The organism is Sphingomonas sp. PP-CE-3G-477 (assembly GCF_003050745.1).
Taxonomy (GTDB): Bacteria; Pseudomonadota; Alphaproteobacteria; order Sphingomonadales; family Sphingomonadaceae; genus Sphingomonas.
In genome coordinates this window covers 1-115343 of sequence record NZ_QAOF01000007.1, presented here as the reverse complement: position 1 = coordinate 115343, position 115343 = coordinate 1, and the positions used below count along the sequence as shown (strand labels likewise).

The following is a 115343-nucleotide window of genomic DNA, read 5'->3' as shown; positions in this document are numbered from 1 at the left end:
CGCGGTGCGGCCGTCGCGGTACGCGATCGGCCACATGTCCCACAGGTCGTGACCGGGTACGATCGCCACGATGTCGGCAGCCGTTATGACCGGCAGCGCGGCGTTCGACTGCGCAGCAATGCGGTCCAGCATGTCGACGGACCAGGGGGTGATGGTAGTGGCGGGCATGGGAATCCTGGAGTCGATGAGGAGAGATCGTGCGGCGATTTCGGGCGCTTCGGCGGGTAGCGGGTCGGGCTGTCGTTGAGCGTGCGTCAAAAGCGCGTCGAGCCGACCGGCAGGCCTTCGCCATTACGCTCGCGGACCGTCCAGACGGCGATTGCGGCGCAGAGCATCAGGATGCCGCACAGCGTCAGCACGTTGCGCGGATCGCCGTTCAGCAGCGGCCCGTAGCAAAACGGCATGGTTGCCGCGAAGACCAGCATCGGGATGACGATCATCATGTTGAAGATCCCCATATAGACGCCGGTCCGCTCGGCCGGGATCGCGCCTGCGAGGATTACGTAGGGATTGCCCATGATGCTCGCCCAGCCGATGCCGATGCCGATCGCGGGCACGAACAGCAGCGCCTTGTCGGTGATATGCGGCAGCCACATCATGCCGATCCCGGCGAGCACGAGACACAGCGCGTGCAGGCTCGCCGCGCCCAGTCTCTTCGCCAGCGGGACCATCGCGAATGCCGCGACGAACGCGACGCCGTTGTAGAACGCCGCCATTACGCCGTTGGTCAGCACCGCCGAATGGAATCCGGACGACGTCGCGACCTCGGTGCCATACACCGATCGGCCGATCGAATAGATCACATAGGCCCAGTAGGCGGCCATCGCATACCATTGGAACAGGCTCATCACCGCCAGCCTGCGCATCGCCGGCGGCATGTCGCGGATCGCGGACCCGATTTCTTTCAAGGTCGCGGCCAGCCCCTTCGGCTTGGCCGCGATCCGTGTGCGTTCGGCGAGCGACAGCGGCAGTTCGGGTACGCGCCGGATCGACCAGAGGATCGTCGAGAACGAAAGCACCGCACCGATCATGAACGCGATGCGCGCGGTGTACGGAATGTTGTGCGCATCGACCCAATCCTGGTTCATGCCTGCCCAGACGAGCAGCGACGGCGTCAGGAATGCCAGCATCTGCGCAAGGCCGGTGAAAGCGCTCTGCGTCAGGAAGCCGATCTCGTGCTGGTCCTCGTTCAACCGGTCCGAGACATAGGCGCGGTACGGCTCCATGGTGATGTTGTTGCCGGCATCGAGGATCCACAGCATCGATACCGCCATCAGGATCGAATGGCTGAGCGGCATGAAGAACAATCCGAAGGCGCACAGCACCGCGCCGAACAGGAAGTAGGGCGTCCGCCGGCCCCAGCGCGAATCCGTTCGGTCGCTGAGTGCGCCGATCAGCGGCTGGATCAGGAGGCCGGTCATCGGGCCCGCCAATTGAAGCAACGGCAGCGAAGCCTCGGACGCGCCGAGATAGCTGTAGATCGGCGCCATGTTGCCCTGTTGCAGTCCGAAGCTGAACTGCAACCCGAGGAACCCCAGGTTCATCTCGAGGATACGGGCCAGCGAAAGATGCGGCTTGGATTCGGGGGAACGCATGACGGCCATCCTCATTGGCGGAAACGCCCGTCTGCGCGGGGTATGTCTGAACTTACCTACACGGCGGTGGAATGCAACAATCGATTGCAAAGTGTGTCGGATTGGCAGGCGGCACTAGAACGATCGATGTGATCCGAACCCGGTCTGACCGAGCGGGGTAGGCTAGGCGGCGTCGATGGGGCATGGCGTCCCCGTCTAACGAGGTGAGCTAGCAGATGGACGACCGAGCGACGATGCCGCGGATTGCGGGACCCGAGGATCATGTCGTGGTCGTCGGAGGCGGGTTCTCCGGCGCGTTGTTCGCGGTCAATCTGATGCGGCATGAGGGGCCGCGCGTGACCTTGATCGAGAGGCGAGACCGGCAGCTTGCGCGCGGTGTCGCGTATAGCGCGGCGCATCCCGATCACCTGCTCAACGTCCGTGCGGGGAACATGAGCGCGCTGCCCGACGATCCCGACCACTTCGTCCGCTGGCTGGAGGCGCATGGCAAGGGTGACCGCAAGACCTTCGTCCCGCGCACCACCTATGGCGCGTATCTTCGCGAACTGCTCGATGCGGCGATCACGGAGTCCGACGGCCGGCTGGTTCATGTCGAGGGCGAGGTCTGCGCGATCGATCCGGCCGAAGGCGACGGCGTGACGCTGACGATGGCGGACGGGCGCAAGATCGCCGCCGACACCGCGGTGCTCGCGCTCGGTAACCTGCCACCACACACGCCGCCGGGGTTGAAGCCGGACGCGCTGCCGCCCGGTGTCTATTACGCGGACCCCTGGGCCGCCAACCTTGCCGAGGGGTTGGGCGCGGACGATACCGTCGTGCTGGTCGGAACCGGGCTGACCGCAATCGACGCGGCGTTGCTGCTCGATGCGCAGGGGTTCGCCGGAAATATCCTGGCGATGTCGCGACGCGGGTTGTCGCCGCGACGGCATGTCGATGGCGCGCCGGCGCACCGCGGTGTTTCGGACAAGCCCCAGGGTGGGCTGACCAATCTCGTCCGCCATGTCCGCGCTCGTGCCGCCGAAGAGGGCTGGCGCTGCGCCGTCGACGAGCTTCGTCCGGTCACGCAGATGCTGTGGGCGGCGGCGTCGCAAGAGGTGCGCGGGCGCTTCCTTCGCCATCTACGCCCGTATTGGGACGTGCACCGCCACCGGCTCGCACCGGCGGTTGCGGACCGGGTCGAGGCGCTCGTCGCGACCGGGCGGCTGACCTTCGCGGCGGGCAAGATCGTGTCCGCCGACGCCGACGGGACGCAGGCAAAGCTGACGTGGCGGCCACGCGGCGAGACCGACCCGGTCGTCACGCGTTCGGCGCGGATCGTCAATTGCACCGGGCCGCAGGGTGATTTGCTCCGCTCGGAGGAACCGCTCGTGAAGCATTTGCTCGCGGCGGGTGCGATCCGGCCCGATCCGTTGCGGCTCGGCGTCGATGTCGATGCCCAGTCGCGCGCGATCTGTGCCGATGGGACTCCCGACGACCGGATCCACTGCATCGGGCCGATGACCCGCGGCGGGCTGTGGGAGGTCGTCGCGGTGCCCGATATCCGCGTCCAGAGCTGGGACCTCGCGCGCCGCCTGTCGAACGCGCAATGGGTGGGCGGCGAAGGTCTTTGATTGCGATCCGGCGGTTTCTCGCGGGCGATGCGGCGGGGGCCATCGTGCTGCTCGCGGCGGCGATAGCGGCACTGATCGTCGCAAACTCACCGCTCGCGCCAACCTACTTCGCGACACTGCACCACGCAGTCGGCGGGATGAGCGTCCACCACTGGATCGACGACGGCGCGATGGCGCTGTTCTTCCTGCTGATCGGGCTGGAGGTGAAGAGCGAGTTCGTCTCGGGACATCTCTCGACCTGGGGCGAGCGCATCATGCCCGGTGCGGCGGCGATCGCGGGCATGGCGGTGCCGGCGGGCCTCTATGTGCTCGTCAACATGGGTACGCCCGCCAATCTGCGCGGCTGGGCGATCCCGGCGGCGACCGACATAGCGTTCGCACTCGGCATCCTCGCGCTGCTCGGCTCGCGTGTGCCGACCTCGCTGAAGGTTCTGCTGACGGCGATCGCGGTGATCGACGATCTGCTCGCGATCCTCGTCATCGCGCTGTTCTACACGGGTCATATAGCGCTGCTGCCGTTGCTTGCGGCGGGCTTAGGGCTCGGCGTACTCGTCATCCTGAACCTTTCGGGCGTGCGGTCGCTGGTGCCGTATCTGCTGATCGGCGTTGGCATCTGGTACGGTGTTCTGCTGTCGGGTGTGCATGCGACGCTCGCCGGTGTGGCGGTCGCGTTGACGATCCCGCTGCGGACGGGAGACGGCCAGCCGCCGCTGAAACGTCTCGAACACGCGCTCCAACCCTGGTCGAGTTTCCTGATCGTGCCGGCGTTCGGGTTCGCCAATGCGGGCATCGCGTTCGGCGGAATGGTGGCGGCGGACGTCGTGTCGCCGCTGCCGATCGGGATCATGCTGGGACTGTTCCTCGGCAAGCAGATCGGCATCTTCGCGACGATCCGTGGACTCGTGACGTTCCGGCTGGCCGAGGCGCCCAGGAACGCGAGCTGGGCACAGGTGTACGGCATGGCGGTGTTGTGCGGGATCGGCTTCACGATGAGCCTGTTCATCGGCGGGCTTGCCTTCGCCGGCGCGCCGCACGCGATGGACGCGGTGAAGGTTGGCGTGTTCGCGGGCTCGATCCTGTCGGGCGTCGCCGGCTGGCTGATCCTTCGCCGCACCGCATAGTAAGTCGGTAATGCTGACCGGCACTGGGTAGGCACCACCCCGGCGGAGGCCGGGGCCCAGTTAGGCAACGATGCTATGTGCGGGTGCGCTTTGTTACAGCGACCTTTCCACCTGGGCCCCGGCCTCCGCCGGGGTGGTGCAGCTGTGCCAGTACGGTAGCCGTCGATAATTCCGACAATACTACGCGAAACATATGCTTCGGCCCGGCAATCGATCTCGAATTGCTACGTCGCCGGAGCCTAATTGCCAGTCCTCGCGAACCGCCATCCTTCCGGCGGGACGCGCATGGGGACCGCAATGCATATTCTTCGTTTCGCCGCCGCCACCGGACTTCTCGCCGGTATCGCCACGCCCGCGTTGGCACAGGATACCGCGCCGCCATCACCGGTAACCGTCTCCGGTTCGGTGACGCTCGCGACCGACTATCGCCTGCGCGGCGTGTCGCAGTCGGACAAGGACGGCGCGATCCAGGGCGGGCTGACGATCGCGCACGACAGCGGGTTCTACGTCGGCGCATGGGGCTCGAACCTGTCGGGCTGGGGCACGTTCGGCGGCTCGAACATGGAGCTCGACCTGATCGGCGGCTACAAGCACAAGCTTGCGGACAACGCGACGATCGATGTCGGCCTGACCTGGTACATGTATCCGGGCGGCGCCTCGAAGACCGACTATGCCGAGCCCTATGTGAAGCTCAGCGGTACGACTGGTCCGGCGACGTTGACCGCGAGCGCGTTCTATGCGCCGAAGCAGCAGGCACTCGGCAAATGGTATCGCACCGGCGCCGACGCGGCGGCGGGCGTCTATACCAATCCCGGCGCCAAAACCGACAACCTCTACCTCACCGGCGACGGTGCGTTCGCGCTTCCCGGCACGCCGATCACCGCCAAGGCGCATATCGGCCATAGCTGGGGCAATGACGGCCTCGGCCCCAACGCGACCAGCGCGGCGCCGACCGGCGACTATTGGGATTGGTCGCTGGGCGCGGACACTACGTATAAAAACCTGACGCTGAACGTGAGCTATGTCGACACCGACATCACGCGTCGCAGTGCAGCGTATCTCCAGCCCAGCTTCTCCCGCGGCCAGGACGGCACCGGATCGATCGCCGACGGCACGATCGTCGCCTCGCTCACCGCCGCCTTCTGAAGGATCCACCAATGCAGGACCTTCTCTGGATAGCCATCATGATCGGACTGGTGGCGGCGACGCTCGCCTATGTCCGCCTGTGCGACAACGCCTGAGCCCATGAGGACACCATCATGACCCTCGACCTCTGGCTCGCCGCGATCGTCGCGCTCGGGCTGCTGTTTTACCTCGTGGCGGTGCTCATCCGCCCCGAACGCTTTTAGGAGCGCGTCCTCATGACATTCGAAGGATGGATCCTCATCCTGGGCTTCGTCGGCATCCTGCTGGCGTTGACCAAACCCGTCGGAATGTGGCTTTTCGCCTTATACGAAGGCCGTCGCACGCCGATCCATGCGATCCTCGGCCCCGTCGAGACCGGCTTCTACAAGCTCAGCGGCATCGATCCGAAGGCGGAGCAGGGCTGGCGCCGTTACGCGCTGCACATGATCATGTTCAACGCGATGCTGATGGCGCTGACCTACGCGGTGTTGCGTCTGCAAGGCGTGCTCCCCGGCAATCCGCAGGGCTTGGCGGGGCTCAGCCCCCATCTCGCATTCAACACCGCGATCAGCTTCACGACGAACACCAACTGGCAGAGCTATGGTGGCGAATCCACCGTGTCGAACTTCAGCCAGATGTTCGGCCTGACGATCCACAACTTCCTGTCGGCGGCGACCGGCATCGCGCTGGCATTCGCGCTATTCCGCGGGTTCGCGCGGCGCTCCAGCGCAACGATCGGTAATTTCTGGGCCGATATGACGCGCGTCACGCTCTACGTGCTGCTGCCGATCTGCGTCGTCGTGACGCTCTTCTACATCGCCAGCGGCGTGCCGCAGACGATGGCCGGCACGGTCGACATCACCACGCTCGAAGGGCTCAAGCAGACGCTGGTGCTGGGTCCGGTGGCGAGCCAGGAAGCTATCAAGATGCTCGGCACCAATGGTGGCGGCTTCTTCAACGCGAACTCGGCGCATCCGTTCGAAAACCCGACCGCGCTCGTCAACCTCGTGCAGATGCTGTCAATCTTCCTGATGGGTTTCGGTCTCACCTGGACCTTCGGCAAGGCCGTCGGCAACACCAGGCAGGGCTGGGCGATCCTCTCGGCCATGCTCGTGCTGTTCCTCGCCGGCGTCACCGTCACCTATTGGCAGGAAGCCGCGGGCAACCCGATCCTCCACAATATCGGCGTCGCGGGCGGCAACATGGAAGGCAAGGAGGTCCGCTTCGGGATCGCCGCGTCGGCCCTGTTCTCGGTCGTCACCACCGCCGCATCGTGCGGCGCGGTCAACAGCATGCACGACAGCTTCACCGCGCTCGGCGGCATGATCCCGCTGCTCAACATTCAGCTCGGCGAAGTCGTCATCGGCGGCGTTGGTGCAGGCATCTACGGCTTTCTGCTGTTCGCCATCCTCGCCGTGTTCGTCGCAGGCCTGATGGTCGGCCGCACGCCCGAATATGTCGGCAAGAAGATCGAATCGCGCGAAGTGAAACTGGCGGTGTTGGCGATCGCCATCCTGCCGCTCGTCATCCTCGGCTTCACCGCGCTCAGCGCCGTGCTGCCGGACGGGCTGGCGGGGCCGCTTAACAAGGGGCCGCACGGGTTCAGCGAGATTCTCTACGCGTTCACCAGCGCGGTCGGTAACAACGGGTCGGCGTTCGCCGGGCTCACTGCCAACACGCCCTATTACAACGGCTTGCTGGGCGTCGCGATGTGGTTCGGGCGCTTCTTCATCATCGTGCCGATGCTCGCCATCGCCGGTGGTCTCGCCGCCAAGAAATACACGCCGGAGAGTTCAGGCTCGTTCCCGACGACGGGTGCGCTGTGGGTCGGCCTGCTGGTCGGGATCATCCTGATCGTCGGCGGCCTGACCTTCCTGCCGAGCCTCGCGCTCGGTCCCATCGCCGATCATCTCGCGATGATCAGCGGCAAAACCTTCTGACGGGACAAGCCAAAATGGCACGCACCCCTACCAAGTCGCTGTTCACAGCCGACTTGATCGTTCCCGCGATCGGCGACGCTTTCCGCAAGCTCGATCCGCGGCAGTTGATCCGCAACCCGGTGATGTTCGTCACCGCCGTCGTCGCCACGCTGTTGACGATCCTCGTCAACGTCGGCGGCGACGGGCTGTCGGTCGGCTTCAAGATCCAGCTGGTGATCTGGCTGTGGCTGACGGTGTTGTTCGGCACCTTCGCCGAAGCGCTCGCCGAAGGCCGCGGCAAGGCGCAGGCCGCGTCTCTCCGCGCGACCAAGGCCGAGCTGACCGCCCGCCGCATGAAGGGCGACCAGGTCGAGTCCGTCCCCGCCAGCATGCTGCGCGCGGGCGACATCGTCCTCGTCACGATGGGCGACCTGATCCCCGCCGACGGCGAAGTCGTCTGGGGCGTCGCCTCGGTCAACGAAGCCGCGATCACCGGCGAAAGCGCGCCGGTGATCCGCGAGGCGGGCGGCGATCGCTCGGCGGTGACCGCGGGCACGCGCGTCATCTCCGACGAGATCCGGGTGAAGGTCACGGCCAATCCCGGCGAAGGCTTTCTCGACCGCATGATCGCGCTCGTCGAGGGCGCCGAGCGGCAGAAGACGCCGAACGAGATCGCGCTGACGTTGCTGCTCGTCGGCCTGACGATCATCTTCCTGATCGCGGTCGGCACGATCCCCGGTTTCGCAAGCTATGCGGGCGGCCGTGTGCCGGTCGCGATCCTCGCGGCGCTGCTGATCACGCTGATCCCGACGACGATCGCGGCGCTGTTGTCCGCGATCGGTATTGCCGGCATGGACCGACTGGTGCGCTTCAATGTGCTGGCGAAGTCCGGACGTGCGGTCGAGGCGGCGGGCGATATCGACGTGCTGTTGCTCGACAAGACGGGTACGATCACGATCGGCGATCGTCAGGCGAGCGAGTTCCGGAGTGTCGGTGGTACGCGTGACGAGGACCTTGCCGAGGCGGCGTTGCTTGCCAGCCTCGCCGACGAAACACCCGAGGGCCGCTCGATCGTCGTCCTCGCGCGCGAAAAGTTCGGCGTGACGACCAGCGAACTGCCGGGCGATGCGGAGGTCATTCCGTTCACCGCGCAGACCCGGATTTCGGGTGTGATCGTCGGTGGCTCGCTGATCCAGAAGGGTGCGGTGGACTCGATTCTGAAGGCCAATCCGGGGGCAGGGGCAACCGCCGCCGCGACCGAACTGCGCCGGATCACCGACGAGATCGCCCGTGCAGGCGGTACGCCGCTGGCAGTCGCCCGCGACGGTAGGTTGCTCGGCGCGATCTTCCTCAAGGACGTCGTGAAGGCCGGCATCCGCGAGCGGTTTGGCGAACTGCGCGCGATGGGCATCCGCACGGTGATGATCACCGGCGACAACCCGCTCACCGCCGCCGCGATCGCTGCCGAGGCGGGCGTCGACGACTTCCTCGCGCAGGCGACGCCGGAGGACAAGCTCGACCTGATCCGCAAGGAACAGCAGGGCGGGCGACTGGTCGCGATGTGCGGCGACGGCACCAACGACGCACCGGCTTTGGCGCAGGCCGACGTCGGCGTGGCGATGAACACCGGCACGCAGGCCGCGCGCGAGGCTGGCAACATGGTCGACCTCGACAGCGATCCGACCAAGCTGATCGAGATCGTTGGCCTTGGGAAGCAACTCCTGATGACCCGCGGTGCGCTGACGACCTTCTCGGTGGCGAACGACGTGGCGAAGTATTTCGCGATCATCCCGGCGATGTTCGTCGCGCTCTATCCGGGGCTCGGCGTGCTCAACGTGATGCGGCTCGGCTCGCCCGAAAGCGCGATCCTGTCCGCGATCATCTTCAACGCGATCATCATCCCGATGCTGGTGCCGCTCGCGCTGAAGGGCGTTGCGTACAAGCCGATGGCCGCGGGGCCGCTGCTCGCGCGCAACCTGGCGGTGTATGGTCTGGGGGGGCTGGTCGCGCCGTTCGTGGGGATCAAGCTGATCGACCTTCTGGTCGGCGCGCTGGGGCTGGCGTAATGATCGAGCGTGCAACTTTACAACAAGAGCTGGCACCACCCCGGCGGAGGCCGGGGCCCAGGTGGAAAGGTCGCGGTAACGAAGCGCACCCGCCGTTAGCGACGTTCCCCAACTGGACCCCGGCCTCCGCCGGGGAGGTGCTTGGCGGGCGCGGCCGAGATGCGACGTGTGACCTCACCCCCAAGAATTGTTCACCCGCGAAGGCGGGTGCCCAGACTGGGTTCCCGCCTTCGCGGGGACACATGGAGACGACAGAATGACCTCCGATTTCACCTCCGCCCTCCGCCCCGCGTTTGTCATGACGATCCTGTTCGCGCTGCTGCTCGGGATCGTCTATCCCCTCGCGATGACCGGGATCGGACAAGCCATCTTCCCCGCCCAAGCAAACGGCAGCCTCGTCATGGCCAACGGCAAAACGATCGGCTCGACCGTAGTCGGCCAGGCCTTCACCACCGATCGCTATTTCCAGACGCGCCCCTCGGCCGCCGGCAAAGGCTATGATGGCCAGGTCTCGTCCGGCTCGAACTACGGCCCGACCAGCCAAGCACTCGTCGATCGCACCAAGGCGGACGTCGCCAAGCGCCGCGCAGAAGGCGTGACCGGGCCACTCCCCGCCGATCTTGCCACCGCCTCGGGTTCGGGTCTCGACCCCGATCTGTCGCCAGCCTCGGCCTATGCCCAGGTCGCCCGCGTCGCCCGTACCCGCGGCCTTCCTGCCGACAAGGTCCGCGCGCTGGTAACCGCCAACGTCGACGGTCCACTGCTCGGCATCCTCGGCGAGCCACGCATCAACGTCTTCGCCCTCAACCGCGCCCTCGACGCAACGCGTTGAACGACGACGGACGACCATCACCCGAGGCCCTTCTGCGACAGGCGTCGCAGGAGGGTCGCGGCCGTCTGAAGATCTTCCTCGGCGCCGCCCCCGGCGTCGGCAAGACGTACGAGATGCTCTCCGAAGGCGCGGAACGTCGCCGCGCGGGCGTCGACGTCGTCATCGGCGTGGTCGAGACGCACGGCCGCGTCGAAACCGAAGCGCTCACCAGGGGCCACGAGATCGTCGCGCGCAAGGCGATCCCCTATGAAGGCCGCACGCTCGACGAGATGGATCTCGACGCCATCCTCGAACGCGCGCCCACGCTCGTCCTCGTCGACGAACTCGCCCACACCAACGCCCCCGGCAGCCGCCACCCCAAACGCTATCAGGATGTCGAGGAACTGCTCGCCGCGGGCATCGACGTCTATTCGACGATCAACATCCAGCACATCGAGAGCCTCAACGACGTCGTCGCCTCGTTCACGCGCGTCCGGGTCCGCGAGACCGTCCCCGACAGCATCGTCGAGGCGGCCGAGATCGAAGTCGTCGACATCCCGCCCGACGAACTGATCGAGCGGCTGAAGGCGGGCAAGGTCTATCTCCCCCACGAAGCTACGCGCGCGCTCGCGCACTTCTTCTCCAAGTCGAACCTGTCGGCCTTACGCGAGCTCGCGCTCCGCCGCGCCGCGCAGGCCGTCGATGCGCAGATGCTCGAACACGTCCGCGCATTGGGCGTCGGCGGCACCTGGGCAGGCGGCGAACGGATCGTCGTCGCGATCAGCGAACTGCCCGGCGCAATGGGCCTCGTCCGCGCCACCAAGCGGATCGCCGACGCGATGCACGCGCCCTGGACCGCGGTGTATATCGAGACGCCCCGCGCGCAGACCTTCGGCGAGGCCGAGCACCGTCAGCTCGCCGCGGTCTTCAACCTCGCGACCCAGCTTGGCGGCGACGTCGCGACCGTCCCCGCGACATCGGTGGTCGACGGCCTCAAGACCTTCACCACCGAGGCGCGTGCGACGCAGCTGGTGGTCGGCAAGTCGACCCGCTCGCGCTGGTTCGAACTCCGTCACGGCTCGGTCGTCGACCAGATGGTCCGCGAGTCACCGGGGATCGCCGTCCACGTCCTGCCGATGGACCCAGCCACCGCGCCCCACGGCACGCGCGCGCGGACCGGCGGATGGGGCAGCAAGGCGGGGTACGCCTGGACGACGGCGATGGTCGCAGCCGTTACTGGCGTGGCGAGCGCGCTGTTCCACATCCTCAACCTCGGCAACGTCGCGCTGCTGTACCTGCTGCCGGTGATGGCCGCGGCGAGCCTGTTCGGCCTGCGCACCGGCCTGTTCGCCGGGATCGCCTCGTCCATCGCGTACAACTTCTTCTTCCTGCCGCCGACCGGCACGCTGACGATCAACAATCCCGAAAACGTGATCTCGATCCTCGTCCTGCTCGGCATCGCGTTCGTGACGAGCCAGCTCACCTCGCGGGTCCGCGCGCAGGCCGATATCGCTGCCGCCAGCGCGCGCACCAACGCCGCGCTTGCCGGGTTCCTGCGCCAACTGACCTCGCTCAACGAGCCGGTCGCGCTCGCACGCGCGATCTGCGAGGAAATCGGACGGCTGTTCGGCGTGCGCGCGGTCATCCTTGTCGCGGAGGACCCTGGCCTTGCGGTTCAGGCGGCGAACGGCGCGGATTATCGGCTGGAAACTATGGAGATGGCAGCCGCGCAATGGGCGTATGATACGGGCGCGCCGGCGGGGCGTGGGTCGAGCACGCTGGCAGCGTCGGAGTGGTTCTTCCAGCCGTTGCGCTCGGGCGAGCGGACGCTGGCGGTGCTCGGCCTCGCGCGTGAGGCGGGTGGCGATCCGGTGCGATCGGACCAACTGCCATTGCTGATGAGCCTGGTCGATCAGGCATCGCTGGTGCTCGAACGCGCGCGGCTCGAGGTCGATATGCGCGATGTCGATGCGGTGCGCGAGCGTGATCGGTTGAGGCAGGCGTTGCTGTCGTCGGTAAGCCATGACCTGCGCACGCCACTCACCTCGGTGATGGCAGCGGCAGCGGAATTGCACCGCGGCGTCACGCCGGAGCTGATCGCCACGATCGAGAGTGAGGCGGCGCGGCTCAACCGGTTCGTCGGCAATCTGCTCGATATGGCGCGCGTCGAGGCGGGGGCGCTCCGGTTGCGGCTGGAGCCGACCGACCTTACCGACGCGGTGGCGGGCGCGGTGCACGACACCAAGCGCGTGCTCGAGGGCCATGCAATCGAACTCGACGTCGCGCCGAACCTGCCTCTGGTCCGCGTCGATCCGCAATTGCTCCACCATTGCCTGCTCAACCTGCTCGACAACGCCGGGCGCTATGCAGACCCCGGCACGCCGATCGTCGTCCGTGCGGAGCACCGCTTCGGGATGCTCCGCCTGTCGGTAATCGATCAGGGACCCGGTTTGCCACCCGGCCGCGAGAAGGAGGTATTCGAGACGTTCCGTCGCCTCGAGGGCTCCGACCGCGCGATCGGCGGGACTGGGCTCGGGCTTGCGATCGTCAAGGCGTTCGCCGAAGCGATGGGCATGACCGTCGAAGCCAGCAACCGCGAAGACCTGACGGGCGCACGGTTCAGCCTGTGCTTTCCCGTGGCCCTGCTCGTCCGCGACACCGATGGAGCGAATCTATGAGCGCGCAGACGGTCCTGATCGTCGACGACGAACTGCACATCCGGCGGTTGTTGAAGAATACGCTGGAACGCGCGGGATACGGCGTGAAGGAAGCGGTCGATGCGCGTGAGGCGCTGCGGATTGCGGGAAGCCGGCCGTTGACTGCGGTGCTGCTGGACCTGGGGTTGCCCGATCGGGATGGGCTTGAACTGGTGCCGCTGCTGAAGAAGCTTGGCGATCCGATCATCCTCGTCGTCTCCGCGCGCGAGGCGACCGACCAGAAGGTCGCTGCGCTGGATCTCGGGGCGGAGGACTATGTGACGAAGCCGTTCGATACCGAGGAACTGCTCGCACGGTTGCGGGTGGCGTTGCGGGGGCGCGGCGAGGCGACATCGCGGCCGACGGTCTTGCACGCGCATGGGGTGGAGATCGATTTCGAGCACCGGCTCGTCCGCCGCGGGAACGAGGAAGCGCATCTGACGCGGAAGGAGTTCGACGTGCTCTCGGCGTTGGCGGCGCATCCGGGGCGGGTGGTAACGCATCAGCGGATATTGGAGGCAGCGTGGCCGACCGATCATGACCGCCGGATCGAATATCTCCGCATCGTCGTGCGTAACTTGCGGCAGAAGCTGGAGGGGACGGGGGGCGTCGGCACGGTCATCGCGAACGAACTCGGGATCGGGTACCGGCTGTTGGTCGACGCCTGAGCTGGAAGAGCTTGTTTCCCCGCGAAGGCGGGGACCCAGACTGGGCTCCCGCCTTCGCGGGAGAACAAGGACCCGGGCGGTTCGCTGGTAAATGCGCGCAGCAAACCCTCACCCTAGCGAAAGCTAAAGTTCCCAGCCACGCGTCGCCCCTGCCGCGCGAGTTCCCGGCTTTCGCCGGGATGACGGGGTCGCGCACTACGCGAACACTATGGCTCCCCCTCAAAACCAATCTCGAACGCTTATGTGGTCGGCGATAGCTGAAGTGTCGCATGACCGACGCCCACCGCCTCCGCACCGATCTCAGCCTTCGCGCGAGCGGTGTCCTGTCACTCACCACCGCCGTCATCGCGATTCACACGCTCGCCCGTCTCCACCCGCAAACCGGCCCGCTTGCGTTCCTGCTCGCCGCGATCGACTTCCTATGCGCCAGCGCCGGAACGATGCTGGTGGTCGTCGGCGGCCATATTCACGACCCGGTCAGCATCAGCGCCCGCTGGCAACGCGCCGCGCGATAGGCCGCGCCCGCCGCGGGACCTGTCGACGCGCGCGCGCGACGTTACTATGCTACCGCACTGCAGCATGATGACGAGGGAAGCGCTCTGCATGATCGGTCGACGTGAAGTAGTGACCGCGCTGGGTCTGTTGGGTGTCCTCCCACAGGCCGCCGCCGCGATGCGTGCAGCGCCCGGCAAGGCCGAGCCGTTCTCTTGGGACGTGCTTCAGCAGCGCGCCGCGATGCTCGCCACCAAGCCATATGCCGCCCCGGCCAAGGCCGCCGCCGCCGCCGCGATCGATTACGACAAGGTCGGCAGCATCCGCTTCCGCGCGGACAAGACGCTGGCGGGCGGTATCCGCCTGTTCCCGCTCGGTCGCTATGCGCCGATGCCGGTCGCGATCAACGTCGTCGACAACGGGCAGGCGCGCCGCATCGAGTTCTCGCGCGATCTGTTCGAGGCCGAAGAGGGTCACGCCGCCGCGCTCGGTATCGCCGGGTTCCGCGCGATGGCGCCGGGCGGGACCAGCGACTGGATGGCGTTCCAGGGCGCCTCCTATTTCCGGACCGCCGGCGCGCAGGACCAGTACGGCTTGTCCGCGCGCGGGCTCGCGATCAACACCGGGCTGCCGGGCCGCGAGGAATTTCCCGACTTCACCGAATTCTGGATCGAGCGGACCGGCGCGGACGCGTACACGATCTACGCGCTGATGGACGGCGCCAGCGTGACCGGCGCGTACCGTATCCAGTCGCGCCACGTCGCCGGCGCAGGCGTCGAGCAGCAGGTCTCGTTCGTGCTCAACGTCCGCCGCGACATCGAACGGCTCGGCATCGCGCCGGCGACCAGCATGTTCTGGTACGGCGAAGGCAACCGCGCCGCCGCGGTCGACTGGCGTCCCGAAATCCACGATTCGGACGGTCTTGCGCTGCTCACCGGTGCCGGCGAACGCATCTGGCGCCCGCTCAACAACCCGCCGCACGATACGCTCGACAGTTTCGCGGACCAGGCGCCGAAGGGTTTCGGTCTGATCCAACGCGACCGTAATTTCGATCACTACCAGGACGACGGCGCGTTCTACGATCGTCGCCCGAACCTGTGGATTCAGCCGCAGGGTGACTGGGGCAAGGGCGCAGTGATGCTCTATGCCTTCCCGACCAACAGCGAGACGGTCGACAATGTCGTCTCGTTCTGGACTCCGGCAACGCCAGCGAAGGCGGGGCAGCGGTTGCAGTTTGACTATAACCTGTCGTGGAAATCGACCGATCCGACCGCCGTCGCCGCGACAGCGCATGTCGTCGATTGCTGGCAGGGTGTCGCCGGTCGGCCGGGCGCCGAGCCGGTGAAGGGCGCGCGGAAGCTCGTGGTCGATTTCATCGGTGAGGGCCTTGCCGGGCTCGACCGGCAAAGCGGCGTGACTGCCAAGATCGACGTCGTCCGTGGTAAGGTCCTCGCCAACGCGGCCTATCCGGTAGTCGGTCAGAAGAACCGCTGGCGCGTCACCGTGGATGTGGCCCCCGATGCGCAGGGCCCCGCCGACGTCAGGCTGTTCCTCACGCGCGGCGGTCGCGCGCTTAGCGAAACCGTCCTGACCCCGATATTCTGATGCCCGCGCTTCCCGCAATGATGCCGGGCGAAACGCCGATCGCGATGCCCCCGCAGCGTTTCGACGGCCCGCCCCCGCCCTGGTCCGCACCCGAGCCCGGTCCGGGCATGGTCGTGTCCTCCGACGACATGCTCGCGCGTCGCATCCTCCTCGTGCTGATGACCGGGTTGCTGGCCACCGCGGCGTCGTCGGCCGTGCAGGAATCACTGCTCGCCGACGGACTGAGTTTCTGGGACGCGGCGCTGCTCGCGTTGTTCTTCCCGCTGTTCGCGTGGATCGCGTTCGGCTTCATGAACGCCGCGATCGGCTTCGTGCTGTTGATGACCGGCGGGCATCCAGGGTTCGTCCCGACGCCGCGCCAGTCCGAGCCGCTCGAGGGCCGCACGGCGATCCTGATGCCGGTCCACAACGAGGACATCGATGCGGTGTTCGAGCGAATCGCGTGGATGGCGCGCGCGATCGCCGCGGGCGGTGTCGCCGACCGGTTCGACATCTTCATCCTGAGCGATTCCGGCGAAGCGGCGGAAGTGGGCGAGGTCGCGGCGTGGCAGCGCCTCGCGCCGACGCTCGACTGCGCGCTTTATTACCGTCGCCGGACCGTGAACGTGGGGCGAAAACCCGGCAACGTCGCGGAGTGGATCCGGCGGTTCGGCGGCGGCTATCGCTACATGCTGATGCTCGACGCGGACAGTTTGATGGGCGGCAACACGATCATCGGCATGGCGCAGGTGCTTGAACGCCGGCCTGCGGTGGCGCTGCTCCAGACCGTGCCTGCGGTGATCAACGGCGTGACGTTCTTCCAGCGCTGGATGCAGTTCGCGAGCCGGTTGTACGGGCCGATCGCCACCGCTGGCCTCGTCTGGTGGTCGGGTTCGGAAGCGACCTTCTGGGGTCACAACGCGTTGATCCGGATCGAGGCGTTCGCGAGCAGTTGCGGCTTGCCCGACCTGCCCGGCCGCGCGCCGTTCGGCGGCGTCATCATGAGCCATGACATGGTCGAGGCGGCGCTGTTGCGGCGGCGCGGCTGGCGCGTGCACATGCTGATGACCGAGGAGACGTTCGAGGAATATCCGCCGACGCTGATCGATGCGGCGGTGCGCGATCGGCGCTGGGCGCAGGGCAATATCCAGCATCTGAGCCTGCTGACCTCGTCGGGGTTCCACTGGGTCAGCCGGCTGCAATTGCTGATGGGCGCATCGGCGTTCATCACCTCGCCGGTGTGGTTGCTGATGATCGCGACGAGCGTGGTGCAGGCGCTGCTCGGCGAGCGCAATATCGTCGAGGCACAGACCTCGTTGCAGGTGCTGTTCGTCACGCTGCTGTTGCTGTTCGGGCCCAAGCTGTTGAGCGTGATCTGGGCGTTCTCGAATGCGGAGCGTCGCGAGGGGTTCGGCGGGCGGCGGGGGATCGTGCGGTCGGTGTTGATCGACGTGCCGTTCTCGATGCTGTCCGCGCCGGTGATCGCGCTGACCCAGACGATGGACCTTGCGGGAATCCTGATGGGGCGGAAGTCGGGTTGGGCGCCGCAGAACCGTGACGCGCACGAACTCTCGCTGGCGGACGTGATGCCGCGCTATCGTTGGCATGTCGGGGTGGGGGTGGCGTTGCTACTGGTCACGCCGTTCGCGCCGATTACCGCGGCTTGGCTCGCGCCGGTGACGCTGGGGCTGCTGCTCAGTCCGTTCCTGACGATGCTGACGGCGAGCGAGAAGGCGGGGCGGTGGGCGCTGTCGCACGGGATGTTCGTCGAGCCCGGCGAGCATGTGTCGGTGCTCTCGCGGCCCTCGCTGCCGGCAACTCAAGTCTGACGCCGGCTGCTCCCCCCTCCCTTCCAGGGAGGGGGAATGTTGCGTCCGGCTACGCGCGATGTCCGCTCAACTCCGCCCCCGCATCCACCGCGAACCGGCGGTTCCAGATCGTCGCCGAGGCGGATACCGCAGTTACCACGAGGAACGCCAGCGTGAAGTCCGCCAGCGCCGGCCGCGTCGCGCCCGTTCCGAGCATCCCGACGTGCAGCGAGGCCGCACCGACGCAGATGCCGAGCGACAGCATCAGTTGCTGGAACGTGGCGTAGAAGCTGGTTGCGCTGCTCATCCGCGACGATGGAATCTCGTCATACGCGATCGTGTTGTACGCCGAGAATTGGAAGGACATGATGAAGCCTGACACCAACAATACCGCAAAGATCGCGGGGATCGGCCAGTCGGGGCGGAAGAGGCCGGCGACCGCATAGCCCGCGCTCGCGCAGAGCCCGCCGACGACCAGGCTGTTGCGGAATCCGAAACGGCGCAGGATGCGCGGGGCGAGCCCCTTCATGCCCAGCGAGCCGATCGCGCCGGCAATCGTGATCGCGCCGCTCGCCGCCGCGGTCATCCCGAACCCAAGCTGGAGCATCATCGGCAGCAGGAACGGCTGCGCGCCCTGCGTGATGCGCGTTAGCGATCCGCCGATCACCGACAGGCGGAAGGTGGGGATCCGCATCAGCGACAGATCGAGGATCGGGTCGCTGCGGTGTTTCGCGTGGCGGATATACGCCACGCCCGCGACCAGCCCGACCGCGATCAGCACGACGGCGCGCGAGAGTTCGCCGGTGCGGCTGGTCATCTCGAACCCGAACAACAGACAGCCGAGCGACACGCCCGACAGGATGAAGCCGGGCACGTCGAAGCGCGCGGGTTTGTCCTCGCGCACCTCGCCGATGAAGCGCGTGACCAGCACCACGCCGAGCAGGCCGATCGGCACGTTGAGGTAGAAGATCCAGCGCCAGTCGAGATACGTCACGATCGCGCCGCCGACCGGGGGACCCAGGATCGGACCGATCAGCGCGGGCATGATCAGCCACGACATCGCCTGGACCATATGCTCCTTGGCGACGCTGCGGAGCAGGACGAGGCGGCCGATCGGGATCATCATCGCGCCGCCGAGCCCTTGCAGGAAGCGCGCGAACATCATGAACGGCAGGCTGGTCGCCTGGCCGCACAGCATCGATCCGCCGACGAAGATGAGGATCGCCGCGCGGAAGATCGTCCGCGAGCCGAACCGGTCCGCGAGGCGCCCGCTCGCGGGAATGAAGATCGCGAGTGCCAGCAGATACGACGTCAGCGCCGAACTCATGCTGGTCGCGGGCACGCCGAAATCGCGCGCCATCGTCGGCAGCGCGGTCGCGAGCACGGTCGAGTCCATCTGCTCCATGAACAGCGCGCAGGCGATGATCAGCGCGGTGACGCGGTAGTTGCTCGGCGTGTGCGGCAACGCGTCGGGGTCCTTGGCGACGCGCGCGATGGTGTCGGCGGCGGGCATGATGCCGTCGCGGATCTCGCTGTTGATCGAGGCGAGCCCGCGCCGTCGGAGCCTCATGCCTGCCACCCCCCGCCGAGCGCCTTGAAGACGTCGACCTGGCGATCGACCAACAGCGCGTCGGACGTGGCGAGGTTGGCCTGCGCGGTGGTCAGCGCGGCCTGCGCGGTCAGCAGCGAGAGGAAGTCGGTGCGGCCGAAGCGGTAGAGCGTGCCGGCTTGGTCCGCGGCGCGTGCGGCGCTGGACTGCGCGCGGCGGAGGGCTGCGTTGCGTTCGCCTTCGCGCGCATAGGCGGAGAGTGCGGTCTCGGTCTGGCGGAGCGCTTCGAGCGTGGTCGAATCGAACTGCGCGAGCGCCTGGTCCGCGGTGGCGCCGGCCTGGGCGATCTGCGCGCGGATGACCGGGCGGTTGGGGAAGCTCCAGCTGATCAGCGGCCCGAGCCCGAGATGGAAAGCGTTGGTCGAGCCGAGCGACGACACCGGACCGGTAAAGCCGGCCGAGCCGCCGAGGCTGACCTGCGGATAGAGGTTGGCGGTGGCGACGCCGATCCGCGCGGTCGCGGCGGCAAGCGTGCGTTCGGCCTGGCGGATATCGGGGCGACGCAGGATCAACGCGGTTCCGTCGCCGATCGGCAGCGGGCGGGCGAGCGCGGGTGGCTTCGCACAGGTCGCGACGTCCTTGGGATAGTCGGCGGGTGTGCGGCCCATCAGTGTGGCGAGACGGTACAAGGCGGCGGTGCGCGTCGCGACCTGCGACGGGATCAGCGCTTCGCTCTGGTCGACCGCGGTCCTCGCGCGCGTCACGTCGAACGCAGTGCCGCGGCCGCCGCGTTGCAGGCGCTGCGTGACGTTCAGCGTCTGGCGTTGCAGTGCGAGGATGCGGTTGTTCGCGGCGAGCACCGAGTTCGCGGTGCAGGCGGTGGCGTAGCTGCGCGCGGTCTCCGCGGCGACGGTCACGCGGACGTTGTCGCGCGCGGCGGCGATGGCCTTGGCATCGCCTTGGGCAGCCTCGATCGCGCGGCGGATGCGGCCCGACAGGTCGAGCGGATAGGCTAGCGTGATGCCGAGGTTGTAGTCGAGCGTGCCGGGTAGGTTGCCGCCGGTCGTGTAGGGGCGGTCGAGCGAGGTGCCGCCGCCGACCACAGTCGACAGCGTTCGGCCCGCGGCGACTTCGGCAACGACCGCGTCGGCCCGGCGCAGGTTCGCATCGGCGGCGCGAAGATCGGTGTTGGCGGCGAGCGCTTCGGTGACGAACGCGTCGAGGCGGGGATCACCGTAGAGTCGCCACCAATGGTCGGGGAGGGGGGTGTCGGCGAACGCCTTCTCGTGGCCGCTGTCGAATGCGCCCTGGGCGGAGGGGCGGTTGACGACGGCGGACTCGGGGAGCGCGTAGTTCGGGCCGGCGGTGGTGCAGGCGGCGAGGGCGAGGGCGAGTACGGCCGTCAGTATCCCGGGCATCTTTGATGATGTGCCGCACGCAATCCCGGCATATCTGCAGGCGCTGTCGACTACATCCCCACGTCCTCCTCCCCGGCGAAGGCCGGGGTCCAGTTGGGCATCGTTGCCAACAAACAGCTGCGCTTCGTCACGACGGCCTTGCCACCTGGGCCCCGGCCTCCGCCGGGGTGGTGCATTGGTCTGGGGGAGGCGCGTGACAAACCTGTTGGGGGTCAGGGCGCAATCGCGCATGCCAGGTTCGCGCATCACGACGTCGTCCCCGGTGCAACGCGGGGCTGGACCGTCACGGTCGCCGTGCGGCCCACGATCAACTGCGTTCCCTTCGGCACGCTGGTCAGCTTCACCCGCACCGGGATACGCTGCGCCAGCCGCACCCAGTTGAAGGTCGGATTCACGTTCGGCAGCAGGTTCGTCGTGTTGGTCCGCTCGCTGTCGTTGATCCCCGCCGCGATGCTGTCGACGCGGCCGTGCAGCGCTTGTGGCTCGCCCATCAGGTGGACGATCACCGGGTCGCCGAGATGAATGCTGCCGAGCTTGGTTTCCTCGAAATAGCCCTCGACGCGCAGCGAATCGGTGTCGACCAGCGCCATCGCCTGCGTTCCGGTCGCGATATAGTCGCCGGGGTGGAGATCGAGGTTGGTGACGATCCCGTGCACCGTCGCGCGCACCGTCGTCCGCGCGAGGTTGAGTGCCGCGGTGGAGCGTGCGCTCTGCGCTTGCGCGAGTGCGGCCGAGGCGGTGGCGACGCGCGCGACGTTCTGCTCGTGCGTTTCCTTCGCGACCAGATCGCCTAGCGCCAGATCGCGCTGCGCTTCGCGCCGTGCCTGGAGCAGCGTCGCACGGGCGCTCGCGATCGATGCATCGGACTGCGCGAGCGTCAGCTGGAAGCGCGGGCGATCGACCACGAAGAGCACGTCGCCGGGCTTTACCGCCTGGTTGTCGTGCACCGCGACCTGCGTGACGAGGCCGGCGACGTCGGGTGTCACGCGGACGATGTCGGCGCGGATATGCCCGTCACGCGTCCACGGATCGGTCTCGTACCGTTTCCACAACCACAGCGCGACCAGCACCGCGAGCGCGACGATGACGATCGTGACGGCGGAGCGGCCAAGCGGGGCGAGCAGCGACTTGAGGCGGGGGTTCATGCGGAAGGTCCGGTGAGCAGGGCGAGCAGCCCGAGGATGAGGAAGAACAGTGCGAGGTCGACGAGCGGCCGATACGTCACCAGGCGGTAGGCACCGGCGAACGCGAGCAGCCGCGTGGCGATGCCGGTGAGGAGCACGGCGGCGACCGCGAGCAGCAGGATGCTCGGCAGGTATACGCCGCCGATCGAGATTTCGCCGGTCATGCCGCCACTCCGGACACGTACCCATAGGCTGGCGCTTGCGGGAACAGGTTGCGGCGCAGCGAGGTCAGCGCGAGCACGCCGGTGCGGTGCCTATCGGGCGTGCTCGTGGCGAACCCGGTCATCGCCGCATCGATACCGGCAAGCAGGTCGGGTTCGGGCGGTGCAGGCTGATTGGGACGCAGCGCGCGGTAATGCGCGCCGATGCCGCGCAGCACGGGCGTGATCATCATCGCCTCGTCGGCCGTGCCGTCCAGTCGCATCTGTCGCAGTTCGCCGACCGAGACGCCGACGCGCAGATCGGTCAACGCGTCGAGCAGCGGCTTGCCCGGATCTTCGCCTTGCGCTGCGAGTCTGGGGGCGAGCAGGCCGATCCGGTCGAGCATCCGCGCGATCCAGCCCGCCGCGTCGGGTCGACCGGGCGAATCGCTGCGGTTTGCCAGCTCGCGCCAGCCCGCGCGGATCAGCCGCCGCGCGCTGGTGTCCGCGCCGATCGTCTGGAACAGGCCGACGGTGACGACCGCGAACAACGTGCCGACCAGCTGCGAGATGCCGCCGTTGAGGAACGTGTCGAACCCGCCGCCATAGCGGTCGTTGAGCCCGACCGTGTTGAGCCCGCCGAGCAGTGCGCCGAGCGTCACCAGCAAGGTCGATGGGCGCGCGAGGAACACGCCTCCGATCAGCATCGGCGGCGCGAGTACCGCGGCCAACGTCACGAAATCGGTCACGCGCGGCAGGATCGTGAAGGCGTACACGGCGGAGATGACGAGGCCGATGATCGTGCCATAGAAGAACGCCATGATCGCCGGCGCGGGATCGTCGCTGTTGCCGAACAGCGCGCAGCACACGCCCGCGATCAGCACCGCGCCCGCGCCGTCGCTCCAGCCGGTGCCGATCCAGAATGCGCACCCGAGCAGGATCGTCGTGACGGTACCCGCCGCCGCCCGCAGCGCGATGCCGCGATCGCGGTGGAGCGGTCGGCGTGCCGTCCGGGCCAGCAGCCGGGCGACCGCCGGGGTGATCGCGGTTCGCGACGGCGAGCGCATCTGATCGCGCAGGTCGCGCGTGTTGCGGTGGGCGTCGACCAGTTCGCCGAGGCGTGCGAGCAGGCTCAGGCGCAGCGCGTCGCGCCAGATGAGCGTGGTGCCGACCGGCGGCTCGAGTGCCTTTGCGCGGGCGATCAGCGCATCGGCGGTCGCGCCCCGTCGCTCGACTGCGGGCGGATCGCGGAGCCATTCGCGCACGTCCTCGATCAGCGCGAGCGCCTCGGGGCGGGGGGCATCGGCGCCGCGGGTCAGCTCGACGATCCGGTCGTCGACCGCGCTCGCCAGCGGCAACAGCATCGACAGTTCCGCCTGGAGCGCGCGCAGCGTCCGTACGCGGGGGAGAAGCCGCGCGGTGTCGAACGGCAGGTGGATGGAAAGCTGATGCAGCTCATTGATGTCGAGCGCGAGACGCCGCCGGTCACGATCGAGCTTGGCATCGGAGGCGCCGGCGAGCGAATCGCGCGACCAGCGTTCGGCGTCCGCGAGGATGGCGTCGATCCGCCCGAGCAACGCCGCGGTCACCGTCTGCGGGAAGACGAAGCCGTGGATCAGGCTGCCGCAGAGGATCCCGATCGTGATCTCCTGCACGCGCAACGCCGCAGTCGTGAAGATCGCGCCCGGTGCCGCCACCGACGGGAAGCCGATGATGCTCGCGGTATAGCCGGCCAGCAGGAACACGTACGCGCGGGGCGTCCTGTCCAGCAGCGAGATGTACAGGCACACGCCGAGCCAGAGCGCGAGACCCAGCGACAGCAGTTCGGGCGCGTTGACGAGGTTCGGCACCAGCACGACCGCAGCGATCGCGCCCAGCACCGTGCCCGCGACCCGGAAAACCGCTTTCGACAGCACCGCGCCGGCCAACGGTTGCGCGACGATGTACGACGTCGTCACCGCCCAATAGGGGCGCGTCAGACCGATCCGCAGCGCGATATAATATGCGAGCAATGCCGCGATCAGGCATTTGACCGAGAAGAGCGCTTCCTTCGCGCCGAATTTCGCGAGGATCATCGTGCGTGATCCGCCGCGAACCGCGCGCCGAGCCGTTCGGCGACGCGCAGCGCGGTGGCGAGGTCCTCGTCGGACACGTCGTCGAGCATCGCCGCGCGCAGGCTCGCGAACTTCGCCTCGATCGTCGTGACGAGCGCGCGACCGTGTTCGGTCAGGCGGATGCGGCTGACGCGCGCGTCCTGCGGATCGCGCTGGCGCTCGACGAGCCCGGCGGCGGTCATCTGGTCGATCGAGCGGACCAGCGACGCTTGCGTGACATCGAGCTCGCTGGCGAGATCGGTCTGGCGGACGTCGTCGCCAAGCCGCCCGACCTGCACCAATGCCCACCCGATCGACGCGGACACGTTCATGTCGCTGAGCGCGCGATCCGCCGCCCGCCGCCACATCCTGGCGAGCGGCAGGAGGGTGCGGGCGTAGGAGGACTCAAGGGCACGGCGAGGGGAAGTCATTAGCGTGCTAAGTAATGACGTTTACTTATGCTGCAATGCGGAATCGGTTTGTGACGGAAATGTTAGGATTGGTCCCAAACTGATAGGCGCCACCCCGGCGAAGGCCGGGGCCCAGTTGGAAAGGTCGCGGTAACGGAAGACAGCGCTCGGTTAGCAACGTCCCCCAACTGGACCCCGGCCTCCGCCGGGGTGGTGCCGCTCAACGGAAAGGTCTTACTCCACCGCCAGGATCACATGGCTGGCCTTGATCAACGCCAACGCCCGCGTACCGATCTGCAGGTCGAGCGCCTCCGCACTCTCCCTGGTCAACGTCGCGGTCAGCGTCTTGCCGAGCGTCAGTTCCAGCGTCACTTCGCTCGAAATCGCGCCGTCCTCGCGCGCGATCACCGTCCCCGCCAGCGTGTTGCGCGCCGACGTCCGCAAGGTCTCGTCACCGCGTGCGAGGATCACGAAGCTCGACTTGATCAGCGCGAGCGCGGTCGCGCCCGGCACCAGTCCCAGATCCTCCGCGCTCTCCCGCGTGATCGTCGCGACGATCTCCACGCCGTCCGCCACTGCCAGCGTCACCTCGGCATCGATGGTCCCCGGCGTCACCCGCGACACGGTGCCGCGCAGCACGTTGCGTGCGCTCGTCTTCATTCCGATTCCCCACAGCAACGGCTTCAACGACAGCCGGTTCGACACGCTCGCCTCGATCCGCGCCATCGCGCTGGCCAGTTCGGCCTCCGCGACCGCATAGCCGTCGAGCACCGCGACGCCCGCCTCGGTGATCGGGCTCGCACCGCCGTCCTTGCCGCCGGCGGCGGGGAGCACGAGCGGGCGGTCGAACAGATTGTTCATCACCTGCACCGCGTCCCACGCCGCCTTGTAGCTCAGCCCGACGACCTTCGCCGCGCTGGTGATCGAGCCGCCGTCGCGGATCGCGCGGAGCAACGCGATCCGGTCGGCACCGACGCGGCCGGTCTGGTCCTTGGCGAGCAGGATCGTGGCGTGGAGGGTGGGGTCGGTCATCCCCGCTTCATAGCTACTGCTTGATGCGGAAGGTAAGCCCGATCGTGCGCGGGTCGCTCGGCGTCGCGAGGATCAGGCCGGAATTGCCCGCCTGGATCGTCACGTTCTGGATATAGTCCTTGTTCAGCAGGTTGCGCGAGAACACGGCGAGTTCCCAGCCATCCTTCGAGCGGAAGCCGATGCTGCCGTTGACGATCGTGTAGCCTTCGATCACCGTGAACGCCGAACCCGAGGGATCGCCGAACTGCCGCGTGCGGGTGTTCGAATCGACATGGACGAAGCCGCTGCCGATGTCGGCGATCGGCTGGTTGTAGTCCGCGCCGAGCGTGTACGACCACCGCGGGAGGCTCGACAGGCGCTGCCCGCTGAGATCGCAGAACGCGGCCGTATTGAAGATCCGCTCGATCGGGCAGGGCGCTGCCGGGTAGGAATTGAACTTGCCGTCGGCGTAGGCGACGCTGCCGCGCAGCGACAGGTTGTGGGTGACGAGCGCGGTCGCGTCCGCCTCGAACCCGCGGACGGTGACCTTCGGGATGTTGGCGAGGTAGGTACGCAACGCCGCGGCGGCGCGCGTGTCGGTGACGTTCGCCTGGAAATCGGTGACGCGCGTGTAATAGCCGTCGACGTTGAAGATCAGGCGGTTGTCGAACAGCTGCGTCTTCAGGCCGATCTCGTAGGCAGTGTTCTTCTCGGGGCGGACGACGGCGGTGCCGATCGCGGGCTGGTTCTGGTCGTTGAGCGGCAGGCCGGACATGTTGATCCCGCCCGACTTCTCGCCGCGCGCGTAGCTGGCATAAGCGAGGATGCCGTCAGTCGCCTGGTAGGCGATGTTGGCGCGCCCGGTTAGCGCGCCGTCCTTGTCGCTGGCGGCGTAGTTCTGGCCGCGCAGGATCGACAGCTTGGCCGTGTTCAGCGCGGCGTTGGTGGTCTGCAAGCCGCCGAAGGTGAAGGTGTCGTACGTCCCCTCCTTCTCCTCATAGGTATACCGAAGTCCGCCGGTCAGGGTGAGGCGATCGACCGGCTTCCAGTTCACTTCGCCGAACGCGGCATAGCTGTCCGAGCGGAAGTCGGTGCGGCCGTCGGTGCCGTAGCCGTCGAGCAGATTGCTCGGGACGGCGGTTGCGGCGGCGCCGGTGCCCGTCGATGTGCCGATCAGGTAGCGTGCGGCGGCGGGGCCGTAGATCGAGATCGGGCGGCCGATCACGCGCTGGCGGAAGAAATACAGTCCGCCGACATAGCTCACTTTATGGTCGCCGTTCGAGGCTAGGCGGAGTTCCTGGCTGTACTGGTCCTGGCGCGAGGGGATGTGCTGTTCGGTCTGGATCGGGATGCCGGTATAGTCGCGATCGTTGTCGGCGTCCCAGTTCCAGAAGCGCCATGCGCTGACCGAGGTAAGCGTCGCACCGCCCAGGTTCCAGTCGGCGATGACGCCGACGCCGCCCTCGTTGGTATCGACGCCGAGCGCCGCGTCGATGTCGGTCTTGCGGTCGTACGGATTGGTGCTGGGCGGCGCGTAGTTGAACTGCGCTGCCAGGCCGGTAGGGCCGCCGAACTGGCGCGTGGCGGTGCGGAACAGGCGGCCGTCGGTACCACTGCCGGGGCGGGTGGCGACGTTGTAATAGACCTGCGTGCAGCAATTGCTCTGGAAGTTGGTGAAGTCGGCGCTGACCTTGACCTGGAACACCTCCGAGGGGCGGAAGAGCAACTGCCCGCGGATCGCCTGGTTGCCGATGGTATTCTGGTCGCGGGCGGTGACGACGTTGTCGATCACGCCGTCGCGGCGCGTGCTGACCACCGAGACGCGGCCGGCGAGCGTATCGCCGATGATCGGGCCGGAGACGGCGCCCTTCACCTGGAGGAAGTTGTAGCTTGCATAACTGATCTCGGCCTCGCCCTGCGTCGTGAAGGTCGGGGCGCGGGTCGTGATGTTGATCGCGCCGGCGGTCGAGTTTTTGCCGAACAGCGTGCCCTGCGGCCCGCGCAAGACTTCGACCTGCTCGATGTCGCTGAAGTCGAACGCGGCGGTGGCGGGGCGCGCGTGATAGACCTGGTCGACATAATAGCCGACGCCGGGTTCGAGCCCGTCATTGGCCTGGCTGACCGCGACGACGCTGCTGCCGAGCCCGCGGATCGTGAACGCGGTGTTGCGGGGATTGGCCGAGCTGTAGTTGAGCGCGGGGACGAGCTGCGACAGTTGCTGCGTGTTCACGGTGTACGACCGGTCGAGCAGCGCGCCACCCACGACGGACAACGACCCGGGGATCTTCTGCGCGTTTTCGGCACGACGACGGGCGGTGACGATCACTTCCATCGAGGTGTCGGGGTCGGCGCTCGGTTGGGCCGTGGTGCCCTCAGTGCGTGTCTGTTCCGGATTGGCGGCGCTGGTCTGCGCGTCTGCCATCATCGGCAGGCACGTCGTCGCCAGCAGCACGGCAGTCAGCCGCGCGAAATCATGTCCCCGCATTGTCGTCACCCCTTCGTTATATAGTCGAGCTACATAACGAGAAGTTTCGAAACAGATAGAGGGATTTGCGGACGCGCGCGCGTGCAAACGCAACCGCATACCACCCCGGCGAAGGCCGGGGCCCAATTGGGGGACGACGCTTGGCGGGCGTCGGATGCCGTTACTGTGACCTTTCCAATTGGGCCCCGGCCTTCGCCGGGGTGGAGGGCAGCGGCGTCAGGAAAGGAGGGCGACGATCTCCGCCGCGATCTCGGCGGGCAAGCGCGACGCGCCGTCAGTTACCGTCGACACCGTGGCCCAGCGGCCCAGCAACCCGGCCTCGGCCATCGCTGTGTAATTCGTCCGCACCCGATCCTGCAGTCCGGTATCCGCCTCGTACGCATCGAACGCGTCGTCGGTGTAGGAGCGCTTGCGCTTCTTCATGATCAGCCCGCGCGCGATGTCGGCGGGGGTGTCGAGATACACCGACAGGTCTGGCTTCGGCAGCGCGAACGAACCTGTCTCCAAATCCGCGATCCACGCCATCATCGCGTCCGCTTCGTCCGCGTGCACCTGCGCCGCCTGATACGCCATGTTCGAGGCGATATAGCGGTCGAACACCACCACATCGTTCGCCGCCATCGTCGCCAGCAGATGCTCCCGCGACTCCATCCGGTCGAGCGCATACAGCACCGCCGCCGCCCTGGGCGACGTGCCGCGCGGCAGTGTCCCCGCCAGCATCGCGCCCAGCGCCCAGCCGCCGACCGTCTCGGTATAGCGCGGGAACGACACCACGTCCGCGGTGCGGCCCGCGGCGCGCAACTGCTCGACCACCAGTGCCGAGGCGGTGGCTTTGCCCGCGCCGTCGGCGCCTTCGATTGCCAGGAGAAAACTCATCTCGTCTGCCCTAGCAAGGCGGGGGGCCCTAGCAAGCCTTACCGACTCACCAAAGCCTGCAAATCGATCAGCCCGCGCAACAGCGACGTCCCGCCCGGTGAGGCGATATAGCGCGGCGTCCAGTTCGGGCGGAACTTCTCCTTGTACGCACGCAGGCCGGCGAACCCGTAGAACCGCTCGCCGTGGCGGAACAGGAAGGCGGCCACCTTCGACCAGGTCGGGGACAGCCGCCGCGCCTCGATCCCCGACAGCGGCGCCATCCCCAGCGAGAAATGCCGATAGCCATGCTCGTGACCCCACAGCATCAGCCGCGTGAAGAGGAAATCCATTCCGCCCTGCGGCATGTCCTCGGCGTGGCGCATGAGGTCGATCGACAGTTCCTGCTTGTTCCGCGTCGCCCAAATATTGGCGAAGGCAACAATGCGCCCCTCGATCCGCACCACCGCGCAGTCGAACTTGGCCAGATATTCGGGCTCGAACTTGCCGACGCTGAAGCTCTTTTCGGCATGATCCTTGTCGGCCAGCCACCAGTCGGAGATCGCCTGCAATTCGGGGATGATCACCGGCATCTCGGCGGCCGGGACGACGGCGAACTGCGCCCCCGCACGTTCGGCGACGCGGCTGGCCTTCCGGACGCTGCGCATCTCGGGCGTCTCCAGCGTGAAGACGTCGAGCTCGACCGTCGCCTCTTCGCCGTATTTGACGAGCTTCAGCCCCATCTCGATCGCGATCGGCACGATCCGAAGGCCGATCTGGTACAGCAGCAACCGCCCCTGTGCGGCGTCGGCGCGGGCGCGGATCGCCCATAACAGTTCGGACCATGCCTCGCTCGGCCCGACCGGGTCGCCGATCACGATCCAGCTCGCACCCTTGACCTGGTACATCAGGAACGCGTCGCCGCTGTCCGAGACGAGGAAGCGCTTGTCGCCGGTGAAGCCGAGCATCGCGTCGGTGCGGTCGGCATGCGCGAGCGCGGCGGTCGCGACGTCGTCAGGGAGCATGTCGTGGACCATCGGCATCGGCGCGGCGGCGAACAGTCGCCAGATCGCCGCGCCGATCAGCAGCAGCCCGACCGCGAGGCTGGTGCGCAGGAAGCGCGAGGCGTTGGCGTCGGTTTCGAACCGCCACCACAGGTCGCTCGAATAGCCGACATGGCGGTACGCGAAGAACCCGATCAGCACCGACAGGCCGATCGCCGCGCCGACCCCGACAAGCCACTCCGGTGACAATGGTTCCGCGGTCAGCCGCGTCCGCCGGTAGAACGCCGCGCGCGTCCATTGCAGCGCGGCGGCGGTCAGCAGGAGGATCGTCGCCTCCTCGTAATCGAGGCCCTTGGCGATCGACAGCAGCGCACCCGCGACGAGCAGGGTCCGCGCCGCCCAGAACGCGCCGTCGAGCCGCCGGTACAGTCCGAGCGCGACCAGCAGCAGCATGACGCCGACGAGGCTTGCCGCGACGTGCGCCATCTCGCTGAACGGGAGGGGGAGGATCGTCGCCAACGTGTCCATGCGGCCCGGCGCGGCGGGCAGGGCACCCGAGACGAGCAGCATCGCACCGCTCATGAACACCAGTACGCCGAGCAGAAGCGGTGCGAGCGGCAGCGCGATCGCCAGCGGATCGGTCCCGCGACCGCGCCACTGCTTGCCCTCGTGGAACGCCATCAGCACCGCGGCCAGGATCAGCGGCGCGACGTAGTAGATGATGCGATAGGCGAGGAGCGCGGCGAGGATCGTCGCATTGTCCTGCGGCATCGTCGCGATGATCACCGCCTCGAACACGCCGAGCCCGCCCGGCACATGGCTGATCAACGCGACGACGATCGCGACCGCATAGCCGAGGAACAGCACCGGATAGAGCTCGGGCGAGGCGTTCGGCAGCAGCACGAACAGCGCCGCGCTCGCCGCCGCGAGGTCGACCGTCGAGACCAGCACGAGCGCCAGCGCCTGTCGCCAGTTGGGCAGCGGCAGGCGCCAGCCGAGCAGCCCGATCGATCCGCCGTGGCGATGGCGCAGCACGATGCCCAGCATGACGAGCGGAATGACGATGCCGATGCCACGCTCCAGTAGCGGCGGCATCGTCCACTTCACAATCGGCAGCATCCCCGGATGGATCGCCATCGACAGGCATGCGACGGTGATCACCCCCGCCCAGAACGTCACGCCGGCGATCAGCACGACGCGGGCGACGGCGGCCTCGTCGAGCCCGGCGCGACTATAGACGCGGTAGCGCGCCGATCCGCCGGTGAGCATCGCGAGGCCGAGATTGTGGCTGATCGTGTAGCTGGTGAACGACGCCACCGCCGCCGTCCGCCAGCGCAACGGATGGCCGATCACCTGCAACGCGATCGTATCGTAGAAGGTCAGCGCGATGTAGCTGACGACGGTCAGCCCGATCGACACCGACAGCTGCGGCCAGCCGAGTGCGGAGAACGCAGCGCGCACTTCGGACAGCCGGATCTCCGCGGTCAGCTTGTGGATCGCCGCGAAGCCGAGCACCGCCACGACCAGCACTGCCAGCGCGATCAGCATGCCCCGCCGGTGCGCGATCCAGTCGCGCGTCCGGATGACCCATGGAGCCGTGGTCATCGGGTCAACCGCGGTGCCAGATCTGGGACTTGCAGAAGAACCCGCCGATCAGGCACCCCTTCACCGAAATCGTGTTCGCATCGACCAGCTTCAGCGTGGAGCCGAACGTGCGACCCATGTCGGGCACGAAGATCGTGCCGGACCATGTGTTGCGTCCGCTCGGGCGGTATTCGCGTAACAAGGCGGTGCCGATCAGCTTGGGCGTGCCACCGTCGCGCGCGTCGGCCTGCGCTTCATCGGTCGCACGGACCACCCATCCGCACAGCTTGTCGCCACACGCACCGGTCTTCACGGCCACGCTGTTCTTCGGATTGTGCCAAACCCCTTCCACCGCCGAGGCGGGGGCAGGGGGTGCGGCAGGAGCGGGGCTGCCCGCGGCCATCGCGAGCGCCATCAGTGCAGGAATCATCGATCGATCCTTAATGCGCGAATACGAACCGCGAGACCGTAGCGTAAAGCGCATCGGCGTCGCGGTGAAGCGGGTGCCCCCCCGGCAGGGCAATGATCCGGGCATTGGGCTGCTTCAGCAGCGGACACAAGCTGTCGGCTTCCACGACGCCGTGGATGCACAGCAAGGGTGCCCATGTGAGCCGTCGCGCAGTCGGCAGCGCATCGCTGGTCGGCGTCCAGTAATCGAAGATCTCACCCGGCGACGCGCGGAACTGTACGGTATTCTCGGGCACGATCAGCGCGACTCGCGTCACCTTGTCGCGCAGGCTCGCGGGCAACCCGACGAGACCGACGTGAAGCATGTCCGCGCCGAACGACACGCCGATCAGCACGACGCGGTCGGTATGCCCCAATCGCAGTGCACGTTGTTCGGCGCGTGCGATCAGCGAGGTGATCTCCGCAGGCGTGCGGGTCTTGCGCAGATAGGTCAGCGTATTGACGCCGACCACGGGAATACCGTCGGCGGCAAGACGCTCCGCGATGTCGGGGCTCATGCCCGTGTTGAAGCCGATGTCGCCCGACAGCAGCACGACCGCAAAGGGCGCCCGGTCGGAGGTGCTGCGCGCGGCTATGTCGGTGAACAGCGCCCCCCCGAAATAGCCCAGCCAGCCCATCACACCCATCGCCAAAGCGACGATCAGAGCGAGAACGATCAGGGCTCGGCGAACACGCGTCATCGGCAACCGATTGCACCTGCCTGGATGATCGACAGGTGGAGAATGAATGACGTTTTCGTCACGGATCGTGACACTTACGCCGATCGGGACCGATCCGTATCAGGCGTGATCGTGCGCCAGCCGCTCGTGGTGGCGGATCACTTCGTCGATGATGAAGCGCAGGAATTTCTCCGAGAATTCCGGATCGAGCTGCGCATCCGCCGCGAGCTGCCGGAGCCGCGCGATCTGGCGTTCCTCGCGGCCCGGATCGGCGGGCGGAAGCCCGTGCGTGGCCTTGTGCCGGCCGACCGCCTGCGTGACCTTGAAGCGCTCGGCAAGCATGTGGATCAGTGCCGCATCGATATTGTCGATGCTCTGGCGATATCCGTTCAGCAGGTCGTCAGCCATCGCACACCCTTCCAGATTGGTTCGGGCGCCTTTTGCGGGGATGCGTCCTACTCCGCAAGGCCCGGCAGGGCTCGGCAGGGCTCGGCAGGGCTCGGCAGGGCTCGGCAGGGCCAGGCAGAGCCCGGCAAGGGTTGCTTTGCAGGGGCATAGGCGTCAGAGGCTCGGTGAGATGAGCGCCACCGTCCACCGCCTCGAAACCATACGTTCGAATCCCGAGTCCCAGCCGTCGCTGGACCCGATGGTCAAACTCGTCTCCGGCGACATGGACCAGGTCAATGCGGTGATCCGCGGCCGGATGGAGTCGGAAATCCCGCTGATCCCCGAACTCGCCGGTCACCTGATCGCGGGCGGGGGCAAGCGGATGCGGCCGATGCTGACGCTCGCGAGCGCGCAACTGATCGACTATACCGGTACGCAGCATCACCTGCTCGCCGCCGCGGTCGAGTTCATCCATACCGCGACGCTGCTCCACGACGACGTCGTCGACGGCTCGGACCTGCGCCGGGGCAAGCGCACCGCGAACATCATCTGGGGAAATCCTGCCAGCGTGCTGGTCGGCGATTTCCTGTTCAGCCGCAGCTTCGAACTGATGGTCGAGGCGGGCAGTCTCAAGGCGCTGAAGATCCTGTCCTCGACCAGCGCGGTCATCGCCGAGGGCGAGGTCAACCAGCTCACCGCCGCGCGCCGCGTCGATCTTGGCGAGGAGCGCTATCTCGACATCATCGGCGCGAAGACCGCGGCGTTGTTCGCGGCCGCGTGCCGGATTTCGGCGGTCGTCGCCGATCGCCCCGAGGCCGAGGAAGCCGCGCTCGACGCCTATGGCCGGAACCTGGGCATCGCGTTCCAGCTGGTCGACGACGCGATCGACTACGTGTCGGACGCGGATACCATGGGCAAGGACGCGGGTGACGACTTCCGCGAGGGCAAGATGACGCTTCCCGTGATCCTCGCCTATGCGCGTGGCTCGGCCGAGGACCGTGCGTTCTGGAAGGACGCCGTCGAAGGCCGCCGCGACAGCGAGGCCGATCTCCAGCATGCGATCCGCCTGATCCGCTCGACTCGTGCGATCGACGACACCTTCGCCAGGGCGCGTCATTACGGCCAGCGTGCGATCGACTCGATCGGCGGCTTCCCCAATGGCGAAGCCAAGGACGCCATGATCGAAGCCGTCGAGTTCGCGGTCGCCCGCGCATACTGATTGCGTTAGCGGATCGGTGATCCGGCATTCGGCAGCGTCGCCTCGCCGACTGGCGTCGATTTGCCGAACAGGGCGCGGTCCGCGGGGCCGAATGCGTATTTCCACAGGATGTAGAGATAGGTGGCCGCGATCGCGGGTTCGCCGATCGCGAGCTCTACCCATTCGTAACGCTTGGGTAGCGCGGTGAACGCGCCACCGACCACGATCGCGGCGAGCGCGGCCCAGATCAGCGGCCAGCGCCACGGCGATACGTTGGCGCCGAGCAGGTGCCCGAGCAGCTTCGACTTGATGATCGAGGTCACCCCGACCGACAGCATCAGCGCGATCGCCGGGCCGGCGGCCTGGTAATTGACCGGGTAGCCGAGCTTGCGGATCGTGAAGATCAACGCGAAACTCAAGCCGATCTGGAACGCGAGCATCGCCGCCGAGATCATCAGGTTGCGGTGGCGGGCGATGTAGACGAGCGCGGATTCGCTGACCGCGCCGGTCGACGCGAGCACCTCGGCGGTCAGCAGGAACGCGAGCGCGGCGGTGCCGGCGACGAACTGCGGACCGACCACGCCCATCACCGCTTCGCCGGGGATCGAGCCCATCAGCGCGAGCCCGCCTTGCGCGGCCATGATCCAGAACGCGACCTGGCGGACCTGGTTGGCGATCGCGGCGCGGTCGTTGATCGCGAGGCTGTGCGTGATGACGGGGCCGAGGATCGGGTCGAAGCTGGTCTTGAGCTTCTGCGGCAGGCTCGCGACCTGCTGCGCCATGTAATAGATGCCGACGATCTTGGGCTCGAACATCACGCCGAGGATGAAGCGGTCGACGTTGCGGCTGCCCCATTCGAGGATGTCTGCGCCGGCCAGCGGTATATTGGCGCGGGCGAGCGCGTAGAGCGGGCGAAGTTGGGGTTTCCAACCCCGCGGCACGCCGTAGCTGCGCAGGAACGGCACGAGGCTGGCGATCAGTGCCGCTGTCATCGACGCGACGTAGCTCAGCACGAGGCCGTCGCGGATCGTGAAATAGGAGAATGCCCAGGCGGCGATCGAGATCGTCCAGGGCTCGACCACCGCGCGGGCGGTGACGGCGGCCTTGACGTTCAGCCTGTACGCAAGCGCGGCGAGGCTGACGTCGGACCAGGCGATCGCGACGATGATCAGCGGCAGGAACCGGTCGAGCCCAGTGATCGCGCTGTTCGGATACATGATCTGCGGGAAGGTGCAGAGCACCGCGCTGGCGATGAGCGATGCGACGAATGCCACGGCCATGGCGTCCCACACGACGTTGGCGTGCGGGCGATCCGCGCTGCTGAGCGCTTGCGCGAGACCGCGCTTCAGGCCGAGCGTTGCTAGCAAGGCGGCAAGTTCGACGACCACGACCGCAATCGCGAACCGGCCGACGAGGTCGGGGCCGTAAATGCGGCCGGCGATGAACAGGAACGGGATACGCGCGGCGAGGCGGAGGACGAAGCCGGCGATGTTAGTCCGACCGCCCTTGGCGAGCGTATCGATATCCTGCGTGGCCTCGGTCACGCTGCTGCGCCATTCGGGGATCGCACCGCGGCAAAGCCGCGTCGTCGGTCGGAGTGAACGCTCCGCCGGCCGCGCTGGTGCGAGTCAGCCGGACGTGGCCGGCTGCCGCCCTGCGCGTTCAATGTGCCGCTCCCCAGCTGAGGCCGGTGCCAATTTCAATGCCGAGTGGGACGTCGAGCGTTACCGCGGGTTGCGCGGCGTTCGCCATGACCTGCTCGATCACGGGCTTGGCCGCGGCGACGTCACCTTCCGGCAATTCGAACACGAGCTCGTCGTGGACCTGAAGAAGCATGCGGACGTTCGGCAGCCCCGCTTCGAGCAACGCCGGCCCCATCCGCACCATCGCGCGCTTGATGATATCCGCGCTCGTCCCCTGGATCGGAGCGTTGATCGCGGCGCGTTCGGCACCCTGCCGCTCATGCTGGATTTTCGAGCGGATGCGCGGGAAGTGCGTTTTGCGCCCGAACAGCGTGGTGGTAAAGCCGCTCGCGCGAACGCTTTCCGTGGTCTCGACAATGTAGTTGGAGATACCGGGGAAGCGGTCGAAATAGCGGTCGATCATCGCCTGCGCTTCGTCCGCCGACACGTCCAAACGCCCCGCGAGGCCCCAGCGCGAGATGCCGTAGAGGATCGCGAAGTTGATCGTCTTCGCGCGGCCACGGGTGTCGCGGTTGACCTCGCCGAACAGTTCCTGCGCGGTGAGGCTGTGGATATCGTCGCCGTTCGCGAACGCGGCCTTCAGCGCGGGGACGTTGGCCATGTGCGCGGCCAGCCGCAACTCGATCTGCGAGTAATCGGCCGCGAGGATGACGTTGCCGGGTTCCGCCACGAACGCGTCGCGGATCTGGCGGCCGATCTCGGTGCGGATCGGGATGTTCTGGAGGTTTGGGTCGGTCGACGACAGGCGGCCGGTCTGCGCGCCGGTCAGCGAGTAGGACGTGTGGACGCGGCCGGTCGCCGGGTTGATCTGCGCCTGCAATGCGTCGGTGTAGGTGGATTTCAGCTTCGACAACTGGCGCCAGTCGAGCACTTTCCGCGCGATCACGGCGCCGGACGAATCCTTGTCCGCGGCGATCCGCTCGAGTTCGTTGACGTCGGTCGAATAGACGCCGGACTTGCCTTTGCGGCCGCCCTTGATGCCCATCTTCTCGAACAGCACGTCGCCCAGTTGCTTGGGGCTGCCGATCGTGAACGACGCGCCGGCCAGCGCGTGGATTTCGGTTTCAAGGCTTGCCATCTGGCCGGCGAACTCGGTCGAGAGCTTCGACAGTTTGGCGGCATCGACCTTGATCCCGTGCATCTCCATCTGCGCGATGACGGGGACGAGCGGGCGGTCGACCATCTCGTACACGCGGGTCGAGCCTTCCGCGGGCAGGCGGCGCTTGAACCGGCGCCACAGCCGCAGCGTCACATCGGCGTCCTCGGCGGCGTAGCGCGTCGCGGCCTTCAGGTCGATTTCGTTGAAGGTGCGCTGCGTCTTGCCGGTGCCGACGACGTCCTTGAACGCGATGCAGCTGTGCGAGAGATGCGTGGCGGCGAGTTCGTCCATGCCGTGGCCGTGCAGGCCGGCGTCGAGATCGAAGCTCATCACGATCGTGTCGTCGAACGGCGCGATGTTCACGCCGCCCGTCGACGCGTAGGCGCGGCCGAGGACGATCATGTCGTATTTGAGGTTGTGACCGATCTTCAGGACGCTCGGGTCCTCCAGCAACGGCTTCAGTTTCTCTAACACGAGCGCGCGATCGAGCTGGACCGGGTTTTCCGCGAGCAAATCCGTCCCGCCATGCGCGATAGGTACGTAGCAGGCGAGGTTCGGATGCAGCGCCATGCTGACGCCGACCAGGTCCGCGCGCGTCGCGTCGATGCCGGTGGTCTCGGTGTCGATCGCGATCCAGCCTTGGTGTTTCGCCACCGTGATCCAGCGATCGAGTGCGGCTTCGTCGACGACGGTCTCGTAGTCGTCGTGCTTGCAGGGCTCGTCCTCGTCAAACTCGGCGGTGCTCGCCGGTTCGGCGACGGGGGCTTCGGCGACCGCGGAGAGCTTGGCGATCAGCGACTTGAAGCCGTGATGTTCGAGGAACGCACGCAAGGGCGCGTCGGGGATACCCTTGAGTTCGAGATCTTCGAGCGGCTCGGGCAGCGCGACGTCGCATTTGAGCGTGACGAGCACCTTCGACAGACGCGCCATCTCGGCATGCTCGATCAGGTTGTCGCGGAGCTTGCCCTTCTTCATGCCGTCGGCGGCGGCGAGCACGGATTCGAGATCGCCGTGTTCGAGGATCAGCTTGGCGGCGGTCTTCGGGCCGACGCCGGGGACGCCGGGGACGTTGTCGACGCTGTCGCCCATCAGCGCGAGCACGTCGCCGAGCTGCGCGGGCGAGACGCCGTGGAATTTCTCGGCGACGTGCTCCGCGCCGAGCCGGCGGTTGTTCATCGTGTCGTACATGTCGAGGCCGGGCTCGATCAGTTGCATCAGGTCCTTGTCGGAACTGACGATCGTGACTTCCCAGCCTTGGGCTAGCGCGGCCTTCGAATAGCAGGCGATGATGTCGTCGGCTTCGAGTCCCTCGGTCTCGATGCACGGCAACGAGAACGCGCGCGTGGCGTCGCGGATCATCGGGAACTGGGGGACGAGATCCTCGGGCGGGGGCGGACGCTGCGCCTTGTACTTGTCGTAGAGATCGTTGCGGAAGGTCTTCGACGACTTGTCGAGGATGACCGCCATATGCGTGGGGCCGTCGGCGGCGTGGACTTCGTCGGCGAGCTTCCACAGCATCGTCGTATAGCCGTACACCGCGCCGACCGGCTCGCCATGCTTGTTGGTGAGCGGCGGCAGCCGGTGATAGGCGCGGAAGATATAGCCGGAGCCGTCGACGAGATAGAGATGGGGCATCGCGCGCGGTCTAGCGGATGCAGCGGCGCGCACCAATGGGCGAAGCGTGGTTGTTGGGTATCAGGTGGGGAGAAAAGCGGTGGGGTGTTTGCGCGCGGTCGTGTCCCCATAAGGAACCGCCACCCCGGCAGAGGCCGGGGCCCAGTTGGGGGACGGTGATAACGAAGCGATGCGTGTCGTTACTGCAACCTTTCCAACTGGGCCCCGGCCTTCGCCGGGGTGGTGCAGTGGTCAGGGCAGGCGCCTCCTTGTTCTCCTGCGAAGGCGGGAGCCCAGTCTGGGTCCCCGCCTTCGCGGGGAAACATGCTGCCTCTACTTCTTGATCAGCCCGATCTCGACGAGGCGCTCGTACAGGTAATCATGCGCGGTGATCGGGTTCGGATAGCGGTTCGCGTTGTCCGGCGTGATCGTTCCCGGCAGCGTCTCGATAAGGAAGTCGGGCGCGGGATGCAGGAAGAACGGCATCGAATAGCGTGAGTGGCCGCGACGCTCGGGGGGCGGGTTGACGACGCGGTGCGTGGTCGAGGGAAGCACGTTGTTGGTCAGCCGCTGGAGCATGTCGCCGACGTTGACGACCATCGCGCCCTCGGGCGGCTTGATCGACAGCCAGCGGCCGTTCGCGCGGTCAAGCAGTTCGAGGCCGGCTTCCTCGGCGCCCAGCAGCAGCGTGATGAGGTTGATGTCCTCATGCGCGCCGGCGCGGACGCCTTCCGCATCGGCGGGGATCGGCGGGTAATGCAGCAGGCGGAGAATGCTGTTGCCGTCCTTCACCGCCGGATCGAACCAGTCGGGCTTGAGCTTGAGGTGGCGCGCGATCGCGGACAGGAGTTTGTCGCCGGCGCGGTCAAATGCGGCGAAGAGTTCGAGGAAGACCGGCTTGAAGCCCTCGGGGCGCGTCGGCCAGACGTTCGGCGCCATCGTGTCCGCATAGCGATGCCCCTCGGGGAGTTCGCGACCGACGTGCCAGAATTCCTTGAGGTCGACGACCTTGGCGTCCTTGGCGATCTCCGTCTTGAACGGCGTATAGCCGCGCGCGCCGCCGCCGCCGGGGATGTGATAACCGCGCTTTTCGTCATCGGGGAGGTCGAACAAGAGCTTCGTCTCGGCCCAGGCGCGCTCGATCAGGTCGGCGGGGATGCCGTGGTCGGCGACGATCGCGAAGCCGTACCGCTCGAACGATTCGCCGAACGCGGCGGCAAAGCCATCGGGGTCGGTGTCCTGCGTGGCGAGGCTAAGCGTCGGGACCTGGGCGGCGGGCGTATCGAGCATGGGGTGCGTGTCCGGTTTGGGGGATGCCCGATATAGGCGATCGGGGGTGGCGTGCCAAATGCCTGGGTTGGGGTGGGTTAGGATTTTTCACGATCCTCCCCCGCCAGGGGGAGGTGGCGCGAAGCGACGGAGGGGGAGGACAAGGAACCAGCGTCGCTCCTTCCTCCCCCTCCGTCTGGCAAGCGCCAGCCACCTCCCCCTGGCGGGGGAGGATTGGAGCCTCAGCCGCTGATGACGATCGTGCCGGTCGCCTTGTCCTTGCCGTCGGGGGCGAGTTCGAGGCGGAAGGGTTTGTTCTCGTCGGTGGTGCCGATCAGGTTCGCGCCCTCGGGATGGACCTGGTAGCCGACCTTCCCGAGCCGCTGTGCGAACCAGTCGCGGACGATAGTGGGTGTTGCCGGGCTGGCGAAGGCGACGCGTAATCCACCCGCCTTGTCGTCGCCGACGATGTTGAGCGTCTTGATCGACGACCCAGGATACAGGCGCACGCCGTTGAGATCGAAATTGCTCGTATCGATCTTGATCTTCGGCAACTTCACCGAGCCCTGGAAGCCGGGCACGTCGATCTTCATCTCGCCGGTCTCGCCGTTGATCGCACCGAGCACGTTGCCGCCATCGGCGTTGATCGAGACCGATGCGCCTTCGTTCGAGCGATCGCAGGCGGACAGGGCGAGCACGCTGGTAAGGCCTACAGCAGCGGTAAAGAGCGGACGGATCATGGCTGTCTCCGAAGTGTGTTGTTCTGACAATACAGATAGGGGCGGCGGCGCATCGCGCAATCATCTCGGAACTGCGCCGGTTAGCGGGTTCCGCAAGACCGGCCGAGCGGGTACAGGCGCACGCATCATGCAGACCCAGGATCCCCAATCCGACGCGCCAGCGATGCGCGGCGCGCCGATCGGTTTCGTCGAGTTCGTCGCGCTCGTCGCCTCGTTGATGTCGCTGACCGCGCTCGGTATCGACTCGATGCTGCCAGCGCTGCCGGCGATCGGCGACTCGCTCGGTGTTGCGACCGAGAACGGACGGCAGTTCGTCGTCACCGCGTTCGTGATCGGTTTCGGTGTGGCGCAACTCGTCCACGGGCCGCTCGCGGATCGGTTCGGGCGGCGGACGGTGCTGCTCTGGTCGCTCGTCCTGTACATCATCGCCAACGTCGCCTGCGCAACCGCGGGGAGCTTCACGCTGCTGCTGGCGGCGCGCGCATTCGGTGGCGCGGTGATCGCCGCGGCGCGGGTGGCGACGATCGCTTTGGTGCGTGACTGCTATCACGGGCGGGCGATGGCGCGGGTCATGTCGATCGCGTTCATGGTGTTCATGATCGTGCCGATATTGGCGCCGACGTTTGGCTGGACGGTGCTCCAGTTTGGCGACTGGCGGGCGATCTTCTGGACTGTGGCGGTGCTGACGCTGGGCGTGCTGGTCTGGTTCTACCTGCGGATGCCCGAGACGTTGGCACCCGAGAACGTCCTGCCGATCACGCCGGGGCGGATCCTCAGCGATTGGCGGCAGACGCTGAGCGATCGCAATTCGCTCGGCTACACGCTCGCCTCGACCGCGTTGATGGGGGCGCTGTACGGCTATCTCAATTCGATCCAGCAGATCATGGCGGACGTGTTCCATCGGCCGACGCTGCTCGCGCTGATCTTCGCGACGACGTCGGTGACGATGGCGGCGTGCAATTTGCTCAACTCGCGGATCGTGATGCGACTGGGGACGCGTCTCATCAGTCACGGGGCGCTGTCGGTGCTGATCCTGGTGTCGCTGGTCCACCTGTTCGCGATCGAGATCGGGTTCGAGACGCTGGTCAGTTTCGCGGTATTCCAGGCGCTGACGCTCGGCTGTTTCGGGCTCGCTACCTCCAATTTCTCGGCGATGGCGATGGAGAATATGGGGCGGATCGCCGGTACCGCGTCGAGCGTGCAGGGGTTCCTGAGCGTCACCGTCGGCGCGGTGTTCGGTGCGCTGATCGGGCAGGCGTTCGACGGCACCACCGTTCCACTCGTCGGCGGGTTCCTGCTCGCAGGGTTGGCGGCGCTGGTCGCCATTCTCGTGACCGAACGCGGTCGGCTGTTCCGGCCGGCATCGACGGCGCCGGTCAGCGCTTGAAGGAACCACCGCGCACGTCCACCGTTCGCATCTGGTAGGCCCGCACCGTGCGGGCGTCCTGGAACGAGGAGTGTGACCATGGGCGGACATCAGGTGCCGAGTGCCGGATCGGGCGACGACGGCTACGACGAAGAGGGCTATGACGAGAGCCAGCGCGCCGAGATCCTCGAGGCCACGCGCAACGGGCCGAGCGACGGCATCATCCTGACCGACCTCGAACCCGATCTGGGCGAAGACGACACCGACGACGAGTCGATCGACGAGACCAAGATGGACTCCGAAGAGGTCGGCGAGACGGACTCGTCGGTGACGATGGACGAAGCCGACATGGACGAGGACGACGTCCAGGACGAGCTCGACGACGACACGATCGACGACGACGAAGACCTGAAGGACGCCGACGACGTCGCGCTGAAGCCCTGAACGATCCGCGACGCGCCTGTACCGGGCGCGTCGCCTTCAACCCGTTGCGTTGGCCAGGGCCGCGAGATCGCCTGCGTTGTATGTAGCGCCGGTCGCGTCGGTCGGCCCCTCGACGAGATTCCCCGACGAAGCGTTGGTTGCCGCCGGTTCCGGCGCATCGCTAGCCACGTCATAAGCCGTCCACAAGATCCCCGCCGACCAGAACAAGGCCGCCCAACGGCTGCGGAACAGGCGTGAAAATCCCATGGATGCTGCGTTGCACACGGATTGTCACCAGCCGGTAAACACAGAGCGTTAACAGCGCAGGCCGCTGCTTTCTGCCGCTTTTCCGCTGTATTTCTGCCTATACCATGCCGTTCGCGCCACAGTTCGTTCATGTAAATGACAGGAACCGTTGCTGTAACGCAACACAGGCGAACAGTTCCCTGGCAGTTCCCTGAATGTGACGTTTTTTGTGCAACCATGTGACCGCCGGCCGGTTTCGACTTGCCTGGACCGAACCGACGCACCGTGCAGTCGGGGATCCACGCAACACACGATATAAGGTCAAACTCATGCGTAAGCTTTCCCTGGCAATCGCCCTCGCCGCCGCAACGGTCGCAGTTCCCGCCTTCGCGCAGGACATGTCGGCACCGGCTCCCACCGACAACAGCGCACAGCCCGGCGAAGCAGCAGCGCCCGACGGCTCGAAGGCATTCGGCATCGAGCCGTATTTCGGCGTGATGGGCGGCTGGGAGCAGTTCGACAACGAGGCAGGTCACGGCATCCCGCAGGCGATCAACGCTGACGGTTCGACCCGTCGCAGCTACAAGCCATCGGGTTCGCTGGTCCAGGGCGTCATCGGCGTGAACGTGCCGCTCGGCCCGGTCTTCGTCGGCGCAGAAGGCAACGTGATCAAGGGCATCGATGGCAACATCGATTGGGAATACGGCGCAGCAGGCCGCTTCGGCTTCCGCGCTGGCGACAGCGGCCTGATCTACGGCAAGGTCGGCTACCAGTGGGTCAACTTCGACCATTTCTCGGGTCGCTCGAACGTCGTCGCAGACACCGGTCGTGACTATCACGCAGTGACCTACGGCATCGGCGCAGAAGTCGGTCCGCAGAGCATTGGCCTGAAGGGCATCACCGGCAACGCAGGCTTCCGCATCCGCGCAGAGGTCAACACCTTCGGTGCGGCACAGAGCTTCCGTCCGATGCTCGGCATCATCACGCACTTCTAAGCCTTGCGCCTCGCAAGAGGCATAAGCTGGATGCGTAACGGGGGCGGGGAGTGGCTAGGGCCATTTCTCGCCCTTCGTGTGTCCAGCGTTTCCAGTGGGTTGGCGAGTGAAGTACAGGAAGTGTAGACGCTCGCACGATTCCTCGCACTGCTCCAAATCGGCCAGTTGCGGCCCTGCTCCATGGCACGGCGGCTATGGCGGACAGGGTGTTCGGGAGGATGTATCGGAGCGATGCCATGCGTCGATCTGGGCACGGCTTGCCAGTGTAGGACAGCGTATTCGCTGTCTTCGCCATGGCGATCCCGACTGCGATGCCTCCCGGTGCGGGTTCGTCGGCGAGATCGAAGATGTGGAGGGCGATCTAAGGGCAAGTCCGGTCGTTCTGCCCGTTAGCTATGACGGCCTGGTCGGAGCCTTCGCGCGGTGCGTCGTCACATGCCGATATACGCCGTCACGTATCTGGCCTTCCTCCTCCGAGACAAGCCGACATCGAAATCCGATCGGTGGCGTCGAATCCACTTTGCCACGCGCGCATGGAATCAGCGATGTTCACGATGCGTTCGCCTCGTTTCCGACTCCGCTCGCCGCAAGTTCGGGTGGCGGGACGGTGACTTCCGCGCGCGCGCGCGTACGCGCGGGCGATGATGGAGTATGTGTTTGATTTCATGCGGTTGCTCGGCGGCAATCGCGCTGGCGCCACGCGTGGGCGCGGAGGGTCCGGGCGTGGCGCAAAGCCGGGAGTCCTGCTGCAACTCCGCCTGGTGTTCTACGGCGTGCTGCTCGGGCTGATGATGCCGGTGATCCGCCAGATCGACTGGGCGGCGCTGGTACCGCCCGGATTCAAGATCGAATGGCCGACCGGGTTCGGCATCGCCTGGCCTGCGGGACATCTGCGCGTGCCGGGTGGCTGGGGTTGGGGTGCTGATGCTGCCAAGGCCAAGGCGGAGGCGTCGGCCGCTGCGACCGCGGCGGCGGGCGCCGCGATCAATGTCGGTGCCGCCACTACCGCGACGGGCGCGCTTGCCACTGCGGCGGGCGTCGCCAGCGCGGCGTCGACCATCGCGGCGGCCGCGTCCGCGCTGTCGGGCGGCAAGCCGGTCTCCGCGCGCTTCACAATCTGCGGCCACGCCAAGCGGATCGACTGCATGGTCGACGGCGACACGTTCTGGATGGCGGGCACCAAGATCCGCATCGCCGACATCGATACGCCGGAGACCCATCCGCCGCGCTGCGCCCGCGAAGCACGGCTGGGGCAAGCGGCGACGCTGAAGATGCAGGCGCTGCTCAACGCCGGCCCGTTCACGCTGACCCCGATCAAGCGCGACGTCGACCGCTATGGGCGGAAGCTGCGGATCGTCGAGAGGAGCGGGGAGTCGCTGGGCGCGGTATTGGTCCGCCACGGCCTCGCGCGGCACTATGGTGGGGGTAAGCGGTCGCCTTGGTGTGGGTGGGGTTAGGCTACCCGAAAAGCTCAAAGTGCGCTATGTTCGACCCATGGCCACGCACGTCGAAGAGTTCGAGAAGCTGGAAGCCGATCACGGTACGGTCGACCATGGCTATGAAAGCTGGAAGCGCGCGAAGATCGAGCGTGGCCTGAGGCAGGCGCAGGACCGGTCGTCGATGATCCCCGTCGAACAGGTGCTACGCGACCTGACGATTGATCGTTAACTTCACGCCGCAAGCGCGCGATGACCTTCGCGCTATCCGCGATTGGATCGCCGAAGATGACTCCAGAGCCGCGGAACGAGTGGTTGTGCGCATCGTCCAGACGGCGATGATGTTCGGGCAATTTCCGCTTTCGGGTCGTGCGGGGCAGGTCAGCGGAACGCGAGAGTTTTCGGTCGTCGGATTGCCGTATCTGATCGTGTATGCACTGACCGCCGATGGGGAGGTCGACGTGGTGACTGTGCTGCATACGCGTCGACGGTATCCTGCCGATTGAAGGACGGGGTCTTTCGGGGTCAGGTGGCGGAGAGGGCCTGTTCGTCCGTCAGACTCAGTCGGCGATGGAGGCTGTCGGCCGACAATTCGAACCCGTTGGGCCAAGCGAGCGCGCCGCCTTCGATGATGGCGCGGGCGAAGTAGTCTGGGTCGGAAAGAGGGCGCGTCATGACCGTGTCGCGTGCGATGAGATCGGCGGCCGACCAGAACGCCGCAGCGCCATCCGAGAATACGAGCTGCAGGGCGTCGTCACCGACCGCGGCGAGGCGAACGAGTTTAATCATCGAGGTCTGCACCTGCGATCATCTCTAGCGGCAAAAGGTCTGCGCAGCCTTTGGCATGAAGCTCATGCTGCCTTCGCGGTGAGTTCGAGACCGAGCGCCTTGAGCGTTCGAATGACCGAGTCGAGCGCAATGTCGGGTTGGGGTGTGGGCTGTTCGGCGATGCCGCGGACGTTGGATATGTCGGCCAGCGCGGCGGCGATCAGTGCGGGGTCGCCGTCTTCGAAGACCGCTTCGAGATAGGCGAGGATTGCGGCATCGCTGTCGAGATGGTCGGTGGCGTTCCAGCCGATTGTTTCAAGGGCCATCAGTTAGACTCCCAAGCCTTGGCGATTTCGCGGGCATGCTGAATATCCGCGCTTTGCCGGGATTTGTCACCTCCCGTCAGCAGCAGAACCAGCGTGGCGCCACGTTGTGCGATATAGATGCGGTAACCGGGGCCATAGTCGATGCGCAGTTCGCCGATACCGCCACCGAGCGATTTGACGTCACCGAACTGGCCGAGTGACAGGCGGCGGATGCGGGCGGCGATGCGAGCCCTGGCGCGTACGTCGCGGAGGTTTGCGAACCAGCGGGTAAAGATTGCCGTCTGGCGGATCTCGATGTGGAGCGGTTCGATCATGGTTCACCGGTCCCGCCGATATTTTCCGCCGGCGGGACCGCGATAACTAAGGCGATCAGCTAGTATGGCACGCAGTCGAACACGTCGCGCAGCCGTTCGATTGCGAATAGGTTTTCTTGGCTTCGGTTACGGCTGATGAACATGATGTGTAATCACCAAGATATTTCTTGTCGCTCGGCAGGTAGCGGCATGATGTCTCGTGGACTTCATGATCGCCGTTCGTCTGCGCCTTGTTGTTCACAGAGTAGCTTGCCATGGTTTTTCCTTGTTAACGATAAAACCGTAACAGATCCACAGCAGGTCAAAGAATTAACATGGTCGGTATTGGACTGATCGGCATGGGCAAAGCCCATGCCGTCGGTCGGCGCTCATAGCGCCGCCGGCCGGTCGCACCGCCGGGGCGGGGTTTAGCTTTCGCTAAACCCTCGCGCGGTGCGACTTACTCCGCCGCAACCGAATCGCTGAACATATCCCGAACCTCACTCAGGTCCACGTTAGCAGCCGGCCCCTTCTTCGCGGTCTGGCGCTTGTCGAACGAGTCCCAGACGTCGTTCCACTGGCCCTTGGTCGCGGCCTTCGAGTATTCGGTGGCGCGCTGTTCGAAGAAGTTGGCGTGCTCGACGCCGTTGAGCATCGGGGCGAGCCAGGGCAGCGGGTGCTCGTCGATCATGTAGATCGGCTTCAGGCCGAGCTGCGTCATGCGCCAGTCGGCGATGAAGCGGATGTACTTCTTGATCTCCTTGGGGGTCATGCCGTTGACCGGGCCCATCTCGAAGGCGAGGTCGATGAAATTGTCCTCGAGGCGGATCGTCGTCTGGCAGACGTCGGCGATGTCGTCTTTCACCGCCTTGGTCAGGCACTGGCGCTCCTGACAGAAGGTGTGGAACATCTTGATGATGCCCTCGCAGTGGAGGCTCTCGTCGCGGATCGACCAGGTGACGATCTGGCCCATGCCCTTCATCTTGTTGAAGCGCGGGAAGTTCATCAGCATCGCGAACGACGCGAACAGCTGGACGCCCTCGGTGAAGCCGCCGAACATGGCCAACGTGCGCGCGATGTCCTCGTCGTTGTCGACGGTGAACTGCTGCATGTAGTCATGCTTTTCCTTCATCTCGGCATATTCGAGGAAGGCGCCGTACTCGCTCTCGGGCATGCCGATGGTGTCGAGCAGATGGCTGTAGGCGGCGATGTGGACCGTCTCCATGTTGCTGAACGAGGTCAGCATCATCTTGATCTCGGTCGGCTTGAACACGCGGCCATACTTTTCGTGGTAGCAATCCTGCACCTCGACATCGGCCTGCGTGAAGAAGCGGAAGATCTGCGTGAGCAGGTTGCGCTCGTGGTCGCTGAGCTTCTGCGCCCAATCGCGGCAATCCTCGCCCAAGGGCACTTCCTCGGGGAGCCAGTGGAGCTGCTGCTGGCGCTTCCAGAACTCGAACGCCCAGGGGTATTCGAACGGCTTGTACTGCTTGGAGGCGTGAAGGAGGGACATGGGATACTCCGGAAGAAATTTGGGAAACTGGGTGAAACGGTAGAATGGAAACTAGAAGCGGCTGGAACTGACCATCACGACGACCACGAAGACGACCGAGGCGATCGGTGCGGCGATCATCAACTGGCGACCGCGCTGACGGATCTTGGCGACGTCCATCGTGCCGGGATTCCAGCCGGGGACGGGCTCGCTGTCGACCTCGGGATCGATGTCGAGCACGCGATCCGAGGACGATCTCGACCAGGGATTGTGATCGAGGCGGCTCCAGTGACGGCCGAGCATGACGTTCGCCATGCAGAGGACGAACACCGCGAGGATCAGGACCAGTGTATTCAGGCTCATGGCGTGTTCAGCGTCATGTCTCGGTGCTCCATTGCCACATCGCGGCGGCGGACATCGCGAGGACGATCGCGCCGGACGTCAGCATGATCCCGATCATCCGAAACGCATAGGTCTGCGGTTCGGTGATGTTCGGTGAGCGCAACCGGAGCAGCATCGCGGTGCCGACGATTCCGAGCACGCCCGCGACCACGAACATGATAGCTGAACCATATGTCATGCGGCGAACTCGCATGACGTGCGTTGAGATGCCGAACCTACCACAGGAGAACGACCATGGTCGATGCAACCAAGATCCAGGAACATGCCGAAGTCATCGGCGCGGACGGCGTCCATGTCGGCACCGTCGACAAGGTCGAAGGCAACCGCATCAAGCTGACCAAGAAGGACTCGGGCGCGCAGGTCGTCGAGGGCACGGGCAGCCATGAAGGGCATCATCACTTCATCTCGCTCGGGCTGGTCGCGGATATCGAGGACGGCAAGGTCCGGCTTTCCGCCAACGCCGACGTGGCGGTGACGTTCGAAGAAGAGGCCTGACGCGAACGCGGTGCGTATCGAACGCGCCGCATAGCCTGCTCGAACCCCGGTCCGCTTCGCGCGGGCCGGGGTTTTTTGCGTCAGGCGCCCCGGTCCGTGGTTCACGGGCCGGGGTCACGCTTGAACGCCGAGAGGCCTTACTGGCAGGCAAGGCACTCATCGTAATCCTTCGACTCGACGTCGATCTGGCGCAGGTCGATGGTGTTGTCCGCCTCGACACCGCCGGCGAAGCCCGCGCGCTGGACCGACTTCGAGCGGAGGTAATAGAGCGACTTGATGCCGAGCTCCCATGCGCGGAAGTGGAGCATGAGCAGATCCCACTTCTCGACGTCGGCGGGGATGAACAGGTTCAGCGACTGCGCCTGGTCGATGTACGGCGTGCGATCGGCGGCGAGTTCGAGCAGCCAGCGCTGGTCGATCTCGAACGACGTCTTGTAGCAGTCCTTTTCCTCGACCGAGAGGAAGTCGAGATGCTGGACCGAGCCACCCTGTTCGAGGATCGAGTTCCACACCGCGTCCGAGTTCTTCGACTTCTCGCTCAGCATCTTTTCGAGATACGGGTTCTTGATCGAGAAGCTGCCCGACAGCGTCTTGTGCGTGTAGATGTTCGCCGGGATCGGCTCGATGCACGCCGACGTGCCGCCGCAGATGATCGAGATCGACGCGGTCGGTGCGATCGCCATCTTGCAGCTGAAGCGCTCCATCGCGCCGACGTCAGCGGCATCGGGGCAGGGGCCGCGCTCGATCGCGAGCTGCATCGAGGCTTCGTTGGCCTGGCTGCTGATGTGCTTGAACATGCGCAGGTTCCACGACTTCGCCATCGCGCCCTCGAACGGGATGCCGCGTGCCTGGAGGAAGCTGTGGAAGCCCATCACGCCGAGACCGACCGAGCGTTCGCGGCCCGCGCTGTAGGCGGCGCGCTCCATGCCGGGTTCGTGGCGGTCGATGTAATCCTGCAGCACGTTGTCGAGGAAGCGCATGACGTCCTCGATCAGGCCCTTCTCGTCCTTCCACTGATCCCAGGTTTCGAGGTTCAGCGACGACAGGCAGCACACGGCCGTACGCTCGTTGCCGAGGTGATCCTTGCCGGTCGGCAGCGTGATCTCCGAGCACAGGTTCGAGGTCGAGACCTTGAGGCCGAGTTCGCGGTGATGCTTTGGCATCGCCTTGTTCACGTGGTCGGCGAAGACGATGTACGGCTCGCCGGTCTGGAGGCGGGTCTCGACGAGCTTTTGGAACAGCGAGCGCGCGTCGACGGTGGCGCGGATCGCCTGGTCCTTCGGCGAGCGGAGGTGCCATTCGTCGCCGTTGCGGACGGCTTCCATGAAGGCGTCGGTGATCAGCACGCCGTGGTGAAGGTTGAGCGCCTTGCGGTTGAAATCGCCCGAGGGTTTGCGGATTTCGAGGAATTCCTCGATCTCAGGGTGCGAGACGTCGAGATACACGGCGGCCGAACCGCGGCGCAGCGAGCCCTGCGAGATTGCGAGCGTCAGCGAATCCATGACGCGGACGAACGGGATGATGCCGCTGGTCTTGCCGTTGAGGCCGACCGGCTCGCCGATGCCGCGGACGTTGCCCCAATAGGTGCCGATGCCGCCGCCGCGCGAGGCGAGCCAGACATTCTCGTTCCAGGTGTCGACGATACCGCCGAGGCTGTCGGGGACCGAGTTGAGATAGCACGAGATCGGCAGGCCGCGACCGGTGCCGCCGTTCGAGAGAACGGGCGTGGCGGGCATGAACCAGAGCTTCGAGATCGCGTCGTAAAGGCGCTGCGCGTGGCCGGCGTCATCGGCATAGGCCGACGCGACGCGGACGAACAGGTCCTGGTAGCTCTCGCCCGGGAGCAGATAACGATCTCGGAGCGTGTCCTTGCCGAATTCGGTCAGCAGCGCGTCGCGGCTGTGATCGACCTCGACCGGGTAGATCTGCGCGCGCACGGAGTGGCTGTCCTGCGCCTGGCGCGGCGCCTTGGGGGCCTCGGCGGCGGGCGTTGCAGTGGTCTGTTCGGCGGTGACTTGGTCGATCGTGTCTGTGGTCATGTCGCTATCCCGGCTGCTGTCTCTGAAATCCATCGAAACCGCTCCTAGTGTTCTGTATTCGTTCGAATCGGCGTCATGTCGCCATGCTACCATCGGACGGCCCCTAACGGGAGAACAAAAGGTGATCATCGCGGCGGTGGAAGGCGCGCATATGATCGGTTCGCATAGGGCCATGCGAGGGATGTTCTACCAGCGATTGGGTCCGCCCCCGAACGCAACCCCAAGAGATTGTGCCAAAGCGCGGAGAGACGCAAGGGGGTGCGGGGGTGGTCGGGGGCTCGGTTCGTCGCGTTCGCATGCGGCTTGGCCGGGCGGGATATTCGCGACGCGTGGACTTCTGCGGGGTTCGTGAAGCGCAAGGGGGCGAAGCGGGAACGAAAAATTATTTAAGGGCGGAAGGTGGCAAATGTTGCTTCAAGCGGAGCAGGTAGGAGTAGGCACTGGATATGGGGGGGGCGCTCTAGTTCCCCCGCGAAGGCGGGGGCCCAGGAACCACGAACGTCGCCCTACTTGATTCCTGGACCCCCGCCTTCGCGGGGGAACGGTGGTGATGCGAAGGTAACCTCAAATCGCCCCACCCCGGCGAAGGCCGGGGCCCAGTTGGGGGGCGTTGCTAACTCAGCGCGGCGCGTCGTTACTGCGACCTTTCCAACTGGGCCCCGGCCTTCGCCGGGGTGGTGATTGGCGGGAATGGCGGCGATTGGTTGGCGCGCCCGGTCCGCCTCAGCCCTCGATCATCGTCCGAATCTGCGTCGCCAGCGCTTCCATCGCAAACGGCTTGGTGATCATCGACATGCCCGGCTCAAGGAAGCCTGACGCCAGCGCTGCATTCTCCGCATAGCCCGTCATGAACAGTACGCGCAGGTCGGGACGCAACGCGCGGCCTGCATCTGCGACCTGGCGACCGTTCAGGCCGGGCAGGCCGATGTCGGTGACGAGCAGGTCGACGCGCTCCATCGTGCGCAGGCGCTCAAGTCCGGCAGGGCCGTCATGCGCCTCGATCGCCTGATAGCCCAATTCGCCCAGCACCTCGACGATCAGCGCGCGGACGACCGAATCGTCCTCGACTACCAGCACGATCTCGCCAGCATCGGTGACATGCTCCTGCGTCAGGCCGGGCAGCGCCTCGTCCTGCTCCGCTTCGCCGTAATGGCGCGGCAGATACAGCTTGATCGTCGTGCCCTGGCCAAGCTCGCTATAGATCCTCGCATAGCCCTCGGACTGGCGCGCGAAACCGTAGATCATCGACAGGCCGAGCCCGGTCCCCTGGCCGATCGGCTTGGTCGTGAAGAACGGCTCGAACGCCTTGGCGATGGTGTCGGCGGACATGCCGGTGCCGGTATCGGACACGCAGATGCACACGTAATGGCCGGGCCGGACGTCGCGCTGGCTGGCGGCGAAATGATCGTCGAGATGCGCGTTGCACGTCTCGATCGTGAGCTTGCCCCCATGCGGCATCGCGTCGCGCGCATTGATGACGAGGTTGAGCAGCGAATTCTCGAGCTGGTTGGGATCGCACAATGTCGTCCACAAACCACCGGCGAGCACCATTTCGAGTTCGATCTGCTCACCAGTGGTGCGGCGGAGCAGGTCTTCGAGCGAGGCGACCAGCGGGTTGACCTTGACCGGGCGTGGATCGAGCGGCTGGCGGCGCGAGAACGCCAGCAGGCGGTGGGTCAGCGAGGCGGCGCGGTTGGCGGCAGTGGTCGCGCCGGTGATGAAGCGATCGAGTTCGCTTACCCGGCCTTGCGCGACGCGACGCTGGACGATCTCCAGGCTGCCGGTGATGCCCTGGAGCAGATTGTTGAAATCGTGCGCGATGCCGCCGGTGAGCTGGCCGACCGCCTCCATCTTCTGCGCCTGGCGTAACGCTTCCTGCGCTTCGATCAGTTCCTGCGTGCGGTCGCGGACGCGCTGTTCGAGGTCGGCGTTGAGCGATTGCAGGTCGCGTTCGAGCGTCTTGCGATCGGTGACGTCTGCGCCCTCGACGAACACGCCGACGACCGCGCCGGTCGCGTCGCGGATCGGCTGGTAGACGAAATCGACATAGCGGTCGTCGATCGGACCACCGGGTTCGGCCTGGACCGCATACAGCATCCCGCGCGCGGTGAAGGCGTCGCCGCCCGTGAACACGCCGTCGAGCAGGTCGAGGAACCCTTGTTCGACCGCATCGGGCAAGGCATCGGCGACGGTGCGGCCCAGCACTTCGCGGTGGCCGATCAGCTTGTCGTAGCCGGGGTTGGTCAGCTCGAACCGGTGCTCGGGCCCGCGCAACATCGCCATGAAGGTCGGCGCCTGCGCGAACATCTGGCTCATCCGCTCGCGCTCGTCGCGCAGCGCGCGTTCGGTCACGACGCGCTCGGTGCTTTCGTAGGTCGAGCAGAACATGCCCGCGATCGCGCCGCTCTCGTCGCGCACGGGCGAGTAGGAGAAGGTGAACCAGGCGTGCTCGTCATAGCCCTTGCGGTCGGTGACGAGCGGCAGATTCTCGAAGAACGACGCTTCGCCCGCCAGCGCCTTGTCGACCAGGGGGCTGATATCGCTCCAGACATCCGCCCATACGTCCGCAAACCGCTGGCCGAGCGCCTGCGGGTGCTTGTCGTGCATGATGCGCGCGTAATGGTCGTTATAGAGGAAGCCGAGTTCCGGGCCCCAGGCGAGGCACATCGCGAATTCCGAGGCGAGCATCAGCGAGACGATCGAACGGAGCGACTGCGGCCAGTGCTCGATCGGCCCCAGCGGCGACGACGACCAGTCATGCACGCGGATCATCTCGGCCATCTCGCCGCCACCGGTCAGGAAATCGGCCTCGGCCGTTTGTGTGGTCATCTCAAATTCCTGCCGGGTCGCACGCCGGGCCGAATTTTACTCCGGTGCACGTTCGATACGGGGACGCGTCGTGCGTTTCTACCGGTTCGCGGGCAGGTCGGCGGGTCATCGGCACAGTTCGTCCGCCAATCGGGTCAGGCTGTCGACGCTATGGTCCCAATCCTGCGCGGCGTCCGCGTCGGGTGCCGGGCGGCCGCCATATTCGTGCGGGCGGTCGACATAGGCGGTTTGCAGGCCAGCGCCGCGCGCTGCGGCGAGGTCGCTGTGGTGCGCGGCAACGAGGCAGAGTTCGCCAGGCGCAATGCCGAGAAACCGCGCGGTGGCGAGGTAGGATTCGGGGAGCGGCTTGTAGACGCGGCTGACTTCCGCCCCGAGGATCGCGTCCCAAGGCAGGCCGGCGCGGCGCGCCATCTCCAGCATCAGCGCGATGTTGCCGTTGCTGAGCGTGACGATCGGGTAGCGGGCCTTGAGGCGGGTGAGACCCTCGACCGAGTCGGGCCAGGGATCGAGCCGGTGCCAGGCGTGAGTCAGGTCGACGAGCGTGGCCTCATCCAGCGCGGCGGGGTCGATGCCGTGGTGACGGAGCAGGTCTTCGAGTGCTTCGCGGTGAAGGGTGTCGAGAATGACGAACGGTCGCCGTCCGCTACGGACCTCTTCGAGTGCCGGCTGATAGCGTTTGCGCCAGCCGTCGGCGAAGGCGTGCGGGTCGATATCGGTGCGGCCGAGGCCGGCGAGGACCGGGGCGGCGTCGCGCGCGATGCCCGAGCGCCAGTCGACGACCGTTCCGAACACGTCGAAGGCCAAGGCTCTGATCGGGAGGCGGTTTACCATGATGGAGAGACGGCGGGCGACGGCGGTTGGTTCCCGCTAAAAGCCGATCCGGCTGGCACGGAAGGACGGTTCCATCGCTCAGCCCGCGCGACGAAGACGCGTTCCCTGGCCCTGGTTCAGGCTATCGAGGTCGAACGCCTCGTGGAACTCGATCCCTGCTTTGCCGCCGCGCGCCCAGCGGACGCGGGCCGCGACCATCTGGTCCTCGAGCAGTTCGATCTGCATCTCGACGCCGTCGGGATTGCCCTTGATCCGCAGCCCGTCGAGCATCGCTCCCGATGTCGAAATGTCGCGGATCCTGACGTCGCCGCGGACGCCGTCCATCATGATGCGCGCCGAGCGCAACATCTTGGTGCGCGGCGCGCGGCTCACCTTGAAGCCGCTGGCGGTGGCGGTGGCATCCTCGACCCCCAGTTGCAGCAACGCCTCGTCCGCGCGGACCGGGCGACCATAGACATAGCCCTGGATATGGCTGCACCCGAGGTCGCGGACCAGATCGATCTCGTCCTGCACCTCGACCCCCTCGGCGGTCGTCTCCATGCCGAGCGTGTCGGCGAGCGTGACGATCGCCTTGATGATCGCGGCGTTGCGGTTGCCGGGTTCGGCGGCGCCTTTGACGAACGACTGGTCGATCTTGATCTTGTCGAACGGTGCGTTGCGCAGATAGCCGAGCGACGAATAGCCGGTGCCGAAATCGTCGAGCGCAAGCCGGACGCCGATCGTCTTCAGCGCCCTGAACATCCGCTCCGACGACGCCGTCTCGTCGAGAAACACGCCTTCGGTGATCTCCAGTTCCAGCCGGCCCGGTGCGATCCCCGATTGCGCCAGCGCGCTGGTGACGAGCGCGGGCAGCGCCGGATTGGCGAACTGGATCGGCGACACGTTGACCGCGACGCGGACGGTGCCGGGCCAGCGCGCCGCCTCCATGCACGCGGTGCGCAACACCCATTCCCCGATCGCCTCGATCAGCCCGCATTCCTCGGCGACCGGGATGAAATCGGCAGGCGAGACGAGCCCGCGCGTCGGGTGGAACCACCGGATCAGTGCTTCGTAGCCGACGATCCGCGTCGTCTTCGTGCTGACGACGGGTTGATAGCAGAGGTGGAATGCGCCCTGCGATACCGCGGCGCGCAGATCGTCTTCGAGCAGTTTGCGCGTCCGTGCGCCGGTCAGCATGTCGTCCGAATAGAATCGGGCTACGCCGCGGCCGTCGGCCTTGGCGGCGTAGAGCGCGAGATCGGCGTTGCGGACGAGCGTTTCCGATGTGTCGCCGTCCTCGGGTGCGATGGCGATGCCGATCGAGCAGCCGATCGTGACCGAGGCGCCGTTGATGAAATAGGGCTCCGAGAGCGACGCGATCACCTCACGCGCGAGCGCGCCGAGCGTGGTGCGATTGTCGATTCCAGGCAGCACCACCTTGAATTCGTCGCCACCCAATCGCCCGACCAGCCCCGCATCGGCGATGCCACGCTGGAGCCGCTGTGCGACCTGTTGCAGCAGCGCGTCGCCGGCCTGGTGGCCGAGCGTATCGTTGACCGCCTTGAACCGATCGAGATCCATCAGGAACAGCGACGTGGCCCGGTACGGCCCGGTGTTCTGCGCAAGCGTCTTGTCGAGCGACAGCCGCATCCGCTGGCGGTTGGCCAGCCCGGTGAGGCCGTCGAACAACGCGAGGCGCGTGATCTCCGCCTCGGACCGGCGTTGTTCCGTCAGGTCGCTGCCCGAGCCGATGAAGCCCTGGAACCGACCGAGATCGTCGACGACCGGACGGCCGGAGATCGACCACCAGCGCTCGACGGCGCCCTCGGTCGCGGCGCAGACCGAATAGTCGGAAAACGACGTGCGCGACGCGATGTGGAACGCCAGCGTCCGCTCGGTGCCGGGCGTATCGCTGTCCATCCGGAACAGGTCGATCAGCGGCTGTCCCACGGCCGTATCCGCCAGGCCCAGGTCTTCGGCGACCTTGGCGGACAGATGGGTGACGCGGCCCTGGCGATCGGCTTCCCAGAACCAGCCGGTGCCATAGCTCTCGAATTCGGCGATCATCCTGATCGCGAGCCGTCCTTCGCCGGCCGCTTCGGTGCGGCCGAGTTCCATCTCGTGATCGATCCGCGCGAGTTGCCGGGTCGCGAGCACGAGGCAGCCGAGGAACAGGAGTGCGACTCCGAGAGGCACGCCGACACCGGCCAGGATCGCCAGCATCAGCACGATCCCGATACCCAGGCCGAGCGTCGCGGCGCGGACGGCATGGACCCCGACCGCGGTGACGATGAGCGCGCCCGTCGCTGCGGCGAAACACCCGAGCTGCAACGGGCCGGCCGGCAGATGGGCAACGGTCCAGAGCATCGACAGCAACACCGCCGAGGTCGATGCGACGAGGAGCATCAGAATGCGGTTGCGCTGATAGGCTGGCCACCGGCGCAGCCTCGGCAGCCGCAACAGGCTGAAAATCGCGGAGGATACTGAGCCGAGGATCGCGGCATGGATCCCGATGACCGGCACGAGCACACCGAGGCCGGCCGCGGACGGCGCGACGAAACCTATGAGGATCAGCAGCGCGCAGGCGAGCGCCTGCGCCGCGAAGGTGAGCGGCCATACCGCGGCGGCCTGGTCGAGCTTTCGGCCAAGCATCGCGGCGATCTGTTCACGCGTTTCCTCGCCCAGTCCGAACACGGCGGGAATGGGCAGTCGATCGCGCGCGCGGCGATCGGCAACGGGGAGGGGCGCGTACATCCACCCATTCTGGCTTGAATAGGTTTCGGATATGGTAAGATGCGAAGCGCCGACGCCTCAGTTCGTCTCGGACCTCGGAGCGCCGCTCATCGTCACCGCTTGCGGTCCGCCTGCGGTGGCCTCCAGCGTCGAGTCACCGCCCAGCACCCGGTAGAGCGTCACGCGGTTGCTCGCGCCGACGAGCTGCGTCGCGACGAGGTTACGCTGCGCGGTGTAGAGCGAGCGTTGCGCGTCGAGCGAGTTGAGGAAGGTGTCGATCCCGCCGCGATAGCGCGCGTCGGACAGGCGGTAGGTGTCCAGCGCCGCTTCGGAGAAGTTCTGGTTTGCCTTGAGCTGATCGGCGATCGTCCCCTGACGCGCGAGCGCGTCGGCGGTTTCCTGGAACGCGGTCTGGATCGTCTTCTCGTAGGTCGCGAGCGCGGCGTCGCGTTGCGCCTTCGAATAGGCGACGCCGGCGATCCCGGCGCCGGCGCGGAAGATCGGGTAGCTGACCGAGGGCGCGACCGAATAGTTGAACGCGCCGCCGCTGAACAGCGAGGTGAGCGACGTGCTGGCGAACCCGAGGATGCCGGTCAGCGAGATCTTCGGGAACAGTTCCGCGCGGGCCGCGCCGATCTCGGCGTTCGTGGCGCGGAGCTGGTATTCGGACTCGACGACGTCCGGACGGCGCAGGAGGATGCTGCTGTCGAGCCCGGCCGGCAGCGTGGCGACGGTCGGCAGCGCCTGTTCGATCGAGGCGGGCAGGAGTGCCGCGTCTACCGGCGCGCCGACGAGGAGTTGCAACGCGTTGATGTCCTGCGCGAGCGCGGTGAGTTGCTGCGCGAGGTCGGACTGCGCGGTGAACAGGATCTGCTGTGCCTGGCGGAGATCGGTGCGTGGGGCGACGCCGCCGCGCAGCCGCGCGTTGGTCAGCGTGACGCTGCGCTGCGAACTCGTGACTGTGTCCTGCGCGATCTTGAGCAGGCTCTGGTCCGACGCGTAGGTCAGCCATGCATCGGCGATGTCGCCGACGAGCGTGAGGCGGGTGGCGCGCGCGGCGGCTTCGGTGGCGAAATAGCGATCGAGTGCCGCGCTGGTCAGCGAGCGGATGCGGCCGAACAGGTCGAGTTCGAACGCGGTCGTGCCGAGGTCGACCGAGAAGGCGCTGTTCGAGCTCGACGAGCTGACTACCGATCCGGTGCCGGTGCCGGTGCCGGTGCCTGTTCCGCCCGTGCCTGTACCGGTCCCGGTTCCGGTGCCCGTTCCGGTCCCGCCTGTTCCCGTACCGCCCGTTCCGCTCGTAACGGTGTTGCTGGTGCCGTTGCCGCCGCCCGAATAGGTGTAGCGGCCGCTGGCATCGACCTGCGGCAACAGCTCGGCGCGCTGGATGCGGTACTGCGCGCGGGTCGACGCGATGTTGGCGGCGGCGACGCGGAGATCGCGGTTATTGGCGAGCGCCTGGACGATGATCTGCTGGAGCCGCGGGTCCTTGAAGACGTCGCGATAGGTGATCGCGGGAAGCGTCGCCTCGGACTGGCGCAGATACGCGTTGCCGACCGGAAGCGACGGCGGCACGGGGAGTTCGGTTCGCGCGTATTTCGGCGCGAGCGAGCAGCCAGCGAGCGCGGTCGAGGCGGCGAGGATCAGGACTAGCGAGCGCATCATGCGGGCTCCGGCCGGTGAGGGCCCTGTGGTTCGGGTGGGCCCAATGGTTCGTTGTGATCACCATCGGATCCATGGCCATCATGGCCCTGGAAGCCGGTCGGTTTGCCACGCAGCTTGGCGATGCTGTCGCGCGCGCCGCGGCGGACGAGGACGAAGAACAGCGGGATGTAGAAGATCGCGAGGATCGTCGCGGTCAGCATGCCGCCGACCACTGCCGTCCCGATCGCGATACGGCTGTTCGCGCCCGCACCTGTCGACAGCGCCAAGGGCAACACGCCGAGGATGAACGCGAACGACGTCATCAGGATCGGGCGCAACCGGATCTTCGCCGCTGACAGTGCCGCCTCGATGACGCGCTTGCCCTTTTTCTCCTCCTGCTCGGCGAACTCTATCATCAGGATCGCGTTCTTCGCGGCCAGCCCCATCGTCGTCAGCAGGCCGATCTGGAGATAGACGTCGTTGATGAGCCCACGCAGCGTCACCGCGAGGATCGCGCCGACGAGGCCCAATGGGATCACGAGCAGCACCGCGATCGGGATCGACCAGCTCTCGTACAGCGCGGCGAGGCACAGGAACACGACCAGCAGCGACAGGCCGTAGAGGATCGGTGCCTGACCCGAGGACAGGCGTTCCTGATACGACAGGCCCGACCATGCGACCGAGGTGCCGGGGATCTGGCCGGCAAGCTCGGCGATCCGGTTCATCGCATCGCCCGAGCTGACGCCGGCCGCGCCAGAGCCCTGGATTTCGTACGAGGCGATACCGTTGAAGCGCGACAGCGTGGTCGGTGCCTGGCCCCAGCTGGTTTTCGCGAACGACGAGAACGGTGCCATCTGGCCGTTCGATCCACGGACGAACCACTGGCTCAGGTCCGACGGCTGCGCGCGGAACTGCGCGTCGCCCTGGACATAGACGCGCTTCACACGGCCGCGGTCGATGAAGTCGTTGACGTACTGACCACCCCAGGCGGTCGACAGCGTCGAGTTCACGTTCGCCTGCGTGAGGCCGAGCGTGGACAGCTTCTGCTGGTCGGCATCGACGCGCAACGTGGCGACGTCGGGCAGTTCGGTCAGGCGGATCGCGGTCAGCGACGGGTCGGCGCGGGCGAGCGCAAGCAGCTTGTCGCGCGCGGCGTTGAACTCGACCTGGCTGAGCCCGCCGGCGTTCTGCAACTCCATCGTGAAGCCGTTCGACGAACCGAGACCGCGGACCGCTGGTGGCACGAGCGAATAAACCTGCGCGTCACGGAAACCGGCGAAGGCCTTCGACGCGCGACCGGTGATCGCTTCGGCGGTGTTCTCCTTGCCGTGGCGGTCTTCCCACGGTGCGAACGAGACGAAACCCTGGCCCGTATTCTGGCCGCTCGCACCGCCGCCGCCGCCACCGCTGACGGTGAACATCGTGCGGACGTTGGCCTTTTCGTTGGTGAAGTAATATTGCTCGATCTGCTTTTGCAGCGCGAAGGTGCGACCTTGCGTGGCGCCGGCGGGAAGCTGGAACTGGACGATGCCCGAGCCCTGGTCCTCGGTCGGCAGGAAGCCTGTCGGCAGCCGCAGGAACAGCACCGCGAGCACCGCGACGATCACTGCGTAGATCAGCAGGAACAGCCACTTGCGGTCGATCACCGACTGCACGGCACTGGTGTATTTCTGCGTGCCCTTCTCGAACCCGCTGTTGAACTTGTCGCCAGCGCGCGTGAAAAAGTGCGCGACCTTGGGGAATTTACGTTCGCCCCAGCTCTTCTCGGTGTTGCCGTCCGCGTCCTTCTTCTTCTGCTTGAGCAGCGTCGCGGTGAGGGCGGGGGAGAGGATCAGCGCGACCAGCACCGACAGGACCATCGCCGACACCATCGTCAGCGAGAACTGGCGGTAGATCACGCCGGTCGAGCCGCCAAAGAACGCCATCGGCAGGAACACCGCCGACAGCACCAGCGCGATCGCGACCAGTGCGACGGTGATCTCGTTCATCGATTCGATCGTCGCCTCCCGAGGCGTCATCTCGGGATTTTCTTCCATCAGGCGCTCGACGTTCTCGACCACGACGATCGCGTCGTCGACCAGCAGGCCAATCGCGAGCACGAGCCCGAACAGCGTCAACGTGTTGATCGAGAAGCCGGCGAGATAGAATACGCCGAACGTGCCGAGCAGCACGACCGGGACCGCGATCGTCGGGATCAGCGTCGCGCGCCAGCTTTGCAGGAACACGAACATGACGATGACGACGAGGATGACGGCCTCGATCAGCGTCTTGACGACCTCGTCGATCGACAGCTTGATGAAGTCGGTGGTGTCGTTGGCGTAGGCGAATTTGAGGCCCGGCGGGAAGCTCTTGGCGGACTTGGCGACGAACGCCTTGACCAGCTCGGCGGTCTTGAGCGCGTCGGCGCCCGGCGCTAGCAGCACCGCGATACCGGCGCCGGGATGCGCGTTGACGCGGCTGCGCGCGTTGTAGTTCTCCGCGCCCAGCTCGATCCGGGCGACGTCGCGCAGCTTGACCACTGCGCTGTCGTTGGTGGTCTTCAAGATGATGTTGGCGAACTGCTCGGGCGTCTGGAGGCGCGACTGCGCGGTCACGGTCGCGTTGAGCATCTGCGTGTCGGGCTGGGGCTGGCCACCGAGTTCGCCGGCGGCGACTTCGGTGTTCTGCGCCTGGATCGCGGTCGTCACGTCGCTCGGGATCAGCTGGTAGCTGGCGAGCTTGTTCGGGTTCAGCCAGATCCGCATCGCGTATTGCGCGCCGAAGACGTTGCTGTCGCCGATCCCGGGAATACGGCCGAGCGGGTCCTGCAGATTCGAGACCAGATAGTCCGAGACGTCCTGGTTGGTCAGCTTGTCGGTCTCGTCATAGACGCCGACGATCAGAAGATTGTCCGGGTTCGATTTTCGGACGACGAGGCCCTGCTGCTGGACCTGCGTGGGGAGGCGGGACAGCGTCTGCTGGACCTGGTTCTGGACCTGGACCTGCGCGATGTCGGGATCGGTGCCCTTCTCGAACGTCACGGTGATCGTCACCGAGCCGCGCGACGACGAGGACGAGCTGAAATAGATCAGCCCGTCGATGCCGGTCAGCGATTGCTCGACGACCTGCGTGACGCTGTTCTGGATGGTCTGCGCGTTGGCACCCGGGAAGGTCGCGCGGACGGTCACCTGCGGCGGTGCGACGTCGGGGTATTGCGCGATCGGCAGGCTCATGATCGCGCCGATGCCGCCAAGCATCACGATGATCGCGAGCACCCAGGCGAAGATCGGGCGATCGATGAAGACACGGGACAACATAAGGGCTTAGCCGGCCTTTTTCTGGCTGGAGTCGCCGTTTGAAGAGTCATCCTTGGGCGCTTCGATCTTCTGCACGGTGTTTTCCGGCACCGGCTTCACGCGCTGGTTCGGGGCGATCTTCGACAGGCCCTGCGTGATGATCCTGTCGCCGGGGTTGAGCCCGCTGGTGACCACCCAGAACGCACCCTGCGTACGGTCCGCCTTGATCTTCTTCTGGACCGCCTTGTTGTTCGCATCGATGACATAGACCGTCGCATTGCCCTTCGCGTCGCGCGACACGCCCGCCTGCGGCACGAGGAACGCGCGCTGGTTGATCGCCTGCGCGAACTTGGCCTGGACGAACATGCCGGGGAGCAGCAGGCCCTGCGGATTGGGGAAGCGCGCGCGCAGCGTCACGGTGCCGGTCTCGGTGTTGACCAGCGCTTCGGCGAACTCGACCGTGCCGGTCGCGCCGTATTCGCTGCCGTCCTCGAGCGTCAGGCGGACTTCGGCACGGGTGGCGACGATGCCATTCTGGCCGAGCGAACGGCGCAGCGCGAGTAGGTCTCCGGAGGATTGCTGGATGTCGACGAACATCGGATCGAGTCGCTGGATCTGCGCGAGCGGATCGGCCTGCGTCGCCGAGACGAGCGCGCCGACGGTGAACAGCGAGCGGCCGATGCGCCCGGTGATCGGTGCGGGGACGGTGGTGAACTTGAGGTTGATCTGCGCGGTCTCGAGCGCGGCGCGGGTCTGCGCGACCGAGGCTGTCGCCTGGCGCGAGGTGGCGACCGCGTTGGTGTAATCCTGCTTGCTGATCGCTTCCATCTCGGCGAGCGGCTTGTAACGCTGCGCGAGGATGGTCTGTGCCTGCTGGTTGGCGCGCGCGCTCTGGAGGTTGGCCTGCGCCTCGTTGGCGGCGGCGCGGTAGAGGCGCGGGTCGATCTCGTAGAGCGGCTGGCCCTTCTTGACGAGCGTGCCCTCGGTGAAGAAGCGGCGGCGGATGATGCCGGTGACCTGGGGGCGGACGTCCGAGCTTTCGAACGCAGTGGTGCGGCCGCTGAGTTCGGTGGTCATCGCGACGCTGGTCGGCTGGACGACGACATAACCGACGGTCGGTGTGCCTTGGCCCGGTTGGCCGCCGCGGCCGGCCTTGCCTTGCGCCTTGTCGTCGCCGCCGGAGCAGGCCGCGAGTGCCAGTGCGGGCACCAGCAGAATGGCGCACCGCCGCGCAGAAATTCGTGTGGCTATCAAGTTTGGTAATCCGCGATCATGTGTTGGTCGGGCTAAACCACGAGGATGTACCAGAAGTATGTCAGTTGAAAAGCAGGGGTGAAAAATAGGGAAGAAAGAGTAACCTGTTTGATTGGTTGGGGGTGTTTTTCGCGTTCGTTGCGCTTCGATGGAGAACAAGGAGGAGTGCGCTCCTGCAATCCCATGCATCACCCAGGATGAACATCGCACCACCCCGGCGGAGGCCGGGGCCCAGTTGGGTGACGGTGCTAACGGAGCGCGGTCCGTCGTTACTGCGACCTTTTCAACTGGGCCCCGGCCTTCGCCGGGGTGGTGCTTGTTGTGCGAGTCCTCCAAACCAAAATCTCGCGGGTGCGTTGAGCGGTGGTTGCCGGAACGAGCCCGGCATGAGGGAAGGGTGGGCTGATGGCTTCGATCGACGACGACAAGAAGGCTGCGGCGGTCGCTGCCGTGGCGGAAGTTCGGGACGGAATGCTGGTTGGGCTGGGGACTGGCTCGACTGCGGCATTCGCGATCCAGGCGCTCGGCGATCGTGTCGCTCAAGGTCTGCAAATCCACGCCGTCGTTACATCGGACGCTTCCGGCAAACTTGCCCGCGAACTCGGCATCGAGATCCTCGACTTCGCCACCATCGCCCATGTCGACCTGACGATCGACGGCGCGGACGAGATCGACTCGCGGTGTTTCGCCATCAAGGGCGCAGGCGGGGCGATGCTGCGGGAGAAGATCGTCGCCGCAAGCTCGGCACGGATGGTCGTGATCGCCGACGGCTCCAAGCGCGTCGACCGGATCGGCGCGGCCAAGCTGCCAGTCGAGGTGCTCCCCTTCGCCAGCGCCTACGTCATGCGCGTGCTCACCGACATCGGCGCTGCCCCGATCATCCGCGACAACTACCGGACGGACCAAGGCAATCTCGTCATCGACTGCCACTTCGCCACCCTCGACGCCCCCCGCGCAACCGCCGCCACGCTTGCCGCGATCCCCGGCATTCTCGGCCACGGGCTGTTCCTCGACGAGGTCGATGCCGCGTATATTGCCACCGATGGCGTCGTTACGCGACTGGAACGGACGGGTGCATCCGACTAAAGGCATCCTATGTTGGCAACCAGATCGGATGCGCGGCGTTCGGTCACCGTCTAGAGCGAGGCTTCTTCCATGACCGATACCGCAACCGCCCCCACCAAGGCGGACCCTATGCTGCACGAGGACGGCTCCCCCGAGCGTCTGGCGATCGATACCATCCGCACGCTGTCGATGGACGCCGTGCAGAAGGCCAATTCGGGCCACCCCGGCACGCCGATGGCCCTTGCGCCGGTCGGCTACACGCTCTGGTCGAAGTTCCTGCGCTACGATCCCAAGCACGCCGACTGGCCCAACCGCGACCGTTTCGTGCTGTCGGTCGGCCATGCGTCGATGCTGCTCTATTCGCTGATCCACCTCGCCAAGATCGAAGAGATCGACGCGGACGGTAACAAGACCGGCAAGGAGGCCGTCAGCCTCGCCGATATCGAGCAGTTCCGCCAGCTGTCGTCGAAGACGCCGGGTCACCCGGAATACCGTCACACGACGGGCGTCGAGACCACCACGGGGCCGCTCGGCCAGGGTTGCGGCAATTCGGTCGGCATGGCGATCGCCGAGCGCTGGCTCGCCGCGCGCTACAACAAGGACGGCTTCACGCTGTTCGACCATGACGTCTACACGATCTGTGGCGACGGCGACATGATGGAGGGCGTTTCGGCCGAGGCAGCGAGCCTCGCCGGGCATCTGAAGCTCAGCAACCTGTGCTGGATCTACGACAGCAACCATATCTCGATCGAGGGCGCGACCGATCTGGCGTTCGACGAGGATGTCGGCCTTCGTTTCGACGCCTATGGCTGGAATGTCATCCATATCGACGACGCGAACGACACCGCCGCGTTGAGCCGTGCGATCGAGACGTTCAAGGCGACCAACGACAAGCCGACCTTCATCGTCGTGCACTCGGTGATCGGTTACGGCAGCCCCAAGGCGGGCAGCGAGAAGGCGCACGGCGAGCCGCTCGGCGAAGAGAATATCCGCCTCACCAAGCAGGCGTACGGCTGGCCCGAGGACAAGTCGTTCTACGTGCCCGACGGCGTGATCGAGCATTTCAACGGTGCGATCGCCGAGCGTGGTGCCAAGTTGCGCGACGAGTGGGTCGCGCTGACCGACAAGTATCGCGGTGCCTATCCCGAGCTGTCCGCCGAACTGGACCTGTTGCTCAAGGATGAGCTGCCCGAGGGCTGGGATGCCGACATCCCGACGTTCGAGGCGGATGCCAAGGGCGTCGCCAGCCGCGATTCGGGCGGCAAGGTGCTCAATGCGATCGCGGCGAAGGTGCCGTGGCTGATCGGTGGTTCGGCCGATCTCGCGCCGTCGACCAAGACCGACATCAAGGGCCAGCCCTCGTTCGAGGCGGAAAATTACGCCGGTCGGAACTTCCATTTCGGCATCCGCGAACACGGCATGGGCGCGATCGTCAACGGCATGGCGCTGTCGCATCTGCGCTCCTACGGCTCCACCTTCCTGGTGTTCGCCGACTACATGCGCGCGCCGGTGCGCCTGTCCGCGATCATGGAAGTCGGCGCGATCTGGGTATTCACGCACGACTCGATCGGTGTCGGCGAGGACGGCCCGACGCACCAGCCGATCGAGCATCTCGCCACGTTGCGTGCGATCCCCGGTCTCGACACGATCCGTCCGAGCGACGCGAACGAAGTCGTCGCCGCATGGAAGGCGGTCCTGAAGGACGCCAGCACGCCCGCCGCGCTGATCATGTCGCGCCAGGCCCTGCCGACGCTCGACCGGACTAAATATGCGAGTGCCGACGGGCTCGAAAAGGGCGGCTACGTCCTCGCGGATAGCGACTTCACGCCTGACGTGATCCTGATCGCGACCGGCAGCGAAGTGTCGCTGGTCGTCGAGGCGCACGAGAAGCTGACGGCGGACGGCGTGAAGAGCCGGGTCGTGTCGATGCCGAGCTGGTATCGCTACGAACTGCAGGACGCCGCGTATAAGGAAAGCGTGTTGCCGCGCGAAGTGCGCGCGCGCGTTGCGGTCGAGATGGCCGGGTCGATCGGTTGGGACCGCTATGTCGGGCTCGACGGCGCGACCGTGACGATGTCGACCTTCGGGGCTTCGGCACCGCTCGCGAAGCTACAGGACAAGTTCGGGTTCACCGTCGACAATGTCGTCAAGGTCGCCCGCCAAGTGATGGAGACCAAGTGATGGGTGCGCTCAACGATCTCGAAGGCTTCGGCCAGGCGGTATGGCTCGATTTCGTCGACCGGAAGTTCCTGGAGGCCGGTGGTCTCCAGAAGCTGGTCGACGAGGACGGCCTGACCGGCGTCACGTCGAACCCGTCGATCTTCGAAAAGGCGATGGGTCACGGCGATGCCTATGACTCGACGCTCGCCGAATACGACAAGCAGCATGCCGGCGCGGCGACGATCGACCGCTACGAGCATCTGGCGATCCAGGACATCAAGGCGGCGGCGGAGACGTTGAAGCCGGTCTATGACAAGCTCGACGCGAAGGACGGTTATGTCAGCCTGGAAGTGTCGCCGTATATCTCGGACGACACCGACGCGACGATCGCCGAGGCGAAGAAGCTGTGGGCGGCGGTGGATCGGCCGAACCTGATGATCAAGATCCCTGGGACGCTCGCGGGCGGTCCGGCGATCTCGTCGACGATCGCCAGCGGCATCAACGTCAACGTTACGCTGTTGTTCGCGCTCGACGCGTACATTCGCGTTGCCGAGGCCTATGCGGCGGGACTCGAGGAGCGCGTCAAGCAGGGGCAGCCGATCGACAAGATCGCCAGCGTTGCGAGCTTCTTCGTCAGCCGGATCGATTCGTCGATCGACAAGGAGATCGATGCGCGTCTGGAGAAGGGCGATGCCGAGGCCGAGGCGCTGAAGGCGGTCCGTGGCAAGGTCGCGATCGCCAACGCGAAGATGGCGTATCAATGGTATCTCGACTTCCTGAAGTCGGATCGCTGGCAGGCGCTGGCCGCCAAGGGTGCGCAGCCGCAGCGTCTGCTGTGGGCGTCGACCGGCGTGAAGGATCCGAGCTATCCCGATACGCTCTACATCGACACGCTGATCGGCAAGGATACGGTCAACACGATGCCGCCGAAGACGATGGACGCGTTCCGCGACCACGGCACTGCGGCGGAGACGATCACGGAGGACGTCGAGGGCGCGAAGCATACGCTGGCCGAAGCCGAGCGGCTGGGCCTCGACCTGAACGGCGTGACCGGCAAGCTGGTCGAGGAGGGCGTGGCGTCGTTCGTGAAGGCGTTCGACGACCTGCTCGGCTCGATCGCCAAGAAGCAGCCCGCAACGGCGTAAACGTCTGCTCCCTCTCCCCGTTGGGGAGAGGGCTGGGTGAGGGGCGACGCGAGCGCTGCCCTCCCCAACTGCCCCTCACCCCAACCCTCTCCCCGGCGGGGAGAGGGGGTAAGCAAGGAATTCCCCATGAAGATCGGACTGATCGGCCTCGGCCGGATGGGCGGCAACATCGCGCGCCGGTTGATGAAGAACGGCCACGAAGTCGTCGCGTTCGACCGCGATGCCGAAGCCGTGAAGAAGCTCGCCGCCGACGGCGCGATCGGGGCGGACTCGCTCGACGACATGCACGCCAAGCTCGACACCCCGGCGATCTGGTGGGTCATGGTCCCCGCGGGCGAGCCGACCGAGAGCACCGTCCAGGCGATCGCCGCGAAGTCGAACTCGGGCGATATCATCATCGACGGCGGCAACAGCTTCTACAAGGACGACGTCCGCCGCGCGAAGGAACTGGCCGAGAAGGGCATCCACTATGTCGACGTCGGCACGTCGGGCGGCGTGTGGGGCCTCGAGCGCGGCTATTGCATGATGATCGGCGGCGACAAGGAAACGGTCGACCTGCTCGATCCGATCTTCGAGACGCTGGCGCCGGGCATGGGAACGATCGTCCGCACGCCGGGCCGCATCGAGGGCCAGGCCGATCCGCGCGCCGAGAAGGGCTATATCCACGCAGGCCCCTCGGGTGCCGGGCACTTCGTCAAGATGGTGCATAACGGCATCGAATACGGCCTGATGCAGGCCTATGCCGAGGGCTTCGACATCCTCAAGGGCAAGTCGGGCGAGCATGTCGTCGAGGAGGAGCGCTTCGACATCAACCTGACCGACGTCGCCGAAGTCTGGCGTCGCGGCAGCGTGATCTCGTCGTGGCTGCTCGACCTGTCGGCGATCGCGCTGGCGAAGGACGGCAAGCTCGAAGGCTTCAGCGGGAGCGTCGCGGACTCGGGCGAGGGCCAGTGGACGATCGACGCGGCAATGGAGGAGAAGGTGCCCGCCAACGTGCTGAGCGCCGCGCTGTATGCGCGCTATCGCAGCCGCGTGGACCATACGTTCGGCGACAAGCTGTTGTCGGCGATGCGCTATGGCTTTGGCGGTCATGTCGAGATGCCGCAGTGAGCGCCGACATGAATGGTGCGATCAAGCTGCTGGTCTCCGATGTCGACGGCACGCTCGTCGACAAGGAAAAGAAGGTGACGCCCGCGACTGTCGATGCGGTCAAGCGCCTGAAGGCGGCGGGTCTTGGCTTCACGATCATCAGCGCGCGGCCGCGGTCGGGGATGATGCCGATCGCGGACCTGCTCGGCATCGACGAGCCGATGGGCGCGTTCAACGGCGGGATCGTGTTCAAGCGCGACGGCACCGTGATCGAGCACCACATGATCGACATCGATGTTGTCCGCGGCGCGATGGAGATCATCGGTGACGCGCCGGTCGACACGTGGTTCTTCGCAGGCGACGTCTGGTATGCCAGCACCGACCAGGGCGGGCATGTTGGCAGCGAGAAGAAAGCCTCCGCGCAGGACCCGGTGATCGTCTCCGACTTCACCGACCTGCTAGCCAAGGCCGACAAGGTGACGTTCGTCAGCGATGACGAGGATCTGTTGCGCGACCTGCATGCAAAGGTCGCCGCCAAGTTCGATACGCAGGCGACGATCGTCCAGTCGCAGACCTATTACCTCGACATCACGCCTGTCGCCGGCAACAAGGGCAGCGGGATCGAGGAACTGGCGGACGCGTTCGGGATCTCGCTGACCGAGACCGCGGCGATCGGCGATCAGGCCAACGACATCGCGATGCTCAAGCGCGCCAAGCTGGCGATTGCGATGGGCAACGCGCCACAGACTGTCCGTGACGTCGCGCACGAGATTACCAGCGCGAACGATGCCGATGGCGTCGCGTACGCGATCGATACGTTTATCCTTACTGGAGTTTCCGCATGAAAGAGTTGGTTGCCTTCGACCTTGATGGAACGCTGGCCGAGAGCAAGCAGCCCCTGCAGGAGCCGATGGGCGAGGCGCTGGCGAACCTGCTCGACGTCGCGCATGTCGCGGTGATCTCGGGCGGCGACTGGCCGCAGTTCGAAAAGCAGGTCGCGTCGCGCCTGCCCGAGCGCGCGGATCGCACCAAGCTGTGGCTGATGCCGACGACCGGCACCAAGCTGTACCGGTTCGATGGCGAATGGCGCGCGGTGTATGCCGAGCTGTTCGAGGACGACGAGAAGCAGAAGATCTTGCACGCGTTCGACGAGTCGTTGGAAGCCACTGGTTTCGTGCCGGAGCAGACTTGGGGCGAGCGGATCGAGGATCGCGGGAGCCAGATCACGTTCTCCGCACTCGGACAGGAAGCGCCGATCGATGCGAAGCACAGCTGGGATCCGGACTTCGCCAAGCGCAAGGTCATCCAGGCGGATCTGCAGAAGCGCCTGCCGGGGCTGTCGATCAACATGGGCGGGGCGACCTCGATCGACATCACGCGTGAGGGTGTCGACAAGGCCTACGGCTTGAAGAAGCTCAACGAGGCGAGCGGGATCGCGCTCGACAAGATGATGTTCATCGGCGACGCGATCTTTCCGGGTGGGAATGATTATCCGGCGGAGCAGCTTGGGCTGGACGTCGTGAAGGTGAAGAACGTCGACGGGACGCTGGCGGCGATCGCTGGAATCGTCGCGTGTCTGAAGTAAGGTCATGAGTGTCGCGTTTCGTCGCGAGAGTGACGAGGAACATCTCGAGCCGAAGTTCGAACAGCCGATCGCGCCGGGGCCTAATCTGGTCACGGCGCGCGGGCTTCGGTTGCTCGGCGAGCGGGTGGTCGCGATCGAGGCTGCGGTTGCTGCAGAGACGGATGAGGAAGCGCGGAAGCTGCTGCTGCGCGACCTGCGCTATTGGCTCACGCGCCAGACGACCGCCGAACTCGCGCCTTCGCCGGAGGATGATGAAGTCGGGATCGGATCGCGCGTTCGTGTTCGGATGAACGGCGCTGAGCGCGTAATTGCGATTGTGGGTGGTGACGAGGCTGAGCCGGGCGAGGACCGGCTGGCGTTCTCGGCACCGCTGGCGCGTGCACTGATGGGCGCGGCGGTTGGCGAGACGGTCGCGTTCGCGGACAAGGCGGACGCGATCGAGGTTCTGGCGATCGACAAGGATGACGGCTGATGGCTGAAGCGAAATTCGAACGGCATCGTCAGGCGTGGACGCAGGACGAGATCCAGAAGCTGCATACGCTGGCGAAGAAGGGCATGGCGTTGAAGGCGATCGCCAAGGCGCTGACTCGGAGTGAGGAGTCGGTGAAGGTTCGGGCTAAGGAAGACTCGTTGAATATCGCCAAGCTGCGGTAGGTTGGGAGCCAGAAGCCCTCTCCCCTCCGGGGAGAGGGTTGGGTGAGGGGCTGTTCCTGGCGACGCACTGCTTGGCGGCCCCTCACCCCGACCCTCTCCCCGGAGGGGAGAGGGAGCAGAAGGGGGCGGGCGTTCAGTCCGCTATGATGCACGGTGCCATCGGAGATTGTCGCTCTTTCACAAGCCACCATCTCAGGTGCCGCCACCCCGGCGAAGGCCGGGGCCCAGTTGGAAAGGTTGCAGTAACGAGGCGCAACTTGCGCCACTGCCGTCCCCCAACTGGGCCCCGGCCTTCGCCGGGGTGGTGCTATCTGGCACATTAGTCTCGTAGACTTACGAACGCCTCACCACCTATGTGGCACACTCCGAACACGCTACAGCGACCACCCCTTGTCTCCCGCGAAGGCGGGAGCCCAGTCTGGGTCCCCGCCTTCGCGGGGAAACATTCTTGACTAGCGGCTCGCGCAACCAAGCCGCACGGAGCGACACTTGTCCGAATACGACGCGATAATCCTCGGCGCAGGCGCAGCCGGTCTCATGTGCGCCGCCGTCGCAGGCCAGCGCGGGCGGAAGATCCTGCTCGTCGATCATGCGGACCAGGCCGGCAAGAAGATCCTGATCTCCGGCGGCGGGCGGTGCAATTTCACCAACGTCCACACCGCCGCCGACCGCTACATCTCCGCCAACCCGCATTTCGCCAAGTCCGCACTCGGCCGCTACACCGCACAGGATTTCCTCGCGCTCGTCGAATCCTACGGCATCGCGTGGCACGAGAAGACGCTCGGCCAACTCTTCTGCGACGGCTCCGCGAAGCAGATCGTCGAGATGCTCCTCGACGAATGCGACAAGGGCCGCGTCGACCTGTCGCTCGGCCGCGCAGTCACCGGAGTCGAGCACGCACACGGCCGCTACCGCGTATCGCTCGACGGCCGCACCGTCACCGCGTCTGCGCTCGTCATCGCCACCGGAGGCCCATCGATCCCGAAGATGGGCGCGACCGGGTTCGCCTATGATCTCGCGCGGCAGTTCGGGCTGAAGGTCGTCGAACCCCGCCCCGCGCTCGTCCCATTGACGCTTGGCGGGGACGAGACGCTGTTCCGCGAACTGTCCGGAGTCGCTGCCGAAGTCGTCGCCACCGCCGACAAGACCGCGTTCCGCGAGGCCGCGCTGTTCACGCATCGCGGCCTGTCCGGCCCCGCGATCCTGCAAGTGTCCTCCTATTGGCGCAACGGCCAGCCCGTCGGGATCGATTTTCTCCCCGATCGCGAGTCCGGCTGGCTCCCCGCCGCCAAGCGTACCACGCCGCGCGCGACTCTCCGGAAACTGCTCGGAAACACGCTTCCAGACCGACTCGCGGAGACTTTGAGCGAGCGTTTGGGCATGACGAGCGAGATTTCCGCGCTCACCGACCGGAAACTCCAGGACGTCGAGCGCGCGCTAAGCCATTGGCAATTCACGCCAAACGGCTCCGAAGGCTATGCCAAGGCCGAGGTCACCGCAGGCGGAATTAGCACCGCGGAACTGTCATCGCAAACAATGCAAGCCAAACGCGTACCAATGCTGTATGCAGTCGGCGAAGCGGTCGATGTCACAGGGTGGCTCGGCGGCTACAACTTCCAATGGGCATGGGCGAGCGGGTGGGCCGCGGGTCAAGTCCTGTAGGGACCACCACGCCAGTGCCTTGCCGTTGCGTAAGCCGGCCACCAATTAGGACGTACATGCCTTTTACAAATATTCCGTCGCTTCTTTCCGAGGCGCTCGAAGCGCGCGGCTATACCGCGCTCACCCCCGTGCAGGCTCATGTGATCGAGGACAATGCGATCGGTCGCGACCTCGTCGTGTCGGCGCAGACCGGCTCGGGCAAGACCGTGGCGTTCGGCCTGGCGATGGCCGGCGAGCTGCTCGGTGAAGCGGGCGAGGACGGCGTCCAGCGCCTGCCCGCGCCGCACAAGCCGCTCGTCCTCTGCATCGCGCCGACTCGCGAGTTGGCACTCCAGGTCAGCCGCGAGCTGATGTGGCTCTATGCCAAGGCCGGTGCGCGTATCTCGACCTGCGTCGGCGGAATGGACGCCTCGAAGGAGCGTCGTTCGCTTGCCCACGGCGCGCATATCGTCGTCGGCACGCCGGGGCGTCTGCGCGACCATCTTGAGCGTGGCGCGCTCGACCTGTCGGCCTTGAAGGTTGCGGTGCTCGACGAGGCCGACGAGATGCTCGACATGGGCTTCCGCGAAGACCTCGAGCAGATCCTCGACGCGTCGCCTGAAGCACGCCGCACGCTGCTGTTCTCGGCGACGATGCCACGGCCGATCGTCGCGCTCGCCAAGCGCTACCAGAAGGACGCGCTGCGGATCTCGACCGTCGGCGAGGATCGCGGTCATGGCGACATTTCGTACCAGGCCGTCACGGTCTCGCCGTCCGAGATCGAGCATGCGGTGATCAACCTGCTGCGCTTCCACGAGGCGGAGACGGCGATGCTGTTCTGCGCCACGCGCGACAATGTGCGCCATCTGCATGCGAGCCTGGTCGAACGTGGCTTTGCCGCCGTCGCCCTGTCCGGCGAGCATTCGCAGAACGAGCGTAACGCTGCGCTTCAGGCTCTGCGTGACCGCCGTGCGCGCGTCTGCGTGGCGACCGACGTTGCCGCTCGCGGTATCGATCTTCCGACGCTGTCGCTGGTCGTTCACGTCGAACTGCCGCGCGATGCCGAGACGCTCCAGCATCGCTCGGGTCGTACCGGTCGTGCGGGCAAGAAGGGCACCGCCGTCCTGATCGTGCCGTTCCCGCGCCGCCGTCGCGTCGAGATGATGCTCCGTGGTGCGAAGATCAACGCGGAGTGGGTCAACGCCCCGACAGCGGAGGACATCCGCAAGAACGATCACGAGCGGCTGATCGGCATGCTGTTGCAGCCGGTCGAGGTCGAGGAGGAGGATCGCGCACTCGCCGTCCGCCTGATGGCCGAAAAGACGCCGGAAGATATCGCCGCCGCGCTGGTGCACATGCACCGCGCGACGATGCCGCAGGCCGAGGACCTGATTGACCAGAGCAAGCAGCCGACTCAGGACGAGCGTTCGCAGGGGCCGCGCGCCGGCTTTGAGGACACGGTGTGGTTCCGGATGGATATCGGCCGTCGCCAGAACGCCGATCCGCGCTGGATCCTGCCGCTGATCTGCCGTCGCGGGCACATCACGAAGTCCGAGATCGGTGCGATCCGGATTGGGCCGAACGAGACGGCGTTCGAGATCCCTCGCGCTGTGGCGTCGCGGTTCTCGGCGGCGATTCAGCGGACTGCGCAGGCTGGCGAGGAAGAGAGCGGCGTGGCGATCGAGGCGATGCAGGGCGCGCCCGAGAGCGGCGCTCGGCATGACGGTGGTGGCGGTGGTCGCAGCAATGCGAGCGGTCCCCGCTCGACGCTTCACCGTGCGGCCCCGCGTGGCGGTCCGGCTCCGGCGCGGAAGCCTCCGTACCGTGGTAACCGCGAGCGTAGCTGAGCTAGCACGATCCTTTGGTTGGGCTCTTCACTCAACCAAAGTCCTTTGCCTAAGCCCTCCCCAAACCCGTCACCCCAGCGAAAGCTGGGGTATCCCACGTGGCTCGCGACGCGCGCAAAACAGGGAGATCCCAGCTTCCGCTGGGATGACGGTGGTTTGGGGGGGCGGAGGCGTTGGGTGGCTCGGTGATGCATTTGGGACGCTACAATAAGGATACGGGGATGGTCGGCCTGCAATCGCGATGGTCCGCATGACCGCGGACACCCCAATCCGCATCCTCGTCGACGCCGACGCATGTCCCGTCAAAGACGAGATCTACAAGGTCGCGTGGCGCCATGAAGTCCCCGTGACGATCGTCGCCAACAGCCATTTCCGCATTCCGGTCCACCCGTTGATCTCCCGTGTCGTGGTCAGCGACGGGTTCGACGCGGCCGACGACTGGATCGCCGAACAGGCCGACGCGAAGTCGGTCGTGATCACCGCCGACATCCTGCTCGCCGACCGCTGCGTGAAAGCCGGCGCGACCGTACTCGCCAATACCGGCAAGCCATTCACCACCAGTTCGATCGGCGGCGCCATCGCCACCCGCGCGATCATGGCTGACCTGCGTGCGGGCGGCGACATCATCGGCGGGCCGGCGCCGTTTTCGAAGAGCGACCGGTCGAGCTTCCTGTCCGCGCTCGATGCCGCGCTTGTCCGGTTGAAGCGCCGCTAAGCTCGCGTCGCCTGCCCTGAAACCGACTTTACTGGTTGCCATCCCGGTCCCCGCGTCGGCATAGGCGCGCGTTCATTGAAGGATGACGCGATGCAGACGGACGCTGGCGGCCCCGCTTTGGGGCTGGATTTCGGCACGACCAACAGCGTCGTGGCGCTTGGGACCAAAGGCGGTTCGCCGGAGCTGGTGACGTTCGCCGCCCCTGCCGAGACGAGCCCGGTGTTTCGCTCGGCGCTGTGCTTCTGGCAGGACGACAGCGGCAAGGGGCTCGCGTCGGAGGCGGGGCCTTGGGCGATCGCGGAGTATATGGAATACCCGCTCGACAGCCGGTTCATCCAGTCGTTTAAGTCGGTCGCGGCGATGAAGACCTTCGAGCAGGCCTCGGTCTTCGACAAGCGTTATCGGTTCGAGGAGATGGGCCAGCTGTTTCTCGAGAAGCTGATTTCGCATGCGGGCGGCAAGCTCGACACGCGGCCGCACCGGATCGTCGTCGGCCGCCCAGTCGAATACGCCGGCGCGCGGCCCGACGAGGCACTGGCGCGGACGCGGTATGACGCGATGTTCAAAGGCTTCGGGGCGGAGATCCATTACGTCTACGAACCGCTCGGTGCGGCGTATAGCTACGCGACGCGGCTGACCGAGCCGGCGACGATCCTTGTGGCGGATTTTGGCGGCGGGACGAGCGACTTTTCAGTGGTGCGCGTTGCCGAGCCGGGCGCGGCGCGGCGGTGCACGCCCCTGGGGCATGCCGGCGTCGGGATCGCGGGCGACCGGTTCGATTACCGGATCCTCGACCGGCTGGTGCTGCCAATGCTCGGCAAGGGCGGCGCGTACAAGTCGTTCGGCAAGGAGCTGGAGATTCCGCGCGCGTATTTCGCCGATTTCGCGGACTGGTCACGCCTCGCCCTGATGCGCAACCGCAAGACGATGACCGAGCTGGAGCGGTTGCAGAAGACCGCCGTGGATCCCGACGCGATCGGGCGGATGATCGCGGTGATCGAGAACGAACTGGGCTATCCGCTGTACGATGCGGTCGGGTCGCTCAAGCGCGCGCTGTCGAGTGGCGAGGATGCGCATTTCCACTTTGCGGGTGCGGGGCTGGAGATCGAGGCGGACGTGACGCGGGCGCAGTTCGAGGGCTGGATCGCCGACGACGTCGTGCGGATCGAGGCGGCGGTCGACCGGGCCTTGGAGGTGGCGAACGTCGGTGGCGACGAGATCGACCGGGTGTTCCTGACTGGGGGATCGTCGCTGATCCCGCGTATCCGCCGGATTTTCGTCGAGCGGTTCGGCGAGGCGGCGATCATGAGCGGCGGCGAGCTGACGTCGATCGCGCATGGGCTGGCCTTGATCGGTGAGCAGGACGACATTGCGGCTTGGTCGGCATGATCCCTCGGGTGCTGTTGGGAACGGCGCAGGTGCCGGGTGGGGGTGAACTCCGGTTGCTGCAACGTGGCGCGGAGTTCTCGATCATGCTCGGCGCGAACGAGTTGATGAACAGCCGGCTGAGCGGGTCGGAAGAGGCTCTGGCGGAGCAGGCTTGCGACCGGATCGGCGGGCGGTCGGGCGTGCGGATGCTGATCGGCGGGCTTGGCATGGGGTTTACCCTTCGCGCGGCGCTGGCACGGCTCGGTCCTGACACGGCAGTTGCGGTTGCCGAGATCGTACCGGCGGTGATCGAATGGGCGCGGGGGCCTATGGCGGCGCTGCACGGGGACAGCCTGACCGATCCACGGACGCGCATTTTCGAGGGCGATGTCGCCGCGGCGATCGCAGAGGGTGATTGGGACGCGATCCTGCTCGACGTCGACAACGGTCCGGACGGAATTTCGCGGCCGGGTAACGACCGGCTTTACGGGGCGCGCGGATTGTCTCTGGCGCGATCGGCCTTGCGGCCGGGCGGGGTGCTTGCCGTGTGGTCGTCGGCGCCGAGCAAGCCGTTCGCTACCCGGCTTGCCGAAGCGGGTTTCGCGGTCGACGAAGTTATCGCGCGGGCGAAGCGGAAGGGCGGCGCGCGGCACACGATCTGGTTCGCCACCAAGCCATGATCTGGCGGTGGGCCGTCTTGATCGCGCTGTCGGCGGTGATCGCCGCGCTGCTCGAAGTCGTCGGGCTGCCTGCGGGGTTGCTGCTCGGGCCAATGGTCGCCGCGGTCGTGCTGGCGGTGCGGGGATGGTCTCTGAGCGTGCCGACTTCGGCGTTTCGCGGGGCGCAGGCGGCCGTCGGGACTTTGATTGCGGGGTCGATCACCACGGGGATCGTCGCGACGGTGGCGGATCACTGGCCGGTGTTCCTGATGGTCAACTTCGTCACGCTCGCGGCCAGTAGCGTGCTCGGATATTTGCTGAGCCGGTGGCAGGTGTTGCCGGGCACCGTCGCGGTGTGGGGATCGACGCCGGGCGCGGCGAGCGCGATGGTGTTGATGGCGCAGGCGTATGGCGCGGACTCGCGGTTGGTCGCGGTGATGACCTACACGCGGGTGGTGAGCGTGGCGGTGGTCGCGTCGGTGCTGGCGGCGGTGATGGTCGGCGGTGGTAGCGGGCATCATGTTGCGGCCACGTGGTTTGCGGCGGTCGATCCCGTCGCCGTCTTGCGGACGATCGCGATTGCCGGGGTTGGTGCGACCGTCGGGGTCGTGCTGAAGTTGCCAGCGGGGGCGCTGCTCGGGTCGCTGGTCGCGGGGGCTGCGCTCAACGTCACTGGCGTTGCGCAGCCGGTGCTGCCGCAGTGGCTGCTGGCGATCAGCTATGCGGTGGTCGGCTGGCGGATCGGGTTGTCGTTCACGCGCGATACGCTGCGGGTGGCGGGCAAGGCGATGCCGCGGATCCTGCTGTCGGTGGCGCTGCTGATCGCGTTCTGCGGCGGGATCGCGGCGGCGTTGACGCGGTGGTGGGGGATCGATCCGGTTACCGCGTATCTGGCGACTAGCCCGGGAGGGATGGATTCGGTCGCGATCATCGCTGCGTCGAGTCCGGTCGATGTGCCGTTCGTGATGGCGCTTCAGGTGCTGCGGTTTCTGGGGGTGTTGCTGATCGGGCCTCCGCTCGCGAAGTTCGTGGCGACGCGGCAGGGCGGGGTGCCGCCGCCGGTCATTCCGACCTGAATCTGATCCTCCCCTGCAAGGGGGAGGATTGAGGATCAGCCCTTGGTCGGGCGATACGCCTCGACGTCGATCTCGTGGCGCTTCAGCTTGTCGTAGAACGTCTTGCGCGGGATGCCGAGCGCGGCCAGCGCGGAGCGGACGTCGCCACTTACCTGTTGCAGCACGGCGCGGATCGTCGCTTCCTCGAACTTGTCGACGCGGGCGGGGAGGGGGATGTCGCTGTCTTCGTCGGCCGCGTCCTCCGCTTCGACGCGGAGCACAAGGCGTTTGGCCAGGTTGTCGAGTTCGCGGACGTTGCCGGGCCAGTCGTGCTGGCCGAGATACGCTAGCGTCGCGGTGTCGATCGTCGGGACCTCGCGGCCGAACCGTTCTGCCGCCTGGTGGAGTAGGTGGCCGAACAGCAGGGGTATGTCGTCGCGGCGTTCTCGGAGCGGCGGGATGCGGAGGCGTACTGCGTCGAGGCGGAAGAGGAGGTCGGCGCGGAAACGGCCTTCTTCGACCGCCTGTTCTAGCCCGGGTTTCGCGGCTGCGATCACGCGGAGGTCGAGCGCGCGGGGGAGGTCGCCGCCGACCGGCATCACCTCGCGCTCCTCGAGAACACGGAGCAGTTTTGCCTGAAACGCCGGCAGCGTGCTCTCGATCTCGTCGAGGAACAGCGTGCCGCGGTTCGAGGCCTCGATCCGGCCGGTGCGCGGCAGGCGCGAGTCGCCGTCGTGGCCGAACAGCTCGATCTCGGCGACCGCCTCGGGCAGCGCGGCGCAGTTGACTGCGACGAACGGGCGCGAGCGGCGGTTGCTCCAGCGGTGGAGGAGGACGGCGACAAGTTCCTTGCCGGTGCCGGTCTCGCCTTCGACCAGCACGTCGATGTCGGCCTGCGCGATCTGGCGCATGGTTTCGCGGAGGCGGACCATCACCGGGGTCTCGCCGATCAGCGGTTCGGCGCCGATCGTTTCCTCGGCGGCGGCGCGGAGACGGCGGTTGTCGAGGACGAGGCGGCGCATTTCGAGCGCCCGGCGCGCGCCCGCGATCAGGTGATCGGTCGCGAAGGGCTTGGGGATGAAGTCGAACGCGCCGTTCTTGAGCGCGGCGACCGCCATCGCGACGTCGCCGTGGCCGGTCATCAGCAGTACCGGGATCTCGTGGTCGATCGCGGCGATCCGGCGGAAAAGCTCCAAGCCGTCCATCTTCGGCATGCGGATGTCGGACACCACCGCGCCGTCGAACCCGGCGGTCACGCGGGCGAGCGCGACGGTCGGGTCGCGCTCGGCGATCACTGCGATGCCGGCGAGTTCGAACGATTGCTCCAGCGCACCGCGGAGAACGTCGTCGTCGTCGACGAGCAAGACGGCTTGCTCGCTCATGCCTTCACCAGGATCATACGGAAAATGGCGCCTTCTGGAGCGGGGACAAGGTCGAGCGTGCCGCCGAACTCGGTCATGATGTCGCGCGCGATGCCGAGGCCGAGCCCGAGGCCGTCCTTCTTGCTCGTCGCGAACGGGGTGAAGAGGTGGTCGGCGATGTCGGCCTCGATACCGGGGCCGTTGTCGGCGACGGTCAGCACGACGTCGCGGCCTTTACGCCCGACGGTGACGCTGACGCGGGCATCGCGGCGGTCGGCGACCGCGTCGAGGGCGTTCTGGAGCAGGTTAACCAGCACCTGCTCCAGGCGGACGCGGCCGGCGATTACCGTCAAGCGCGCCTCGGGACCGTTCGGGAGGTCGAGCATGACCCCCTTGGCGCGGAAGCGGTCGCCGATCAGCAGGCGGACGCCGTCGATCGCCTCGTCGAGCGCCACGGGGCCGACCGATCCTGCGCCGCGCCGGGCATAGCGCCTGAGCCCAGCGGTGATCGTGCCGATCCGGCTGGTGAGGTCGACGATTGACTGGAGATTGGTTGCCGCGCGCGCCGGTTCGCCGCGGTCGAGGAAGGCGGCTGCGTTGTCGGCGAAGGTGCGGATCGCGGCAACGGGCTGGTTGATCTCGTGCGCGACGCTTGCGGTGATCGTGCCGATCGAGCCGACGCGGTTGGCGTGCGCGAGTTCCTCGCGGGCCTGGCGGAAGCGCTGGTCGGACGCCTCGCGCTGTTCGACCTCGATCTGAAGGCGGTCGGCGGTGGCTCGGAGTTCGGCGGTGCGGCGGGCGACCTCCGCCTCCAGTTCTGCCCGCGCGCCGACGTTGCGCTTGCGCCGCTCGTACAGCCACCACGCGCCGAGCATCGCGGCGATCGTCAGCATTGCCGCAATCGCGGTTGCCCAGCGCGTGCGCGCAGCGGCCGTCCGCAAGGCAGCGTCGAGCGGCTCCATATGCACCAGCCGCCAGCCGGAGATCGGTACCGGCAGCGAGACGGTGATCGCAGGCGATCCGTCGGTCAGCCGTGAGACCCCCTCGGCAAGCGTCAGTGGGGCGGGGGCCAATGGCGACGTCCCGAACTGGCGCGTCTCGACCAGCTTGGCGCGGCGCGAAGGCGAGAGCGGGCGGGTGGTGCGAAATTCGAGCTTCGGATCGCTGGAGATCAGGATGACGCCGTCGGGATCGGTGACGAAGGTCGCCATCCGGTCCTGAATCCACGCGCGCGCGATCTTCTCGAACTCGACCTTGACCACGACCACGCCGAGCGGGCGACCGGCGCGGTCGATCCGGCGCGAGAGATACAGGCCCGGCCGCCCGCTGACGCTGCCGAGTGCGAAGAACTCGGTCGCGCCCGACGCCATCGCCTTGGTGAAATAGTCGCGGAATCGGTAGTCGTGGCCAAGGAAACTGTCGGGGCGCCCGGCGTTCGATGCGGCGATCGTCATGCCCTGCGTATCGAGCGCGTAGATCACCGGGGCGCCGGTGCGTTCGGCCAGCATCGCGAGCTTGGTGTTGAGCGCGGGGTCGACCTTGCCCGACGCGAGTGCCGCGCGGACGTCGGGGTATTCGCCGAGCATGATCGGCAACAGGCGATAGGTCTGCAGCTCCGCTTCGAGCAGGCGAAGGTTGCTCCGCGTCTGCTGGCCCGCGCGCATCCGAACGCCGGCGCGCGCGTCTTCGGCGGCGCGCTGGCCGTAGATCGAGGCGACTCCCGCGACGATCACGCCAAGCGCCGCGAACGCCAGCAGCACCGTCAACGCCGTGACGAAAAGGGAGGATCGGAGTCGCGTCATTTTGTGCGGATTATCACACACGCACCGCCCGCACCATTGATGAAATGCGGCAATTTCCGCACGTCAGAACAATGGGTATGCTGATAAATGGCTAAAAACCAACGTTCTAAGCGCTGAAAGTGCCGCTCTTGTAGTCCTGGGTTCGGCCCGGCATTACCGTCGCACACAACGTCCCGCGTGAGTGGACGAGAATACCAGGAGGCGATGTTGACCCTACCCACCCAGACATATGGCGTCGCGGAAACGCCCGCGCGGAAGCGCTGGAGCGGCCAGCTCTATATCCAGGTCCTGATCGCGATCGCGCTCGGCGCGGCGCTCGGGCATTTCTATCCGGCGTACGGCGCGGCGCTGAAGCCGCTCGGCGATGCGTTCATCAAGCTGGTGAAGATGATCATCGCACCGGTGATCTTCCTGACGCTCGTTACCGGCATCGCCGGGATGAAGGAGCTCGGCTCGGTCGGCCGCGTCGCTGGCAAGGCGTTCGCCTACTTCCTGTTCTTCTCGACGCTGGCGCTGATCGTCGGGCTTATCGTGGCCAACGTCGTCCAGCCGGGCGCGGGGATGAACATCGACGCCGCCACGCTCGATACCAAGGGCATCGCCGACTACACCGTGAAGGCGCACGAGACGACGATCACCGGGTTCCTGATGAGCATCATCCCGGACACGATGGTCAGCGCGTTCACCGAGGGCAACATCCTCCAGATCCTGCTCGTCGCGATCCTGTTCGGTATCTCGCTGAGCCTGGTCGGTGAGCCTGCCAAGCCGGTGCTGAACTTCCTCGAGCGCCTCAGCCTGATCGTCTTCAAGCTGGTCGGCATCCTGATGCGCGCGGCCCCGCTCGGTGCGTTCGGCGCGATCGCGTTCACGATCGGGAAGTACGGGATCGGCAGCCTTGCCAATCTCGGCGCGCTGGTCGCGACCTTCTATCTCACCGCGGTACTGTTCGTGATCGTCATCCTCGGCACGGTCGCGCGGCTGACTGGTTTCTCGATCTTCAAGCTGATCAAGTATCTGAAGGCGGAGCTGTTGCTGGTGCTCGGGACGTCGTCGTCGGAAGCGGCCCTGCCGAACCTGATCCAGAAGATGGAGGCGGCAGGCTGCGAGAAGTCGGTGGTCGGGCTGGTCGTGCCGACCGGCTATTCGTTCAACCTCGACGGCACCAACATCTACATGACGCTGGCGGCGCTGTTCATCGCGCAGGCGACCAACACGCATCTGACGCTCGGCCAGGAGTTGCTGCTGCTCGTGGTCGCGATGATCTCTTCGAAGGGTGCGGCGGGTGTTACCGGCGCGGGCTTCATCACGCTGGCCGCAACGCTGTCGATCGTGCCGACGGTGCCGATCGCTGGCATGGCGCTGATCCTCGGCGTCGACCGCTTCATGAGCGAGTGCCGCAGCCTCACCAACTTCATCGGCAACGCGGTCGCGACGATCGTCGTCGCCCGCTGGGAAGGCGCACTCGACCGCGACAAGCTCGATGCTGCGCTGTCGGGCAAGCTTCCCGAGTTCGTGCCGGCGGCCATCCCCGCCGCCGTTACCGCCCATTGATGCCGGCGGGGACGGCCAGTCCGTCCCCGTTCGCCAGTACCGGAACTTGCTTATGACCTCGATGACGATCCGCCGCTTGCGGCACGCGGCTGGCCTTGCCACGTCCGCGCTCTCGATCTTCGCGTTTGCGAATGTCGCCACCGCGCAGGCCGAGGCGCCGCCGTCACGGCAGGCCAATGTCGGCGCCAAGGACGTGTCGAGCACCGCCGAGGCCTCGCCGATCGCCGAGAGCTATCCCAACGCCGCGATCGGCGACGGCGTGACGGCGGGCGGTTACAACCAGTCGCGCTGGGCGGAGGACTGGTCGAAGCTGCGCGATCCCAAGAAGCGCAAGGACATCGTCGACCAGCTGAAGTTCATTTCGATCGCGGGTGATGGCGACGTCTATCTGACGCTGTCGGGCGAGGCGCGGTTCCGCGTCAACGAGACGACCAACCCCAATCTGCGCGATGCCGAGGCACAGCGACAGGACATTCTTCGCCTGTTCGGTGGCGCCGACCTGCATGTCGGCCAGCATCTCCGTTTCTATGGCGAGCTCGCACATGGGACGCTGGAGGGGCAGAATCTCGGGACCGCGCTGCCGAACCTGCGCAACAAGCTGGCCGTGCAGCAGGCATTCGTCGATCTGACCGGGACGGTCGCCGATGTCGATGTCGGCGTGCGCTATGGTCGCCAGACGTTCGCGGATGGCCCGAACCTGCTGGTCGTGCCGCGCGACAACAACACATTGTTCTTCGGCTTCAACGGCTTCCGCGCGTGGGCGCGCACCGCCGGCGTTCGTGCCGACGTGTTCGATTTCAAGCCGACCGCGTATGGCAATGGCGGTACTCAGGACGACAATGCGGAGAGCGCGCGGCGGTTCTCGGGCATCTCGACGGGCATCGTCGTGCCGGAGACGCTGTTCGGTGGCTCGAAGCTGTACGTCGATCCGTTCCTCTGGCGCCTGCGCAATCGCGCGGCGGTATGGGGCACGACCAACGCGCGTGAAGTCCGTAATTTCTATGGTCTGCACGTCTGGGGTGACGCGGGGCCGGTCAATCTCGACTGGACGATCAATTACCAGGGCGGTTCGTACGACAATCGTTCGATCAAGGCGTGGCTGATCCTGTTGGCGCAGACCTACAAGCTCGGTGACGGCAAGTCCGCGCCGCGCGTCGGTTTCCACGCGGACTATGCGAGCGGCGGCGGCGCATACGGTAACGGCACGTTGCGCAACTCGCTCGCGCCGTTCGGCAACAACATCTATTACAGCTATCAGCTGTTCGCGACGCCGACCAACCTGCTCGCGCTGGCGCCCAACGTGACCTTTACGCCGTTCGGCAAGCTGCGCATGACCGCGGAGTATCAGCGCTCGTGGCGCGATACGACGAGCGATGCGGTGTACCGTGCGAACGGCACCGCGTTTGCCGGCACGCAGAATTTCGGGGGCAAGAAGATAGCCGATACGCTGCGGTTCCAGGCGGTGTACCCGTTCACCTCGCGGCTGTCGTTCACCGGGCGGTACGAGCATCTGATCGCGGGGCCTGCGCTGACGAACGCGGGGTACAAGAACTCCGACTTCCTCGCCGGCTGGATCAGCTACCGGTTCTGACGCTTTACTGATCCTCCCCCGCAAGGGGGAGGTGGCGCCGTAGGCGACGGAGGGGGGGACACGGAACAGAGGTTGTTCTTACCTCCCCCTCCGTCTGGCAAGCGCCAGCCACCTCCCCCTGGCGGGGGAGGATTTGGGAGCACGGCGATACCGTTCGGATTAACCTGCGTCGCACTGCCAACAAATTCCATTGCATCGACCATACCGGTCCTTCAATTCCGCGATCGACTGTGGCACACAGGCTCCAACATCAGGAGTCACATGGCCATGGATCTCAGCTTCACGCCCGTGGAAGAAGCTTTCCGCGAGGAAGTCCGCGCGTTCTTTCGCGACAAACTTCCCGCTCGCCTCTCGACGCTGGTCCGCGAGGGCAAGCGCCTGCGGAAATCGGACATGGAGGAATGGCACGCGATCCTCAACGAACGCGGCTGGCTGGCGAACCACTGGCCCGAGCAATGGGGCGGACCCGGCTGGAGCGTGATCCAGCGGTTCATCTTCGACAATGAGTCCGCGCTCGCGCACGCGCCTCGCGTGGTACCGTTCGGCGTCAACATGCTCGGTCCCGTGCTGATCAAATACGGTTCCGAAGAGCAGAAGAAGCAGTGGCTGCCGCGGATCCTCGATGGCTCCGACTGGTGGTGCCAGGGGTATTCGGAGCCGGGCGCGGGCTCCGATCTCGCGGGCCTCAAGACCACCGCGGTGCGGAAGGGCGACGTCTATGTCGTCAACGGCCAGAAGACCTGGACGACACTCGGCCAGCATGCCGACATGATCTTCTGCCTCGTTCGCACCGACGCGACCGCGAAGAAGCAGGAAGGCATCTCGTTCCTGCTGATCGACATGAAGTCGCCCGGCATCGAGGTCCGCCCGATCACGCTGATCGACGGCGAGCAGGAGGTGAACGAGGTGTTCTTCACCGATGTCGAGGTGCCCGTCGCCAACCTCGTCGGCGAAGAGAATATGGGCTGGACCTATGCCAAGTACCTGCTGACCTACGAGCGCACCAACATCGCCGGCGTCGGCTTCTCGATCGCGTCGTTCGAGCGGCTGAAGGAAGTCGCGCAGATGCAGAAGAAGGGTGGGCGCTCGCTGGCGGACGATCCGCTGTTCGCGGCGCGGATGGCGCGGGTCGAGATCGATCTGGCGAACATGCAGACGACCAACCTCCGCGTGTTGGCGGCGGTCGCGGGTGGCGGTGCGCCTGGTGCGGAAAGCTCGATGCTCAAGATCAAGGGCACCGAGATCCGCCAGGAGATCACCTCGCTGACGCGTCGTGCGTATGGATCATACGCGGCGCCGTACATACCCGAAGCTCTGGAAGCCGGGTGGAACGGCGAGGATGTCGGCCCGGAGGACGCGGCGATGGCGGCGCCGAGCTATTTCAACAATCGTAAATTGTCGATCTTCGGCGGGTCGAACGAGATCCAGAAGAACATCATCTCCAAAGCCATCCTGGGTCTGTGATACCATGAACTTCGAACACACCGACGACCGCCGCATGCTCGCCGACACGCTCGTGCGGGCGTTGCGCGACGGCTATCCGATCGAGACGCGCAATGCGGGCGCGTATGGCGAGACGGGGTATGACCCGGCGGTCTGGCAGCAGTTGACCGAACTCGGCATCGTCTCGGCGCTGTTCGACGAGGCGGCGGGCGGCTTCGGCGGCAGCGGGTTCGACATCATGGTAGTGTTCGAGGCGCTCGGCCGCGCGCTGGTGGTCGAGCCGTTCCTGGGCGCGCTGATGGCGGGACGTGCGCTCGCGAAGGCTGGCGGGCATGACGAGACGCTGGCCGGGATCGTGTCGGGCGAGACGATCGCCGCGTTCGCGCATGAGGATGGCGCGACGCCGGTGACCGCGACGAAGAGCGGCGATGGCTGGATGCTGAGCGGGACGAAGGCGGTTGTTTCGCAGGCGGGCGCCGCATCGGTGTTCGTTGTGACGGTAGAGCAGGATGGCGACCCGCTCGTGCTGCTCGTGCCCGCGGATACGGCCGGGGTGTCGGTGCGGAGCTTCAACGTCGTTGAGGGTGGCGCGGCCGGGGACGTGACGTTCGAGAATGTTACCCTCGGCGCCGATGCGCGCGTCGGTAGCGAAGGGCAGGGGCAGGCGATCGTCGATGCGGCGGTCGGGGCGGGGTTGCTCGCGCTGTCGGCCGAGGCGGTCGGCGCGATGGAGTTCGTCAAGGAAGCGACGCTTGGCTACCTTCGCGACCGGAAGCAGTTCGGCGTGCCGATCGGCAAGTTCCAGGCGCTCCAGCACCGCATGGCGACGGTGTTGCTCGAGATCGAGCAGGCGCATTCCGCGGTGATCAACGCGGCGTCGGCGTTCGATGGCGACGATGCACGCGCGCGAGACCGTGCCCTGTCCGCGGCAAAATACACGATCGGGCGAACTGGTGCGCTGGTCGCCGAGGAGACGATCCAGCTCCACGGCGGCATTGGCATGACGTGGGAATACGCGGTGTCGCACTACGCCAAGCGGCTGGTGATGATCGACCATCAACTCGGCGACGAGGACCACCACCTCCAACGCTACATCGCGCTGGGCTGAGACGTTCAATCCGTCATCCTGACTCTGGTCAGGATGACGGTACGAACTACCGCGTGCGCTTCCCGATCATCGGTCGGAGCCGCACGCCGAGGCAGATCACCGTAGGCCAGAGAAGCGTGTTGAGGATGTCCAGCGAGGTATCTCCCCAGCGCCAGGACCCGAAGCTCAGCCGGTCCATGATCTCGTTGAAGGCCTCGCCCGCGACGACGACCCACCACGGGATGAACGTCCCGAACGATCGACGCGTCACCAGTCGCGCGATCATCAACAATGCCATGCCGGCGTGGATGTGCAGGATGGCATCGGGCAGTCCCGTCCCGTCGCCGATCCAGATGATGGCATCATGGTACAATTTGGGGATCACGCTTCACTCCGGGCGAGAACGGCAGGGCCGTGGCAGTGCGAGCCTATACGAGCCTCAACCGGAAGCGCCAATCGTACCGAGCATCAACGGTTTGAGCGCGGCGATCGTCGCGTCGAGCCAAGCGATGAACCGATCGATCCGCGCGATCCGGCGAACGTCGCGGTGGACGACGAGCCAGAACGAGCGCTGGATGTCCACCGCTTCGGGCAACACGCGCACCAGTCCCGGCATTTGGTCGCCGATGAAGCACGGCAGGATCCCACAGCCCGCTCCCGCCGCGATCAGTTCGGCCTGCGCGACGATGCTCGAACTGCGGATCGACGCATCGAGCCGCCCGTCTATCTCTGCTAGGTAACGAAGCTCGGGCGCGTAGATCATGTCCGGGACGTAGCCGATCAGCCGGTGCCGCATCAGGTCCGCGGTGTTCGCGATCGGCCCCGTCCGCGCGAGGTGATCGGGATGCGCGTAGAGGCCGAGGTGATAGTCGGTCAGCTTTCGCGCGACCAACGGGCCGCTCTTCGGTCGCGCGAGCATCACCGCGATATCCGCCTCTCGCCGTGATGGATTGAGGAACCCGGTCGACGCGATCAGGTCGACCGCGATCCGCGGATGCTGGTTAGTGAACGACGCGAGCCGCGGCGCGAGGATACGGCTGCCGAACCCTTCCGAGACGCTCAACCGGATCGGCCCCGCGAGCACGCCCGCGTCAGTGCCGACGACTTCCTGGATGCCCAGCGCGGACGCCTCCATCGTCTCGGCGTGGTCGAGCAACGCCGCGCCGCGTTCGGTCAGCGCATAGCCCGCGACGGTCTGCTCGAACAACGTCGTCTGGAGTCGGCGTTCAAGTCTTTGCAGCCGCCGCGAGACTGTCGTCGCGTCCTGTCCCAGCAGTTTTGCGGCTGGCCCAAGCCGGTGTGTGCGCGCCAGAGCGAGGAAATACCGGACGTCGTCCCAATCCATGAACGCCTCACCCCATGCTGCATATTCGCAGAGCGATTCTGCAAACAGCCCCACTTGGCTGCAAAAGCCTTATGGCCGAAGGTGCGGATAACTAGAAGAGGATGCCCATGCGGACGATCGAGAATTTCGTGAGCGGTGCGGCCAGCACGGCTGAGCGCTTCGGCGACGTATTCGACCCGAATTCGGGCGAGGTGCAGGCGCGCGTGCGGTTGTCGGGCGCGACCGATCTGGATGCGGCCGTTGCCGCCGCGCAGAAGGCGCAGCCGGGGTGGGCCGCGACCAACCCTCAACGGCGTGCTCGCGTGATGTTCGAGTTCAAGCGGCTCGTCGAGGCGAACATGGACGAACTGGCGCGGCTGCTCTCGTCCGAGCACGGCAAGGTGATCGCGGACTCGAAGGGCGATATCCAGCGCGGGCTCGAGGTGATCGAGTTTTGCTGCGGCATCCCGCACATCCTCAAGGGCGAATATACGCAGGGCGCCGGGCCCGGGATCGACGTGTATTCGATGCGCCAGCCATTAGGCATTGGCGCGGGGATCACGCCGTTCAATTTCCCGGCGATGATTCCGCTGTGGATGAGCGGAGTCGCGATCGCCACCGGCAACGCGTTCATCCTGAAGCCCAGCGAGCGCGATCCTTCGTTGCCGGTGCGGCTCGGCGAATTGTTCGTCGAGGCAGGGCTGCCCGAGGGCATCTTCCAGGTCGTTCACGGCGACAAGGAAATGGTCGACGCGATCCTCGATCATCCGGCGATCTCGGCGGTCAGCTTCGTCGGATCGTCCGACATCGCGCATTACGTGTACCGTCGCGGCGTCGAGGCGGGCAAGCGCGTCCAGGCGATGGGCGGCGCGAAGAACCACGGGATCGTCATGCCCGACGCGGACCTCGACCAGGTCGTCGCGGACTTGTCGGGCGCGGCGTTCGGCTCGGCGGGCGAGCGCTGCATGGCGCTGCCGGTGGTGGTGCCCGTTGGCGAGAAGACCGCGATCGCGTTGCGCGAGAAGCTGATCCCGGCGATCGCTGCTTTGCGGGTTGGCGTGTCGACCGACAACGACGCGCATTACGGCCCGGTCGTGAACGCGGCGCATCGCAACCGAATCGAGAACTGGATCCAGACCGGCGTCGACGAGGGCGCGGAGCTGGTCGTCGATGGGCGCGGGTTTGCGTTGCAGGGGCATGAGAAGGGTTTCTTCATCGGGCCTTCGCTGTTCGATCACGTGACGACGGAGATGTCGGCGTACAAGGAGGAGATCTTCGGACCTGTCCTCCAGATCGTCCGCGCCGCCGATTTCGAGGAGGCCGTGCGCCTGCCGAGCGAGCATCAATACGGCAACGGCGTCGCGATCTTCACGCGCAACGGGCACGCGGCGCGGGAGTTCGCGGCACGGGTGAACGTCGGGATGGTGGGCATCAACGTGCCGATCCCGGTGCCGGTGGCGTATCACACGTTCGGCGGGTGGAAGCGCTCGGCGTTCGGCGATACCAACCAGCACGGCATGGAGGGCGTGAAGTTCTGGACCAAGGTCAAGACGATCACGCAGCGCTGGCCGGACGGGTCCGCGCTTCCGGCGATGGCCGAGGATGGCGGGCCTGCCCGTAATAACGACGCGTTCGTTATCCCGACGATGGGGTGATTGGCGTGCGCTTGGGAACCGTCGCCCTCGTCGTTCGCGACCATGACGAAGCGATTGCGTATTTCGTCGGTACGCTGGGCTTCGTGCTGGTCGAAGATAGCGATCTGGGCGGCGGCAAGCGTTGGGTGCGTGTTGCTGCCCCGGGCGGTGGTTCGGCGCTGCTGCTCGCCAAGGCGGTTGGCAATGAGCAGATCGCGGCGATCGGCAAGGCTGGCGGCGGGCGCGTTTCTTATTTCCTGAACACCGACGATTTCTGGGCATCTTACGCGGCGCTGAAAGCCAACGGCGTTGATTTCGTCGAAGCGCCGCGCGACGAGGCCTACGGATGGGTCGTCGTGTTCGCCGACCTGTACGGCAACCAATGGGATCTGGTCGGATTGACCGCAGACGCAAAAGCCAGTGGAGCTTCCTCGTGACCAACCAGTTCGACCTCACCGACGACCAGCGCGAAATCCAGGAGCTGGCACGCCGGTTCACCGCCGACCGGATCACGCCGCACGCGGCCGAGTGGGACGAGAAGCACATCTTCCCGCGCGAGACGATCAAGGCGGCGGCCGAACTCGGGTTTGCGGCGATCTATGTCAGTGAGGAGAGCGGCGGGATCGCGCTTGGGCGGCTCGAAGCGGCGCTGATCATGGAGGCGATGTCGTATGGATGTCCCTCGACGTCGGCGTTCATCAGCATTCATAACATGGCGGCTTGGATGATCGACCGGTTCGGATCGGCCGCGGTGAAGGACAAGTACCTCCCCGATCTGGTGACGATGGACCGGCTGGCGAGCTATTGCCTGACCGAGCCTGGGTCTGGGTCAGACGCGGCTGCTCTGAAAACGCGTGCTGTGCGTGACGGCGACGACTGGATCGTGACGGGCTCGAAGCAGTTCATCTCGGGCGCGGGTGAGAACGAGGTGTATGTCACAATGGTCCGCACTGGAGAGGACGGGCCGAAGGGCATTTCGTGCCTCGTGATCGAGAAGGACATGCCGGGCGTGTCGTTCGGCGCGAACGAGAAGAAGCTGGGCTGGCATTCTCAGCCGACGCGGCAGGTGATCTTCGATGGCGTCCGCTTGCCGGGTGCGAACATGGTTGGCGGCGAGGGCGAGGGCTTTCGGATCGCGATGATGGGGCTCGATGGCGGGCGGCTGAACATCGGCGCGTGCTCGCTCGGTGGGGCGCAGCGGTGTCTCGATGAGGCGATTGCGTATACTAGGGACCGGAAACAGTTCGGGAAGGCGATCGCGGACTTCCAGAACACGCAGTTCATGCTGGCGGACATGGCGACCGAATTAGAGGCGGCGCGGGCGCTGCTCTACATCGCGGCGGCGAAGGTGACGGCGAACGCGCCCGACAAGACCAAGTTCGCGGCGATGGCGAAGCGGCTGGCGACCGATACCGGCTCGTCGGTGGTCGACCGTGCGTTGCAGCTGCATGGCGGCTACGGGTATCTGCAGGACTATCCGATCGAGCGCTTCTGGCGCGACCTGCGTGTGCATTCGATCCTGGAGGGGACGAACCAGGTCATGCGGATGATCGTCGGTCGCGAACTGACGCGGCAGTGAGTCCGCGCAGCCGTAATCTTGATCTTCGCGCCTTTGCGCCTTTGCGTGAACAAGAAGGTTTTGATCACGCGAAGGCGCAAAGGCGCGAAGAGCTTATGCAGTGGAGCAATCGTCGTGACCGATGATCTGATCGTCGAGCGTGAAGGGCCTGTCGGCCGTATTCGGTTGAATCGACCGAAGGCATTGCACGCGTTGAATCTGGCGATGTGCGAAGGCGTGCTTGAGGCGCTGGAAGCTTGGCGTGGCGATGCGGCGGTCGAGGCGATCGTGGTGGATCATGCCGAAGGGCGTGGGTTCTGTGCTGGCGGGGATATCCGCATGCTTGCCGCTTCCGGCGCGACTGACGGGGTCGAGGCGCGGGCGTTCTTTCATGCCGAGTACCGCATGAACCATCGGCTGTTCACCTATGCCAAGCTGATCGTCGCGTTCATGGACGGGATCACGATGGGCGGCGGCGTCGGACTCGCGCTGCCGTGCCGGTTTCGCGTCGCGACCGAGAACACCAAGTTCGCGATGCCCGAGACGGGGATCGGGTTGTTCCCGGATGTCGGTGGCGGCTGGTATCTGTCGCGGTTGCCGGGGCGGATCGGGCAGTATCTGGCGCTGACCGGGCACCGGCTCGACGGCGCGGAGTGTCTCGCGCTCGGCTTGGCGACGCATTTTCTCGCGAGCGATACGCTCGATACGGCCAAGGCGGGGATCGCGGAGACACCACAGAATATCGCGGGCGTGTTGGACGCATTGGCCACGTCGGCACCCGACGCGAAGATCTTGGCTCGCAAGGACGAGATCGACCGGCTTTTCGCGTCGGACGTGCTGGAGGAGATCTATGACGCGCTCGACGCCGATGGTGGGGAGTGGGCGACTCAGACGCTCGCGACGCTGAAGACCAAGTCGCCGCAGACGATGAAGGTTTCGCTCCGGCTGCTCCACGAGGGCGCGGCTATGGCGAGTTTCGCGGACGAGATGCGGCAGGAATATGCGGTCGGCGCGCATGTCGTGCAGCGGCATGACTTTATCGAGGGCGTGCGGGCGGTGATCGTCGACAAGGACAATGCGCCGCGCTGGGATCCAGCGATGCCCGAGGATGTAACCGATCACGTGATCGACCAGATCTTCGCGCCTTTGCCGGAACATGAGGCTTGGACGCCGGGCTGATCGAACGATGTTCTCCCGCGAAGGCGGGAGCCCAGTCTGGGTCCCCGCCTTCGCGGGGATACAAGGAGTAAGTGAATGACCTACGAAACGATCCTCGTCGAGCAGCGCGGTGGCGTTACGCTCGTCACATTGAACCGCCCTCAGGCGCTGAACGCGCTGAATTCGCACGTGCTCGCCGACCTGATCGCCGCATTCGCCGCGTTCGATGCGGATGCGTCGCAGGGGTGTGCGGTGCTGACTGGGAGCGCGAAGGCGTTCGCGGCGGGGGCGGACATCAAGGAGATGCAGTCGCAGGGCTTCGCCGAGATGTACGCGAGCAACTTTTTCGCGGGCTGGGAGAATTTTACGCGGACGCGCAAACCGGTCATCGCGGCGGTGGCGGGCTATGCGCTCGGCGGCGGGTGCGAGCTGGCGATGATGTGCGACTTCATCCTCGCTGCCGATACCGCCAAGTTCGGCCAGCCCGAGATCAAGCTCGCCGTGTCGCCGGGCATGGGCGGATCGCAACGCCTCACGCGCGCGGTTGGCAAGGCCAAGGCGATGGAGATGTGCCTGACCGGAAGGATGATGGACGCCGCCGAAGCCGAGCGTGCGGGGCTGGTCTCGCGGATCGTGCCGGCGGACGATCTGGTCGAGGAGGCGGTGAAGACCGCGACCACGATCGCGGCGATGGCGCCGCTGGCGGTGCTGGCGAATAAGGAAATGGTCAACGCGGCGTTCGAGACGGGGCTCGCGATGGGCGTGCAGTTCGAGCGGCGGCTGTTCCACGGGCTGTTCGGGACTGAGGACCAGAGCGAGGGCATGGCCGCTTTCGTCGAGAAGCGCGCCGGGACCTGGACGGGGAAATGAACCGGATTCCCCTCCCGCTTGCGGGAGGGGTCAGGGGAGGGGCGTGCCTCGATTGCCGACGCAACGTGTGCGGCACTGCCCTCCCCCAGCCCCTCCCGTGAACGGGAGGGGAGCAAGATTAGGAGAGAGAACATGGCACGGATCGGTTTCATCGGGCTCGGCAACATGGGCGGCGGGATGGCGGCGAACCTCGCCAAGAAGGGCCACGACGTTCGCGCGTTCGATCTGAGCGTCGACGCGCTGGGCAAGGCGAAGGCCGCGGGCTGCCTGCCGGTTGCATCGGCTGCCGAAGCCGCGAACGGTGCCGAGGCAATCGTGACGATGCTCCCCGCCGGCAAGCATGTCGCGGAGGTCTATGACGCGCTGTTCGGCGTCGCGTCGCCGTCCGCGATCCTGATCGACTGTTCGACGATCGACGTCGCCACTGCCAAGCAGGTCGCCGCCGCCGCGCAGGCCAAGGGGCTCGTCGCGGTCGACGCGCCCGTCTCGGGCGGGATCGGCGCGGCGAATGCGGGGACGCTGACCTTCATGGTCGGCGGGTCGGCCGAGGCGTTCGACCGGGCGCAGGCGATCCTCGCGGACATGGGCAAGGCGGTCATCCACGCGGGCGCGAGTGGTGCGGGGCAGGCTGCGAAGATCTGCAACAACATGATCCTCGGCGCGACGATGATCGCGACCTGCGAGGCGTTCGTGCTGGCGGAGAAGCTTGGGCTCGATGCGCAGGCGTTTTACGACATCGCGAGCGTGTCCTCGGGCCAGAGCTGGTCGATGACGACGTACGCGCCGCTCCCCGGCATCGGTCCCGATACGCCTGCCGATCATGACTATCAGGGCGGCTTCGCGGCAGCGTTAATGCTCAAGGATCTACGGCTCGCAATGGCTGCGGCGAAGAATACCGGCGCGGATACTCCGATGGGCGCGAAGGCGGCCGAGCGTTACGAGGCGTTCGCCGAGGCCGGGCAAGGTGGCCTCGACTTCTCGGCAATCATCCGTACGCTCTGAGCTTCAGAGGAAGCGGATCAGCATCAGTAGCAGGCCGAGGATCGAGCCTAGCCAGCACAAGCTGCGGACGTACTTAATTCCGAACAGATAGAGCGGGATGTAGGCGATCCGTGCGCCGAACCAGAGCCATGCACCGATCGCACCGATACCGCCGGTACGATCGGTCACTACCAACCCCAGCGCGAGCGCGATGAAGACCGGGTAGGTTTCCTGGAAATTCTTCAGCGCGCGTTCGGCGCGGCCGGCCATCTCGCCGAGCGGCTTCTGCTCGCCGTCGCGCGGCCCCGCGTTCCAGTCGAGCCCGCGGTCGCGCGTCGCGGTCTGTCCCTGGATCATGACGTAGGCGAACAGCAGGACCGTCGACCAGCCCATCAGCAGCATTTCGGTAGGCAGCGTCATGGTCGATCTCCGCAGGGTAGCGGGTCTCGAACGCCGCTATGCGAGCGTGGTTGCGCTGCGCTGGATTGGAATGGCAAGCCGCTGGGCATCGCGGGCGCGGTGGAACGCGCGGTCGGCGTCGTCGATCGCGCCGAGCAGCGCGCCGAAGCACGGCATCTCGTCGATCGGATAGACGCGCGACAGGTCATGGCCGAGCGCGAAAACGTCGCGCTGCGTGAGCAGTCCGATCGCGACGATGCGGTCTTGATCCGGCATATGTCAGGCTCCGTTTGTATAACACATGTTAACACAACGGGACGACTATGTATCAGAAATGTCGGACGAAGAGACCAAGCGAGCCTTAGCCGAGCCCAAGTCGCTCGCGCGCCTGCCATCGGGCGATCATGAGTACCGAAACCACCGCCAACCCGGTCGCCAGCCCGGTCCAGATGCCGACTCCGCCCCAGCCGCGCCCGAACGCTAGCCATGCACCGACGCCGATTCCTATGCCCCAATAGCCGATCGCGGCGAACAGCATCGGCACTTTGGTATCGCCCAGTCCGCGCAACATGCCTGCGCCGATCACCTGCGCGCCGTCGACCACCTGGAACACCGCGGCGACCGCGAGCAGCGAGATCGCCAGCGTGACGACCGGCGCGTTGGCAGGCGCGTCGACGTCGAGGATGATGCCGATCAGCATTTGCGGGGCTAGGATTAGGAGCGTTGCGGTCAGCACCATGAAGCCTTCGCCGATCGCGAACGCCGCCCAGCCGGCACGGCCGATGCCTGCGCGGTCGCCGCGACCCGAGGCGAGACCGACGCGGACGGTGGCAGCTTGCGCGATGCCGAGCGGGACCATGAACGTGACGCTGGCGATCTGGATCGCGATCGCGTGCGCGGCGAGCGGTACGGTGCCGAGCAGGCCCATCAGGAACACCGCGGCGATGAACACGGTGGATTCGAACCCCAGCGTGATCGCGATCGGCAGGCCAAGCTTCCAGACCGCGCGGTATCGCGGCCAGTCGCTGCGCCAGAACCGGCCCAGCAGGTGGTAGCGGCGGAACGGCCTGGCATAGACGATGACCGCCGCCATCGCGACGAAGCTGAGGCCGTTGGCGATGCTGCTCGCCATCCCCGAGCCGAGCAGGCCGAGCGCGGGGAGACCCGCATGGCCGAAGATCAGCAGCCAGTTGAGCCCGGCGTTGACGACCAGCAGCCCGACCATCACGACCAGCGACCAGGCGGGTTTCTCGAGCGCGGCGACGAACGCGCGGAGTACGAGGAAGCAGAGGCTGGGCAGCATTCCCCACATCACTGCGCGGACGAACCGCGCCGCTTCGTGCGCGAGCAGCGGGTCCTGGTCGAGCAGGTGGACTAGGACCGGTTCGGCGTTCCACAGCACGATCCACGAGGGCAGGCAGAGCGTTGCGGCGACCCAGATCGTCTGGCGCACGGTCCGCCGGATATCGCGCACCGCATGTGGCCGCGCGCCGCGCTCGCGTGCGATCATCGGGACGGCGGCGGTGGTGAGGCCCATGCCGAAAATCAGGAAGACGAGGTAGAGGTTGAGGCCGAGCGTCGCCGCCGCCAGCGTGTCCGACCCGAGCCGCCCCAGCATCGCGACGTCGGTCGCGCCTACCAGTGCCTGCGCGAGGTTGGTCGCGACGAGCGGCCAGGCGAGTTTCAGCGTGGCGGCGAACTCGGTGCGCCAGGGGCGGGGCGGGGTGGACGTCATCCGCTGGCTTTAGCCGGGTTAGGCGGCTTGTCGATTACTCGCGTGATCCTCGTGATGGTAGGGAAGGCGACTCATGGGAGGGCATGCAACGGATGTCGTCCATTCCTCCCCCTCCGTCAGGCTGATGCCTGCCACCTGCCCCTGGCGGGGGAGGATCGATAGGGTGAACTATGGCGCGCAGATTGCGCGGTTGAGGCCGTCGAGGTTTTCACCAACTCCGTCATCCTGACGAAAGTCAGGATCCAGGGTAACGGATGGTGTCCTGTCTGGCTCTGGACCCTGACTTTCGTCAGGATGACGGGTGGGCGTTGGTGCTCACCCGGATCCAACCTCTATTCGAAGTTTCTCTTACCGCATCAACCCGGCCGCCCGGAGCGCGTTCTCAATCGTCGACTGGATACCGGTGGGCGCTTCGGCGCGTGGCTTCGATGCAGGCTTTGGCGAGACGGGGATCGCGATCTTGGCGATCCGTTCGACTGGTGCCGGCTTGACCGCGGTTTCCGCCTTCGCCGCCGCTAGCAGGCCCCAGGATTTCGCGATCACCGCGGTGCTAGAAATCCCGACGTCGAGCATGAACGGCCCCGCGGCGCCCAAGCGCTCGCCGCGCAACGGATCGATCGGCGTTCCGTGGCCCATCCCCGGCACGGTCCAGTCTTCGACGACGTCGCGGCCTTCCGCGTCCGACCAGATCCGGTGGACGGCGGTGCCTACCTGCTCCGTGCGCATTGCTTTGGCGTCGACGCCGTGGACGCCGCGCCACTGCCGCGCGGTCGTGTCCGCGTTCGCTACGCTCACCGTCGCGTCCGCGCCGCCGTGCCAGATCGCGAGCGTCGGCCAGCGTCCGTCGTGGCCACGAGCGCCGCTGCGGACCGCGTCGACCAGTGCGGTATCGCTGGTGTCGCCATGCCCGCGCATCCGGTCGAGCGCCTGCGACACGCCGGTCGCGGTGCCGTAGGCGAGCCCCCCGATCACAGCACCACCGGCGAACAGGTCAGGCCGTGTGGCGAGCATCGCCATCGTCATCGCGCCGCCCGCCGACAGGCCGGTAACGTAGACGCGGCTGCGGTCGAGGTCGTGGCGCGCGATCATCGTCTCGGTCATCTGCGCGATCGATTCCGCCTCGCCGCCCGCTTGCGCGGTGTCCTCCGACGCGAACCAGTTGAAGCAGCGGTTTGGATTGTTCGCGCGCGTCTGCTCGGGGAAGACCAGCGCAAAACCGGCGCGATCGGCGAGCTTCGACCAGCCTGAGCCGTGGTCATACCCGGCCGCGGTCTGCGTGCAGCCGTGGAGGACGACGACCAGTGGTGCGTTCGCTGGCAGGTTGGCGGGAACGTAGCCGAAGCCGAGCAGCGCACCCGGATTGGTCCCGAACTCGGTCAGCGGCGTCAGGCGGCTGGGCGCGATGTCGCGCGGCGTCGGCGCTCCGGCGCGCGCCATGCGGGCGAGGGTATCGGCGATGTTTCTCACGGTAATCGAGCCTTTCGTCGCCAGCGTACTCGGCCGCGATCTTATCTCAACGTCGCACGTACATCATTTGTTGCTGCAGTGCAGCAAGAACGTCAGGACTCTTGCCTGATCGTGTCGCACGCTTCGGCGATCGTCGCATAGATCCGATCTAGATCGGCATCATCGATGCAATAGGGCGGCATGACGTAGACGGTGTTGCCGAGCGGGCGGAGCAGAAGGTCGCGCTCGCCGAAGAACGCGAGCAGGCGCGGGCCGATCTGCGACAGATAGCCGTCCTCGCCGCGGAGTTCGACCGCGGTGATCGTGCCGATCTGGCGCGCGTTGGCGATGCGGGGATGGTGAGCGAGAGCTCCCAGCCGCGAGGCTTGGCGTGCGGCGAGGTCGGCGATCCGCTCGCGCACAAGTTCGTCGCGCCAGATCGCGAGGTTCGCGTTGGCGGCGGCGCAGGCGATCGGGTTGGCGGTGTAGCTCGACGAGTGGAAGAACATCCGCGCACGGTCGGTGCCGTAATGCGCCTGGTAGATCGCCTCGGTCGCCATCGTCACCGCGAGTGGGACCGCGCCGCCGGTCAGGCCCTTTGACAGGCACAGGATGTCAGGCACCACGCCCGCCTGTTCGCAGGCGAGCAACGTGCCGGTGCGGCCCCAGCCGGTCATCACCTCGTCGGCGATGAACAGCACGTCGTGGCGCGTGCAGATCCGCCGCATCTCGGCAAGGATGTGCGCGGAATAGATGTGCATCCCGCCGGCGCCGAGCAGCAACGGCTCGACGATGAACGCGGCGGGATGCTCGGCGCAGGCGGCCTCCAGCGCGTCGAGCGTCGCCTGTTCGTGCCCAGCGGCGGGGAAGGGGATCGTGCCGACGTCGAACAGCAGCGGCGCGTAGGCGCGGTTGTAGACGCCGCGTGCGCCGACCGACATCGCGCCGATCGTGTCGCCGTGATAGCCGTGTTCGAGCACCAGGATGCGGTGGCGATTCTCGCCACGATCGAGCCAATAGCCGAGCGCCATCTTCAGCGCGCACTCGACGCTGGTCGAGCCCGAGTCCGAGAAGAAGACTCGCGTAAGGTCCGGCGGCATGATCGCGGTCAGTCCGCGCGCGAGGTCTTCGGCGGGCTGGTGCGTCCAGCCGGCGAAGATGATCTGGTCGAGCTTGCCCGCCTGTTCGGCGATGGCGGCCATGATCTTCGGGTTGGCGTGGCCATGTGTCGTAACCCACCAGGACGAGATCGCATCGACGATCCGCCGGCCGTCCGATGTGTAGAGCGCGGCGCCCTCGGCATGCGTAACGAGCGGGATGGGTTCGCGCAGGCCGTGTTGCGTGAAGGGGTGCCATACGGGGGAATCGGTCACTGGAACGCCTTCAGGTCGAAGTTCGCAGCGAACGCCTCGGCCAGGGTGGCGGCGTTTAGTGGATCGAGGCGGGGCAGGCGGCCGAGCCGGCGGACTTTCCCGAGCGTGGCGATCGTCGCCTCGCTATCCTCGACCGCGTCGCCGACGAAGGCGATGCCGAGAATCGGTACGCTGCGGCTGCGCAAGGCCTCGATCGAGAGCAGGCTGTGGTTGATCGTCCCGAGCCCGGTGCGCGCGACTAGCACGACCGGCTTGTTCCACCGCGCGAACAGGTCTGCGAAGATCAGGTCTCGTGTGACGGGGACCATCACGCCGCCTGCGCCTTCGACGATCAGGGGGCCATCGACTTCGGGTAGCGCAAGCCGGTCCGGATCGATCGTCACGTGGTCGATCTCGGCGGCGAGATGCGGCGAGCATGGGGTCGTCAGCCGGTATGCTTCAGGCAAGACGTGGTCCGCGGGCACGCCGAGCGTTACGACCGAGGCTGCGTCGCTGCCGTCCGCAAGCCCCGCCTGCACCGGCTTCCAATATCGCGCGCCGAGTGCCGCGGTGAGCCCGGCGGCGAACACGGTCTTGCCGATATCGGTGTCCGTTCCGGTAACGACGATGGTCATTGTAGCGCCTCTCCCATAACCTTTCCCAAAGCCTCAATGTCAGCAACCGCCGCGTTCAGCGTCAGCGAAATGCGCAGTCGCGACGTCCCCTCGGGCACGGTCGGCGGCCGTATCCCGCGCACGTCGAACCCAGCCGCCTGGATTGCACCGGCGACCCGCATCGTCCGCGCGGCGTCCCCCAGCACTAGCGGCAGGATCTGCGACCCCGTCGCCGCGACGCCGTACGGGGCGAGCACGCGCTCCGCCGTGGCAACCAACGTCCAGAGCTTCCCCCGCCGTGCCGGTTCGTCTGCGATGATGCGGAGGGCTTCCCCGACCGCCAGCGCCATAAGCGGTGATGGCGCGGTCGAGAAGATGAACCCGCGCCCGCGATTGACGATGAACTCGCGCATGACCGCCGGCCCGCACAACAGCGCGCCCTCGCAGCCCAGCGCCTTGCCGCAGGTTCGCAAGCTGATGACGTTCTCGCGCCCGTCGAGTCCCTCGGCCAGTCCGCGGCCATCGGTGCCGAACACGCCCGTGGCATGTGCTTCGTCGATCAGCAGGATCGCATCGTGTCGATCGGCAATCTCGGCCAACGCGGCCAGCGGTGCGCGGTCGCCATCCATGCTGTAGAGGCTCTCGACCGCGATCCAGGCGCGGCCGGTGCCACCCGATCTGCGCCAGTCGAGGATCGCATCCTCGAACGCGTTAGCGTCGTTATGCGCAGCGGCGACGAAGGTGGCGCGCGTCAGTCGCATGCCCTCATGCGCGCTCGCGTGGATCAGCGCGTCGTGGACGATCAGGTCGCCGCGTTGCGGCAGCGTCGCGAACAATATCGTGTTCGCGACGTAACCGCTGGCGAAGAACAACGCCGTCACGGTACCGAAGAAGGTGGCGGCGTCCGCTTCGAGCGCCTCGTGCTCGGGTGCATTGCCACGGAGCAACCGCGACCCCCCGGAGCCGACCGGGACGCCGCGTCGCAGGGCATCGACCATGGCGCCGCGCAGTCGGTCCGACCCGGCCAGCCCGAGATAGTCGTTCGATGCGAAGTCGACGCCCTGTCGCGGGCGAAGCGATCGGTACCGGTCCGCTGCGGCCAGCGCGGCGAGGTCTCGTTCCTGAGCGGCGAACATCATCGCGACGCCCTAACCGCAACGCGCGGCGAAGACGATCCCCGCTAGGTGATCGCGTTACCCTGCCTTCAACACCGCGATGAATCCGGCCGCCCGTGCGCCGACGTCGTCTGCGGTCATGCCTGGCGCATACAGCGCCGAGCCCAGACCGAAGCCCGCGGCGCCGGCGGTGCGCCATTCCGCCATGCGTTCGGGTGTGATCCCGCCGACCGGCAACACGCGCGTATCCTTGGGGAGAACCGCGCGCATCGCCTTGAGCACAGCCGGGCTCGCGGCCTCGGCGGGGAACAGCTTCAGCGCGGCGGCACCGGCCTCGAGCGCGGCGAACGCCTCGGTCGGGGTGGCAATGCCGGGGAGCGCGACATAGCCGCGCTCCGCCGCCGCCGCGATCACGTGCACATTGGCGTTGGGGGCGATGATCAGCGTGCCGCCAGCCGCGCCGACGGCCTCGACGTCCTCGACCCGCAAGACCGTGCCTGCACCGACGACCGCACGTCCCTCGAGCCTGCGCGCCAGCCGCGCGATGCTGTCGAGCGGATCGGGCGAGTTCATCGGCACTTCGAGGATCGTGAAGCCGGCATCGACCAGCGCTTCGCCGATCGCCTCGACCTCGTTGGGCTTCACCCCGCGCAGGATCGCGATCAGCGGGCATTTCGCGAAGGCGTCGTCGAAGGCTTGGCGGTGAGGGGACAAGCGGGGTGTGGTCATGCGGCGAGATCCTGGATGCGGGTGATGCCGGCCACGAACGCGGCCTGACTGTCTATATGGTGCGACGTGCCGCCGAGCGCATCGATCGCGCTGGCATAGAGTGCGCCGAGTGACGGGTCGGCGAGGATGTGGACGGTCGCGCCGGGTTCGATCCGCGCGGCAGTATCCGCGCCGATCAGCAGGCCGCTGGCGAACGAGGCGGCGTGGGCGTCGTCGGCGATCCCGAGCACACCGCGCGCCCGGATCGCGAACAGGCTGGCGGCGAGATCGCGCTGAGCCCCCTCCGCGACGCCTTCGAGGAAAGCTGCGCCCGGCTCGACCGGATGGCCGAGCTGGCGCGAAAGCACGCCGTGTGCGCGGAGCAGCGCGAAGAGTTCGCCGGTCATCGCGGTGGTGAACCGGGCGATCCTGCCGCCCTCGACGGACGCCCATTTGCAATGCGTGCCGGGCTGGCAGAGCATCGCGTCCATTGGTACGAGGTCCGCCGCAACCGCGCCGAGCAACTGGACCTCCTCGCCGCGCATCACGTCGGCATGAAGTCCGTCGCGGTACGATAGGCCCGGCACGATCGCGGTACGGTCGTCGATCCGATCGAGCGCGGCGGCGACTTCGGCAAGACCCGCGGGCGCGGCGACATAGGGAACGCTCCGCCAGCCGATGTTCGACCCGACCATTCCCGCCAGCAGCACCGGCAGGTCGCCGAGCCGGTCGCGGATCCCGGCGACTTCGGCCTCGTAGTCGCCGGCCGCGACGTTCGCAGCGCCGCGATCGTCGCGTTCGGTCGCGACGACCTCGCCGTCCTCGATCCGGAACGCGCGGCGGTTGGTCGTGCCCCAGTCGACCGCGATAAACGAACCCATACTCACCACCATGTTGCGTACAAAGCGACGAGGATCATCACCACGCCGACCGCTGCGATATTGAACCCCCGCGTCGTCGTATAGTCGACGTCGCGCGTGACGATCCGGTTGGCCTCGCTCGATTGCGGGCGGACCAGCGAGGCGACCACCGCGAGCACCAGCGCGATCACGAACGCGATCAGCATCCGGTTCATGAACGGAATTTCGGGCGCGGCGTATTTCAGCAGGAGCGAGATCGCGAACGATGCGACCGCGGCGATCAACGCGCCCGCCTCGGTCGCGCGCTTCCAGAACAGCCCGAGCATGAAGATCACGACGATGCCGGGCGTGAAGAAACCGGTATATTCCTGGATATACTGGAACGCCTGGTCCGACTTGCCGAGCAACGGCCGCGCGGTGATCATCGCCAGCAGGATCGCGACCGCGGCGGCGATCCGCCCGACCTTGACGAGGTTACGCTCGACCGCGGGATCCGAGACCTTGGTCGAACCATCCTCGGCGATCGACGTCGCGCCGCGACGCTTGGCGTAGAGATCGAGCGTGAAGATCGTCGCGATCGAGTTGATCTTCGATGCGGTCGACGCGACGATCGCGGCGATCAGCGCGGCGAACACCAGCCCGAGCAGGCCGGGGGGCAGCAGCCGCATCATCGTCGGATACGCCTGGTCCGGCTTGGCGAGATCGGGCGCGAGGATCACCGCGGCGATCCCCGGCAGGACGATCACGAGCGGCATCAGCAGCTTCAGGAAGGCCGCGAACACGATGCCCTTCTGCGCCTCGCCGAGCGACTTGGCGGCGAGCGCGCGCTGGATGATGTACTGGTTGAAGCCCCAGTAGCTGAGGTTTGCGATCCACATGCCGCCGACCAGCACCGAGATGCCCGGCAAATCCTTGTAGAACGCATTGTCCTTCGACAGGATCATGTGGAAATGCTCGGGCGCCTGGCTGGTCAGCCGGTAGAAGCCGCCGATCATGCCGGTGTCGCCGCCGAGTTCGCGCAACGCCAGAGCGGAGACGATCAGCCCGCCGACGACCAGCAGCGTCACCTGGACGATGTCGGTGAGCGCGACTGCCTTCAGCCCGCCCTTTAACTGATACAGGAGCGCGAACAGGCCGAGCCCGATCAGCGCGACGTCCTGGTTGATCCCGGCGACCTGGTTGACCGCGATCGAGCCAAGCCAGATGATCGAGGTGAGGTTCACGAACACGTACAGGCCGAGCCAGAACACCGCCATCAGCGTGCGGATCGACGGGCCGTAGCGCTGTTCGAGGAACTGCGGCATCGTGTAGATCTCGTTGCGCAGGAAGATCGGCAGGAAGAACTTGCCGACGATCAGCAGCGTCAGCGCCGCCATCCATTCGTACGAGGCGATCGCGAGGCCGATCGCATAGCCCGAGCCGGCCATGCCGACGATCTGCTCGGCGGAGATGTTGGCGGCGATCAGCGACGCACCGATCGCCCACCACGGCAGCGATTTCGAGGCGAGGAAATAGTCCGAACTGTCCTTCGCCTTGCCGCCCTTGTCGCGCGACACCCATTGCGCGAGGCCGAATATGCCGATCGCGTAGACGATGACGACGACCAGATCGATGCCGGACAGGCTCATGCGCGTTCCTCTTCCACCCGGTTCGCGTGCGGTTCGCCCGGTGCGAGGATATTTATACGACAATTGTGCATTGTCTAGCGTAACGCTTGGATACGTGACAGCAAGGCGATGTTGCGCCAGAACTCGTGCAGATGGCTACCGAAATCACAGACACCGAAATCAATCCGGTCGGCGCGGTTGCAGGACGCAACCTGACGCATGGCATGCTCGACACGCTGGGTCGTGCGATCGTGACGGGGCGGTATGAAAGCCGGCCGTTCCCGACCGAGGCGGAGATCGCCAAGACGCACGGCGTCAGCAGGTCGGTGACGCGCGAGGCGGTCAAGATGCTGACCGCGAAAGGCCTCGTCAGCGCGCGGCCGCGGCAGGGGACGGTGGTGCAGCCCGCGAGCGCCTGGAACCTGTTCGACACCGACGTGCTGCGCTGGACGCTGGAGCGGAAATTCTCGGTCGAACTGTTGCGGCATTTCAACCAGTTGCGCGTGGCGATCGAGCCCGAGGCGGCGGCGTTGGCAGCGCGGTACGGCGATGCGGCCGATATCCAGGCGATCCGCAGTGGGCTGGAGCAGATGGAGGCGGGCGAGTCGGGGCTGACCGACCCGCTGGAGGCCGATATCGCGTTCCATGTCGCGATCATGCGCGCGTCGAAGAACCCGTTCTACGCGCAGTTCCAGTCGGTGGTGTCGACGGCGCTGCGGACCTCGATCCGCTTCACCAACCGGATCAAGGGACGCTCGGCCAACATCGCCGATCACGCCGCGGTGGCGGACGCGATCATCGCGCGCGATCCCGCGGCCGCGAAGGTGGCGATGGCGCGGATCATCGGCGACGTGCTGACGATGATCGGGGAGGAATAAGGGGCGGCAGCGTTTGAACCTCCCCCTTGCGGGGGAGGATTGAGAGCCCGTTGACCGCGCACGAGGTGTCCTCAATGGCTATCGCGTGGCAGACCCTTCTCGGCGATGCGCTGATACTTGACCGCGCTCTCGATCACCGCGCCGCCGTCGAACTGGCCGACGATGTTGCGGTGGATCTCCTGCCACGGGGTCTGCGATACCGGGAAGAAATAGCCGTCCGCGTCCACTGCCGCGCGTCGCCGCGCGAGTTCGGCGTCGTCGACCAGCATGTCCGCCCGGTTGGCGCGCAGGTCGATGCGGATGCGGTCGCCGGTCTGGAGCAGCGCGAGATTGCCGCCCGCCGCCGCCTCGGGCGAGGCGTTGAGGATCGACGGACTGCCGCTCGTCCCCGACTGACGCCCGTCGCCGAGGCAGGGCAGCGCGTGGATGCCCGCGCGGATCAGCGCCGCGGGTGGGCGCATGTTGACGACCTCCGCGCCGCCCGGATACCCGATCGGCCCGGTGCCGCGCATTACCAGGATACAGCTCTCGTCGATGCCCAGCGCGGGGTCGTCGATCCGCTTGTGATAATCCTCCGGTCCGTCGAACACGACCGCGGTCGCCTCGAACGCCTCGGGATCGTCGGGATTGCTGAGGTACATCTCGCGAAACTGGTCCGAGACGACGCTGAGCTTCATCACCGCCGCATCGAACATGTTGCCGCGCAGGACGGTCAGCCCCGCATTGGCGAGCAGCGGCGCATCGAGCAGGCGGATGACGTCGACGTCGCGAGTTGTCTGGCCGCCGATATTCTCCTCGACGGTCTTGCCGTTCACAGTCAGCGCGGAGCCGTCGATCATGCCCTTCGCCAGCAACTGTCCCATCACCGCGGGGACGCCGCCGGCACGGTAGAAATCCTCGCCGAGATACTCGCCGGCCGGCTGGAGATTGACGATGAACGGCACGTCGGCGCCGTGGTTCTCCCAATCCTCCAGCGTCAGCTCGATGCCGACATGGCGCGCGATTGCGTTCAGGTGAATGGGCGCGTTGGTCGATCCGCCGATCGCCGAATTGACGCGGATCGCGTTGAGGAACGCCTGCCGCGTGAGCACGTCGGAGGGGCGGCGGTTGGCGGCGACCATCTCGACGATCCGGCGGCCCGTTTCCCACGAACATTCCTGGCGATCGCGGTGCGGCGCGGGGATCGCGGCCGAGCCCGGCAACGACATGCCGAGCGCCTCGCACAGCGAGTTCATCGTGGTTGCGGTACCCATCGTGTTGCAGAACCCGGTCGACGGTGCCGACGACGCGACCAGCGCGATGAAGCCCTTATAGTCGATCTCGCCCGCCGCGAGCAGCTCGCGCGCCTTCCACACGATCGTGCCCGAGCCGGTGCGCTGGCCGTTGTAGTTGCCGTTGAGCATCGGGCCGACGGAGAGCGCGATCGCCGGAATGTTGACCGTCGCCGCGGCCATCAGGCAGGCGGGCGTCGTCTTGTCGCAGCCGATCGTCAGCACGACGCCGTCGATCGGATAGCCGTGCAATACCTCGACCAGGCTCAGATAGGCGAGGTTGCGGTCGAGCCCCGCGGTCGGGCGCTTGCCGGTTTCCTGGATCGGGTGGATCGGGAACTCGATCGGAATGCCGCCTGCGTCGCGGATGCCGTCACGGACGCGCTGCGCGAGGACGAGGTGATGGCGGTTGCACGGCGCCAGGTCGCTGCCGGTCTGCGCGATGCCGATGATCGGTCGGTCCGACTGGAGTTCCTCGAGGCTGAGCCCGTAGTTCAGATAGCGCTCGATATAAAGTGCGGTCATGTCGGGGTTGCTCGGATCGTCGAACCACGCGCGCGACCGCAATCTGCCCTGAGCAGGGTTGGCCGGTCCGTTGTCGATCAGATCCGTCATGTCATGCACTCCGATGCAAACCATTGACGCAGCAAGATTTAAAGACTCGCCCGCCACGGTCGTCGCGCTGTTGATAGCGTAGCTGCGAAACGTTACAACGAATAAGTAAGATAAATTGAGGATTCCGAATGGTCGATGAGACAGCGTCTGTGCAACCGATCCGACTGGCGATCATCGGTGTCGGCAAGATCGCGCGCGACCAGCATCTGCCGGCGATCGCGGCCGATCCGCGGTTCGAACTGGTTGCGGCGGCCAGCCGGAACGCGGTCGTCGACGGCGTGCCCAATTATCACGATATCGCCGCCTTGCTTGCGGCAGGCCATGCGCTGGATGCGGTATCGATCTGCACGCCCCCGGTCGGCCGAGCAGCCATTGCGATGGCGGCGATCGATGCCGGGCTCGACGTGATGCTGGAGAAGCCGCCCGCCGCGACGCTGTCGGAAATCGCCCGGATCGAGGCACATGCCGCCGCCGCCGGACGGACACTGTTCGCGACCTGGCATTCGCGCGAAGCCGCGGGCGTTGCGGCGGCCCGCGCGTGGCTCGCGGACCGCACCGTCGAGCGCGTAACGATCGACTGGCGCGAGGACATTCGCCGCTGGCATCCCGGGCAGGACTGGATCCTCGAAGCGGGCGGCTTCGGCGTGTTCGATCCGGGCATCAACGCGCTGTCGATCGCAACCGAGATTTTGCCGGGCGCATGGAGCGTCCAGAGCGCCGACCTGCGCGTGCCGGAAGGGCGAATGTCGCCGCTTGCCGCCGACATTCTCCTGTCCTGCGACGACGTCCCCGTCACCGCGGCGTTCGACTTCCTCCATGAGGGGCCCCAGCAATGGGATATCGTCGTCGACACCGATGCAGGCCAATTGACGTTGCGGATGGGGGGCTCCGTGCTCGAGATCGACGGGACGGTCACCGAGGCACCCGACGCGGAATATCCGCGCCTGTATGCCAAATTCAAGCGGCTCGTGCGCGCGCGGTCGAGCGATGTAGACGCGACGCCGCTGCGATTGGTGGCCGATGCGTTCCTGGTCGGGCAGCGCGAAACCGTGCCGGCGTTCGCGTGGTGATCCGGCGAACTAGCTGATCGAGGATAGGATCGCCGGAACGGGTGCACCGAGACCACGTTCATCCTAAAAATAAGGATGCGTATCGGTGCTTCAGGTAGGTCGACAGATAGAGAGTGATAGTACGACGCCGGTCATGGCGACGGCACCGATCGCGGTTGCGATCGCCGAGGCGACGTCCCGAGGCAGTCTGATCTACGTCGCCGCCGACGACCAGCGCGCGACCGGGATTGCGGCGATCGTGACCGCGCTGGCACCCGATGCGCTGGTGGTTCATCTGCCGTCGAGCGATGCGTTGCCGGGGGACGATGCGCCGGCATCGCCGGCCAATGTCGGGCGCAGGGTCGCGGCGTTGCGCCGGTTGCGCGCGGGGTCCGAGGACAAGACCGGTCCGATCTTGGTGGTGACCACGGCCGAGGCGACGGCGGTACGCTATCCGCCGCCGGCGATGTTCGACGCCGCGCCGCCGCGGCTCGCAGTCGGCGATACGATCGACGTCGACTCGTTTGCGGTCGTCGCCACGGATATCGGGTATCAGAATGACGACCGTGTCGACGAACCCGGCGAGATCGCGGTTCGGGGCGGCGTCATCGACGTATTTCCCGCCGATCGCGAGAACCCCGTCCGGATCGAGTTCGCCGAAGACCGTATCACCGCCCTGCGCGAATACGATCCGGTCTCGCAACTCGGCTGCGACGATGTCGACGTGATCGAGATCGGCCGCGCGACCGAGCCGCTCGTCGAGAAGGGCGTGTCGATCCTGGCGCATCTGCCCGAAGCCGCGATCGCCTTCGATCGTGACGCAGAGAAGCGGCGCAATCGTTTCCTTGCCATCGCCGCGGATGGCCTGCCGCGGCGCAAGGCTGCTGCCGATCTGGTCGAGGAGAAGGCCTGGAACGGCGAAACGGCGAAACGGGAAACGCTTGCGTTCGCGGTCGCCGACGACACGCCGCCGCGGTTTGTCGAGCGCCGCGATCCCGCCCGCGCCTTCGTTCGCTTCGCCAAGGATGCTCTGGCCGACGGACGCCTGCTGATCGTCGGATCGCCGCGCGACCTGCGGTTCCTGCAACCGCGGCTGGAGCATGCCGCCAAGATCGCGTTCACGGTCGTCGATCGCTGGGCGGCGGTGATCGCGGCGAAACCGGGCACCGCGCTGCTTCTTGCGGCGCCCGTCGATCGCGGGTTCGTCGCGAGCGGGGCGACCGTCGTCGCGGGGGCAGACCTGCTCGGCGGCCGTGCACGAGGCGACGAGATCGCTGGCAGCGGAGCGAATGCCCTGTCGGGTCTGGCGAGCGAACTGCAATGCGGCGACGTGATCGTCCATGAAGAGTTCGGGATCGGCGTGGTTCGCGGGCTGGAGGCGTTGCCTAATGCGGGCGGCGATGCGATCGTCCTCGAATATGCCAAGGACGGCCGTCGCCTCGTCCCGGTCCTCGAAGCCGATCGTATCTGGCGCTATGGGGCGGACGCCGACGCGGTGACCCTCGATGCGCTCGATGGCTCGTCGTGGCAGAAACGTCGCGGTGCGATCGATGCCGCGATTGCCGAGAGCGCGCGGGACCTTGCTGCGATCGCGGCCGAACGCGATGCGCGCAAAACCGACCCGATCGAACCGGACCGCGCGCGCTACGAGCGCTTTGCCGCCGGTTTCGCCTTCACCGAGACGCCCGATCAGGCGCGGGCGATAGCGACGACGCTGGCGGATCTTGCCAGCGGCAAGCCGATGGACCGACTCGTGATCGGCGACGTCGGTTACGGGAAGACCGAGGTCGCCTTGCGCGCCGCCGCTGCCGTGGCGCTGGCCGGGCGGCAAGTGGCGATCGCCGCACCGACCACGGTGCTCGTCCGCCAACATATCGAGACGTTCGCCAAGCGGTTCGAAGGCACCGGGATCGCCGTCGCCGGGCTCTCGCGCCTGTCGAGCGCGGCCGAGAAGACGCGCGTCAAGGCGGGCCTTGCGGATGGCTCGATCGGGGTCGTGATCGGCACCGGCGCGATCGCCGGGAAGGGTGTCGCGTACAAGGACCTCGCGCTGGTCGTGATCGACGAGGAGCAACGCTTCGGTGCGGCCGACAAGGCGAAGCTGCATGCGCTCGGCGTGGGACACGTGCTGACGCTGAGCGCGACGCCCATTCCGCGCACGCTGCAATCCGCGATGATCGGGTTGCAGGGGCTGTCGGTGATCGCGACACCACCGGCCCGGCGGCAGCCGATACGGACGTCGGTGGCGCTGTTCGACGACGCGACCGTGCGTGCGGCGTTGCGGCGCGAGCGGGCGCGGGGTGGGCAGAGCTTCGTGGTGGTGCCGCGGATCGACGACATGGCGCCGCTCGCTGCCAAACTCGCCAAGTTGGTACCAGAACTCGGTCTGGTCCAGGCACATGGCAAGATGCCCGCGGCCGATATCGACGAGGCGATGGTCGCGTTTGCCGCAGGTGACGGCGATGTGCTGCTCGCCACCAACATCATCGAGGCAGGGCTCGACGTGCCGCGCGCGAACACGATGATCGTCCACCACGCGGACCGATTCGGCCTATCGCAGCTCCACCAGTTGCGCGGCCGCGTGGGGCGCAGCGGACGGCGCGGGCAGGTGATGCTGCTGACAGACGGTGAGGCGACGATCGCCGAGGCCACGCTGAAGCGACTCCGGACGCTCCAAGCGTTCGACCGACTGGGGGCGGGGTTTGCGATCAGTGCGCGCGATCTCGACCTGCGCGGGGCGGGCGATCTGGTCGGCGAGGCGCAGGCCGGGCACATGAAGCTGATCGGCATCGACCTGTACCAGCATCTGTTCGGTCGCGCGCTGCGCCTCGCGCGCGTCGAACGCGACGGCGGCGAGATCGTCGACGATTGGGTGCCCGAACTGCATCTCGAAATGGGCGGGATATTGCCCGAGGCGTGGATTCCCGAAATGGAGATGCGTTTGTCGCTCTACGGACGGCTCGCCCGGCTGGAAGATGTCGCGGCGCTCGACCTGTTCGAGGCCGAGCTCGACGATCGGTTCGGCAAGACCCCCGACGCGGCACGCAACCTGTTGCAGGTCGCGCGGATACGCATGCTGGCGCGTTCGGCAGGTATCCGGCGGATCGATGCCGGCCCTGCGGCGATCGCCTTCACGCCACAGGTTCGCGGGGCGGCGAAACCGATCGATGATCTGGTCGAGAAGAACGGTCGATGGATTGCGGCGGAGGGCATCGCCGACCCGATCGCACGCGCGAGCCGAATCGAGGAACTGCTGGATGCGGTGATCGGGTAGGCGGCGGCTAGTCCGCTCTGACTACTCGGCCGCTGCCGCGAGTGGGATCGAAAGCGCCTCGTCGGCTAGCGCGGCGAGGATCGAGCGCACCAGATCGACGACCCGCGGAAAGCCTGCGCCGGGCGCATGCAGCTTGCGGTCGAGGTAGAGCGTACGATCGAGTTCGAGCTGGATCGCGTGGATACCCGCGGCAGGGCGCGCATGGCGTTCAAGGATATGGCCGCCTGCATAGGGCGCGTTGATCGCGGTCGAAAAACCTCGCGCGACGCATTCGTCCTCGACCCGCGAGACGAACCGCGCGGCGGCGGCATGGCCGAACCGGTCGCCGAGCACGATCCGGGTGCCGCCGGGGCCGAGTTGCGGCATCGAATGGACGTCGAGCAGTACCGCCACGCCGAATCGCGCTTGCGCCGCTGCCAGCGCCGCGGCGAGCGCTGCGTGATAGGGGCGATGATCGTTGGCGATCCGTGCGGTCACCTCGGCATCGGTGAACCGCCGCGCCCAGAGGTCGCCTGCACCGGAGGCTCGCCGCGGCACGAGCCCGAGACCGCTCCGCAGCTTGGCGGTTTGTTGCATGGGCGGAAGCGACCGCGCGCCCTCGTCGAGCAGAGGGTCACGCTCATCCTCACTGCGGTTGAGATCGATCCAGGCACGGGCACGCGTCTGCACGATCGTCGTCTGGTCGGTACGCGCGGCGCGCGCGACGGCATCGACCAGCCGATCCTCGAGCGGCAGCAACCCCGACAGCGGCACGCGCAACGCGGTCTTCAGCGCGAGCGGATAGTCTCGGCCCGCATGCGGCACGGACATCACCACCGGGCTTACGGGCGGCATTGCGCCCAGGCGCTCGAACGGGGATGCATGCATGGCAATACGCTAGAGCGCTCACACGGTGCAGGCAATCGACCTGGAAATGTTAACCAGTTTGTGGCTAGGAGCGGGACCAGCATATGCGTGTAAAAACGGGACTTTAGATCGATGTTGCGAATTCTGCTGGCCGAGGACGATCAGGTCATGCGCGAGTATCTGACTCGGGCGCTCGAACGCTCCGGCTATGCCGTGACCGCGGTCGACCGTGGGACGGCGGCGATTCCCTTGCTCGAAACCGAGACGTTCGACCTGCTGCTGACCGATATCGTCATGCCCGAGATGGACGGCATCGAACTGGCGCAGAAGGCCGGCGAGATGTGCGCGGACCTGCGCGTGATGTTCATCACCGGCTTTGCGGCGGTCACGTTGAAGGCCGGGCGGGCGATGCCGCAGGCGCGCGTGCTGTCCAAGCCGTTCCACCTGCGCGACCTGGTCGCCGAGGTCGATCGGCTGTTCGAGATGGATAATGTGACGGGTATGCATTGAGGGCTTGCACGCCGCGAAGACCGCGGCTAGTGGAGCCCTCCGGCGGGCGTGTAGCTCAGTGGTAGAGCACTGTGTTGACATCGCAGGGGTCGCAAGTTCAATCCTTGCCACGCCCACCATAGAAAGCCCTGGTAGCTCAATGAGTTACCAGGGCTTTTTTGTTGGGCGGGTTCCAGAAGAATTCTTTTTCCGCGGTAAAACTGCGGTGAGCCTCGCTGTTCCTGCGACCTGCTGAACGGGGCTCGCCAAAGCGGTCGTCGACGATCGCCCCGCAGGGTAGCAGCACGGCAGTCCGCCCAAGCGGAACGAACGCCGGAGGGCATCCGTATATAAGAATGACAACCGGCATTCTGCATCTCAGCCTGATGGAGGACGACGAGATCGATCTCGACGTCGCTGCACTCCAGCTTGCGGCTCTGGACCATCCCGGTATGGATCTCGACGGCTACATGGACGAGCTAGATGTGATGGCCGCAAGCCTTGTCGCCGTCAGTGCGGCACCCATGTCGACGGTCAGGCAAGCGGACGTTCTAGGGTCAGGACCCATTGATGTGAGAGGCGCGATCTGATTCAGGCTCCGTGAGGAGAGCGTGGATGAGCGACCTGTACTGGCTGACGGATGAGCAGATGGCGCGTCTGCAACCGTTCTTTCCCAAGAGCCATGGCAAGCCTCGGGTCGATGATCGGCGGGTGCTCAGCGGCATCGTTTTCGTCAATCGCAACGGGCTACGCTGGTGTGATGCGCCGAAGGACTATGGGCCGCACAAGACGCTCTACAATCGCTGGAAGCGGTGGGGCGAGAGGGGTGTCTTCTTGCGCATGATGGAGGGGCTCGCGGCAGCGGAAGCCGTACCGAAAACGGTCATGATCGACGCGACCTACCTGAAGGCACACCGCACGGCATCGAGTCTGCGGGTAAAAAAGGGGATCTCGGCCGCCTGATCGGCCGCACGAAAGGCGGCATGAACACCAAGCTGCACGCCGTCAGCGATGCGGATGGGCGGCCCTTGAGCTTCTTCATGACCGCCGGGCAGGTCAGCGACTACACCGGCGCGGCAGCCTTGCTCGACGATCTGCCGAAAGCACAGTGGCTGCTTGGCGACCGTGGTTATGACGCCGATTGGTTCAGGGACGCCCTGGAAGCCAAGGGCATCCAGCCCTGCATCCCGGGCCGCAGATCGCGCAACGAGCCGGTCAGATACGACAAGCGCCGCTACCGGCGCCGCAGCCGCATCGAGATCATGTTCGGCCGTCTGAAGGATTGGCGCCGCGTCGCCACTCGCTACGACCGCTGCCCAACCGTCTTCTTCTCTGCCGTCGCGCTCGCGGCCACTGTCATCTTCTGGCTATGACCAATGAGTCCTGACCCTAGGCGGTCCGCTGACTGAGGCGCTGGCAACGCCGGGATCAAGTCGATGTGCGGCGCGACGTCGGATCACACCGTCTCAGCCGGATGGCCCTCTGCTTTCTCAATGCCGCAGCTTCAAAGGAAGGGTGATTCACCATGTGGGCGTATCTTCTTGGCCTCATGCCGACGGCACGGGGCTTCTTCGCCATTCTGGTCGCCGGGGTCGTCGGCGAACTGCTCTTCGGCCGCTGGGGCGGACTCGTCCCCGTCGCGCTGGCGATCGCCTCGTTCGTGCGGCCTGGCATCAGCATGTGGCTGGAGAGCATCCTCTTCGCCATACGTTTTTTCGGCCTGGCGGGGGCGGTCTTCCAGTTCGTCCTCACGCCGCTCGCCACCGGTGGCGTACAGAATCCTGCGTTGGGTGGCGTGATGCTCGCGTTCGGCGTCGCCGCCCATCTCAGGATCAGGGCGCTAACCAGGTCGGGGCGCATCTGCCCGGCGGCGCTCGGCACGACCGCGCAGCCTCGTGACGGAGAGATGGGACGATGAACGGCTTCGGACCATCGGGCGGTCTCCTGCTTCTGAGTGCCTGGCTCCTGTCGGGTAATGGTCGTACCGGGGTGAAGGAAACCCCCGCGATCACGAACTTCGGGACAATCCGTCCAGCCGATCTCGATCGTGCCTGGATGCGCGGGGCCGGGTGTGCATGGATGGACCGTAAGGGCGGTCCGATCCGCTTCGTTGCGATTGACGATCAAGCTATGGTCAAAATGGGTGGGCAACTACGCATGTTGGGTCCTGCTGCCGACGGGTCGGCCATGTTCCCGTTTACGCATGATCGCTGGGTTGGAGACGGGATCGCCATCGCAGTCGTTCGGCACGGCTCGGTTGAGGGACGTGGCGAGTCGAGTATTCAGGCGGCGTCCCTGATTGCGACCGTGGCGGGTCGGGCGTCGAGGGTGAAGGGCGTTGCGGATTCCTGTGATGGCGCGCAGCCAATCTCGTATGATGGCGCGCAGCGTTCCTGGATAATCGCGATCAGTTGCGGTCACCCGGTCGACATGGGTTGGGTGTCAGTTTCGTGAGGCAGGGTCAATCGCCGATGGACGCTTTGGTGCGCCGCAGGCTGTCCCCTTCGAGTTCGACGCGGTGAGCGTTGTGAAGGAGGCGGTCCAAGATCGCGTC

General features: G+C 66.3%; 102 protein-coding genes and 1 tRNA gene (1 of these 103 running past the window's edge). 53 read left to right on the top strand and 50 right to left on the bottom strand.

Annotated features, from left to right (window positions below; all coding sequences use genetic code 11):
• Positions 1 to 168 carry the beginning of a glycoside hydrolase family 68 protein gene (locus C8J45_RS14235; protein WP_107963803.1) on the bottom strand. It extends 960 nt beyond the left edge of the window, so 168 of the gene's 1128 nt are visible here — the first part of the coding sequence; its start codon is at positions 166 to 168; its stop codon lies beyond the left edge, outside the window.
• A gap of 86 nt (positions 169 to 254) precedes the next feature.
• A complete protein-coding gene (locus C8J45_RS14230) occupies positions 255 to 1595 on the bottom strand; it encodes an MFS transporter (protein ID WP_107963870.1) in 1341 nt (446 codons plus the stop codon).
• A gap of 215 nt (positions 1596 to 1810) precedes the next feature.
• Here C8J45_RS14230 and C8J45_RS14225 point away from each other — a divergent pair, with 215 nt between their 5' ends.
• From C8J45_RS14225 to mdoH, 12 genes are all read left to right on the top strand, one after another.
• Positions 1811 to 3205, top strand: coding sequence for an FAD/NAD(P)-binding protein (locus C8J45_RS14225; RefSeq protein ID WP_107963802.1), 1395 nt, complete (start codon positions 1811 to 1813; stop codon positions 3203 to 3205).
• Positions 3202 to 4326, top strand: a complete 1125-nt coding sequence (gene nhaA, locus C8J45_RS14220) for a Na+/H+ antiporter NhaA (protein ID WP_258191466.1) — start codon at positions 3202 to 3204, stop codon at positions 4324 to 4326. The genes C8J45_RS14225 and nhaA overlap by 4 nt, the downstream gene beginning before the upstream one ends.
• A gap of 297 nt (positions 4327 to 4623) precedes the next feature.
• On the top strand, positions 4624 to 5472 hold the full coding sequence (locus tag C8J45_RS14215; protein WP_107963869.1) for a TorF family putative porin: 849 nt from the start codon (positions 4624 to 4626) through the stop codon (positions 5470 to 5472).
• 113 nt (positions 5473 to 5585) lie between these two features.
• The gene (gene kdpF, locus C8J45_RS14210; RefSeq protein WP_055875324.1) at positions 5586 to 5675 is read left to right on the top strand and encodes a K(+)-transporting ATPase subunit F; all 90 of its coding nucleotides are present in this window, start codon (positions 5586 to 5588) and stop codon (positions 5673 to 5675) included.
• 12 nt (positions 5676 to 5687) lie between these two features.
• The gene (gene kdpA / locus C8J45_RS14205) at positions 5688 to 7391 is read left to right on the top strand and encodes a potassium-transporting ATPase subunit KdpA (RefSeq protein WP_107963800.1); all 1704 of its coding nucleotides are present in this window, start codon (positions 5688 to 5690) and stop codon (positions 7389 to 7391) included.
• Positions 7392 to 7405: 14 nt separating this feature from the next.
• Positions 7406 to 9436 carry a potassium-transporting ATPase subunit KdpB gene (gene kdpB / locus C8J45_RS14200; protein WP_107963799.1) on the top strand — a complete coding sequence of 677 codons (2031 nt, stop codon included), beginning with the start codon at positions 7406 to 7408 and terminating at the stop codon, positions 9434 to 9436.
• Positions 9437 to 9692: 256 nt separating this feature from the next.
• Entirely contained in the window at positions 9693 to 10268 is a 576-nt protein-coding gene (gene kdpC, locus C8J45_RS14195) for a potassium-transporting ATPase subunit KdpC (RefSeq protein WP_107963798.1), read from the top strand.
• Positions 10265 to 12925: a sensor histidine kinase KdpD gene (locus C8J45_RS14190; RefSeq protein WP_107963797.1), complete on the top strand. Its 2661-nt coding sequence runs from the start codon at positions 10265 to 10267 to the stop codon at positions 12923 to 12925. The genes kdpC and C8J45_RS14190 overlap by 4 nt, the downstream gene beginning before the upstream one ends.
• The gene (locus C8J45_RS14185) at positions 12922 to 13611 is read left to right on the top strand and encodes a response regulator transcription factor (RefSeq protein ID WP_107963796.1); all 690 of its coding nucleotides are present in this window, start codon (positions 12922 to 12924) and stop codon (positions 13609 to 13611) included. Before C8J45_RS14190 ends, C8J45_RS14185 begins: the two co-directional genes overlap by 4 nt.
• Before the next feature lie 269 nt (positions 13612 to 13880).
• A complete protein-coding gene (locus C8J45_RS14180; protein WP_107963795.1) occupies positions 13881 to 14126 on the top strand; it encodes a hypothetical protein in 246 nt (81 codons plus the stop codon).
• A gap of 88 nt (positions 14127 to 14214) precedes the next feature.
• Positions 14215 to 15708, top strand: a complete 1494-nt coding sequence (locus C8J45_RS14175; RefSeq protein WP_107963868.1) for a glucan biosynthesis protein — start codon at positions 14215 to 14217, stop codon at positions 15706 to 15708.
• On the top strand, positions 15708 to 17516 hold the full coding sequence (gene mdoH, locus C8J45_RS14170) for a glucans biosynthesis glucosyltransferase MdoH (protein WP_258191465.1): 1809 nt from the start codon (positions 15708 to 15710) through the stop codon (positions 17514 to 17516). Before C8J45_RS14175 ends, mdoH begins: the two co-directional genes overlap by 1 nt.
• Positions 17517 to 17565: 49 nt before the next feature.
• Here mdoH and C8J45_RS14165 read toward each other — a convergent pair whose 3' ends face one another.
• From C8J45_RS14165 to C8J45_RS14105, 13 genes are all read right to left on the bottom strand, one after another.
• Positions 17566 to 19065, bottom strand: coding sequence for a DHA2 family efflux MFS transporter permease subunit (locus C8J45_RS14165; protein ID WP_107963866.1), 1500 nt, complete (start codon positions 19063 to 19065; stop codon positions 17566 to 17568).
• Entirely contained in the window at positions 19062 to 20462 is a 1401-nt protein-coding gene (locus C8J45_RS14160) for an efflux transporter outer membrane subunit (RefSeq protein ID WP_107963794.1), read from the bottom strand. Before C8J45_RS14160 ends, C8J45_RS14165 begins: the two co-directional genes overlap by 4 nt.
• A 245-nt stretch (positions 20463 to 20707) precedes the next feature.
• Positions 20708 to 21607 carry an efflux RND transporter periplasmic adaptor subunit gene (locus tag C8J45_RS14155; protein WP_107963793.1) on the bottom strand — a complete coding sequence of 300 codons (900 nt, stop codon included), beginning with the start codon at positions 21605 to 21607 and terminating at the stop codon, positions 20708 to 20710.
• Positions 21604 to 21810: a DUF1656 domain-containing protein gene (locus C8J45_RS14150; protein WP_107963792.1), complete on the bottom strand. Its 207-nt coding sequence runs from the start codon at positions 21808 to 21810 to the stop codon at positions 21604 to 21606. The genes C8J45_RS14155 and C8J45_RS14150 overlap by 4 nt, the downstream gene beginning before the upstream one ends.
• Positions 21807 to 23861: an FUSC family protein gene (locus tag C8J45_RS14145; RefSeq protein WP_107963791.1), complete on the bottom strand. Its 2055-nt coding sequence runs from the start codon at positions 23859 to 23861 to the stop codon at positions 21807 to 21809. The genes C8J45_RS14150 and C8J45_RS14145 overlap by 4 nt, the downstream gene beginning before the upstream one ends.
• Positions 23858 to 24310 carry a MarR family winged helix-turn-helix transcriptional regulator gene (locus tag C8J45_RS14140; protein WP_107963790.1) on the bottom strand — a complete coding sequence of 151 codons (453 nt, stop codon included), beginning with the start codon at positions 24308 to 24310 and terminating at the stop codon, positions 23858 to 23860. Before C8J45_RS14140 ends, C8J45_RS14145 begins: the two co-directional genes overlap by 4 nt.
• A 213-nt stretch (positions 24311 to 24523) precedes the next feature.
• Complete coding sequence (locus tag C8J45_RS14135) at positions 24524 to 25321, bottom strand: TOBE domain-containing protein (RefSeq protein WP_107963789.1); 798 nt, start codon at positions 25319 to 25321, stop codon at positions 24524 to 24526.
• 13 nt (positions 25322 to 25334) lie between these two features.
• A complete protein-coding gene (locus C8J45_RS14130) occupies positions 25335 to 27785 on the bottom strand; it encodes a TonB-dependent receptor (RefSeq protein WP_107963788.1) in 2451 nt (816 codons plus the stop codon).
• A gap of 216 nt (positions 27786 to 28001) precedes the next feature.
• Positions 28002 to 28661, bottom strand: a complete 660-nt coding sequence (locus C8J45_RS14125) for a dTMP kinase (RefSeq protein ID WP_107963787.1) — start codon at positions 28659 to 28661, stop codon at positions 28002 to 28004.
• Between the two features lie 38 nt (positions 28662 to 28699).
• Entirely contained in the window at positions 28700 to 31246 is a 2547-nt protein-coding gene (mprF, locus tag C8J45_RS14120; RefSeq protein ID WP_219907387.1) for a bifunctional lysylphosphatidylglycerol flippase/synthetase MprF, read from the bottom strand.
• 4 nt (positions 31247 to 31250) lie between these two features.
• On the bottom strand, positions 31251 to 31655 hold the full coding sequence (locus C8J45_RS14115) for a DUF2147 domain-containing protein (RefSeq protein ID WP_258191464.1): 405 nt from the start codon (positions 31653 to 31655) through the stop codon (positions 31251 to 31253).
• Positions 31656 to 31665: 10 nt separating this feature from the next.
• On the bottom strand, positions 31666 to 32373 hold the full coding sequence (locus C8J45_RS14110; RefSeq protein ID WP_107963785.1) for an AcvB/VirJ family lysyl-phosphatidylglycerol hydrolase: 708 nt from the start codon (positions 32371 to 32373) through the stop codon (positions 31666 to 31668).
• Positions 32374 to 32472: 99 nt separating this feature from the next.
• Positions 32473 to 32760, bottom strand: a complete 288-nt coding sequence (locus C8J45_RS14105) for a chorismate mutase (protein WP_107963784.1) — start codon at positions 32758 to 32760, stop codon at positions 32473 to 32475.
• A gap of 169 nt (positions 32761 to 32929) precedes the next feature.
• Between C8J45_RS14105 and C8J45_RS14100 the strand changes: the two genes are divergently transcribed.
• Complete coding sequence (locus C8J45_RS14100) at positions 32930 to 33958, top strand: polyprenyl synthetase family protein (protein ID WP_107963783.1); 1029 nt, start codon at positions 32930 to 32932, stop codon at positions 33956 to 33958.
• Positions 33959 to 33963: 5 nt separating this feature from the next.
• Here the strand turns inward: C8J45_RS14100 and C8J45_RS14095 are convergent, their stop codons facing one another.
• From C8J45_RS14095 to C8J45_RS14080, 4 genes are all read right to left on the bottom strand, one after another.
• Positions 33964 to 35481: a lipopolysaccharide biosynthesis protein gene (locus tag C8J45_RS14095; protein WP_107963782.1), complete on the bottom strand. Its 1518-nt coding sequence runs from the start codon at positions 35479 to 35481 to the stop codon at positions 33964 to 33966.
• Positions 35482 to 35599: 118 nt separating this feature from the next.
• A complete protein-coding gene (gene polA / locus C8J45_RS14090; protein WP_107963781.1) occupies positions 35600 to 38374 on the bottom strand; it encodes a DNA polymerase I in 2775 nt (924 codons plus the stop codon).
• 312 nt (positions 38375 to 38686) lie between these two features.
• The gene (locus C8J45_RS14085) at positions 38687 to 39643 is read right to left on the bottom strand and encodes an isopenicillin N synthase family oxygenase (protein ID WP_107963780.1); all 957 of its coding nucleotides are present in this window, start codon (positions 39641 to 39643) and stop codon (positions 38687 to 38689) included.
• A 221-nt stretch (positions 39644 to 39864) separates the two neighbouring features.
• Positions 39865 to 40362 (bottom strand): hypothetical protein, encoded by a 498-nt coding sequence (locus C8J45_RS14080; protein WP_107963779.1) that lies wholly within the window; start codon positions 40360 to 40362, stop codon positions 39865 to 39867.
• A gap of 127 nt (positions 40363 to 40489) precedes the next feature.
• On the opposite strand from C8J45_RS14080, the gene C8J45_RS14075 reads away from it, so the two are divergent.
• Positions 40490 to 41749 carry a multidrug effflux MFS transporter gene (locus C8J45_RS14075; protein WP_107963778.1) on the top strand — a complete coding sequence of 420 codons (1260 nt, stop codon included), beginning with the start codon at positions 40490 to 40492 and terminating at the stop codon, positions 41747 to 41749.
• Positions 41750 to 41827: 78 nt separating this feature from the next.
• Positions 41828 to 42172, top strand: a complete 345-nt coding sequence (locus tag C8J45_RS14070; protein ID WP_056065779.1) for a hypothetical protein — start codon at positions 41828 to 41830, stop codon at positions 42170 to 42172.
• A gap of 36 nt (positions 42173 to 42208) precedes the next feature.
• On the opposite strand, the gene C8J45_RS14065 is transcribed toward C8J45_RS14070, so the two are convergent.
• Positions 42209 to 42418: a hypothetical protein gene (locus C8J45_RS14065; protein ID WP_107963777.1), complete on the bottom strand. Its 210-nt coding sequence runs from the start codon at positions 42416 to 42418 to the stop codon at positions 42209 to 42211.
• Between the two features lie 308 nt (positions 42419 to 42726).
• On the opposite strand from C8J45_RS14065, the gene C8J45_RS14060 reads away from it, so the two are divergent.
• The 4 genes from C8J45_RS14060 (at position 42727) to C8J45_RS14045 (ending at position 45334) form a co-directional block, all read left to right on the top strand.
• Positions 42727 to 43392, top strand: coding sequence for an outer membrane protein (locus C8J45_RS14060; RefSeq protein WP_107963864.1), 666 nt, complete (start codon positions 42727 to 42729; stop codon positions 43390 to 43392).
• 653 nt (positions 43393 to 44045) lie between these two features.
• The gene (locus tag C8J45_RS19625) at positions 44046 to 44849 is read left to right on the top strand and encodes a thermonuclease family protein (protein WP_258191463.1); all 804 of its coding nucleotides are present in this window, start codon (positions 44046 to 44048) and stop codon (positions 44847 to 44849) included.
• A gap of 37 nt (positions 44850 to 44886) precedes the next feature.
• Entirely contained in the window at positions 44887 to 45060 is a 174-nt protein-coding gene (locus C8J45_RS19290; RefSeq protein WP_181321228.1) for a hypothetical protein, read from the top strand.
• A complete protein-coding gene (locus tag C8J45_RS14045) occupies positions 45050 to 45334 on the top strand; it encodes a type II toxin-antitoxin system RelE/ParE family toxin (RefSeq protein ID WP_107963774.1) in 285 nt (94 codons plus the stop codon). Before C8J45_RS19290 ends, C8J45_RS14045 begins: the two co-directional genes overlap by 11 nt.
• 19 nt (positions 45335 to 45353) lie before the next feature.
• Here the strand turns inward: C8J45_RS14045 and C8J45_RS14040 are convergent, their stop codons facing one another.
• The 6 genes from C8J45_RS14040 to C8J45_RS14010 form a co-directional block, all read right to left on the bottom strand.
• A complete protein-coding gene (locus C8J45_RS14040) occupies positions 45354 to 45629 on the bottom strand; it encodes a DUF2442 domain-containing protein (RefSeq protein ID WP_107963773.1) in 276 nt (91 codons plus the stop codon).
• A 50-nt stretch (positions 45630 to 45679) separates the two neighbouring features.
• A complete protein-coding gene (locus C8J45_RS14035) occupies positions 45680 to 45922 on the bottom strand; it encodes a hypothetical protein (protein ID WP_056055113.1) in 243 nt (80 codons plus the stop codon).
• Positions 45922 to 46236: a type II toxin-antitoxin system RelE/ParE family toxin gene (locus C8J45_RS14030; protein WP_107963772.1), complete on the bottom strand. Its 315-nt coding sequence runs from the start codon at positions 46234 to 46236 to the stop codon at positions 45922 to 45924. Before C8J45_RS14030 ends, C8J45_RS14035 begins: the two co-directional genes overlap by 1 nt.
• Before the next feature lie 439 nt (positions 46237 to 46675).
• Positions 46676 to 47728 carry a ribonucleotide-diphosphate reductase subunit beta gene (locus C8J45_RS14020; protein ID WP_056060836.1) on the bottom strand — a complete coding sequence of 351 codons (1053 nt, stop codon included), beginning with the start codon at positions 47726 to 47728 and terminating at the stop codon, positions 46676 to 46678.
• Positions 47729 to 47779: 51 nt separating this feature from the next.
• Positions 47780 to 48070 carry a hypothetical protein gene (locus C8J45_RS14015; protein WP_107963770.1) on the bottom strand — a complete coding sequence of 97 codons (291 nt, stop codon included), beginning with the start codon at positions 48068 to 48070 and terminating at the stop codon, positions 47780 to 47782.
• Between the two features lie 13 nt (positions 48071 to 48083).
• Positions 48084 to 48287 (bottom strand): hypothetical protein, encoded by a 204-nt coding sequence (locus tag C8J45_RS14010; RefSeq protein ID WP_107963769.1) that lies wholly within the window; start codon positions 48285 to 48287, stop codon positions 48084 to 48086.
• A gap of 56 nt (positions 48288 to 48343) precedes the next feature.
• On the opposite strand from C8J45_RS14010, the gene C8J45_RS14005 reads away from it, so the two are divergent.
• Positions 48344 to 48604, top strand: coding sequence for a DUF2171 domain-containing protein (locus tag C8J45_RS14005; RefSeq protein ID WP_056055125.1), 261 nt, complete (start codon positions 48344 to 48346; stop codon positions 48602 to 48604).
• A 137-nt stretch (positions 48605 to 48741) separates the two neighbouring features.
• Here C8J45_RS14005 and C8J45_RS14000 read toward each other — a convergent pair whose 3' ends face one another.
• The 7 genes from C8J45_RS14000 to C8J45_RS13970 form a co-directional block, all read right to left on the bottom strand.
• Positions 48742 to 50676 carry a ribonucleoside-diphosphate reductase subunit alpha gene (locus C8J45_RS14000; RefSeq protein WP_107963768.1) on the bottom strand — a complete coding sequence of 645 codons (1935 nt, stop codon included), beginning with the start codon at positions 50674 to 50676 and terminating at the stop codon, positions 48742 to 48744.
• A 690-nt stretch (positions 50677 to 51366) separates the two neighbouring features.
• Positions 51367 to 53472, bottom strand: a complete 2106-nt coding sequence (locus tag C8J45_RS13995; protein WP_219907386.1) for a PAS domain-containing sensor histidine kinase — start codon at positions 53470 to 53472, stop codon at positions 51367 to 51369.
• Positions 53473 to 53577: 105 nt separating this feature from the next.
• Positions 53578 to 54303, bottom strand: a complete 726-nt coding sequence (locus C8J45_RS13990; protein ID WP_107963767.1) for a haloacid dehalogenase type II — start codon at positions 54301 to 54303, stop codon at positions 53578 to 53580.
• Between the two features lie 78 nt (positions 54304 to 54381).
• Complete coding sequence (locus tag C8J45_RS13985) at positions 54382 to 57036, bottom strand: EAL domain-containing protein (RefSeq protein WP_258191462.1); 2655 nt, start codon at positions 57034 to 57036, stop codon at positions 54382 to 54384.
• 57 nt (positions 57037 to 57093) lie between these two features.
• Positions 57094 to 58680, bottom strand: coding sequence for an efflux transporter outer membrane subunit (locus C8J45_RS13980; protein WP_107963766.1), 1587 nt, complete (start codon positions 58678 to 58680; stop codon positions 57094 to 57096).
• Positions 58677 to 61955 carry an efflux RND transporter permease subunit gene (locus tag C8J45_RS13975; RefSeq protein WP_107963765.1) on the bottom strand — a complete coding sequence of 1093 codons (3279 nt, stop codon included), beginning with the start codon at positions 61953 to 61955 and terminating at the stop codon, positions 58677 to 58679. Before C8J45_RS13975 ends, C8J45_RS13980 begins: the two co-directional genes overlap by 4 nt.
• A gap of 6 nt (positions 61956 to 61961) precedes the next feature.
• Entirely contained in the window at positions 61962 to 63188 is a 1227-nt protein-coding gene (locus C8J45_RS13970) for an efflux RND transporter periplasmic adaptor subunit (protein ID WP_258191461.1), read from the bottom strand.
• A gap of 405 nt (positions 63189 to 63593) precedes the next feature.
• Here C8J45_RS13970 and rpiA point away from each other — a divergent pair, with 405 nt between their 5' ends.
• The 14 genes from rpiA to C8J45_RS13900 all read left to right on the top strand — a co-directional run bounded on the left by rpiA (position 63594) and on the right by C8J45_RS13900 (position 78192).
• Entirely contained in the window at positions 63594 to 64274 is a 681-nt protein-coding gene (gene rpiA / locus C8J45_RS13965; RefSeq protein ID WP_107963763.1) for a ribose-5-phosphate isomerase RpiA, read from the top strand.
• 69 nt (positions 64275 to 64343) lie between these two features.
• The gene (tkt, locus tag C8J45_RS13960; RefSeq protein ID WP_107963762.1) at positions 64344 to 66434 is read left to right on the top strand and encodes a transketolase; all 2091 of its coding nucleotides are present in this window, start codon (positions 64344 to 64346) and stop codon (positions 66432 to 66434) included.
• The gene (tal, locus tag C8J45_RS13955) at positions 66434 to 67558 is read left to right on the top strand and encodes a transaldolase (protein WP_107963761.1); all 1125 of its coding nucleotides are present in this window, start codon (positions 66434 to 66436) and stop codon (positions 67556 to 67558) included. Before tkt ends, tal begins: the two co-directional genes overlap by 1 nt.
• A gap of 126 nt (positions 67559 to 67684) precedes the next feature.
• Positions 67685 to 68668, top strand: coding sequence for a phosphogluconate dehydrogenase (NAD(+)-dependent, decarboxylating) (gnd, locus tag C8J45_RS13950; protein ID WP_107963760.1), 984 nt, complete (start codon positions 67685 to 67687; stop codon positions 68666 to 68668).
• Complete coding sequence (locus tag C8J45_RS13945; protein ID WP_258191460.1) at positions 68665 to 69492, top strand: Cof-type HAD-IIB family hydrolase; 828 nt, start codon at positions 68665 to 68667, stop codon at positions 69490 to 69492. Before gnd ends, C8J45_RS13945 begins: the two co-directional genes overlap by 4 nt.
• Positions 69489 to 70232 (top strand): HAD-IIB family hydrolase, encoded by a 744-nt coding sequence (locus C8J45_RS13940; protein WP_107963759.1) that lies wholly within the window; start codon positions 69489 to 69491, stop codon positions 70230 to 70232. The genes C8J45_RS13945 and C8J45_RS13940 overlap by 4 nt, the downstream gene beginning before the upstream one ends.
• Before the next feature lie 4 nt (positions 70233 to 70236).
• Entirely contained in the window at positions 70237 to 70704 is a 468-nt protein-coding gene (locus C8J45_RS13935) for a GreA/GreB family elongation factor (protein ID WP_107963758.1), read from the top strand.
• Positions 70704 to 70886, top strand: coding sequence for a hypothetical protein (locus C8J45_RS13930; protein ID WP_055881387.1), 183 nt, complete (start codon positions 70704 to 70706; stop codon positions 70884 to 70886). The genes C8J45_RS13935 and C8J45_RS13930 overlap by 1 nt, the downstream gene beginning before the upstream one ends.
• Positions 70887 to 71423: 537 nt before the next feature.
• Positions 71424 to 72548: an NAD(P)/FAD-dependent oxidoreductase gene (locus C8J45_RS13925; protein ID WP_107963860.1), complete on the top strand. Its 1125-nt coding sequence runs from the start codon at positions 71424 to 71426 to the stop codon at positions 72546 to 72548.
• A 56-nt stretch (positions 72549 to 72604) separates the two neighbouring features.
• A complete protein-coding gene (locus tag C8J45_RS13920) occupies positions 72605 to 74374 on the top strand; it encodes a DEAD/DEAH box helicase (protein WP_056055171.1) in 1770 nt (589 codons plus the stop codon).
• Between the two features lie 250 nt (positions 74375 to 74624).
• Positions 74625 to 75089 carry a YaiI/YqxD family protein gene (locus C8J45_RS13915; RefSeq protein ID WP_107963859.1) on the top strand — a complete coding sequence of 155 codons (465 nt, stop codon included), beginning with the start codon at positions 74625 to 74627 and terminating at the stop codon, positions 75087 to 75089.
• A gap of 90 nt (positions 75090 to 75179) precedes the next feature.
• Positions 75180 to 76478, top strand: a complete 1299-nt coding sequence (locus C8J45_RS13910; RefSeq protein ID WP_107963858.1) for an Hsp70 family protein — start codon at positions 75180 to 75182, stop codon at positions 76476 to 76478.
• Positions 76475 to 77137 carry a spermidine synthase gene (locus C8J45_RS13905; RefSeq protein ID WP_107963757.1) on the top strand — a complete coding sequence of 221 codons (663 nt, stop codon included), beginning with the start codon at positions 76475 to 76477 and terminating at the stop codon, positions 77135 to 77137. The genes C8J45_RS13910 and C8J45_RS13905 overlap by 4 nt, the downstream gene beginning before the upstream one ends.
• Positions 77134 to 78192, top strand: coding sequence for an AbrB family transcriptional regulator (locus tag C8J45_RS13900; RefSeq protein WP_107963756.1), 1059 nt, complete (start codon positions 77134 to 77136; stop codon positions 78190 to 78192). The genes C8J45_RS13905 and C8J45_RS13900 overlap by 4 nt, the downstream gene beginning before the upstream one ends.
• A 35-nt stretch (positions 78193 to 78227) precedes the next feature.
• Here C8J45_RS13900 and C8J45_RS13895 read toward each other — a convergent pair whose 3' ends face one another.
• Together C8J45_RS13895 and C8J45_RS13890 are read right to left on the bottom strand one after the other, a co-directional pair.
• Positions 78228 to 79553 (bottom strand): sigma-54 dependent transcriptional regulator, encoded by a 1326-nt coding sequence (locus C8J45_RS13895; RefSeq protein WP_107963755.1) that lies wholly within the window; start codon positions 79551 to 79553, stop codon positions 78228 to 78230.
• Positions 79550 to 81334 carry an ATP-binding protein gene (locus C8J45_RS13890; protein WP_219907385.1) on the bottom strand — a complete coding sequence of 595 codons (1785 nt, stop codon included), beginning with the start codon at positions 81332 to 81334 and terminating at the stop codon, positions 79550 to 79552. The genes C8J45_RS13895 and C8J45_RS13890 overlap by 4 nt, the downstream gene beginning before the upstream one ends.
• Positions 81335 to 81541: 207 nt before the next feature.
• Here C8J45_RS13890 and C8J45_RS13885 point away from each other — a divergent pair, with 207 nt between their 5' ends.
• The 4 genes from C8J45_RS13885 (at position 81542) to C8J45_RS13870 (ending at position 87027) form a co-directional block, all read left to right on the top strand.
• Positions 81542 to 82885 (top strand): dicarboxylate/amino acid:cation symporter, encoded by a 1344-nt coding sequence (locus C8J45_RS13885; protein ID WP_374956448.1) that lies wholly within the window; start codon positions 81542 to 81544, stop codon positions 82883 to 82885.
• Between the two features lie 52 nt (positions 82886 to 82937).
• Positions 82938 to 84476 carry an alginate export family protein gene (locus C8J45_RS13880; protein ID WP_258191458.1) on the top strand — a complete coding sequence of 513 codons (1539 nt, stop codon included), beginning with the start codon at positions 82938 to 82940 and terminating at the stop codon, positions 84474 to 84476.
• A gap of 267 nt (positions 84477 to 84743) precedes the next feature.
• Entirely contained in the window at positions 84744 to 85940 is a 1197-nt protein-coding gene (locus tag C8J45_RS13875) for an acyl-CoA dehydrogenase family protein (protein ID WP_107963855.1), read from the top strand.
• Between the two features lie 4 nt (positions 85941 to 85944).
• On the top strand, positions 85945 to 87027 hold the full coding sequence (locus C8J45_RS13870) for an acyl-CoA dehydrogenase family protein (protein ID WP_107963753.1): 1083 nt from the start codon (positions 85945 to 85947) through the stop codon (positions 87025 to 87027).
• Between the two features lie 46 nt (positions 87028 to 87073).
• Here the strand turns inward: C8J45_RS13870 and C8J45_RS13865 are convergent, their stop codons facing one another.
• Both C8J45_RS13865 and C8J45_RS13860 read right to left on the bottom strand, forming a co-directional pair.
• Positions 87074 to 87391, bottom strand: coding sequence for a hypothetical protein (locus C8J45_RS13865; protein ID WP_107963752.1), 318 nt, complete (start codon positions 87389 to 87391; stop codon positions 87074 to 87076).
• Positions 87392 to 87445: 54 nt separating this feature from the next.
• Positions 87446 to 88351 (bottom strand): LysR family transcriptional regulator, encoded by a 906-nt coding sequence (locus tag C8J45_RS13860; protein ID WP_107963854.1) that lies wholly within the window; start codon positions 88349 to 88351, stop codon positions 87446 to 87448.
• Positions 88352 to 88458: 107 nt separating this feature from the next.
• On the opposite strand from C8J45_RS13860, the gene C8J45_RS13855 reads away from it, so the two are divergent.
• The 6 genes from C8J45_RS13855 to mmsB all read left to right on the top strand — a co-directional run bounded on the left by C8J45_RS13855 (position 88459) and on the right by mmsB (position 94552).
• Positions 88459 to 89985 (top strand): CoA-acylating methylmalonate-semialdehyde dehydrogenase, encoded by a 1527-nt coding sequence (locus C8J45_RS13855; RefSeq protein ID WP_107963751.1) that lies wholly within the window; start codon positions 88459 to 88461, stop codon positions 89983 to 89985.
• Between the two features lie 5 nt (positions 89986 to 89990).
• Complete coding sequence (locus C8J45_RS13850) at positions 89991 to 90401, top strand: VOC family protein (RefSeq protein WP_258191457.1); 411 nt, start codon at positions 89991 to 89993, stop codon at positions 90399 to 90401.
• A complete protein-coding gene (locus C8J45_RS13845; protein ID WP_107963750.1) occupies positions 90398 to 91543 on the top strand; it encodes an acyl-CoA dehydrogenase family protein in 1146 nt (381 codons plus the stop codon). The genes C8J45_RS13850 and C8J45_RS13845 overlap by 4 nt, the downstream gene beginning before the upstream one ends.
• A gap of 114 nt (positions 91544 to 91657) precedes the next feature.
• Entirely contained in the window at positions 91658 to 92701 is a 1044-nt protein-coding gene (locus C8J45_RS13840) for an enoyl-CoA hydratase/isomerase family protein (protein ID WP_107963749.1), read from the top strand.
• Positions 92702 to 92776: 75 nt separating this feature from the next.
• A complete protein-coding gene (locus tag C8J45_RS13835; RefSeq protein ID WP_107963748.1) occupies positions 92777 to 93550 on the top strand; it encodes an enoyl-CoA hydratase in 774 nt (257 codons plus the stop codon).
• 132 nt (positions 93551 to 93682) lie between these two features.
• Positions 93683 to 94552 carry a 3-hydroxyisobutyrate dehydrogenase gene (gene mmsB, locus C8J45_RS13830; protein WP_107963747.1) on the top strand — a complete coding sequence of 290 codons (870 nt, stop codon included), beginning with the start codon at positions 93683 to 93685 and terminating at the stop codon, positions 94550 to 94552.
• A gap of 3 nt (positions 94553 to 94555) precedes the next feature.
• On the opposite strand, the gene C8J45_RS13825 is transcribed toward mmsB, so the two are convergent.
• The 10 genes from C8J45_RS13825 to C8J45_RS13780 all read right to left on the bottom strand — a co-directional run bounded on the left by C8J45_RS13825 (position 94556) and on the right by C8J45_RS13780 (position 104388).
• On the bottom strand, positions 94556 to 94951 hold the full coding sequence (locus C8J45_RS13825) for an MAPEG family protein (protein WP_107963746.1): 396 nt from the start codon (positions 94949 to 94951) through the stop codon (positions 94556 to 94558).
• A 36-nt stretch (positions 94952 to 94987) separates the two neighbouring features.
• Positions 94988 to 95206 carry a hypothetical protein gene (locus tag C8J45_RS13820; RefSeq protein ID WP_107954376.1) on the bottom strand — a complete coding sequence of 73 codons (219 nt, stop codon included), beginning with the start codon at positions 95204 to 95206 and terminating at the stop codon, positions 94988 to 94990.
• A gap of 85 nt (positions 95207 to 95291) precedes the next feature.
• The gene (locus C8J45_RS13815; protein ID WP_107963745.1) at positions 95292 to 96665 is read right to left on the bottom strand and encodes an MATE family efflux transporter; all 1374 of its coding nucleotides are present in this window, start codon (positions 96663 to 96665) and stop codon (positions 95292 to 95294) included.
• A 348-nt stretch (positions 96666 to 97013) separates the two neighbouring features.
• The gene (locus C8J45_RS13810) at positions 97014 to 98102 is read right to left on the bottom strand and encodes a PHB depolymerase family esterase (RefSeq protein WP_219907383.1); all 1089 of its coding nucleotides are present in this window, start codon (positions 98100 to 98102) and stop codon (positions 97014 to 97016) included.
• A gap of 122 nt (positions 98103 to 98224) precedes the next feature.
• Positions 98225 to 99484: an adenosylmethionine--8-amino-7-oxononanoate transaminase gene (locus C8J45_RS13805; RefSeq protein WP_107963743.1), complete on the bottom strand. Its 1260-nt coding sequence runs from the start codon at positions 99482 to 99484 to the stop codon at positions 98225 to 98227.
• On the bottom strand, positions 99481 to 100098 hold the full coding sequence (gene bioD / locus C8J45_RS13800) for a dethiobiotin synthase (RefSeq protein ID WP_107963742.1): 618 nt from the start codon (positions 100096 to 100098) through the stop codon (positions 99481 to 99483). Before bioD ends, C8J45_RS13805 begins: the two co-directional genes overlap by 4 nt.
• Positions 100095 to 101216 (bottom strand): 8-amino-7-oxononanoate synthase, encoded by a 1122-nt coding sequence (locus C8J45_RS13795; protein ID WP_107963741.1) that lies wholly within the window; start codon positions 101214 to 101216, stop codon positions 100095 to 100097. The genes bioD and C8J45_RS13795 overlap by 4 nt, the downstream gene beginning before the upstream one ends.
• A gap of 54 nt (positions 101217 to 101270) precedes the next feature.
• Positions 101271 to 101921 carry a 2-dehydro-3-deoxy-6-phosphogalactonate aldolase gene (locus C8J45_RS13790; RefSeq protein WP_107963740.1) on the bottom strand — a complete coding sequence of 217 codons (651 nt, stop codon included), beginning with the start codon at positions 101919 to 101921 and terminating at the stop codon, positions 101271 to 101273.
• Positions 101918 to 102781, bottom strand: coding sequence for a 2-dehydro-3-deoxygalactonokinase (locus C8J45_RS13785; RefSeq protein WP_258191456.1), 864 nt, complete (start codon positions 102779 to 102781; stop codon positions 101918 to 101920). Before C8J45_RS13785 ends, C8J45_RS13790 begins: the two co-directional genes overlap by 4 nt.
• Before the next feature lie 2 nt (positions 102782 to 102783).
• Positions 102784 to 104388, bottom strand: a complete 1605-nt coding sequence (locus C8J45_RS13780; protein WP_107963738.1) for a sodium/sugar symporter — start codon at positions 104386 to 104388, stop codon at positions 102784 to 102786.
• Positions 104389 to 104519: 131 nt separating this feature from the next.
• Here C8J45_RS13780 and C8J45_RS13775 point away from each other — a divergent pair, with 131 nt between their 5' ends.
• Positions 104520 to 105245: a FadR/GntR family transcriptional regulator gene (locus tag C8J45_RS13775; RefSeq protein ID WP_107963737.1), complete on the top strand. Its 726-nt coding sequence runs from the start codon at positions 104520 to 104522 to the stop codon at positions 105243 to 105245.
• A 71-nt stretch (positions 105246 to 105316) separates the two neighbouring features.
• Here C8J45_RS13775 and C8J45_RS13770 read toward each other — a convergent pair whose 3' ends face one another.
• On the bottom strand, positions 105317 to 107131 hold the full coding sequence (locus C8J45_RS13770) for an IlvD/Edd family dehydratase (protein WP_107963736.1): 1815 nt from the start codon (positions 107129 to 107131) through the stop codon (positions 105317 to 105319).
• 128 nt (positions 107132 to 107259) lie between these two features.
• Between C8J45_RS13770 and C8J45_RS13765 the strand changes: the two genes are divergently transcribed.
• Positions 107260 to 108201 carry a Gfo/Idh/MocA family oxidoreductase gene (locus C8J45_RS13765; protein ID WP_107963735.1) on the top strand — a complete coding sequence of 314 codons (942 nt, stop codon included), beginning with the start codon at positions 107260 to 107262 and terminating at the stop codon, positions 108199 to 108201.
• A gap of 133 nt (positions 108202 to 108334) precedes the next feature.
• Positions 108335 to 111454 (top strand): TRCF domain-containing protein, encoded by a 3120-nt coding sequence (locus tag C8J45_RS13760; protein ID WP_107963734.1) that lies wholly within the window; start codon positions 108335 to 108337, stop codon positions 111452 to 111454.
• Positions 111455 to 111475: 21 nt separating this feature from the next.
• On the opposite strand, the gene C8J45_RS13755 is transcribed toward C8J45_RS13760, so the two are convergent.
• Complete coding sequence (locus C8J45_RS13755) at positions 111476 to 112321, bottom strand: N-formylglutamate amidohydrolase (protein ID WP_107963733.1); 846 nt, start codon at positions 112319 to 112321, stop codon at positions 111476 to 111478.
• A gap of 111 nt (positions 112322 to 112432) precedes the next feature.
• Here C8J45_RS13755 and cpdR point away from each other — a divergent pair, with 111 nt between their 5' ends.
• From cpdR to C8J45_RS13725, 6 genes are all read left to right on the top strand, one after another.
• Positions 112433 to 112810: a cell cycle two-component system response regulator CpdR gene (cpdR, locus tag C8J45_RS13750; RefSeq protein ID WP_056065257.1), complete on the top strand. Its 378-nt coding sequence runs from the start codon at positions 112433 to 112435 to the stop codon at positions 112808 to 112810.
• Between the two features lie 44 nt (positions 112811 to 112854).
• Positions 112855 to 112929, top strand: a tRNA-Val gene (locus C8J45_RS13745).
• A gap of 216 nt (positions 112930 to 113145) precedes the next feature.
• On the top strand, positions 113146 to 113379 hold the full coding sequence (locus C8J45_RS13740) for a hypothetical protein (RefSeq protein ID WP_107963732.1): 234 nt from the start codon (positions 113146 to 113148) through the stop codon (positions 113377 to 113379).
• Positions 113380 to 113404: 25 nt separating this feature from the next.
• Positions 113405 to 114162 (top strand): IS5 family transposase gene (locus C8J45_RS13735; RefSeq protein WP_107963731.1). Its coding sequence is split into 2 segments (ribosomal slippage): positions 113405 to 113738 and positions 113738 to 114162, totalling 759 coding nucleotides; the frame shifts between segments, so codons are not numbered across the junction.
• Positions 114163 to 114314: 152 nt separating this feature from the next.
• On the top strand, positions 114315 to 114707 hold the full coding sequence (locus C8J45_RS13730; protein WP_107963730.1) for a hypothetical protein: 393 nt from the start codon (positions 114315 to 114317) through the stop codon (positions 114705 to 114707).
• Positions 114704 to 115243, top strand: a complete 540-nt coding sequence (locus tag C8J45_RS13725; RefSeq protein WP_146168626.1) for a hypothetical protein — start codon at positions 114704 to 114706, stop codon at positions 115241 to 115243. The genes C8J45_RS13730 and C8J45_RS13725 overlap by 4 nt, the downstream gene beginning before the upstream one ends.
• Positions 115244 to 115250: 7 nt before the next feature.
• On the opposite strand, the gene C8J45_RS13720 is transcribed toward C8J45_RS13725, so the two are convergent.
• Positions 115251 to 115334, bottom strand: coding sequence for an ATP-binding protein (locus C8J45_RS13720; RefSeq protein WP_258191469.1), 84 nt, complete (start codon positions 115332 to 115334; stop codon positions 115251 to 115253).
• Positions 115335 to 115343 lie beyond the last annotated feature (9 nt).

Coding starts and splice junctions, on each gene's coding strand:
- C8J45_RS14230 (WP_107963870.1), bottom strand. CDS start 1,595: ATGCGTTCCCCCGAATCCAAGCCGCATCTTTCGCTGGCCCGTATCCTC.
- C8J45_RS14225 (WP_107963802.1), top strand. CDS start 1,811: ATGGACGACCGAGCGACGATGCCGCGGATTGCGGGACCCGAGGATCAT.
- C8J45_RS14215 (WP_107963869.1), top strand. CDS start 4,624: ATGCATATTCTTCGTTTCGCCGCCGCCACCGGACTTCTCGCCGGTATC.
- kdpF (WP_055875324.1), top strand. CDS start 5,586: ATGACCCTCGACCTCTGGCTCGCCGCGATCGTCGCGCTCGGGCTGCTG.
- kdpA (WP_107963800.1), top strand. CDS start 5,688: ATGACATTCGAAGGATGGATCCTCATCCTGGGCTTCGTCGGCATCCTG.
- kdpB (WP_107963799.1), top strand. CDS start 7,406: ATGGCACGCACCCCTACCAAGTCGCTGTTCACAGCCGACTTGATCGTT.
- kdpC (WP_107963798.1), top strand. CDS start 9,693: ATGACCTCCGATTTCACCTCCGCCCTCCGCCCCGCGTTTGTCATGACG.
- C8J45_RS14185 (WP_107963796.1), top strand. CDS start 12,922: ATGAGCGCGCAGACGGTCCTGATCGTCGACGACGAACTGCACATCCGG.
- C8J45_RS14180 (WP_107963795.1), top strand. CDS start 13,881: ATGACCGACGCCCACCGCCTCCGCACCGATCTCAGCCTTCGCGCGAGC.
- C8J45_RS14175 (WP_107963868.1), top strand. CDS start 14,215: ATGATCGGTCGACGTGAAGTAGTGACCGCGCTGGGTCTGTTGGGTGTC.
- mdoH (WP_258191465.1), top strand. CDS start 15,708: ATGCCCGCGCTTCCCGCAATGATGCCGGGCGAAACGCCGATCGCGATG.
- C8J45_RS14165 (WP_107963866.1), bottom strand. CDS start 19,065: ATGAGGCTCCGACGGCGCGGGCTCGCCTCGATCAACAGCGAGATCCGC.
- C8J45_RS14160 (WP_107963794.1), bottom strand. CDS start 20,462: ATGCCCGGGATACTGACGGCCGTACTCGCCCTCGCCCTCGCCGCCTGC.
- C8J45_RS14155 (WP_107963793.1), bottom strand. CDS start 21,607: ATGAACCCCCGCCTCAAGTCGCTGCTCGCCCCGCTTGGCCGCTCCGCC.
- C8J45_RS14150 (WP_107963792.1), bottom strand. CDS start 21,810: ATGACCGGCGAAATCTCGATCGGCGGCGTATACCTGCCGAGCATCCTG.
- C8J45_RS14145 (WP_107963791.1), bottom strand. CDS start 23,861: ATGATCCTCGCGAAATTCGGCGCGAAGGAAGCGCTCTTCTCGGTCAAA.
- C8J45_RS14140 (WP_107963790.1), bottom strand. CDS start 24,310: ATGACTTCCCCTCGCCGTGCCCTTGAGTCCTCCTACGCCCGCACCCTC.
- C8J45_RS14135 (WP_107963789.1), bottom strand. CDS start 25,321: ATGACCGACCCCACCCTCCACGCCACGATCCTGCTCGCCAAGGACCAG.
- C8J45_RS14130 (WP_107963788.1), bottom strand. CDS start 27,785: ATGCGGGGACATGATTTCGCGCGGCTGACTGCCGTGCTGCTGGCGACG.
- C8J45_RS14125 (WP_107963787.1), bottom strand. CDS start 28,661: ATGAGTTTTCTCCTGGCAATCGAAGGCGCCGACGGCGCGGGCAAAGCC.
- mprF (WP_219907387.1), bottom strand. CDS start 31,246: ATGACCACGGCTCCATGGGTCATCCGGACGCGCGACTGGATCGCGCAC.
- C8J45_RS14115 (WP_258191464.1), bottom strand. CDS start 31,655: ATGATTCCTGCACTGATGGCGCTCGCGATGGCCGCGGGCAGCCCCGCT.
- C8J45_RS14110 (WP_107963785.1), bottom strand. CDS start 32,373: ATGACGCGTGTTCGCCGAGCCCTGATCGTTCTCGCTCTGATCGTCGCT.
- C8J45_RS14105 (WP_107963784.1), bottom strand. CDS start 32,760: ATGGCTGACGACCTGCTGAACGGATATCGCCAGAGCATCGACAATATC.
- C8J45_RS14100 (WP_107963783.1), top strand. CDS start 32,930: ATGAGCGCCACCGTCCACCGCCTCGAAACCATACGTTCGAATCCCGAG.
- polA (WP_107963781.1), bottom strand. CDS start 38,374: ATGCCCCATCTCTATCTCGTCGACGGCTCCGGCTATATCTTCCGCGCC.
- C8J45_RS14085 (WP_107963780.1), bottom strand. CDS start 39,643: ATGCTCGATACGCCCGCCGCCCAGGTCCCGACGCTTAGCCTCGCCACG.
- C8J45_RS14080 (WP_107963779.1), bottom strand. CDS start 40,362: ATGATCCGTCCGCTCTTTACCGCTGCTGTAGGCCTTACCAGCGTGCTC.
- C8J45_RS14075 (WP_107963778.1), top strand. CDS start 40,490: ATGCAGACCCAGGATCCCCAATCCGACGCGCCAGCGATGCGCGGCGCG.
- C8J45_RS14070 (WP_056065779.1), top strand. CDS start 41,828: ATGGGCGGACATCAGGTGCCGAGTGCCGGATCGGGCGACGACGGCTAC.
- C8J45_RS14065 (WP_107963777.1), bottom strand. CDS start 42,418: ATGGGATTTTCACGCCTGTTCCGCAGCCGTTGGGCGGCCTTGTTCTGG.
- C8J45_RS14060 (WP_107963864.1), top strand. CDS start 42,727: ATGCGTAAGCTTTCCCTGGCAATCGCCCTCGCCGCCGCAACGGTCGCA.
- C8J45_RS19290 (WP_181321228.1), top strand. CDS start 44,887: ATGGCCACGCACGTCGAAGAGTTCGAGAAGCTGGAAGCCGATCACGGT.
- C8J45_RS14035 (WP_056055113.1), bottom strand. CDS start 45,922: ATGGCCCTTGAAACAATCGGCTGGAACGCCACCGACCATCTCGACAGC.
- C8J45_RS14030 (WP_107963772.1), bottom strand. CDS start 46,236: ATGATCGAACCGCTCCACATCGAGATCCGCCAGACGGCAATCTTTACC.
- C8J45_RS14020 (WP_056060836.1), bottom strand. CDS start 47,728: ATGTCCCTCCTTCACGCCTCCAAGCAGTACAAGCCGTTCGAATACCCC.
- C8J45_RS14015 (WP_107963770.1), bottom strand. CDS start 48,070: ATGAGCCTGAATACACTGGTCCTGATCCTCGCGGTGTTCGTCCTCTGC.
- C8J45_RS14010 (WP_107963769.1), bottom strand. CDS start 48,287: ATGACATATGGTTCAGCTATCATGTTCGTGGTCGCGGGCGTGCTCGGA.
- C8J45_RS14005 (WP_056055125.1), top strand. CDS start 48,344: ATGGTCGATGCAACCAAGATCCAGGAACATGCCGAAGTCATCGGCGCG.
- C8J45_RS14000 (WP_107963768.1), bottom strand. CDS start 50,676: ATGGATTTCAGAGACAGCAGCCGGGATAGCGACATGACCACAGACACG.
- C8J45_RS13995 (WP_219907386.1), bottom strand. CDS start 53,472: ATGACCACACAAACGGCCGAGGCCGATTTCCTGACCGGTGGCGGCGAG.
- C8J45_RS13990 (WP_107963767.1), bottom strand. CDS start 54,303: ATGGTAAACCGCCTCCCGATCAGAGCCTTGGCCTTCGACGTGTTCGGA.
- C8J45_RS13985 (WP_258191462.1), bottom strand. CDS start 57,036: ATGTACGCGCCCCTCCCCGTTGCCGATCGCCGCGCGCGCGATCGACTG.
- C8J45_RS13980 (WP_107963766.1), bottom strand. CDS start 58,680: ATGATGCGCTCGCTAGTCCTGATCCTCGCCGCCTCGACCGCGCTCGCT.
- C8J45_RS13975 (WP_107963765.1), bottom strand. CDS start 61,955: ATGTTGTCCCGTGTCTTCATCGATCGCCCGATCTTCGCCTGGGTGCTC.
- rpiA (WP_107963763.1), top strand. CDS start 63,594: ATGGCTTCGATCGACGACGACAAGAAGGCTGCGGCGGTCGCTGCCGTG.
- tkt (WP_107963762.1), top strand. CDS start 64,344: ATGACCGATACCGCAACCGCCCCCACCAAGGCGGACCCTATGCTGCAC.
- tal (WP_107963761.1), top strand. CDS start 66,434: ATGGGTGCGCTCAACGATCTCGAAGGCTTCGGCCAGGCGGTATGGCTC.
- gnd (WP_107963760.1), top strand. CDS start 67,685: ATGAAGATCGGACTGATCGGCCTCGGCCGGATGGGCGGCAACATCGCG.
- C8J45_RS13940 (WP_107963759.1), top strand. CDS start 69,489: ATGAAAGAGTTGGTTGCCTTCGACCTTGATGGAACGCTGGCCGAGAGC.
- C8J45_RS13935 (WP_107963758.1), top strand. CDS start 70,237: ATGAGTGTCGCGTTTCGTCGCGAGAGTGACGAGGAACATCTCGAGCCG.
- C8J45_RS13930 (WP_055881387.1), top strand. CDS start 70,704: ATGGCTGAAGCGAAATTCGAACGGCATCGTCAGGCGTGGACGCAGGAC.
- C8J45_RS13925 (WP_107963860.1), top strand. CDS start 71,424: ATGTGCGCCGCCGTCGCAGGCCAGCGCGGGCGGAAGATCCTGCTCGTC.
- C8J45_RS13920 (WP_056055171.1), top strand. CDS start 72,605: ATGCCTTTTACAAATATTCCGTCGCTTCTTTCCGAGGCGCTCGAAGCG.
- C8J45_RS13915 (WP_107963859.1), top strand. CDS start 74,625: ATGACCGCGGACACCCCAATCCGCATCCTCGTCGACGCCGACGCATGT.
- C8J45_RS13910 (WP_107963858.1), top strand. CDS start 75,180: ATGCAGACGGACGCTGGCGGCCCCGCTTTGGGGCTGGATTTCGGCACG.
- C8J45_RS13905 (WP_107963757.1), top strand. CDS start 76,475: ATGATCCCTCGGGTGCTGTTGGGAACGGCGCAGGTGCCGGGTGGGGGT.
- C8J45_RS13900 (WP_107963756.1), top strand. CDS start 77,134: ATGATCTGGCGGTGGGCCGTCTTGATCGCGCTGTCGGCGGTGATCGCC.
- C8J45_RS13895 (WP_107963755.1), bottom strand. CDS start 79,553: ATGAGCGAGCAAGCCGTCTTGCTCGTCGACGACGACGACGTTCTCCGC.
- C8J45_RS13890 (WP_219907385.1), bottom strand. CDS start 81,334: ATGACGCGACTCCGATCCTCCCTTTTCGTCACGGCGTTGACGGTGCTG.
- C8J45_RS13880 (WP_258191458.1), top strand. CDS start 82,938: ATGACCTCGATGACGATCCGCCGCTTGCGGCACGCGGCTGGCCTTGCC.
- C8J45_RS13875 (WP_107963855.1), top strand. CDS start 84,744: ATGGATCTCAGCTTCACGCCCGTGGAAGAAGCTTTCCGCGAGGAAGTC.
- C8J45_RS13870 (WP_107963753.1), top strand. CDS start 85,945: ATGAACTTCGAACACACCGACGACCGCCGCATGCTCGCCGACACGCTC.
- C8J45_RS13860 (WP_107963854.1), bottom strand. CDS start 88,351: ATGGATTGGGACGACGTCCGGTATTTCCTCGCTCTGGCGCGCACACAC.
- C8J45_RS13855 (WP_107963751.1), top strand. CDS start 88,459: ATGCGGACGATCGAGAATTTCGTGAGCGGTGCGGCCAGCACGGCTGAG.
- C8J45_RS13835 (WP_107963748.1), top strand. CDS start 92,777: ATGACCTACGAAACGATCCTCGTCGAGCAGCGCGGTGGCGTTACGCTC.
- mmsB (WP_107963747.1), top strand. CDS start 93,683: ATGGCACGGATCGGTTTCATCGGGCTCGGCAACATGGGCGGCGGGATG.
- C8J45_RS13825 (WP_107963746.1), bottom strand. CDS start 94,951: ATGACGCTGCCTACCGAAATGCTGCTGATGGGCTGGTCGACGGTCCTG.
- C8J45_RS13820 (WP_107954376.1), bottom strand. CDS start 95,206: ATGCCGGATCAAGACCGCATCGTCGCGATCGGACTGCTCACGCAGCGC.
- C8J45_RS13815 (WP_107963745.1), bottom strand. CDS start 96,665: ATGACGTCCACCCCGCCCCGCCCCTGGCGCACCGAGTTCGCCGCCACG.
- C8J45_RS13810 (WP_219907383.1), bottom strand. CDS start 98,102: ATGGCGCGCGCCGGAGCGCCGACGCCGCGCGACATCGCGCCCAGCCGC.
- bioD (WP_107963742.1), bottom strand. CDS start 100,098: ATGACCATCGTCGTTACCGGAACGGACACCGATATCGGCAAGACCGTG.
- C8J45_RS13795 (WP_107963741.1), bottom strand. CDS start 101,216: ATGATGTTCGCCGCTCAGGAACGAGACCTCGCCGCGCTGGCCGCAGCG.
- C8J45_RS13790 (WP_107963740.1), bottom strand. CDS start 101,921: ATGACCACACCCCGCTTGTCCCCTCACCGCCAAGCCTTCGACGACGCC.
- C8J45_RS13785 (WP_258191456.1), bottom strand. CDS start 102,781: ATGGGTTCGTTTATCGCGGTCGACTGGGGCACGACCAACCGCCGCGCG.
- C8J45_RS13780 (WP_107963738.1), bottom strand. CDS start 104,388: ATGAGCCTGTCCGGCATCGATCTGGTCGTCGTCATCGTCTACGCGATC.
- C8J45_RS13775 (WP_107963737.1), top strand. CDS start 104,520: ATGGCTACCGAAATCACAGACACCGAAATCAATCCGGTCGGCGCGGTT.
- C8J45_RS13770 (WP_107963736.1), bottom strand. CDS start 107,131: ATGACGGATCTGATCGACAACGGACCGGCCAACCCTGCTCAGGGCAGA.
- C8J45_RS13765 (WP_107963735.1), top strand. CDS start 107,260: ATGGTCGATGAGACAGCGTCTGTGCAACCGATCCGACTGGCGATCATC.
- C8J45_RS13760 (WP_107963734.1), top strand. CDS start 108,335: ATGGCGACGGCACCGATCGCGGTTGCGATCGCCGAGGCGACGTCCCGA.
- C8J45_RS13755 (WP_107963733.1), bottom strand. CDS start 112,321: ATGCATGCATCCCCGTTCGAGCGCCTGGGCGCAATGCCGCCCGTAAGC.
- cpdR (WP_056065257.1), top strand. CDS start 112,433: ATGTTGCGAATTCTGCTGGCCGAGGACGATCAGGTCATGCGCGAGTAT.
- C8J45_RS13740 (WP_107963732.1), top strand. CDS start 113,146: ATGACAACCGGCATTCTGCATCTCAGCCTGATGGAGGACGACGAGATC.
- C8J45_RS13730 (WP_107963730.1), top strand. CDS start 114,315: ATGTGGGCGTATCTTCTTGGCCTCATGCCGACGGCACGGGGCTTCTTC.
- C8J45_RS13725 (WP_146168626.1), top strand. CDS start 114,704: ATGAACGGCTTCGGACCATCGGGCGGTCTCCTGCTTCTGAGTGCCTGG.